Annotated in this window: 94 protein-coding genes and 1 tRNA gene (1 of these 95 only partly in view); 44 read left to right on the forward strand and 51 right to left on the reverse strand. The window is 67.1% G+C overall.

What is annotated here, in order from left to right:
* Positions 1–740 precede the first annotated feature (740 nt).
* Positions 741–1676: an isopenicillin N synthase family dioxygenase gene (locus ACYKG1_RS14900; protein WP_010483082.1), complete on the reverse strand. Its 936-nt coding sequence runs from the start codon at positions 1674–1676 to the stop codon at positions 741–743.
* Positions 1677–1870: 194 nt separating this feature from the next.
* Here ACYKG1_RS14900 and ACYKG1_RS14905 point away from each other — a divergent pair, with 194 nt between their 5' ends.
* Genes ACYKG1_RS14905 through ACYKG1_RS14915 form a run of 3 tightly spaced genes read left to right on the forward strand, consistent with a single transcriptional unit; the run spans position 1871 to position 5764 of the window.
* Positions 1871–3748 carry a sulfatase-like hydrolase/transferase gene (locus ACYKG1_RS14905; RefSeq protein ID WP_478470824.1) on the forward strand — a complete coding sequence of 626 codons (1878 nt, stop codon included), beginning with the start codon at positions 1871–1873 and terminating at the stop codon, positions 3746–3748.
* Positions 3749–3768: 20 nt separating this feature from the next.
* Positions 3769–4914 carry a glycosyltransferase family 4 protein gene (locus tag ACYKG1_RS14910; protein ID WP_100473474.1) on the forward strand — a complete coding sequence of 382 codons (1146 nt, stop codon included), beginning with the start codon at positions 3769–3771 and terminating at the stop codon, positions 4912–4914.
* Entirely contained in the window at positions 4907–5764 is an 858-nt protein-coding gene (locus tag ACYKG1_RS14915; protein ID WP_262082787.1) for a polysaccharide deacetylase family protein, read from the forward strand. Before ACYKG1_RS14910 ends, ACYKG1_RS14915 begins: the two co-directional genes overlap by 8 nt.
* Before the next feature lie 74 nt (positions 5765–5838).
* On the opposite strand, the gene glmM is transcribed toward ACYKG1_RS14915, so the two are convergent.
* The 5 genes from glmM to trpB form a co-directional block, all read right to left on the reverse strand.
* Entirely contained in the window at positions 5839–7200 is a 1362-nt protein-coding gene (gene glmM / locus ACYKG1_RS14920) for a phosphoglucosamine mutase (protein ID WP_478470825.1), read from the reverse strand.
* Complete coding sequence (gene accD / locus ACYKG1_RS14925; protein ID WP_005410473.1) at positions 7200–8075, reverse strand: acetyl-CoA carboxylase, carboxyltransferase subunit beta; 876 nt, start codon at positions 8073–8075, stop codon at positions 7200–7202. The genes glmM and accD overlap by 1 nt, the downstream gene beginning before the upstream one ends.
* 215 nt (positions 8076–8290) lie before the next feature.
* On the reverse strand, positions 8291–9100 hold the full coding sequence (gene trpA / locus ACYKG1_RS14930) for a tryptophan synthase subunit alpha (RefSeq protein ID WP_478470826.1): 810 nt from the start codon (positions 9098–9100) through the stop codon (positions 8291–8293).
* A gap of 1 nt (position 9101) precedes the next feature.
* Positions 9102–9782, reverse strand: coding sequence for a hypothetical protein (locus tag ACYKG1_RS14935; protein ID WP_262228092.1), 681 nt, complete (start codon positions 9780–9782; stop codon positions 9102–9104).
* Positions 9779–10996: a tryptophan synthase subunit beta gene (gene trpB / locus ACYKG1_RS14940; RefSeq protein ID WP_478470827.1), complete on the reverse strand. Its 1218-nt coding sequence runs from the start codon at positions 10994–10996 to the stop codon at positions 9779–9781. Before trpB ends, ACYKG1_RS14935 begins: the two co-directional genes overlap by 4 nt.
* A gap of 97 nt (positions 10997–11093) precedes the next feature.
* On the opposite strand from trpB, the gene ACYKG1_RS14945 reads away from it, so the two are divergent.
* Positions 11094–11981 (forward strand): LysR family transcriptional regulator, encoded by an 888-nt coding sequence (locus ACYKG1_RS14945; protein ID WP_087923198.1) that lies wholly within the window; start codon positions 11094–11096, stop codon positions 11979–11981.
* A 71-nt stretch (positions 11982–12052) separates the two neighbouring features.
* On the opposite strand, the gene ACYKG1_RS14950 is transcribed toward ACYKG1_RS14945, so the two are convergent.
* From ACYKG1_RS14950 to prmB, 13 genes are all read right to left on the reverse strand, one after another.
* Positions 12053–13162: a toxic anion resistance protein gene (locus ACYKG1_RS14950; protein ID WP_478470828.1), complete on the reverse strand. Its 1110-nt coding sequence runs from the start codon at positions 13160–13162 to the stop codon at positions 12053–12055.
* A 44-nt stretch (positions 13163–13206) separates the two neighbouring features.
* Positions 13207–13857, reverse strand: coding sequence for a hypothetical protein (locus tag ACYKG1_RS14955; protein WP_478470829.1), 651 nt, complete (start codon positions 13855–13857; stop codon positions 13207–13209).
* A gap of 53 nt (positions 13858–13910) precedes the next feature.
* Complete coding sequence (locus tag ACYKG1_RS14960) at positions 13911–19301, reverse strand: DNA repair ATPase (protein WP_478470830.1); 5391 nt, start codon at positions 19299–19301, stop codon at positions 13911–13913.
* 85 nt (positions 19302–19386) lie between these two features.
* Positions 19387–21405: a hypothetical protein gene (locus ACYKG1_RS14965; protein ID WP_100473483.1), complete on the reverse strand. Its 2019-nt coding sequence runs from the start codon at positions 21403–21405 to the stop codon at positions 19387–19389.
* Complete coding sequence (locus ACYKG1_RS14970; protein WP_100473484.1) at positions 21402–22076, reverse strand: hypothetical protein; 675 nt, start codon at positions 22074–22076, stop codon at positions 21402–21404. The genes ACYKG1_RS14965 and ACYKG1_RS14970 overlap by 4 nt, the downstream gene beginning before the upstream one ends.
* A 168-nt stretch (positions 22077–22244) precedes the next feature.
* Complete coding sequence (locus tag ACYKG1_RS14975; RefSeq protein WP_014037969.1) at positions 22245–22901, reverse strand: phosphoribosylanthranilate isomerase; 657 nt, start codon at positions 22899–22901, stop codon at positions 22245–22247.
* A complete protein-coding gene (gene truA / locus ACYKG1_RS14980) occupies positions 22898–23668 on the reverse strand; it encodes a tRNA pseudouridine(38-40) synthase TruA (RefSeq protein WP_014647888.1) in 771 nt (256 codons plus the stop codon). Before truA ends, ACYKG1_RS14975 begins: the two co-directional genes overlap by 4 nt.
* Before the next feature lie 32 nt (positions 23669–23700).
* Positions 23701–24063 carry a VOC family protein gene (locus ACYKG1_RS14985; RefSeq protein ID WP_478470831.1) on the reverse strand — a complete coding sequence of 121 codons (363 nt, stop codon included), beginning with the start codon at positions 24061–24063 and terminating at the stop codon, positions 23701–23703.
* A 26-nt stretch (positions 24064–24089) separates the two neighbouring features.
* Positions 24090–26120, reverse strand: coding sequence for a motility hub landmark protein FimV (locus ACYKG1_RS14990; RefSeq protein ID WP_478470832.1), 2031 nt, complete (start codon positions 26118–26120; stop codon positions 24090–24092).
* 168 nt (positions 26121–26288) lie between these two features.
* Positions 26289–27317 (reverse strand): aspartate-semialdehyde dehydrogenase, encoded by a 1029-nt coding sequence (locus ACYKG1_RS14995; RefSeq protein ID WP_100473487.1) that lies wholly within the window; start codon positions 27315–27317, stop codon positions 26289–26291.
* 91 nt (positions 27318–27408) lie between these two features.
* Entirely contained in the window at positions 27409–28446 is a 1038-nt protein-coding gene (locus ACYKG1_RS15000) for a 2-hydroxyacid dehydrogenase (protein WP_100473488.1), read from the reverse strand.
* Positions 28439–29542, reverse strand: coding sequence for a chorismate synthase (gene aroC / locus ACYKG1_RS15005; RefSeq protein WP_100473489.1), 1104 nt, complete (start codon positions 29540–29542; stop codon positions 28439–28441). Before aroC ends, ACYKG1_RS15000 begins: the two co-directional genes overlap by 8 nt.
* Positions 29539–30468 carry a 50S ribosomal protein L3 N(5)-glutamine methyltransferase gene (prmB, locus tag ACYKG1_RS15010; RefSeq protein WP_088026671.1) on the reverse strand — a complete coding sequence of 310 codons (930 nt, stop codon included), beginning with the start codon at positions 30466–30468 and terminating at the stop codon, positions 29539–29541. Before prmB ends, aroC begins: the two co-directional genes overlap by 4 nt.
* Positions 30469–30590: 122 nt before the next feature.
* On the opposite strand from prmB, the gene ACYKG1_RS15015 reads away from it, so the two are divergent.
* Positions 30591–31241, forward strand: coding sequence for an SCO family protein (locus ACYKG1_RS15015; protein ID WP_005417991.1), 651 nt, complete (start codon positions 30591–30593; stop codon positions 31239–31241).
* Complete coding sequence (gene asd, locus ACYKG1_RS15020; protein ID WP_478470833.1) at positions 31238–32080, forward strand: archaetidylserine decarboxylase; 843 nt, start codon at positions 31238–31240, stop codon at positions 32078–32080. Before ACYKG1_RS15015 ends, asd begins: the two co-directional genes overlap by 4 nt.
* Positions 32081–32150: 70 nt before the next feature.
* Here asd and ACYKG1_RS15025 read toward each other — a convergent pair whose 3' ends face one another.
* The gene (locus ACYKG1_RS15025; RefSeq protein WP_100473490.1) at positions 32151–32498 is read right to left on the reverse strand and encodes a ribonuclease E inhibitor RraB; all 348 of its coding nucleotides are present in this window, start codon (positions 32496–32498) and stop codon (positions 32151–32153) included.
* Between the two features lie 23 nt (positions 32499–32521).
* Entirely contained in the window at positions 32522–34126 is a 1605-nt protein-coding gene (locus tag ACYKG1_RS15030) for a transglycosylase SLT domain-containing protein (RefSeq protein ID WP_100473491.1), read from the reverse strand.
* 122 nt (positions 34127–34248) lie between these two features.
* On the opposite strand from ACYKG1_RS15030, the gene ACYKG1_RS15035 reads away from it, so the two are divergent.
* Together ACYKG1_RS15035 and greB are read left to right on the forward strand one after the other, a co-directional pair.
* On the forward strand, positions 34249–35754 hold the full coding sequence (locus tag ACYKG1_RS15035; RefSeq protein ID WP_262082799.1) for a helicase HerA-like domain-containing protein: 1506 nt from the start codon (positions 34249–34251) through the stop codon (positions 35752–35754).
* Positions 35755–35843: 89 nt separating this feature from the next.
* The gene (gene greB, locus ACYKG1_RS15040; protein WP_100473493.1) at positions 35844–36350 is read left to right on the forward strand and encodes a transcription elongation factor GreB; all 507 of its coding nucleotides are present in this window, start codon (positions 35844–35846) and stop codon (positions 36348–36350) included.
* 50 nt (positions 36351–36400) lie between these two features.
* Here greB and ACYKG1_RS15045 read toward each other — a convergent pair whose 3' ends face one another.
* Positions 36401–37234, reverse strand: a complete 834-nt coding sequence (locus ACYKG1_RS15045; protein ID WP_478470834.1) for a DUF3025 domain-containing protein — start codon at positions 37232–37234, stop codon at positions 36401–36403.
* Positions 37231–38592 carry a 30S ribosomal protein S12 methylthiotransferase RimO gene (gene rimO, locus ACYKG1_RS15050; RefSeq protein WP_100473495.1) on the reverse strand — a complete coding sequence of 454 codons (1362 nt, stop codon included), beginning with the start codon at positions 38590–38592 and terminating at the stop codon, positions 37231–37233. Before rimO ends, ACYKG1_RS15045 begins: the two co-directional genes overlap by 4 nt.
* A 204-nt stretch (positions 38593–38796) precedes the next feature.
* Between rimO and ACYKG1_RS15055 the strand changes: the two genes are divergently transcribed.
* From ACYKG1_RS15055 to ACYKG1_RS15065, 3 genes are read left to right on the forward strand one after another with little or no spacing between them, the layout of a single operon-like run.
* A complete protein-coding gene (locus ACYKG1_RS15055) occupies positions 38797–39468 on the forward strand; it encodes a dienelactone hydrolase family protein (RefSeq protein WP_478470835.1) in 672 nt (223 codons plus the stop codon).
* The gene (locus ACYKG1_RS15060; RefSeq protein ID WP_014647910.1) at positions 39465–39887 is read left to right on the forward strand and encodes an HIT domain-containing protein; all 423 of its coding nucleotides are present in this window, start codon (positions 39465–39467) and stop codon (positions 39885–39887) included. Before ACYKG1_RS15055 ends, ACYKG1_RS15060 begins: the two co-directional genes overlap by 4 nt.
* A 15-nt stretch (positions 39888–39902) precedes the next feature.
* Entirely contained in the window at positions 39903–40070 is a 168-nt protein-coding gene (locus tag ACYKG1_RS15065; protein ID WP_005418011.1) for a LiaI-LiaF-like domain-containing protein, read from the forward strand.
* An 87-nt stretch (positions 40071–40157) separates the two neighbouring features.
* Here the strand turns inward: ACYKG1_RS15065 and dcd are convergent, their stop codons facing one another.
* Both dcd and apbC read right to left on the reverse strand, forming a co-directional pair.
* Positions 40158–40730 carry a dCTP deaminase gene (gene dcd / locus ACYKG1_RS15070; protein ID WP_014037995.1) on the reverse strand — a complete coding sequence of 191 codons (573 nt, stop codon included), beginning with the start codon at positions 40728–40730 and terminating at the stop codon, positions 40158–40160.
* 78 nt (positions 40731–40808) lie between these two features.
* Positions 40809–41663 carry an iron-sulfur cluster carrier protein ApbC gene (gene apbC / locus ACYKG1_RS15075; protein ID WP_005418013.1) on the reverse strand — a complete coding sequence of 285 codons (855 nt, stop codon included), beginning with the start codon at positions 41661–41663 and terminating at the stop codon, positions 40809–40811.
* Between the two features lie 215 nt (positions 41664–41878).
* Here apbC and ACYKG1_RS15080 point away from each other — a divergent pair, with 215 nt between their 5' ends.
* Both ACYKG1_RS15080 and ACYKG1_RS15085 read left to right on the forward strand, forming a co-directional pair.
* Positions 41879–44668: a TonB-dependent receptor plug domain-containing protein gene (locus tag ACYKG1_RS15080; RefSeq protein ID WP_087923224.1), complete on the forward strand. Its 2790-nt coding sequence runs from the start codon at positions 41879–41881 to the stop codon at positions 44666–44668.
* A gap of 406 nt (positions 44669–45074) precedes the next feature.
* Entirely contained in the window at positions 45075–47882 is a 2808-nt protein-coding gene (locus ACYKG1_RS15085; RefSeq protein WP_100473498.1) for a TonB-dependent receptor domain-containing protein, read from the forward strand.
* 121 nt (positions 47883–48003) lie between these two features.
* On the opposite strand, the gene ACYKG1_RS15090 is transcribed toward ACYKG1_RS15085, so the two are convergent.
* Positions 48004–51120, reverse strand: coding sequence for a TonB-dependent receptor domain-containing protein (locus ACYKG1_RS15090; protein WP_478470836.1), 3117 nt, complete (start codon positions 51118–51120; stop codon positions 48004–48006).
* A gap of 559 nt (positions 51121–51679) precedes the next feature.
* Between ACYKG1_RS15090 and ACYKG1_RS15095 the strand changes: the two genes are divergently transcribed.
* From ACYKG1_RS15095 to ACYKG1_RS15110, 4 genes are all read left to right on the forward strand, one after another.
* Complete coding sequence (locus ACYKG1_RS15095) at positions 51680–53782, forward strand: M13 family metallopeptidase (protein ID WP_100475227.1); 2103 nt, start codon at positions 51680–51682, stop codon at positions 53780–53782.
* Positions 53783–54022: 240 nt separating this feature from the next.
* Positions 54023–56029, forward strand: a complete 2007-nt coding sequence (locus tag ACYKG1_RS15100; RefSeq protein WP_262082804.1) for a M13 family metallopeptidase — start codon at positions 54023–54025, stop codon at positions 56027–56029.
* 124 nt (positions 56030–56153) lie between these two features.
* Positions 56154–56648: a VOC family protein gene (locus tag ACYKG1_RS15105; protein WP_100473501.1), complete on the forward strand. Its 495-nt coding sequence runs from the start codon at positions 56154–56156 to the stop codon at positions 56646–56648.
* Between the two features lie 75 nt (positions 56649–56723).
* Positions 56724–58307, forward strand: coding sequence for a phytoene desaturase family protein (locus ACYKG1_RS15110; protein ID WP_478470837.1), 1584 nt, complete (start codon positions 56724–56726; stop codon positions 58305–58307).
* A gap of 104 nt (positions 58308–58411) precedes the next feature.
* On the opposite strand, the gene ACYKG1_RS15115 is transcribed toward ACYKG1_RS15110, so the two are convergent.
* The 7 genes from ACYKG1_RS15115 to ACYKG1_RS15145 form a co-directional block, all read right to left on the reverse strand.
* Positions 58412–59086, reverse strand: coding sequence for a rhomboid family intramembrane serine protease (locus ACYKG1_RS15115; RefSeq protein ID WP_005410509.1), 675 nt, complete (start codon positions 59084–59086; stop codon positions 58412–58414).
* Between the two features lie 93 nt (positions 59087–59179).
* A complete protein-coding gene (locus tag ACYKG1_RS15120) occupies positions 59180–59608 on the reverse strand; it encodes an MGMT family protein (RefSeq protein WP_428993175.1) in 429 nt (142 codons plus the stop codon).
* Positions 59515–60435, reverse strand: a complete 921-nt coding sequence (locus ACYKG1_RS15125) for a DMT family transporter (protein ID WP_478470838.1) — start codon at positions 60433–60435, stop codon at positions 59515–59517. The genes ACYKG1_RS15120 and ACYKG1_RS15125 overlap by 94 nt, the downstream gene beginning before the upstream one ends.
* Before the next feature lie 159 nt (positions 60436–60594).
* Complete coding sequence (gene gorA / locus ACYKG1_RS15130; RefSeq protein ID WP_478470839.1) at positions 60595–61953, reverse strand: glutathione-disulfide reductase; 1359 nt, start codon at positions 61951–61953, stop codon at positions 60595–60597.
* Complete coding sequence (locus ACYKG1_RS15135; protein WP_478470840.1) at positions 61950–63200, reverse strand: NAD(P)/FAD-dependent oxidoreductase; 1251 nt, start codon at positions 63198–63200, stop codon at positions 61950–61952. Before ACYKG1_RS15135 ends, gorA begins: the two co-directional genes overlap by 4 nt.
* Before the next feature lie 3 nt (positions 63201–63203).
* Entirely contained in the window at positions 63204–64448 is a 1245-nt protein-coding gene (locus ACYKG1_RS15140; protein ID WP_478470841.1) for a DUF418 domain-containing protein, read from the reverse strand.
* 99 nt (positions 64449–64547) lie between these two features.
* Positions 64548–65030: an FKBP-type peptidyl-prolyl cis-trans isomerase gene (locus ACYKG1_RS15145; RefSeq protein ID WP_014647924.1), complete on the reverse strand. Its 483-nt coding sequence runs from the start codon at positions 65028–65030 to the stop codon at positions 64548–64550.
* A 111-nt stretch (positions 65031–65141) separates the two neighbouring features.
* Here ACYKG1_RS15145 and ACYKG1_RS15150 point away from each other — a divergent pair, with 111 nt between their 5' ends.
* Together ACYKG1_RS15150 and ACYKG1_RS15155 are read left to right on the forward strand one after the other, a co-directional pair.
* Positions 65142–65681 carry a C40 family peptidase gene (locus ACYKG1_RS15150; protein ID WP_262082811.1) on the forward strand — a complete coding sequence of 180 codons (540 nt, stop codon included), beginning with the start codon at positions 65142–65144 and terminating at the stop codon, positions 65679–65681.
* Positions 65682–65812: 131 nt separating this feature from the next.
* Entirely contained in the window at positions 65813–66586 is a 774-nt protein-coding gene (locus ACYKG1_RS15155) for a C40 family peptidase (RefSeq protein ID WP_430541811.1), read from the forward strand.
* A 311-nt stretch (positions 66587–66897) separates the two neighbouring features.
* Here the strand turns inward: ACYKG1_RS15155 and ACYKG1_RS15160 are convergent, their stop codons facing one another.
* Complete coding sequence (locus tag ACYKG1_RS15160) at positions 66898–68232, reverse strand: dicarboxylate/amino acid:cation symporter (RefSeq protein ID WP_478470842.1); 1335 nt, start codon at positions 68230–68232, stop codon at positions 66898–66900.
* 154 nt (positions 68233–68386) lie between these two features.
* Here ACYKG1_RS15160 and ACYKG1_RS15165 point away from each other — a divergent pair, with 154 nt between their 5' ends.
* From ACYKG1_RS15165 to ACYKG1_RS15185, 5 genes are all read left to right on the forward strand, one after another.
* Positions 68387–70099: an alkaline phosphatase gene (locus ACYKG1_RS15165; protein ID WP_262228069.1), complete on the forward strand. Its 1713-nt coding sequence runs from the start codon at positions 68387–68389 to the stop codon at positions 70097–70099.
* Entirely contained in the window at positions 70096–70641 is a 546-nt protein-coding gene (locus tag ACYKG1_RS15170) for a WG repeat-containing protein (protein ID WP_100473508.1), read from the forward strand. The genes ACYKG1_RS15165 and ACYKG1_RS15170 overlap by 4 nt, the downstream gene beginning before the upstream one ends.
* Positions 70642–71190: 549 nt before the next feature.
* The gene (gene tilS, locus ACYKG1_RS15175) at positions 71191–72477 is read left to right on the forward strand and encodes a tRNA lysidine(34) synthetase TilS (protein WP_478470843.1); all 1287 of its coding nucleotides are present in this window, start codon (positions 71191–71193) and stop codon (positions 72475–72477) included.
* 36 nt (positions 72478–72513) lie between these two features.
* On the forward strand, positions 72514–72774 hold the full coding sequence (locus ACYKG1_RS15180; RefSeq protein WP_005410522.1) for an exodeoxyribonuclease VII small subunit: 261 nt from the start codon (positions 72514–72516) through the stop codon (positions 72772–72774).
* The gene (locus tag ACYKG1_RS15185) at positions 72764–73642 is read left to right on the forward strand and encodes a polyprenyl synthetase family protein (RefSeq protein WP_100473509.1); all 879 of its coding nucleotides are present in this window, start codon (positions 72764–72766) and stop codon (positions 73640–73642) included. The genes ACYKG1_RS15180 and ACYKG1_RS15185 overlap by 11 nt, the downstream gene beginning before the upstream one ends.
* A gap of 92 nt (positions 73643–73734) precedes the next feature.
* Here ACYKG1_RS15185 and ACYKG1_RS15190 read toward each other — a convergent pair whose 3' ends face one another.
* Both ACYKG1_RS15190 and pmbA read right to left on the reverse strand, forming a co-directional pair.
* Entirely contained in the window at positions 73735–74106 is a 372-nt protein-coding gene (locus ACYKG1_RS15190) for a DUF4870 domain-containing protein (RefSeq protein ID WP_100473510.1), read from the reverse strand.
* A gap of 87 nt (positions 74107–74193) precedes the next feature.
* Positions 74194–75561 (reverse strand): metalloprotease PmbA, encoded by a 1368-nt coding sequence (gene pmbA, locus ACYKG1_RS15195; RefSeq protein ID WP_100473511.1) that lies wholly within the window; start codon positions 75559–75561, stop codon positions 74194–74196.
* Positions 75562–75629: 68 nt separating this feature from the next.
* Here pmbA and yjgA point away from each other — a divergent pair, with 68 nt between their 5' ends.
* Positions 75630–76217: a ribosome biogenesis factor YjgA gene (gene yjgA, locus ACYKG1_RS15200; protein ID WP_100473512.1), complete on the forward strand. Its 588-nt coding sequence runs from the start codon at positions 75630–75632 to the stop codon at positions 76215–76217.
* A 41-nt stretch (positions 76218–76258) separates the two neighbouring features.
* Here the strand turns inward: yjgA and tldD are convergent, their stop codons facing one another.
* From tldD to ACYKG1_RS15220, 4 genes are read right to left on the reverse strand one after another with little or no spacing between them, the layout of a single operon-like run.
* Positions 76259–77704 (reverse strand): metalloprotease TldD, encoded by a 1446-nt coding sequence (tldD, locus tag ACYKG1_RS15205; protein WP_478470844.1) that lies wholly within the window; start codon positions 77702–77704, stop codon positions 76259–76261.
* A 60-nt stretch (positions 77705–77764) separates the two neighbouring features.
* Positions 77765–81613, reverse strand: a complete 3849-nt coding sequence (locus ACYKG1_RS15210) for a YhdP family protein (protein WP_478470845.1) — start codon at positions 81611–81613, stop codon at positions 77765–77767.
* A 30-nt stretch (positions 81614–81643) separates the two neighbouring features.
* On the reverse strand, positions 81644–83131 hold the full coding sequence (gene rng, locus ACYKG1_RS15215) for a ribonuclease G (protein WP_005418079.1): 1488 nt from the start codon (positions 83129–83131) through the stop codon (positions 81644–81646).
* A complete protein-coding gene (locus ACYKG1_RS15220; protein WP_100475231.1) occupies positions 83124–83732 on the reverse strand; it encodes a Maf family nucleotide pyrophosphatase in 609 nt (202 codons plus the stop codon). The genes rng and ACYKG1_RS15220 overlap by 8 nt, the downstream gene beginning before the upstream one ends.
* A 130-nt stretch (positions 83733–83862) precedes the next feature.
* Here ACYKG1_RS15220 and ACYKG1_RS15225 point away from each other — a divergent pair, with 130 nt between their 5' ends.
* The 3 genes from ACYKG1_RS15225 to ACYKG1_RS15235 all read left to right on the forward strand — a co-directional run bounded on the left by ACYKG1_RS15225 (position 83863) and on the right by ACYKG1_RS15235 (position 88458).
* The gene (locus tag ACYKG1_RS15225; RefSeq protein ID WP_100473515.1) at positions 83863–84600 is read left to right on the forward strand and encodes an SIMPL domain-containing protein; all 738 of its coding nucleotides are present in this window, start codon (positions 83863–83865) and stop codon (positions 84598–84600) included.
* A 216-nt stretch (positions 84601–84816) separates the two neighbouring features.
* Entirely contained in the window at positions 84817–85467 is a 651-nt protein-coding gene (locus tag ACYKG1_RS15230) for an energy transducer TonB (protein WP_478470846.1), read from the forward strand.
* A gap of 198 nt (positions 85468–85665) precedes the next feature.
* Positions 85666–88458 (forward strand): TonB-dependent receptor, encoded by a 2793-nt coding sequence (locus tag ACYKG1_RS15235; protein WP_478470847.1) that lies wholly within the window; start codon positions 85666–85668, stop codon positions 88456–88458.
* Positions 88459–88543: 85 nt separating this feature from the next.
* On the opposite strand, the gene ACYKG1_RS15240 is transcribed toward ACYKG1_RS15235, so the two are convergent.
* Positions 88544–89596 (reverse strand): hypothetical protein, encoded by a 1053-nt coding sequence (locus tag ACYKG1_RS15240; protein ID WP_262084410.1) that lies wholly within the window; start codon positions 89594–89596, stop codon positions 88544–88546.
* Between the two features lie 140 nt (positions 89597–89736).
* On the opposite strand from ACYKG1_RS15240, the gene ACYKG1_RS15245 reads away from it, so the two are divergent.
* A complete protein-coding gene (locus ACYKG1_RS15245) occupies positions 89737–91158 on the forward strand; it encodes a basic amino acid/polyamine antiporter (RefSeq protein ID WP_478470848.1) in 1422 nt (473 codons plus the stop codon).
* 102 nt (positions 91159–91260) lie between these two features.
* Here ACYKG1_RS15245 and ACYKG1_RS15250 read toward each other — a convergent pair.
* From ACYKG1_RS15250 to ACYKG1_RS15285, 8 genes are all read right to left on the reverse strand, one after another.
* Positions 91261–91337, reverse strand: a tRNA-Asn gene (locus ACYKG1_RS15250).
* A 22-nt stretch (positions 91338–91359) separates the two neighbouring features.
* Positions 91360–91830: a 23S rRNA (pseudouridine(1915)-N(3))-methyltransferase RlmH gene (gene rlmH, locus ACYKG1_RS15255; protein WP_100473520.1), complete on the reverse strand. Its 471-nt coding sequence runs from the start codon at positions 91828–91830 to the stop codon at positions 91360–91362.
* A gap of 64 nt (positions 91831–91894) precedes the next feature.
* Positions 91895–92305, reverse strand: coding sequence for a ribosome silencing factor (gene rsfS, locus ACYKG1_RS15260; RefSeq protein WP_005418109.1), 411 nt, complete (start codon positions 92303–92305; stop codon positions 91895–91897).
* Positions 92306–92363: 58 nt separating this feature from the next.
* Positions 92364–93029 carry a nicotinate-nucleotide adenylyltransferase gene (nadD, locus tag ACYKG1_RS15265; RefSeq protein ID WP_100473521.1) on the reverse strand — a complete coding sequence of 222 codons (666 nt, stop codon included), beginning with the start codon at positions 93027–93029 and terminating at the stop codon, positions 92364–92366.
* A gap of 3 nt (positions 93030–93032) precedes the next feature.
* Positions 93033–94070 carry a DNA polymerase III subunit delta gene (gene holA / locus ACYKG1_RS15270; protein ID WP_100473522.1) on the reverse strand — a complete coding sequence of 346 codons (1038 nt, stop codon included), beginning with the start codon at positions 94068–94070 and terminating at the stop codon, positions 93033–93035.
* Positions 94071–94082: 12 nt separating this feature from the next.
* The gene (locus ACYKG1_RS15275; protein WP_100473523.1) at positions 94083–94667 is read right to left on the reverse strand and encodes an LPS-assembly lipoprotein LptE; all 585 of its coding nucleotides are present in this window, start codon (positions 94665–94667) and stop codon (positions 94083–94085) included.
* 138 nt (positions 94668–94805) lie between these two features.
* The gene (gene leuS / locus ACYKG1_RS15280) at positions 94806–97448 is read right to left on the reverse strand and encodes a leucine--tRNA ligase (protein WP_262084407.1); all 2643 of its coding nucleotides are present in this window, start codon (positions 97446–97448) and stop codon (positions 94806–94808) included.
* A 105-nt stretch (positions 97449–97553) separates the two neighbouring features.
* Entirely contained in the window at positions 97554–98153 is a 600-nt protein-coding gene (locus ACYKG1_RS15285; protein ID WP_478470849.1) for a DUF998 domain-containing protein, read from the reverse strand.
* A 156-nt stretch (positions 98154–98309) separates the two neighbouring features.
* Between ACYKG1_RS15285 and ACYKG1_RS15290 the strand changes: the two genes are divergently transcribed.
* From ACYKG1_RS15290 to ACYKG1_RS15310, 5 genes are all read left to right on the forward strand, one after another.
* Positions 98310–98564 (forward strand): hypothetical protein, encoded by a 255-nt coding sequence (locus tag ACYKG1_RS15290; RefSeq protein WP_100473525.1) that lies wholly within the window; start codon positions 98310–98312, stop codon positions 98562–98564.
* A gap of 122 nt (positions 98565–98686) precedes the next feature.
* Positions 98687–99544, forward strand: a complete 858-nt coding sequence (gene trxA, locus ACYKG1_RS15295; protein WP_478470850.1) for a thioredoxin — start codon at positions 98687–98689, stop codon at positions 99542–99544.
* 107 nt (positions 99545–99651) lie between these two features.
* Positions 99652–101352, forward strand: coding sequence for a FecR family protein (locus ACYKG1_RS15300; protein ID WP_478470851.1), 1701 nt, complete (start codon positions 99652–99654; stop codon positions 101350–101352).
* Positions 101349–102974, forward strand: coding sequence for a CHASE2 domain-containing protein (locus tag ACYKG1_RS15305; RefSeq protein ID WP_100473528.1), 1626 nt, complete (start codon positions 101349–101351; stop codon positions 102972–102974). The genes ACYKG1_RS15300 and ACYKG1_RS15305 overlap by 4 nt, the downstream gene beginning before the upstream one ends.
* A gap of 69 nt (positions 102975–103043) precedes the next feature.
* Positions 103044–103496, forward strand: a complete 453-nt coding sequence (locus ACYKG1_RS15310) for a DUF4442 domain-containing protein (RefSeq protein WP_262084404.1) — start codon at positions 103044–103046, stop codon at positions 103494–103496.
* A gap of 298 nt (positions 103497–103794) precedes the next feature.
* Here ACYKG1_RS15310 and ACYKG1_RS15315 read toward each other — a convergent pair whose 3' ends face one another.
* Positions 103795–105111, reverse strand: coding sequence for a hypothetical protein (locus tag ACYKG1_RS15315; RefSeq protein ID WP_262228057.1), 1317 nt, complete (start codon positions 105109–105111; stop codon positions 103795–103797).
* Between the two features lie 76 nt (positions 105112–105187).
* On the opposite strand from ACYKG1_RS15315, the gene ACYKG1_RS15320 reads away from it, so the two are divergent.
* The 9 genes from ACYKG1_RS15320 to rnfB all read left to right on the forward strand — a co-directional run bounded on the left by ACYKG1_RS15320 (position 105188) and on the right by rnfB (position 114067).
* Positions 105188–105871, forward strand: a complete 684-nt coding sequence (locus ACYKG1_RS15320; protein WP_100473531.1) for a DUF502 domain-containing protein — start codon at positions 105188–105190, stop codon at positions 105869–105871.
* Complete coding sequence (locus ACYKG1_RS15325) at positions 105868–106653, forward strand: queuosine precursor transporter (protein WP_100473532.1); 786 nt, start codon at positions 105868–105870, stop codon at positions 106651–106653. Before ACYKG1_RS15320 ends, ACYKG1_RS15325 begins: the two co-directional genes overlap by 4 nt.
* A gap of 94 nt (positions 106654–106747) precedes the next feature.
* Positions 106748–108688 (forward strand): DUF885 domain-containing protein, encoded by a 1941-nt coding sequence (locus tag ACYKG1_RS15330; protein WP_478470852.1) that lies wholly within the window; start codon positions 106748–106750, stop codon positions 108686–108688.
* A 16-nt stretch (positions 108689–108704) separates the two neighbouring features.
* Entirely contained in the window at positions 108705–109775 is a 1071-nt protein-coding gene (locus ACYKG1_RS15335) for a serine hydrolase domain-containing protein (RefSeq protein WP_100473534.1), read from the forward strand.
* Positions 109772–110176 (forward strand): SMU1112c/YaeR family gloxylase I-like metalloprotein, encoded by a 405-nt coding sequence (gloA2, locus tag ACYKG1_RS15340; RefSeq protein ID WP_100473535.1) that lies wholly within the window; start codon positions 109772–109774, stop codon positions 110174–110176. Before ACYKG1_RS15335 ends, gloA2 begins: the two co-directional genes overlap by 4 nt.
* A gap of 155 nt (positions 110177–110331) precedes the next feature.
* Positions 110332–110775, forward strand: coding sequence for a DUF2147 domain-containing protein (locus ACYKG1_RS15345; protein ID WP_049421044.1), 444 nt, complete (start codon positions 110332–110334; stop codon positions 110773–110775).
* A gap of 102 nt (positions 110776–110877) precedes the next feature.
* Positions 110878–112959: a methionine--tRNA ligase gene (metG, locus tag ACYKG1_RS15350; protein WP_262084402.1), complete on the forward strand. Its 2082-nt coding sequence runs from the start codon at positions 110878–110880 to the stop codon at positions 112957–112959.
* Between the two features lie 78 nt (positions 112960–113037).
* Entirely contained in the window at positions 113038–113628 is a 591-nt protein-coding gene (locus ACYKG1_RS15355) for an HAD family hydrolase (protein WP_075677000.1), read from the forward strand.
* 25 nt (positions 113629–113653) lie between these two features.
* On the forward strand, positions 113654–114067 hold the full coding sequence (gene rnfB / locus ACYKG1_RS15360; RefSeq protein ID WP_100473537.1) for an Rnf electron transport complex subunit RnfB: 414 nt from the start codon (positions 113654–113656) through the stop codon (positions 114065–114067).
* Positions 114068–114120: 53 nt separating this feature from the next.
* Here the strand turns inward: rnfB and ACYKG1_RS15365 are convergent, their stop codons facing one another.
* Positions 114121–114468 (reverse strand): RidA family protein, encoded by a 348-nt coding sequence (locus ACYKG1_RS15365; RefSeq protein WP_005418155.1) that lies wholly within the window; start codon positions 114466–114468, stop codon positions 114121–114123.
* A gap of 193 nt (positions 114469–114661) precedes the next feature.
* On the opposite strand from ACYKG1_RS15365, the gene mprF reads away from it, so the two are divergent.
* On the forward strand, positions 114662–115343 hold the 5' end (the start) of the coding sequence (mprF, locus tag ACYKG1_RS15370) for a bifunctional lysylphosphatidylglycerol flippase/synthetase MprF (protein WP_478470853.1). The gene runs 1883 nt beyond the window's last position; the window shows 682 of its 2565 coding nt (coding positions 1–682); its start codon is at positions 114662–114664; the stop codon falls past the right edge of the window.

The following is a 115343-nucleotide window of genomic DNA, read 5'->3' on the forward strand; positions in this document are numbered from 1 at the left end:
GCGGGGGCGCAGAGAGCCCGGTTGGATTTGGGGCGTGGCCGGGCGGGTGGGACTGCGCAGGGGGCGCTGCAAGTCCCCCTCCGGGGCCCGGCCCAGCCGCTGGCGGCTGTGCGTTCGGGCGCTTGCGAAGCAGTGCTTCGCAAGCAAAGCGCCCTCACCCATGTAAGCTCAGTCGCCGCTTGCTCGTGTGCGCTGTCCTGCACACACGAGCAAGACCGGGGTTGGGCGTCCTGCCCAACCCGCCCGAGGCATGCCTCGGGCCCAGGCGGCTCACGCCCCTGCGCAGCCCAACCCGCCCGGCCTCTGACACATTGCGGCGGTTCCGCCCGCCACGGAAAGAAAAAAGAAGAGCAAGGGCAAAAGCAGAAGCAGGAGCAGCACTCCGGTCGACCGCCGGTGTCAGATCCCTTTTCCGCAGGAAAAGGGATCTGACACCTACCCCACTTCGATCTGACAGATGTGTCGACCAAGCTCGACACCTACCAGAAGCCGCCCGTACCCACCGTCACCGGGAGACTGCCGAAGGCGGGGAGGTGTCGGATGGCGGGGTGTCCGCGGCATGGATGCCGCGGCCAAGCCCCCAGGGACGGGTTTACGGCGTCCCCGCCATCCGACACCTCCCCGCCTCCCCACGGAACATCCCAGAGCCGCTTTGGCCTTGGCCTTGGCTTTGGCCTCTGCGGGTGCAGGGCGCAGCCCTGCAAGGAAAAAGGCCGCCTTTCGGCGGCCTTCACTACTTATTACTTCAGCTTGATCTCGCGCAGGCGTTCCTCGAGGAAGCCGTGGGCGGTGATCGCCTCCGGGTACCGGCTCGGGTTCTCCGGGGTGATGCAGGACGGCAGCACGTCGATCAGGAAGTCCGGGTTCGGGTGCAGGAAGAACGGCACCGAGTAGCGCGGCTGGCGGGCCAGCTCACCCGGGGGATTGACCACGCGGTGGATGGTCGACGGATACACGTGGTTGGTCAGGCGCTGCAGCATGTCGCCGATGTTGACCACGATGGTGTCCGCATCTGACGTAAACGGCACCCACTCGCCTTCATGCGACTGCACTTCCAGGCCCGCGGCGCTGGCGCCGACCAGCAGGGTGATGAAGTTGATGTCGCCGTGGGCACCAGCACGCACGTTCGGGATGTCGTCGGTGGTGATCGGCGGGTAGTGGATCGGGCGCAGGATCGAGTTGCCGAAGTTGGTCTTGTCGGCGAAGAAGTCCTCCGGCAGGCCGATGTGCAGGGCCAGCGCGGACAGTACGCGAGAGCCCAGATTGTCCAGTGCCTGATACAGGCCGTACCCGCGCTCGCGGAAACCTTCGACCTCGGTCGGCCACAGGTTCGGTGCCATCACGTCCCGGTACTTGGAGTCATCGGCGATTTCACGACCGATATGCCAGAACTCCTTCAGGTCGAAATGCTTGGAGCCCTTGGCGGTCTCCACGCCGAACGGAGTGTAGCCGCGGGCCCCGCCACTGCCGGCCACGTGGTACTTGCGCTTGACCTCTTCCGGCAGTGCGAAGAAGGCCTTGAAGGCGTCGTAGGCCGCGTCGATGTCGGCCTGCGGGATGCCGTGGTTACGGATGCCCGCGAATCCCCATTGGCGGTAGGCCGCGCCCAGCTCGGCCACGAAGGCCTCGCGGTCGCTGTCGAAACGGGTGATGTCGAGGGTGGGGATCTGGCTCACAGCGGTTCCTGGCTTGTCGTTGGGTCTGAGGGGGCCAACGCATTCATGGCCCGCCTGAACATTGTGACAGATCGCCCGGGGGACGCCACTCGATACAAGGAAACAAACCGATACAATGCGCGACCCGCGCGCGTCGTAACGCTTTCGTCACGCAGGCGCTCCCTTGTCTCCGCGCTCCCTGAACCCGACCCGCCATGCCCGCAGCTTCCCCTGCCGCCCCCGCCACTGAAGGTTCCACCCGGCGCTGGCGCCGACTGGCCTGGTGGTCGCTGTTCATCGCCGGCAACACGGTACTGGCCGCAGCGATCGCGCTGGGCAACGTGCCGCTGCGTGACAATCCGGGCGGCGGCGCCGGCCTGGCCTACCTGGCGATTGCCCTGCCCGGCCACCTGCTCGCGTTCGGTGCGCTGGCCGGCCTGCTGCCGTTGCTGCTGGGCCTGTGGCCGCGCAGCGCGCGCACGCTGAGCGTCAGTGCCGTACTGCTGCAGGGCCTGTGGCTGTGCCTGCTGCTGGTCGACGCCAAGGTCTTCACCCTGTACCGCTTCCACCTCAACGCCATGGTCGTGAACATGGTGTTCGGCGGCGCCCTGCACGACCAGGTCGCCCTGTCCTGGAAAACTTGGCTGCAGATCGCGCTGCTGGTCGCTGCGGTCTTCACCGCCGAAGGCCTGCTGGCCTGGGCCTGCTGGAAACTGCTGCCGGCCGCGCCGCGCCGGCGACGGGTACTGCAGGCCTGGGCAGTGGTCGCGCTGCTGATGGGCGGCGGCCAGGTCGCCACGGCCTACTACGACGCCCGCGGCGACCGCGATGTGATCGCGCAGTGGAACTACCTGCCGTGGGCGCAACCGATCACCGCCAAGAGCTTCATGCGGCGCCTGGGCGTGGTCAGCCAACAGCAGGCCGGCCTGCCCGACCCGCGCCATGCGCAGCTGCTGTACCCGCTGCATCCGCTGCGCTGCCAGAGCCCCCATCGCCCCAACGTGCTGATGGTGGTGCTGGAATCGCTGCGCCAGGACGTGCTGACACCGCAGCTGATGCCCAATACGTCGGCGCTGGCGCAGGACGCGCGCGTGTTCGACCATCATTTCAGCACCGGCAATGCCACCCGCTACGGCCTGTTCGGACTGCTCTACGGCCTGCCCGGTGGTTACTGGCCAAGCATGCTTGACGAGCAGCGTGGGTCGCAGCTGTTCCAGGTGCTGGGCCAGCAGGGCTACGACCTGCACCTGTACGGCAGCGCGCCGCTGTACAGCCCGGAATTCGATCGCACCGTCTTCGCCGATGTGCGCGACCAGCTGCACCAGGGGCCATCGGCGCTGAAGTCCGACGGCCGCGACCGCGCGATCATCAGTGCACTGCAGCAGGACATCCGCGCCAGCCAGGCCGCGCAGCGCCCGTGGTTCGGCTTCGTGTTCCTCGACTCTACCCACGCGCCCTACCACATGCCCGCCGGCTACCCGCCAGTGGCGACGCCGATGGCCGCCGACATCGACTTCCTCAAGTTCGGCCCGGAGCATGACCCGGCGCCGGAACTCAACCGCTACCGCACCGCCGCGCACTATGTCGACAGCCTGATCGGCACGCTGCTGGACGATCTGCGCGCACAGGGCCTGGCGGAAGACACCATCGTGCTGGTCACCGGTGACCATGCCGAAGAGTTCAACGACCTCAAGCTGAATTACTGGGGCCACAACGGCAACTTCTCCGATTACCAGCTGCAGGTTCCGTTCGTGCTGCGCTGGCCGGGCAAGGCCGCGGGTCACGACGCACGCACCAGCTCGCACGAAGACTGGGTGCCGACACTGATGCGCCACGCACTGGGATGCGAGAACGCACCGAGTGATTACAGCACCGGCCAGGATCTGCTGGCCGAGCCGCAGGGCCAGCGCGCCCTGGTGGTGGAAAGCTGGTCGCAGCGCGCGATACGCCATGGCGACGCTATCTACGTGTTCGACAAGTTCGGCAACGCCACCGCTCTGGGCCTGGACTATCGCCCGCTGCCGCAGCAGGCGCCCGATGCAGCCGCCGTACGCACTGCATGGGAAGCACTGACCCGCTTCCGCAACCGCTGACCCTCAAGGATCGACCCCGCATGAACCGTCCGCTGCGCATCCTGCACACCGAAGCCGCCAAGGGAATGGGCGGGCAGGAGATCTACATCTTCCGCCACATGCAGGTGATGCGTGCGCGTGGCCACGAGGTGGCGCTGCTGTGCCAGCCCGAGGCGCGACTGGCCCAGCTGGCACGCGATGATGGTTTCACCGTGCATACCCTGCGCATGGGCGGCCTGCTGCGCCTGCTGCGCGGCATCTGGTCGGTTTCGCGCCTGGTGCGCCGCGAGCGCTATGACGTGGTCAACACCACCAGCCGCCGTGATGCGCTGATTGCCGCCGCCGGCGCACGCCTGGGCGGCACGCCGCTGGTGGTGCGCTCGCGCCACCTGATGAGCCCGGTCAACTCGCTGCTGACCTATACCGGACTGCCGCACCGGGTGCTGACCGTCAGCGGCTTCGTCAAGCAGTTGCTGGCCGAGCGCGGCATTCCGGCCGAGCACATCGGTATCGTGCCGCCGATCGCAGTCCCCCCGCGCTGGAGCGAAATCCGCAAGGCCGATCCCTGGCAGTGCCTGCAGGAGGTACGCACGGAGGTACGCGCCGAGCTCGGCTTCGGCGAACAGGACATCGTAGTCGGCTGCGTGGCGGTATTGCGCGAACCCAAGGGCCATGCCGACCTGCTGCAGGCGATGGTACCGCTGTGCAAGACCCATCCGAACCTGCATCTGGTGGTGATCGGCGATGGCCAACCGGTCATGGATCGGCTGCAGGCGCTGCGCGATGAGCATGGCCTGCAGCAACAGGTGCATCTGCTCGGCTATCGTGATGGCGCGTGCCGGCTGATGGCCGGTTTGGACATCTTCGCCCTGGCCTCGCACAAGGAGGCTGCCGGTACCGTCTTCCTGGAGGCCGCCTATGTCGGGGTGCCGATCGTGGCCACGCGCGTGGGTGGCGTGCCGGAGATGGTGGTCGATGGCAGCAATGCGATCCTCACCCGGCTGGGCGACAATGCGGCCCTGACAGGCGCCCTGCGCCTGCTGGTGGACGATCCGGAACGGCGGCGGCAGATGGGCCGCGCTGGGTGGGACTGGATGCGCAGCGCGCGCCGATTCACCCCCGACGGCCACGGTGAAACCACCGAACACTATTACCACCAGTGGCTGAAGGAGCTGGGACATGGCTGATGCCCGAACCGTACCGGTGCTGATGCACCACCACGTCAGTCCGTCGCCGGGCATGATCACCGTGTCGCCGGAGAATTTCGAAAGCCAGATCGCATGGCTGGCCGGCAACGGCTGGACCTCGCTGACACTGGACCAGTACGCCGGTTTCCTGGCCGGCAAGCCGGTGCCGCGCAAGTCGATCGTGATCACCTTCGACGATGGCTACCTGGACAACTGGGTGTATGCGCACCCGGTCCTGCAGAAGTACGGCATGCACGCCGTGGTGTTCGTGGTCACCGGCTGGATGGGGGAAGGCCCGGAGCGGCCCCATGCGGGGCTTGCCGGGGCAATGTTGCCTGCCACGCCGGACCACCGCAGCTGCGAAGCAGCGATCTATGAGCAGAACCGCAGCGACGACGTGATGATGCGCTGGAGCGAAGCGCGCGCGGCCATCGCCGCCGGCACCTTCGAAGTGCATTGCCACACCCATACCCACACCCGCTGGCTGCGCCGCGACGATCTGGACCGCGCACAGCGCCGTGCCGGCCTGAGCCATGACCTGGCAGTGTCGCGCAGCGTCCTGCAGGACAAGCTCGGCGAGGTGTCCGATACGCTGTGCTGGCCTTACGGCGATTTTGACCAGGACCACATCGAGGTGGCACGCGAGCAGGGGTTCCGCTACCTGCACACCACCCATCCGTTCGGCCGCAACGTGGTAGGCGGCGATCCGGAACGCATCTACCGCTTCGCGATCCGCAACCGCCCGGCCAGCTGGCTGCGCAAGCGCATCGCGCAGAGCTACAACCCGCTGATCGCACCGCTGTTCAATGGCTTCAAGGCACGCCAGAAGAAGATGGTGCCGGGGCCGTAAGCAGCCCACTGCCCTGCCCCTTCAACGAAAACGCCCCGGAATGCCGGGGCGTTTTCGTTGAAGGGGCAGGCGTCTCAGCTGGCGGCTTCACGTACCGCCGCGGAGAGGCGGTCCAGCGTCTGCTGCATCAGCGCGGCATCATCGGCTTCCACCGTGACCCGCACCACCGGCTCGGTACCGGACGGGCGCAGGAATGCACGACCACGGCCAGCCACCGATTGCTGTGCGACGGCCAGCGCGGCCTGCACGCTGTCGGCCTGCACCGTGGCCTTGGCCGAGACATTGCCCAGCCGCACATTGACCGTCTTCTGCGGCACCCGCACCAGCCCCTTCAGTGCCTGGCGCAGGGTCTGCCCGCTGTTGCGCAGCGCCACCAGCACCTGCAGCGCACTGACGATACCGTCACCGGTAGTGGCCCGATCCAGGCACAGCAGGTGGCCGGAGGCTTCACCGCCGAGCACGCCACCGCCTTCGACCAGCGCCTGGTGCACGTAGCGATCACCGACATTGCTGCGCAGGAACGGAATCTGCAGGTCGGCAAATGCCTTCTCAACGCCGTAGTTGCTCATCAGCGTGCCGACCACCGGGCCACGCAGGCGGCCTTCGTCCTTCCAGGCGCGGGCCAGGATGTACAGCAGGTCATCGCCGTCGACCGGGTTGCCCTGGTCGTCGGCCATCAGCACGCGGTCGCCATCGCCATCGAAGGCGATGCCGAGATCGGCACGGGTCTCGCGGACCTTGGCCGCCAGGTTGTCGATATGGGTGGAGCCCACGCCAGCGTTGATGTTGACGCCGTTGGGCTCGGCCCCGATGCCGATCACTTCGGCGCCCAGTTCGCGGAACAGCAGCGGCGCGATCTGGTAGGTGGCGCCGTGCGCGCAATCCAGCACCAGGCGTACGCCACGCAGGTCGAACGCGCGCGGCACGCTGGCCTTGCAGAACTCGATGTAGCGGCCGACCGCTTCGCGCGCGCGCGATGCCTTGCCCAGCTTCTCCGATTCAGCGGTGGTGAACGGAATGTCCAACGCCGCTTCCAGGGCCAGCTCGGTGGCATCGTCGAGCTTCTCGCCCTGGGCGGAGAAAAACTTGATGCCGTTGTCGTAATGCGGGTTGTGCGAAGCGCTGATGACGATGCCGGCATCCACGCCCAGCGTGCGGGTCAGGAACGCCACCGCCGGGGTCGGCATTGGTCCCAGCAGCTGCACGTCGGCACCGGCGGCGACCAGGCCGGCTTCCAGTGCGGCCTCGAACATGTAACCGGAAATGCGGGTGTCCTTGCCGATCACCACGATCGGCCGGCGCCCGTCCTGGCCGCGCTGGGCGACCAGGACACGGCCCAGGGCGTTGCCCAGGCGCAGCACGAAGTCGGCCGAGATCACGCCCTGGCCGACCCGTCCACGGATGCCATCAGTACCGAAGTACTTGCGGGCCCCCATCAAGCCACCTCCGGCGCCGGCTGGCGGCCCAGCATTGCCAGCAGGTCCGACAGGCGGTCGCGCATCTCGCGGCGGTCGCAGATCTGGTCGATGGCACCGTGCTCCAGCAGGAACTCCGAACGCTGGAAACCTTCCGGCAGCTTTTCGCGCACGGTCTGCTCGATCACGCGCGGGCCGGCGAAGCCGATCAGTGCCTGCGGTTCGGCGATGTTGATGTCGCCCAGCATCGCGAAGGAGGCCGACACGCCACCGGTGGTCGGGTGGGTCAACACCGAAATATATGGCAGGCCGGCTTCGCGCAGCTTGCCCAGCGCAGCCGAGGTCTTGGCCATCTGCATCAGCGAGAACAGGCCTTCCTGCATGCGGGCGCCGCCGCTCTGCGAGAAGCACACGTAGGGCGCACCGATCTCGACCGCGGTTTCCGCGGCCAGCGCGAAACGCTCGCCGACCACCGAGCCCATCGAGCCGCCCATGAAGGCAAAGTCGAACGACGATGCCACCAGCGCACGGCCCTTGAGCAGGCCGCGCATGGCGATCAGTGCGTCGTACTCGCCGGTGTTCTTCTGCGCGATCTTGATGCGCTCGCTGTACTTCTTCTGGTCCTTGAACTTGAGCAGGTCGGTCGGCCCAAGGCGCGCACCGATCTCGGTGGTGCTGTCGGCGTCGAACAGGGCGGCCAGGCGCGCACGCGCACGGATCGCCATGTGATGGCCGCACTTCGGGCAGACTTCCAGGTTCTCTTCCAGTTCCGGACGGTACAACGCGCTGCCGCAGTTGCTGCACTTTTCCCACAGGCCCTCGGGGACACTGCGCTTCTTGCTGGGGGTGTTGTCGGTGCGGATGCCGGACGGCATCAACTTGCTGAGCCAACTCATGCGGGAGGACACTTCCGTTCAGGGCGGCCCAGAGGCCGCAAAGGCGGACAGTCTAGCTCCGCTTTCCCCGCCCGTGCACCCCCTTGCCAGCCACGGGGCCACCGGAAAAAACCATGCTGGGACGTACGTTTAGGTGCTGGAAGTGCAGGCCACTGGCCGGCAGCCCTTGCGTGCAGGCGGGTATGGAGGCTGCCGGCCTGCGGCCGGCAGCCTTGTTACGCGTCCAGCGCCTGTCGCAGCGGGGCCAGGAAGGCCCGGGCGCGCTGCGCAGCCTCTTCAGCCGAGCCCGCTTCGGCCAATGCCGCCACCAGCGCGCTGCCGACCACCACGCCATCGGCCTGGCGGGCCATGGCTGCGGCACTGGCGGCATCCTTGATGCCGAAGCCTGCCACCACCGGCACCGACGCGCGCGCACGCAATGCCTGCAGGCGGGTGCTGGCGGCTTCGCTGTCCAGGCGCTCGGACGCGCCGGTGACACCGGCAAAGCTGACGTAGTAGAGATAGCCACGGGCCAGCGCCAGCAACTTGTCGGCACGCGCCTCGCTGGTGGTCGGTGACGCCAGCAGGACCAGGGCCAGGCCGGCCGCATCAAATGCCTGCAGCGCCTCGCCCGCTTCTTCCGGCGGCAGGTCGACCAGCAGCACGCCGTCCACGCCAGCGTCCACGGCAGCCTTGGCGAAGGCCGCGTAACCATGGATCTCCACCGGGTTCAGGTAGCCCATCAGCACGACCGGAGTCTTCGCATCGCGCTCGCGGAACTGCGCCACAGCCTGCAGGACGTAGCGGCTGCCGGCACCGCGCGCCAGCGCGCGCTCGGAGCTGCGCTGGATGGTCGGGCCGTCGGCCATCGGGTCGGAGAACGGCACGCCGAGTTCGATCACGTCGGCGCCGGCATCGGCCAGTGCGTGCATGACCGGCACGGTGGCCTCCAACGAGGGATCACCGGCCGTGACGAAGGGGATCAGCGCCTTGCGCTGTTGTTCGCGCAGACGCTGGAAACAGGCATCGAGTCGGGATACGGACATTTCAGGCACATCCTTCAATCAGTTCAATCGCATCGCTGGTTCCCCAGTACATCTGGGTGACCTTCCCTTCAAACAATTCCAGGCGGATACCCAGGTCCGAGCCCGGGTCCTGCCAGGTGAGGTACTCGCCCTGGTCACCGTCGTAGGCATGCGGGCTGGATACCGGCGGCTTCGGGAACTGGGCCATGGCCTGGGCGCGCGTCATGCCGACCCGCAGGCCGAACGGACCGGGCTGCTGGGTCGGCGCCCCGCTCTCCGGGTCCAGGCCGAGATCGAAACGGACGACGCGATCTTCATCGGTCATCATCGACACGCCGGGTGGCAGCCCCTTGCCGTCGTAGTACTCGCAACTGCCGCCGATGGCTTCGACCGCCCCTTGTGCCGTCCATGGCCCGAGTGCCTTCAGATCAGCCATATGCTGGCCGATCAACACCTCGCCGGCATGATCCAGCGCCACCGAGGCCACCGCGGGCGCGTCGTCGCTGTCCGCGCCTTCCGCCGACGGCGGATCGACGATCGGCGCGCGCGCGATCAGGTCGAGGTCGTCGTTGGCGGCCGGCTGCTGTGCCGGTTGCGTGGTGGCCTTGGCAGCCGGTGCCAGCACCGGCGGTTCCGGCGGCTGGCATGCGGCCAACCCCAGCGCCAGCAGCAGCACGCCACTGTTCCGCAGCAGCGCACTCACAGCACCAACCCTTCGCGCGCGGCGATGGTATGCACGTCCTTGTCGCCACGGCCGGACAGATTGCACAGCACGATCTGGTCGCGCGGACGCTCACGCGCCAGCTTGATCGCCTGTGCCAACGCGTGGCTGGATTCCAGCGCGGGCAGGATGCCCTCGGTATGCGCCAGCAGGTGGAAGGCCTGCAGCGCCTCTTCATCGGTGATGCCGAGGTAGCGTGCACGGCCGGTGTCGGCCAGGAATGCGTGCTCGGGGCCGACACCCGGATAGTCCAGGCCGGCCGACACCGAATGGGTCTCGATGATCTGGCCGTCGTCGTCGCACAGTACATAGGTGCGGTTGCCATGCAGCACGCCGGGGCGGCCAGCGGCGATCGAGGCGGCATGGCGGCCGGTGCTGATGCCATCACCGGCGGCTTCAGCGCCGACGATCTCGACCTGGCGATCATTGAGGAAGGCATGGAACAGGCCGATGGCATTGCTGCCGCCGCCGACACAGGCGGTGATCGCATCGGGCAGGCGGCCATACTCGGCCAGCATCTGCTCACGTGCTTCGCGGCCGACGATGGCGTTGAAGTCGCGCACCATGCGCGGATAGGGGTCCGGACCGGCGACCGTACCGATGATGTAGAAGGTGTCCTGCACATTGGTCACCCAGTCGCGCATCGCCTCATTGAGCGCGTCCTTCAGGGTGGCCGAGCCGGAGGTGACCGGCACCACCGTCGCGCCGAGCAGCTTCATGCGGTAGACGTTGATCTTCTGCCGCTCGATGTCGGTGGCGCCCATGTACACCACGCATTCCAGGCCCAGCCGCGCGGCAACGGTGGCGCTGGCCACGCCGTGCTGGCCGGCACCGGTCTCGGCGATGATGCGCTTCTTGCCCATCCGCGCCGCCAGCAGCGCCTGGCCGATGGTGTTGTTGATCTTGTGCGCGCCGGTGTGGTTCAGGTCTTCGCGCTTGAGCAGGATCTGCGCGCCACCGACATGGTCGCTCAGGCGCTGGGCGTGGTAGATCGGGCTCGGCCGGCCCACGTAATGGGCCAGGTCGCGATCGTAGGCGGCCTGGAATGCAGGGTCCTGGCGGGCCTGGTCATAGGCCTCGGCCAGTTCCTGCAGCGGGCCGACCAGGGTTTCGGCAACGAAGCTGCCGCCGTAGCGGCCGAAATGGCCCTGGGCATCCGGGAAGGCGTGGTAGTCGGCAATGGGGGAGGCAGACATGGAAGCGACCGCTGGTTCGAGACAGGTGGATACTCTAGCGCACGGGTCATGACCGGAAAATGGATATTATCTGGCGTATATCGTCAGGAAATCTCACATGAGTCGTTCCTTGCTGCCACCGCTCAATGCGCTGCGCGCGTTCGAGGCCACCGCCCGCCTGGGCGGGGTTGGCCGTGCCGCGCAGGACCTGCACGTCACCCACGGTGCGGTCAGCCGGCAGCTGAAGCTGCTGGAAGACCACCTCGGCCTGGCACTGTTCCAGCGTGCCGGCCGCGGCCTGCGCCTGACCGCTGCGGGCACGCGCCTGCAGGCAGCATGCAGCGAGGCCTTCAGCGGCATCGAAGACTGCGTGCGCGAACTGCGGCGGCCGGCGGCGGCCCCGGCGCTGGTGCTGGGCTGCAGTGGCAGCGTGCTGGCGCGCTGGATGATTCCGCGCCTGCCCGCGCTGCAGGCCGCCCTGCCCGGCGTGCGCCTGCAGTGGTCGGCGCTGGATGGCAGCTTCACCGAGGCGCAGGCCGCACTGGATGCGGTGCTGTTGCTGGCGCAGGGGCCATGGCCCCGGGGCTGGCAGGTGCGTGAGCTGGCGCCGGAGCGGGTCGGCGTGGTAGTGGCACCCTCGCATCCGGCCGCGCAGCGCCTGCGACATGTACCGCCCTCGGCGCTGCTGCAGGAGACGCTGCTGCACACCAGCTCACGGCCGCAGGCGTGGCCGGCGTGGGCGCAAGCGCACGCTCTGGACACCGCGAAGCTGCAGCTGGGTACCGCCTTCGAGCACCTGTACTACCTGCTGGAAGCCGCAGTAGCCGGGCTGGGCCCGGCGATCGCACCCGAGCCGCTGGTGGCCGAGGACCTGGCCGCCGGGCGACTGGTCGCGCCGTGGGGGTTTGCCGCCACCGGTGGTTTCTGGGTGCTGGCGCGACCGGACGGACCGGCCGATGCACGCGTGGATGCGCTGGCCGACTGGCTGGGCCAGCAACTCCGCTGACAGCAAAAAGGGGACGGAGGGGATTAAGTCGGAAGTGGCACAAACGACTTAATTCCCTCCGTCCCCTTTTTTCAGCTGGCGGTCGGGGTGGCCAGCCGCTGCTGCAGGTCCTCGCGCAGCCGCGACAGTTCCACTTCGGCCTGCTGCCGCTGCTGCATGCCTTCGCGATGGATGCTGCGCACTTCCTCGACCGTGGCGATCAACTGGTCGTGCACGTGGCGCAGCGTGGCCACGTCGATCACGCCGCGCTGGTTGCTGCGCGCGGTATCCACCGAGGCCTGGCGCAGCAGGTCGGCATTGCGGCGCATCAGCTCGTTGGTGGCATCGTCGATGGCGGTGGACAGCTCGACCGCGGCCTTCTGCTCGCCCAGCGAAAGCTGGATGGCGAACTGGCGCTTCCACGACGGGATGGTGATCTCGCGCACCGTGTTGAACTTCTCGATCAGCTGCAGCGCGTTGGCCTGGATCAGGCGGATCATCGGTAGTGACTGATCGGCCGCGTGCTGCATCAGCTGCAGGTCGGACACGCGCTTTTCGATCAGGCGGATCGCGTTGTCGACTTCACCCTGGCGGATGCGCTGCTGCGGATCCTCACTGCCCTGCCCGGCCAGCTGCTCGGCCCGCAGCTCGGCCAGTCGCTGCTTGCCGGCGGCGGCATACAAGCCGAGCGCATGGCGTTCTTCACGGACGATGTCGTGCATGCGGTCGAACTCGCCCACGCGCTTGCCCATCAGCGCCTGTTGCACACCGACATCGCCCAGCAACTGCTCGATCTGCGCGTTGGTGTCGCTGAACTTCTGCACCAGCTCGCCCTTGGATACGCGCAGACGGTCGATCAGGCCACCGATCACCGGCACCTTCGACCGCTGGGCGAAGCCGTCCAGCTTCAGGCTGCGCGCGATGCGCACCACTTCGCCCAGTTTCTCGCCGCTGGCATCCAGATCACGATTGCGCACCTGGTCCAGCAACTGGCTGGAAAACGCTGCGGTGCGCGTGGCCGCTTCGCGCCCGAACACCTGCAGGTTGCCCGGGCGCAGGTCATCCAGCTCCAGACGGATCTCGGCGATGCGCGGCAGATCCTCGCGGACCAGGCCCAGCGCCTGCAGTGCGCCTTCATCAAGCGCAGTGGCGGTGGTGGTGCCGGGCACGAGGGCACCGGAGCTCTGGCTGTCCTGGGTCATCGGGCAGTCTCCTTGCAGTTGGGTAAGCGGCAGCGGCGGCCGGCTCAAGGCAGTCTAGCCTGAGCTGCGGCTACCTCGTCATCGATCTGTGCGTGCAGCGAGGCGGCCTTCGCGGCCAGTGTGGCGCCGGCCGCGGCCTGGCCCGCCACGGCGGCCTGCCGCCAGGCCGGCAACAGGACGTCATGGATGCGCGCGAAGCGTTGCAGCAGCACGGTGTCCTGGTCCTGCAGCAGCTGCCATTGATGGGCTTCCAGACGGCGCAGCGAGGCCAGCCGGCGAAGATGATCCAGCCGTTGCGACAGCGCGGCCTGGCCGGCGATATCCAGCGACGTCAGCCGCGCCGCAGCCAGCCCGACCCAGTCGTCCAGCGCTGCGGCCGCCGCTGAGTGCTCGGCGATGGCCATGGCCCGCAGCTGCAGGTGCTGCTGCAGGTGCTGGGCCTGCTCACGCGCCTGCAGGGCCAGCACGCCCAGCTGCGACTGCAGCGCACGCCCTTCCGCCTCGCGATCGACATCGCGCCCCAGCAATCGGCCCCACCAGCTCTCCTGCTGCCGGATCTGCGCCGGGTTATCGGCCTGCAGGGCCAGCGCGATGCGGGCCAGTGCCGCCACCAGGCCTTCGCCCGCGCCCGGCGGCAACGGTGTTTCGCGCCGCGCCAGCGCCTGCAGCAACGGCGCACCATAGTCGGCCAGCATGGCGACATCGGCCGTGTCCGGCAAGCTTGGTGGCGGCAGGGGCGCCTGCGTGGTCACGGCAGCGGCGGCGGCTTCGGTGTCGTTGCCGGAATGTCCTCGCTGTCGCCCGGCGGCAACGACTCGCCATAGAAGTGGCGCATCAGGGCTTCATCCAGCGCGCGCTCCTCCGGCGTCGTGGCACGGCGCACGCGCGCACGCTGCGCCACCACACTGTTCGGCACGCCACGCTCGACCTGCTGCCGCGCCCAGCCGGCGAATGCGGCCAGGGTCTGCGACACCTGTGCCTGCTGCGCCTGCGATGCCGCCAACAATTCCACCAACGGCGCCAGGCCAGCCTGCAGGTCGTCGGCCAGGACCGTGGCCGGCACGCTGGGGGCCGCCGCGACCGGCTCCGGCGTGGTGGCTGCGGGACGGGTTTCAGAAAGGCGATGCAAGGCCTCCAGCAACGCCGGCCACGGTGCCGGGTCGGCAACGGCGATCGCCTCCGGCGCCGGCGGTGGCAGCTGCAGGGCGGTGGCGATGTCGGCCAGCTGCGCAACCACGCGCCCCCCGACATCGCTGTCGTCGGCACCCATGGCCTTGTTGCGCAGGAAATCGCGCTTGATCTGCGTCCATCGCTGCGCCTGCGTGTCGTCCAGCACGCCGCGCAGTTCGGCCAGCTTCAACAGGTTTTCTTCGGCGCCGGTGGTCAGCAGCTGTGCCTCGCCCAGGTAGTGGTCGGAGATCAACTGCTGCAGCTCGTCCTCGTTCATCACCGGCGAGATCTTCTCGGCCAGCTTGTTCATGTTGCGGTAGCTGCCCTGGAGCCGGAACGGCGGCTCGGTACGGTAGCGATCGTCCTGCGCGGCACTGGCGATGTACTGCTGGTTGACCCGGTAGACCACGTCGCGCACGCGCAGCATGCGCTGCAGGGTGGCAGTGATTTCATTGATTTCCGCGCTGCTGTAGGCGTGGCTGAGACCGTTGGTCGAGACTTCCTTGCCCATCGCACGGTCGACCAGCACGTACAGGTCAGCCATGTCGCGCGTGGCCAGCGGCGCCAGCACCGGGTTGGACGTCAGGCTGTTCTCGATGTAGCTGAGGGTAAAGGCCGCCTCCATGCCACCGAGCACATCACCGAGGTTGTAGATGTCGGCACGGTTGGCCAGCATGTCGGGAATCTTGAACACTTCGCCGGACTCGGTGTACGGGTTGCCGGCCATCACCACGCAGAACTTCTTGCCGCGCATGTCATAGGTGCGGGTGCGACCACGCCACACACCCTCGATACGGCGGGTACCATCGCACAGCGAGATGAACTTCTGCAGGAATTCGGGATGGGTGTGCTGGATGTCGTCCACATACAGCATGGTGTTGTTGCCCATCTCCAGCGCCAGGTTGAGCTTCTCCAGTTCCTGCCGCGAGGTCGCGTCCGGTGCCTGTGCCGGGTCCAGCGAGCGCACCTCGTGACCCAGCGCCGGGCCGTTGATCTTCATGAAGACCAGGCCCAGTCGGTGCGCCACATATTCCATCAGCGTGGTCTTGCCGTAGCCCGGGGGCGAAATCATCATCAGCAGGCCCATCAGGTCGCTGCGCTTGTTCTCGCCGACCGTGCCCATCTGCTTGGCCAGGTTGTCACCGATCACGCCCAGGTAGACATCGTTGATCAGCCTGTTCCGCACGAACGACGACAGCGGCCGCGCCTTGAACTCGGAAAGCCGCAGGGTCTCGCGCTCGCGGCCGATGATGCCCTGTCGCAGTGCCTGGTAGGCATGGAATGCCGGCACGAAGTCGCGCAGGTGCTGCTGCAGGCGCGTGAGGAAATCATCCAGCGATACCACCAGCGTACCGTTGTTGATGCGCGCATGTTCACCCAACAGGCCACTGACCTCCGCCTGCAACGCGGTGTCGCGGGCACGGGTGCTCAGCTGGCGCTGCACCAGCAGCAGTGCCGCGGCCTCGTCGACGTATCCGGCATGCAGGGCATGCGCCGGCAGCCGCGCCAGCGCACGCAGCCACTGCCCGGCCAGCGCCCAGCGCGTGGCCAGCGGATCCTGGCTGCGCTGCAGGGCGCGTTCGACCGCCTCACGCTGCCCGGCCTGCTCCAGCTGCTGCTGTAGCGCATCCAGCAGCGCCACCGCATGGCGACTGCTGCTGAACACCGGCTCGCCGGTCGCCAGCTCTTCGCCCAGGTAGGCGGCCGCAGCCTCTGCGGCATCGGCATCGAACGGCAACGCGTGGGATTGCGTGTACGCCAGCAGTGCCTCGGCCATTTCAGCACGCAACGCCAGCCGCCCTTCGTCGGACCCCAGCAGGCGTGCCAGCGCTTCGGCACCCATCTGTCGGCCCGGCCATTGCGCCACGGCTTCGCGCCGCTGCTCGGCAGCCCAGAACAGCAGTGCCAGCGCACGCACCCGCGGTGCATGGCGCAGGCTGCCGGCCGCCTGCTGCAGGGGCAGCAATGCACGCAGTATCAGTGCGGCATCATGGTCATGGATGCCGCGCTCGTAGCCTTCGCGGTAGCGCGGTGCGGCGAACGCACGCACGCGCTGGTCCAGTGCTTCGGGGGTGGCCGCTTCATGCTGCAACGTGGCCAGATCGAGGCCGTCGCTGCCCTCCTGCGCGGACATCAGCAGGCTGCCGGCCAGATACTCGCCGCGATACAGCGTGGGCGATTCCGAGTCCAGCGTGACCGGCCAGAACGGCTTCAGTGCATCCAGCTCCGGGTCGTGCAGGGTTTCAAGGAAGTCGGTGCCGGTCAGGTGGATCGCCAGCGTATCGCCCCGCGGCAGCAGGGTCAGATCCAGCGCCTGGGTGTTGACGCTGAAGCGGTGCCGCGGTCCCAGCCGCACCACGTTGCCGCCCGCTTCGTACAGATCACTGCGGTCGCGCAGCTGGCGCACCGCCTGGTCACGCACGCCTTTCAGCCGCGCCTCGATGTCGTCGGCCTTGACGTTGTCATGCAACGCGCGCAGGCGTTCGGCCAGCTCACGCAGCTTGAGGATCAGCGGATCGCCGGCGAAGAACGCATTGAGCTCGTCGGCGGTGGCGAAGCGCTCGGTGCGGTTGGCCAGACCATCGAGAATGCGGTTGGCCGCATCCAGCACCGAACGCGCCTTGCGCTGGCGGTCATCCAGCAGTGCTTGCTTGTGCGTCTCGAAGGCTTCGACCAGCTCTTCGCGTTTGCTCAGGATGTCGCCGAGGAACTGCTCGTGTTCGCCGAACTGGCTTTCCAGCTCCTCCAACTGCACCAACAGGCGCGAAAGCTGCTCGTCGGCGCGTTCGGGGTCGGTGGCCAGCGCCAGCGCGCTGGTGATCGACTGCGAGAACAGCGCGAACTGCGCGGCAAACTGCGCCACGGCCTCGGCCGAACCCAGCGACCGGCGACGCTGGTCGGCGCGCGCGCGCGCCTGGTTGAGGCGCCCGTACAGCACCGAGATCGACTCGACCACGCGGGTGCGGGCAGTGGCATCGTCCACCTTCAGGCCGGCCATCAGCTCGGACAGCATGTCCAGGTCTGCCGCCATCCCACGCAGCCCCTCCAGCTGCTCGTCCAGCTGGCGGGCGCTCTGTGCCTGCTGCGCCGCTTCATCCAGCGCCTGCAGGCGCGTGGCCAGCGGCGCCAGCGCGGCGTCGCCAGCGAGGAAATCACCCGTGGCTGCGCCGACGCGGTCCTGCGCCTCCACCAGCTCGGCCGCCATCACTTCGATGCGCGCGGTGTCGATGTAGCGCAGCTCGCGGATGGTCAACAGGCGTCCGCGCAGTGCAGTGATTGCGTTGAGGGCCTCGACGAAGGCCTGCACCTCGTTCCAGTTCTGCGGCTGCAGCCGGCCCAGCAGCGCCTTGTGCGCGGCCTCTGCCTCGACCATCGCCTGTGCCGACTGCTGGCGGATCGACTGCACCTTCTCGTATTCGTCCAGCACCGATTCGCCGGTGGCGCTGATCTGCCGCAGCAGCGCCTCGGCACCATCGCAGGCCGCGTCGCCCAGCCAGTGGTGGGCATCGAACAGGCGCCGGGTATCAGCTACCAGTCGCTGGTAACGCTGTACCGACACGTCCTGGCCATCGATCTCGCGTGCGAGGTTGAACAGGTTGGAAATGCCGCGCACCAGTTCGGCGTTGCCGATGCGGCCCATGAAGGTGTTGCCAGGCGGCCGGCTGGCGGCGAATTCGTCACTGCTGAACGGTGTCTGCCAGACCTGCATCGGATGGATGCGGGTGGGTTCGCTGCCTTCGGCATGGAACAGCACCATGCGCCCGTCCTGCAACAAGGCGTAGCCATGGCCGAACACCGGGTTCTGCAATATGCGCTGGATGGTGTTGTAGACGAACAGCGCCGAGCGCCCGCCCTCGCGCTCGTAGAAGATGTACAGCACGTCCTCGCCGTTCGGCGAACGGATACTGCGCTTGAACTGCATGCCGGCCATCGAGGCGTCGAATGCCTTGTGCTCGCCGCCCTGCAGGTAGTAGCCGCCCGGGAAAATCACGCCGTGGTCTTCGGGCAGCTGCACGCAGGCCTGCACGATCGCATCGTTGCGCACGATGCCGCCGGTCAGCGTGTTGTAGATCAGGCCGCGCCATTCCGTCTCTCGGTAGGGCAGCACCTTCAGCAGGACCAGCGAACCAACCCGTGCGAATTCGAACTGGGCGTCGTCCAGCGACTGCGTACTGTCCTCCACCGGTTCGCTGTAGATGCCCTGCCCGGTTTCGGTGTTGTTCTCGACCTTGATGGTGAGGTCGCCGCCAGTGGTCTCCACGAACAGGGTGTCGAGGATGTTCAGGTGCGAATGGCGGCCATTGACCGCCAGGTCGCGGGTGGCCCTTGTCCATTCGAAGTCGAATGGCGGCGGCAGTGCGATATCGCGCTCGCCGCGCGCGTCCAGATAGGTCAGTTCGCCATCGCGCGACAATGCCCAGCGGAACACGCGCACGTCGCTGCTGCGCTCGCCGATCTGGAACGAGGCCAGCAGCTTGTCGCCCACCACGATCAGCTGCAGCAGGCGTGCGTGCTTGTAGTAGGCGTACAGCTCGTTGAAGTCGTGCACGAAGCCGGGCTGGTCGAGGAAGCTGCCCTTCAGCTCCAGCGCGGCGACGTCGTAGCCGTCGCTGCCCTGCACCAGCCGGTACAGGCCGAACACATCCTCGATACGGGTCTGGGTCTTCAGCCCGATGAACACGTTGTAGCCGAACAGCAGGCGGTCCGGCCCGACCTGCACGATGTCACGGCCGACGCAGTTGTTTTCGCTGCGGATGCGGAAGCGCCCGACCACCTCCAGGCGGCTGTCACCGAACTCGGCCAGGCGCCGGCGGTTGAGCGTTTCGGCCAGGCCCTGCAGGCGCTGGCCCTGCTCGGCCAGGCGGCGGCGCAGGACTTCGTAGGCGCCGCCCTGGGCAACGGCCTGGTCGACGGTATTGCCGCCGGCCTCCGGTGCAGTGGATTCGGCGGACGGATGGGTATCAGACATCAGCAGGCTTCCGGCTCACGGGCAGACGGCCGCGGTTGCGGCCGGCGCGGGCGGGCGATGGCCGCAGCAGCCATCGCCCGATGCATCAACGGGCGCTGTCGACCACGGTGGCCGACACGGTCGGCACCGCTTCGGCATCCTCGGCGATCTGGCGCGGTGCCGGTTCAGCCACGGCCACGCCCAGGTAGCGCTGCATCAGCTCCTGCACGATCGGGCTCTTGCCGGCGAAGCCTTCGATCGACTTGCCCAGCGACACCGCCTTGACCAGATTCTCGAACATGCCGCCGTCGCCACCGACCAGGTCGATGTCGGCGTTGCGCAGCGCGCTGGCGATGACATTGGCGTTCTCGCGCGAGACTTCCTTGCCGGCCTCGATCGAGGCCAGCGCCTGCTTCAGGCTGTTGTCCAGCATCATGCGGAACTCTTCGTGGCCACGTGCCTGGTCGCTCAGCGAGGCAATGGCTTCGAACTTGCGCACCAGGCCTTCAGCCTCGGCCAGCAGCTTCTTCTGCACCACGCCCGCTTCTGCGTTGCCCAGCGATTCGGTGGCGGTGGCACGCGCCAGGCCCATCTTCTCTTCGCCCTGTGCCTGCGCCTGCAGGGTCTCGGCCAGTACGCGGGCCTCGTTGCTGCCTTGCTTCAGGCTGGCTTCGGCCTTGGCTTCGATCACGCGGGCCTCGGCAATGCCGACCTTCTCGATGGCCAGCGCCGAGGCTTCACGCACCTGCGCTTCGGCCAGGCCCGGCGCAGCCTGCTCGGCACGCAGCGCATCGGCCAGCAGGCGCTTGGCTTCGGCCTGCTTGCCGGCCGCTTCGTGCTCGGCCTGGGCCAGCGTGGTCAGTTCCACCGCGCGGTGCTTGGAGGCGGTCTCGCGCGCCTGCGCTTCCTTCACCTCGCGCACCAGCGCTTCCTGCGCCTTGGCTTCGGCTTCCAGGATCAGCACCTGCTTCTGGCGGTCTGCCTCGGAAACCTCGCGCACTTCCTTGATGCGCTCTTCTTCCTGCGCCACGGTCTTGTCGATGGAGATGCGTTCGCGGGTGATGTTGGCCACGTCCATCTTGCCCTGCTCGACCACCTTGTCGCGCTCCACGCCCTGCAGCTGCACTTCGCGGTCGGTGGTGACCTGCTCCAGCTGGCGTGCGCGCTCCACGCGCTCGGCCTCGATGGCCACGGCACGCTGGCGGTTCTGCTCGGCCACTTCCACTTCGCGCAGGCGGTTCTGGTCGCGGATCTCGATCAGCTGCTGTGCTTCGATGCGGGCATTCTCGGACAGCTGGCGCTGCTCTTCCTGCACCTTGGCGGTCTCGGCCTCCTCGCGCGCGCGGATGGTCTCGATCTCGCGCTTCTGGCGTGCTTCGGCTTCGGCCTGCTGGCGTTCCAGCGCCAGCAGCGCTTCGCGCGCTTCCACGTTTTTCTTGGTGATGGCGAGCTTCTCGTTCTGCTCCAGCTCGTTGGTCACCACGTTCTGCGCGGCGGTCAGCTCGGTGATCTTGCGGATGCCCTGCGCGTCGAGGATGTTGAACTGGTCCAGCAGCGACTTCGGGGTCTGCTCCAGGTAATCGATCGCCACGTCTTCCAGCACGTAGCCATTGAGGTCATTGCCGATCACCGCGATGATCTCGTCGCGGAACTCCTGGCGCTTCTCGAACAGTTCGGTGAAGTCGAACTTCTTGCCGACCGTCTTCAGCGCTTCAGAGAATTTGGCGTTGAACAGCTCGTCGACGGCGTGCTTGTCCGACGCGCGGTCGGCGCCGATGGCCTTGGCCACGCGCAGCACGTCAGCCTGGGTCTCGTTCACCCGCAGGTAGAAGGCCACGGCAATGTCGGCACGCATGTTGTCGCGGCAGATCAGGCCTTCCTTGCCGCGGCGGTCGATCTGCAGGGTGATCAGGCTGATCCGCATCAGCTCGGCGCGGTACAGCACCGGGATGATCAGCGCACCGGTGAAGTGCACCTTGGGCGTGGAGCTCATGTCGTTGACGATCAGGGCCACGCCCTGGTCGACCTTGCGGTAGAAGGCCTTGAACAGCCCGGCCACGCCCAGCAACAGGACGAGCAGGCCGCCGGCGACGGCCAGGATCGGTAAGAGGGATGCCAACGTCATTGATGATTCTCCTTGTTGCCCGGAAGCAGGTTGTCCTGGAAATCAAGGGCGATCGCATCGGCGCGGACCACCCGGTAATAGTGTTGCTCGGCCATGTGCTCGACCAGCACGATGCGCTCGCCACGCTGCAGTTCGATGTCGCTGCGGATCTGCAGCACCAGCCCGGCACCGCCATCATCGACAGTGGCATGACCGCTGCGTGCGTCCACTTTCGGCGATGCGACCACGCCGATCCGGCCCAGCAGCGATGCCTGCGGCACCGGCCGCAGGCGCAGCAGGAAGCGCCGGACCGGGCGCAGGATCAGCGCGGTAAGAGGTACCGCAGGCAGCGGTGCCAGCACCGCCACGAGCGTACCCAGGCCCCAGCGCAGCAGGTCCGGCAGCGGCAGCAATGCGAACAGGTGGATGAAATAGGTGATGAGCCAGCCGAACAGGCCCAGCAGGGTGACCACCACCATGATCGGGACGCCGCCCAGGCCCCAGCGCGCCAGCATGGCCGACAGGCCACTGAGGTCGGTCCCCGCCTCGAGTCCGCCATCGGCGCCGAGATTGCCGAAACCGTCATCGACCAGGCCGAACGCCGCAACTGCCCAATACATCACCGACACCAACAGCAGAATGCTGTACGGCAGCGTCGGGTAACCGAGCACGACGGTGAGAAACTCCTGCATCGCTTGCCTTCCTGGGCTATGGGCGGCGGCCGCCCGTTCGGGGCGCGCCGTGCGCGTCCCGTCGATCCCCACGCCAGCCTTCGTGGCAGGCGCGCTTGGGACCATCCTATGTGAAGAATGCGTACAGGCTCAAATCCGGGCGCTGATCAGGGTAAATAGTGACGCGAATCACTCGAGAACCGTGCAATCGGCGCGGCGTACTTCCTCGACGAAGGTGCGCATCTTGTAGCCGTCCTTGATGCCCGGCTCCAGTTCGATGCCGCTGGAGACATCCACGCCCCACGGCAGGGTGGCCAACACCGCGTCGTAGACGTTTTCCGGGTTCAGCCCGCCGGCCAGCAGGAACGGGCGATGCAGGCCGGTCGGGATCCGGCCCCAGTCGAAGGCCACGCCGGTACCGCCACCGCCGCCCGGCGCATGGCTGTCGAACAGGAAGCCGGCGGCGCTGGGATAGCGCAGCTGCAGGGTGCGGGCGTTGATCTCTTCACGCCCGCCCATGGCGATCGCCTTCAGGTAGGGCATGTTGAAGCTGCGGCAGAAGCTCTCGTCTTCCTCGCCGTGGAACTGCAGCAGGGTCGGCCTTACCGTGCGCAGTACCTCGCGCACCTCTTCCTTGCTGTTGTTGCGGAACAACGCCACCACGTCGACCATCGGCGCGATCGCCTGGCGCATCGCGCGTGCCTCGGCCGGGGCGACCCGGCGGCTGCTTTCACGGGCAAAGATGAAACCCACCGCGTCCACACCCAGTTCACCGGCCAGGCGGACGTCGCCGGCCCGGGTCATGCCACAGAACTTGATGCGTGTGCGGTAGTAGGAGCGGCTCATAGCGTGACCTCGGCGGGCAGATGCCAGTTGTCGGGGTACAGGGGCCCAAGGAACACCAGGCCCTGCGGCGGTGCGGTGGGACCGGCTACGGTGCGATCGCGCCCGGCCAGCAGTTCGGCGATCCATTCCACCGGCTTCTCGCCACTGCCCACCAGGATCAGCGATCCGACGATATTGCGGACCATGTGATGAAGGAATGCATTGCCCTGCACGGCGACCTCGATCACCTCGCCCTGGCGGCTGACCTGCAGTGACTGCAGTTCACGCCGTGCATGCAGCGCCTGGCATTGCACCGAGCGGAACGCGCTGAAGTCGTTCTCGCCGAGCAGGGCCTGGCCGGCGGCATGCATCAGGCCCGCGTCCAGCGCACGGCGCTCCCAGCTGAGGGTCTGCCGCTGCAGCGCCGGCCGCACTTCGCGGTTGAGCAGGCGGTAGCGGTAGCGGCGCGCACGCGCCGAGAAACGGGCATGGAAATCATCGGCCACCGGCACGCACCAGCGCACCGCGATCGAGCGCGGCAGGCGGGTGGTGGTGCCCAGCATCCAGGCGCGCGGATCGCGCACCACGTCGGTATCGAAATGGACGACCTGGCATTGACCGTGGACGCCGGCATCGGTACGGCCGGCACAGACCACCTGCAGCGGCGCATCGGCCACCGAGGACAGGGCCTGCTCAAGGCTGGCCTGCACGCTGGGGCCGCCCTCGCCAAGGTTCTGCCAGCCCCTGAAATCGCTGCCGTCGTATTCGACGCCAAGCGCGTAACGCATGTGCTACCTCGATGTTGCGGGTGGGGCGGCGCTCAGGCCGGATCGCGTTCGGACCAGACCGCCAGTTCGTTGCCACCGGGCTCGACGAACTGGAAGCGGCTGCCGCCGGGGAAAGAGAACACCGGCCGCACGACCTCACCGCCAGCGCTGCGCACCGCCGCTTCGATCGGCGCCAGCTGGTCGGCATACAGCACCAGCAGCGGCGCTCCGCTGTCACTGGCCCGTTGCGGCTGGCCGCGGAAGAAGCCGCCCTGCAGGCGGCCATCGTCGAAGGCGGTGTAGTCGCTGCCATAGTCGACGAACGACCAGCCGAATGCCTTCTCGAAGAAGGCGCGGCTGGCCGCGGGATCGATGGAGGCGAATTCAACGTAGTCGATGCGATGTTCGCGGCTCATGGCACGATCCTTGTCGGCGGGGTCGGTCACGGCAGGCGGGCCAGCAGTTCGCGGGCCTGGGCCTGGCAGTGCAGGTCGCCGCCCTCGGCCACTTCCTGCAGCAGGGTACGGGCGGTCTGGGCATCGCCCAGATCGAGGTAGGCAATGGCCAGCTCCAGGCGCTCCTGCCCGGCACGCGGCGCCCAGCCGGCATCATCGGCCGGTGCAGCGGCGGCGTCTTCGTGCGCGGCCGCGGCCAGCATGTCGTGCGGCGCGCCACTGGAAACGTCGCTGTCATGGGACTCGGTCGGCAGGTCGAACACACCGCGGAACTGCGGTTGCTGTTCGGCGTGCAGCGCATAGTCCGGCACAGCCACCTCGCCAGGGACCGCCTGCGCGTCCGGTCCATCCTGCACGGAGGCGACCGGTGCGGGGCTGTCCGGCGTGGCCACCGGTTCGTCCCAGCGCGGCAGGTCGGTGACTGCCTCGGGCAGCTCCACCACGTCGTCATCGCGCAGCGTCTGCGCCTGCCAGTCGGCCTGTGCAGCGATGTCGACAACCGGTTCGGCAGCCATGTCATCCTGCACCTCCGTTTCGGTCGCCCAGGCCGGCATCGCCGGCTCCTGGCGGCCACTGTCGGACACCGCCGTCGACCACGAAGACTGCTCGGCCAGCGTATCCAGCGCTGCGCCCGCCGGTACCGCAGCGGCCAGGCCGGCGGCATCGCCTTCTTCGCGCAGCGGCGGCAGCGGCGACGGCTTGCGACGACGCAGCAGCCAGGCGGCACCGGCCGCCAGCAACAGCACCGGCAGACCCAGCCAGTACCACGGCGTTGCCGCATCGCGGGCATCCGGTGCCTGCGCCAGGCGCTGCTGCGCAGCGGCCAGGTCGTTGTCCTTCATCGCGATCAGCGACTGCTGCTGTTCCTTGAGTTTTTCCAGGTCGGCCACGCGCTGCTTCAGCTCGCCGATCTCGGCATCGCGGGTCGCGATGTCCTCGCGGGCCTGGCGCAGTTGTTCGTTGCCCAGCATGTCACCCTCGCTGCCGGCTCCAGTGCCGGTGGTTGTGCCCGCGTGCGCGGCGTCGGAGGCCAGCGCCGGAGCGATTTCAAGTCGTGCCCCATTGGCCGCAGCCTGGGAAGAAGCGTTCGTGGTTGCCGCCCTGGCGGCCGCGGCGACGGTACCCGCAGGTTGCGGCACGGTGCGCGCCTGCCGCCACTGCGCGGCGTGTTCGCGCACCAGCGCTGCGGCCTCGCCAGCATCGACCGCTGCCAGCGCATCGCTGCCAGGCATGCGCAGCACGGCGCCCTGCTTGAGCAGGTTGATGTTGCCCCGGATGAAGGCTTCCGGGTTGGCACGCAGCAGGGCGATCATCGCGCGGTCGCGGCTGACCTGGCTGCCGCGGGCCATCGCGCTGGCGATCTGCGAAAGGGTCTGCCCACGCTGGACGGTGACGCTGCCATCGGGCGCCGATGCAGCGGCAGGTGCAGCCGCTGCACGCGGGCGAACCGGAGCGGGTGCCGGCGTGGCGGCGGTGGCGGACGGCGCAGGCACGCTCGCGCTCTCCGCAGCGGCGGGCGCAGCGGCGACGTCACGGGCGATGGTGTTGGAGAGCGTACCCGCGGGCGCAACGATTTCCGGCTCGGCCACGGCCAGTGCGCTGGAGGGTGCATCGACCAGTGCCGAGTACTCACGCACCAGGCGGCCCTGGCCCCAGTCGGCCTCGATCAGGAAGCTCAGCGACGGGGTCTCGACCGGCGTCTGCGAGGTCACACGCACCACCGCCCTGCCCTGTGCATTGCGGGTCAGCTCGAACTGCAGTTCGCCAACCAGGCCGGTCGGCCGCTGCAGGCCGACGCGCTCGAAGGTGACCGGTGAGGCCAACGCGACACGCAGATTCTCCAGCTCGGACGGATCGGCGGAGATCACCGGGATTTCGGCCAGCAGGGGCTGGCCCGGCCTGGACAGCACACGGATGTCGCCCAGACCCAGGGCAAGCACCGAACTGCTGGCCAGGGCCAGCAGCGCGGTGGAAAGATAGAGGAGCGGGCGCTTTGCGCCCCTGGCCCGTTTATTCATGGGCGACACTATAAAGCGTGCGGACCGCGGTCCGCACCCATGCAGAGCCGAGCCCGTGCCCGGCTACGCAGCCTGGTAGTGCCGGCCGCTGGCCAGCAAGCACTTCAGCCCACGGATCAGGGCAATGCCGGCCAGCGGCCGGCACTACCGGTGAGGCAACCGCAGTGATCAGCGCGGCTCGGCGGCAACCAGCTCGGCCAGCTGCACGGCATTCAGGGCCGCGCCCTTGCGCACATTGTCCGACACGATCCACAGGTTCAGGCCGCGCGGGTGCGACAGGTCCTCACGGATGCGGCCGACATACACCGCGTCGGTACCCGATGCATGGGTGACCGGGGTCGGGTAACCACCGGCCTCGTGGCGGTCGACCACTTCGATACCCGGCGACTGCTCCAGCAGCGCGCGTGCTTCGGCCACGGTGACCTTGTCGCGGGTCTCGATCGCCACCGATTCGGAGTGGCCGTAGAACACCGGCACGCGCACCGCAGTGGGGTTCACCAGGATGCTGTCGTCGCCGAGGATCTTGCGGGTCTCCCAGATCAACTTCATCTCTTCCTTGGTGAAGCCGTTGTCCTGGAAGTCGTCGATGTGCGGGATCAGGTTGAAGGCGATCTGCACCGGGAAGCGCTGCGGATCGATCTCCTGGAAGCTCAGCAGCTGGCCGGTCTGCTTGCCCAGCTCCTCGGTGGCCGAACGGCCGCCGCCGGACACCGACTGGTAGGTGGAGACGTTGATGCGCTCGATGCCGTACTTGCGGTGCAGCGGCGCCAGCGCCACCAGCATCTGCATGGTCGAGCAGTTCGGGTTGGCGATGATGCCGCGCGGACGGTTGGCGACCTGTTCCGGATTGACCTCGGACACCACCAGCGGCACGTCATCGTCGTAACGGAAGGCCGAGGAGTTGTCGATCACCACCGCACCGGCGGCGGCGAACTTCGGTGCGTATTCCTTGGACACGCTGCCGCCGGCCGAGAACAGCGCGATCTCGACACCGCTCGGATCGAAGGTGGCCAGGTCCTGGACCGTGACCTTCTGGCCGTTGAACTCGATTTCGCCGCCAGCCGAACGCTCGGAGGCGAGGACGCTCAGGGTACCAACCGGGAAATCACGCTCGGCCAGGATCGACAACATGGTCTCGCCGACGGCACCGGTGGCACCGACGACGGCGACGTGGAAACTGCGCTGTGCATTGCTCATGGGGGAAACTCTCATGGAAACGGGGATGGGGAAAATCACGCACGACAGCTGGGTTCGGGGAACCTCCTCAAGCGGGGCGCGCGGAGGTTCCCTATCGTTTCCCGGTTTTTTTGCCCAGGGTCACGCGCGCGGCCATCGCCGCGTCAGCGTTGATCGCGCTCGGCATGCGCGACGGGCCGCCGTCCAGGCCGAGCCCGGCGAGCAGATTATCGACGGCCAGCTGTACCATCGCCGTGCGCGTGGCCAGCGAGGCACTGCCGATGTGCGGAGTAAGCACGATGTTGCGCAGCGCCAGCAGTTCCGGGCGCACCGTCGGCTCGCCCTCGTACACATCCAGGCCGGCGGCAGCAAGGCGACCGTTGGCCAGCGCATCGGCCAGCGCGATCTCATCGACCAGTCCACCGCGGGCGATGTTCACCAGCGTGGCCGACGGCTTCATCTTCGCCAGCGCGGCGGCGTCGATCAGATGATGCGAGGCCGGCGTGTATGGCAGCACCAGCAGCAAGTGGTCGGACTGCGCCAGCAGCGTATCCAGGTCCACATAGGTGGCCCCCACTTCCGCTTCGGTCGCAGCCGGCAGCTGCGAACGGTTGTGGTACAGCACCTTCATGCCGAAACCATGCGCGCCGCGGCGGGCGATGCCCTGGCCGATGCGGCCCATGCCGAGGATGCCCAGCGTGCTGCCGTGGATGTCGGCACCAAGCATGGTCTGGAACGACCACTGCTGCCACTGGCCCTCGCGCAGCCAGCGCTCGGACTCGGTGATGCGGCGCGCGGTGGCCATCAGCAGTGCGAAGCCGAGATCGGCGGTGGTTTCAGTCAGGACGTCCGGCGTATTGCTGGCCAGGATGCCGGCCGCACTGAGCGCGTCGACATCCAGGTTGTTGTAGCCGACACCGACATTGGCGATCACCTGCAGCTGCGCGGCATCGGCCACCTGCGCTGCGCCGATGCGCTCGTTGAGGGTGATGACCGCGCCATCGGCGCTGGCCAGCTGTTCGGCGATCTGCTCGGGCGACCAGGCGGTGACCGTGTCGGTGCTGCGCAGCTGCACGCGATCGCGCAGCGGCGCGATGGCCGCGTCGATCAGCGGCTGGCTCACCCACACGGTCGGCCGCGTGTCAGCCATCGATCTGCCCGGGAATGCGTGGGGTGATCGTGCCGACATCGCCACACTGCGCGCGGTGGCGCAGCGCCTGGTCCATCAGCACCATCGCCACCATCGCCTCGGCGATCGGGGTGGCACGGATGCCGACGCAGGGATCGTGGCGGCCGGTCGTGACCACTTCGACCACGTTGCCGGCGGTATCCAGCGACGGGCCCGGCAGGCGCAGGCTGGAGGTCGGCTTCAACGCGATCGACGCGACCACCGGCTGGCCGGTGGAAATGCCACCGAGGATGCCGCCGGCATGGTTGCTGGCGAAGCCCTGCGGGGTCAGCAGGTCGCGGTGTTCGGTGCCCTTCTGCGCGGCGCTGGCGAAACCGTCGCCGATCTCCACGCCCTTCACCGCGTTGATGCTCATCAGTGCGGCAGCCAAATCACCGTCGAGCTTGCCGTAGATCGGCTCGCCCCAGCCTGGCGGCACGTTGTCGGCGACCACGTCCACGCGCGCACCGACCGAATCTCCGGACTTGCGCAGCGCATCCATGTACGCCTCCAGCTCGGGCACCTGTGCCGCGTGCGGCCAGAAGAACGGATTGCCTTCCACCGCCGACCAGTCGAAACCGGCCGGGGTGATGTCGCCCAGCTGCGACAGGTAGCCACGCACGGTGACGCCGAAGCGCTCGGCAAGCCACTTCTTGGCGACCACGCCGGCGGCCACGCGCATGGTGGTCTCGCGCGCCGAGGAACGGCCACCGCCGCGCGGGTCGCGGATGCCGTACTTGTGCCAGTAGCTGTAGTCGGCATGGCCCGGGCGGAACTGCTGGCCGATGTTGGCGTAGTCCTTGCTGCGCTGGTCGGTGTTGCGGATCAGCAGCGCGATCGGGGTGCCGGTGGTCAGGCCCTCGTACACGCCGGACAGGATCTCGACCTCATCGGCCTCGCGCCGTGCCGAGGTGTGCCGGCTCTTGCCGGTGGCGCGGCGCTGCAGGTCGTGGGCGAATTCGGCCGCGTCCAGCGCCAGCCCCGGTGGGCAGCCATCGATCACGCAGCCGATGGCCGGCCCGTGCGACTCGCCGAACGTGGTGACGGTGAACAGCTTGCCGAACGAATTGGAGCTCACGGGCGCTGCGCCGCCAGTTCGGTGATGCGTGCGCTGTGGGCAATCAGCTCGCGGCATTCAACCGCGAAGATGCCCATCTGGCCGACCTTGAATTCGATCCAGGCGAAATCGACTTCCGGCAGCAGCTTGACCAGATGCTGTTCGGATTCGCCCACTTCACAGATCAGCAGGCCGTCTTCGCTCAGGTGCAGCGGCGCGTCGCGCAGGATCTTCAGCACCAGGTCCAGGCCATCGTCACCGGCGCGCAGGCCCATTTCCGGCTCGTAGGAGTATTCCTTCGGCAGCGCATCGGTCTCGTCGTTGGTGACGTACGGCGGATTGGTGACGATCAGGTCGTAGTGGCGGCCGGACAGGCCATTGAACAGGTCCGACTTGATCAGGTTGACGTTGTACGCCTGCAGCCGCTCCCGGTTTTCTTCAGCCAGCGACAGCGCGTCGTCGCTCAGGTCGACGCCGTCCACCTGCCAGTTGGGGTAGTAGTGGCCCATGGCGATGGCGATGCAGCCCGAACCGGTGCACAGGTCCAGCGCACGGTACACGTCGCGGCCGGCCAGCCAGGGCTCGAAGCCGCACTCGATCAGTTCGGCGATCGGCGAGCGCGGCACCAGGGCGCGCTTGTCGCTCTTGAAGCTCAGGCCGGCAAACCAGGCCTCACCCGTCAGGTAGGCGGCCGGGATGCGTTCGTCGATGCGGCGCTGGAACAGCTCCAGCACGCGCAGCTTCTCGGCCTGCAGCAGGCGCGCCTGGCCGTAGGCCGGGCCGAGGTCGTGCGGCAGGTGCAGGCTGTGCAGCACCAGCTGGGTGGCCTCGTCCAGCGCGTTGTCGTAGCTGTGCCCGAAGGTCAGCCCGGCTTCGTTGAAACGGCTGGTGCCGTAGCGGATCAGATCGATGATCGTGTGGAGTTCGGCGGCCGTTTCAGCGGTCATGGCGGTACTGCGGGCAAAGTGGCCCCCGATTATAGGGGCTGGCGCCCGCGGCGGCATCCGTTGCGGCGGAAACGATCGGGCCACAGCCGGTATGATGGAGCCCATTTCGCGCGGGAGCCCCCATGTTCAATCGCAACGCCGGCATCATCCTGCTGATCGCCCTGGCGGCGGGGCTCGGCCTGCTGGCCGCCCAGCAGGTGTTCGCGCCGAAGCCGCCGGCCAACGCCCCGGCCACCGAAGCGATCACCCTGTACCCGCAGCCGCGCGAACTGCCCGATTTCAACCTGGCCCAGTCCGATGGCACCCGCCTGATCCCGGGCGAACTGAAGGGCCACTGGACCCTGGTATTCCTGGGCTTCACCTTCTGTCCCGACGTCTGCCCGACCACCCTGGCCGAGCTGGCCGGCGCGCAGAACCAGTGGGAGGCCCTGCCCGATGGCCTGCGCCCGCGCGTGCTGTTCATCTCGGTCGACCCGGACCGCGACAGTGCCACCCGCCTGGGCGAGTACGTGCACGGCTTCCACAAGGACACCCTGGCCGCCACCGCCGATATCCCCTCGCTGGAGCGCTTCGCCACCTCGCTGGGCTTCGTGTTCCAGAAAGTGCCCGGCAAGCATTTCGACGAGAATCCCGAGGATTACACCGTCGAGCATTCGGCCAGCCTGGCCGTGCTCGACCCGCAGGGCCGTCTTGCCGGCCTGGTGCGCCCCCCGTTCAACGCGCCGGCCATTGCCCGCGACCTGCAGAAGCTGACCGAGAAAACCGCCCCATGAGCCTCACCACCGCCCTGACGTACGCCCTGCCCCATCGCCTGCTGTCCTCGATGGCGCGTTCGCTGGCGTACTCGGACGATCCGCGCGTGTCGCGCTGGCTGATCGACACGGTCACCCGCAAGTTCAACGTCAACCTGGATGAAGCGGCCAACCCGGACCCGCGCAGCTACGCGACCTTCAACCAGTTCTTCACCCGTGCACTGAAGCCGGGCGCGCGCGTGGCCGATGCCGATCCACGCAGCCTGGTGATGCCGGCCGACGGCCGCATCAGCCAGCTCGGCAGGATCGAGGCCGGCCGCATCTTCCAGGCCAAGGGCCAGTCGTTCACCGCCGCCGAACTGCTGGGCAGTGACGAGGACGCCAAGCCGTACAACGACGGCCTGTACGCCACCGTGTACCTGTCGCCGCGCGACTACCACCGCGTGCACATGCCGTGGACCGGCACCCTGCGCGAAACCGTGCACGTGCCGGGGCGCCTGTTCAGCGTCGGCCCGGCCGCCGTCAACGGCGTGCCGCGCCTGTTCGCGCGCAACGAGCGCCTGGTCTGCCATTTCGATACCAGCTTCGGCCCGATGGTCAGCGTGATGGTCGGTGCGCTGCTGGTGTCCGGCGTGGAAACCGTTTGGAGCGGCGAGGAGATTCCGGCCTACGGTGATCGCATCACCCGCAAGGACTACCGCGGCCAGGGCATCCAGCTGGAGCGCTTCGCCGAAATGGCGCGCTTCAACTACGGTTCGACCGTGATCGTGCTGCTGCCGCCTGGCGTGGCCGAGTTCGCCCCGCAGCTGGGCGCCGAAAGCCCGGTGCAGCTGGGCCAGGCGCTGGCAAGGCTGCGCTGACAAAAAGGGGACGGAGGGGATCAAGTCGTTCATGCATGAACGACTTGATCCCCTCCGTCCCCTTTTGTTGTTACTGCAGGGCCGGGGCCGGGCCGACGTCCATGCCGTCGTAGTCTTCCACTCCCCGCTCCGCGGCCAGCGCCGCGAATTCCTGGTTGCGGCGGTCCAGCGAGGCTTCATCGTGGATCTCCACGCGCTCCACGTGCAGCACGTGGAACGGCGCGCCGCCCTCTTCCGGCTCCTGCTCGAACAGTTCCACGAAGGCATAGCCCTGCGCCTGCAGGTGATCCGCCAGTGCCTGCAGCGGCTCGGCACTGGAGTGGACGAAGAAGTAACCCCACAGCAACGGGCCGTTGATATCCCAGTCGGTGTTCTCGCGGAGGTTGGCGAACAGGTTGCGGGTGGCTTCGAGGTCCATGCGGGTTCCAGGGATCGGGGGGATTACTTGTCGCAGCCCTGCAGCTTCAGCGTCTGGCCGTGGCGCAGGCTGTAGGCAGGGGCCTTCAGGCCATTGGCGCGGGCCAGGGTCGGCACGTCGCACTGGAACTTCGCCGCGATGGCGCCCAGGGTTTCGCCCCTGGCCACCTTGTGGCTGCGCACCGGTTTGGGCCGCGCGGCCGGACGCGGCGTGGCCACCGGAGCGACCGGGGTGGTCGGTACGCTGGTGGAGGCAGCGGCGTCGGCCACTGGCACCACCCCGCCGACGGCCACGCTGCCGGTGTAGCTCGTTGCGGCCGGGCGCTTGATCGCCGCGTTCAGATCGGCGGTGATCAGGGTGCGCGCGAGGTCGGCGCGCGGGCCACTGACGCAGTTGCGCTGGTACAGGCCCGCGATGCGGGTGGTGGCGTTGATCAGCGTACCGGCCGGAATCCAGCCATCGGCTTCGTAACGCGGGTTGAGATTGCGCAATGCACGCATGTAGCCATCGCGGGTACCGTGGCTGCCCAGGCAGATGGTCAATTCGTAGATCGTGGTGGACCTGGCCAGACGCAGCGTGGCGGGCTGCGCGCTGATCTTCGGGAACTCCACGCCGTACTGCTGCGGGTGCAGGAAGATCCAGGCCGCGGCGATCACCATCGGCACGTAATCCTTGGTTTCACCGGGGAACTGGTTGTAGACGCTGTCGGTCCAGAAGCTCTGGCCACCGCTCTGCTTGAACACGCGCGCGGCACGACCTTCACCACCGTTGTAGGCGGCCACCGACATTTCCACGTTGTTGTTCAGTTCGCGCAGGCGCTCGTTGAGATAACTGGCGCTGGCTTCGGCGGCGCTGCGCGCGTCGAAGCGGGTGTCGAAACCGGTGCCGTCCGGGCCGAGGCCGAAGCGGCGTCCGGTGGCCGGCATGAACTGCATCAACCCGGCGGCGCCCGCACGCGAGGACGCATGCACGCGGCCGTTGGATTCCTTGGCCATGATGCCGAACAGCAGCGCCTCGGGCAGGCCGCGTTTTTCCCATTCCGGCCACATCACTGCGCGCAGGTTCTGGTAATTCTCGTAGCTGGTGAGCAGTGCCGGGCGCATGTCGGTCAACCAGCGGCGGATGCCGGCCTGTACCGCCGGGTTGTACTCGACCATGCTGTCGAAGGCGTGCCGTTTATCGTTCAGCAGCGCGGCGGCACGCGCCGCCTCGGGCACGTCCGCGGTGAGCGGGCCGATATGGTCGGGGTCGGCCTCCAGGCGGTCACCACCTTCATCGGCCACGTCATCGCTGGCGGCCGCATCAGCGTCGTGCTTGAGCAGGCGCTTGTAGCTGGCCAGCAGGGTGCCCATCTGGCAGCCCTTCTGCTTCACGCAGTCGTTGAGGACATCTTCCATGTCCTCCAGCGCGGCATCGGCCTCGTTGCTGCCCTTCGGGTCGGCATTGGCGGCCAGCAGCAGGGCGTCGCTGTAGCGCTTTTCGGCGGCGGTCATGCGCTGTTGCAGCGCATCCACCTTCACCTTGTCCCGGGCCGAAACCCGCTGCGCATGGGCGTCGGGTGCCAGGGAAACCAGGCCGGCCAGGGCCAACAGCGGCCAACCACGGGAAATCAGGACAGGAACGGGCATTGATGGCACTGTGTGCGAAACAGGCAGGCAGAGTAGCGGCGCCGCCAAGGTCCGGGCAAGCCGACCTTCGGACCGTCACGGCCGGCGGTTAACATTGGACTATTCATCACAAGGGCTGGACCATGGATCCGATTCTGCTCGGCAAAGGCATTACCGACGATATTGCCGTCACCCTGCTGCCGAAACTCGGCAACCGTCACGGCCTGGTGGCCGGCGCCACCGGTACCGGCAAGACCGTGACCCTGATGACCCTGGCCGAAGGGTTTTCGCGCCTCGGCGTGCCGGTGTTCCTGGCCGATGTGAAGGGTGATGTCTCCGGCCTGGCCGTACCCGGCAGCGGTGCCGAGAACCTGCTCAAGCGTGCTGCCGAGATCGGCGTGGCCGACTATGCGCCGACCGCCAGCCCGACCCTCTTCTGGGACCTGTACGGCAAGCTGGGCCACCCGGTACGCACCACCGTCAGCGAGATGGGCCCGACCCTGCTGGCGCGCATCCTCGAGTTGAACGATACCCAGTCCGGCGTGCTCGACATCGTGTTCAAGCTGGCCGACGACCGCGGGCTGCTGCTGCTGGACATGGACGACCTGCGCGCCCTGCTCGGCCTGGTCGCGGAGGAGCGCAAGGACATCTCCACCGAGTACGGCCTGGTCAGTGCGCAGTCGATCGCCGCGATCCAGCGTTCGGTGCTGCGCCTGGCGCAGGATGGCGGCGAGAACTTCTTCGGTGAGCCGGCGCTGGAGCTGGCCGACATCATGCGGGTCAACCACGACGGCCGCGGCGTGATCGGCATCCTCGCCGCCGACCAGCTGGTCCTCAAGCCCAAGCTGTACTCCACCTTCCTGCTGTGGCTGCTGTCGGAGCTGTTCGAGCAGCTGCCGGAAGTGGGCGACCTGGACAAGCCGAAGCTGGTCTTCATCTTCGACGAGGCCCACCTGCTGTTCGACGATGCGCCGCCATCGCTGGTGCAGCGCATCGAACAGGTGGTGCGACTGATCCGTTCCAAGGGTGTGGGCGTGTACTTCTGCTCGCAGTTCCCCGACGACGTGCCGGGCAACATCCTCGGCCAGCTCGGCAACCGCGTGCAGCACGCGCTGCGTGCGTTCACCCCGCGCGACCAGAAGGCGGTGAAGACCGCGGCCGAGACGTTCGTGCCGAACCCTAAGCTGGACGTGACCAAGGTACTGAGCCAGCTCGGTACCGGCGAGGCCCTGGTCTCCACGCTGCAGGACAAGGGCGTACCGATGCCGGTGCAGCAGACGATGATCGCGCCGCCACGCTGCCGGATGGGGCCGATCACCGAGGCCGAGCGCGCCCAGGTGCGTGCCGGCAGCCCGGTCGGCAGCCGCTACGACACCGCGATCAACCGCGAATCGGCCGCCGAACTGCTGGCCCAGCGCGCGCAGAAGGCGACCGAACAGGCACAGGCACCTGCCGCACGCAGCCGTGAGCAGGACGAAGCGCAGGAAGGTGGTTTCGGCCAGGCGATCAAGGATGCGATCTTCGGCACCAAGCGTCGCCAGGGCATGATCGAGACCATGGCAAAGCAGACCACCCGCACCGTCGGCACCAAGCTGGGCAACCAGATCGTACGCGGCATCCTCGGTGGCATCTTCGGCGGCAAGCGCTAGCTGCCCCTGCCGGGCTCGGATCCCTTTCCGCTGGAAAGGGGTCCGACCCCGCTCCTCCACCGCTCCCCCTCGAATAGAAGTTGTATTTCATGTCGCGTTGGCGCCCCCCCGCAGAAAAAAGCACCGCCCTGATCACCGCCTCCGGGCATGCGCGGCTGAAATCCGAACTGGATGAGCTGTGGCGTGTGCGCCGCCCGGATGTGGTGAAGGCGCTGGCCGCCGCTGCCGCGGAAGGCGACCGTTCGGAGAACGCCGAGTACACCTATCGCAAGAAGCAGCTGGGCGAAATCGACCGCCGCGTGCGCTACCTGACCAAGCGGCTGGAATCGCTGCGCGTGGTCGATACCACGCCGACCGATCCGCAGGCAGTGTTCTTCGGTGCGTGGGTGGAACTTGAGAACGTGGACAGCGGCGACACCAGCCGCTACCGCATTGTCGGGCCGGATGAGACCGACGCCGGGCTGGGCTGGATCAGCATCGACTCACCACTGGCGAGGGCGCTGCTGAAGAAACGGCTGGAGGACGAGTTCTCGGTGGAGCTGCCCGGCGGGCAGTTCACCTTTGCGGTGATCGGGGTGGAGTACGAGCCCTTATAGCGTCGAGCCAGTCTCGACTGCGTTGTCCAACAGTCGAGGGTGGCTCGACGCTACAGAAGCAACAACGGCGGCGGGTACGCGCGTCCTGCACGCAGCGGGCGGAAATAACCGGTATTGCGATAGAAGGCGGCATCCTGCACATCGTGCCAGCCGGGAATGCCGGCCAATGGCAGGGGCCGCAGCTGCAGCGGATCGGTCACTACCCTGCCCGCGGCGATGGCCGCGGTCACTGCGTCAACACAGTCAGCATCGGCATCACCCCGCACCACCACGCACTTGCCCACCAGCAATCGCCCGGGCAGCAGCGCCTGTTCCATCAGCGCATGCCCGAATACCGCGGCAATGGCGATGTCACCGCCCTGCCAGCGCGACGGCTCGAACAATGCAGGCCAGTCATGCCCGTCCCACGCGCGCAGCAACGTGCCATCGCGCACACGCACGATCACGCCGGTTTCGTCGAACTGGGTCAGCGCCGCCTGTGCACGGTTGCGTTGGCCCGGCGGCATCGCCTCGATATGCCGGCACTGCTGCGCATTGAGCACCTGCTTGAGCTGCGGGTAACGGGCCCACACCAGCGCGTTGAACAGGTCATGCCAGTTGTCGGCGCGGGTGGCGATGCGGCCCTGCGCGATGCGGGCTTCGTAGTGCAGACCGTCGGCCAGCAGCGTGGCATCCTGCTCGACCAGCTGCTTGCCGGGCAGCACGAGGCGTGCCTCGAGCGCTGCAACGGACGGCCACCCCGGGCCTTCCAACAGATCACGAACGTCGCGCAATCCGGCAAACAGCGGGTGCCCGAACACCTGCGGATCGACCGCCGCACGTGGCGGCGGCACGAAGCGGCGGACGCCGCCCCCGTCACCGGCGGCGGCCGTCGCTGCGGTCACAGCATCCTGAGGTCGAATGCCGGGCGGGTAGCGGCGGGCAGCGCGTCACCGTACAGGTCGTGCTCGTCGCTCTCGGTGATTTCGACGTCGATGAACTCGCCCACGCGCAGCGGCACCTGGTCGGCATTCTGGATATGCACCAGGCCATCGATCTCCGGCGCATCGGCCTTGGAGCGGGCTACGGCGATATCGCCTTCGATGGCATCGACCAGGCACTGCTGCACGGTACCGATCTTGGCTTCCAGGCGCGCGGCGGAAATCTGCGCCTGCTTCTCCATGAAGCGGGCCAGGCGTTCCTGCTTCACTTCCTCCGGCACAGCATCGGGCAGATCGTTGGCGGTGGCACCCTCGACCGGCGAGTAGGCGAACGCACCCACGCGATCCAGCTGCGCTTCGTCGAGGAACGACAGCAGTTCCTCGAACTCGGCCTCGGTCTCGCCCGGGAAGCCGACGATGAAGGTCGAACGCACGGTGATGTCCGGCGCGATGCGGCGCCAGTTCTGCACGCGCTCCAGAGTCTTCTCGACCGCCCCGGGGCGCTTCATCAAGCGCAGGATGCGCGGGCTCGCATGCTGGAACGGGATGTCCAGGTACGGCAGGATCCGGTTCTCGGCCATCAGCGGCACCACCTCGTCCACGTGCGGATACGGATAGACGTAGTGCATGCGCACCCACGCATCCAGCTCGGACAGGCCTTCGCACAGCGCCTTCAAGCGGGTCTGGTAGGCCTTGTCGCGCCACATCTTCTCGGCGTACTTCACGTCCACGCCATAGGCCGAGGTGTCCTGCGAGACCACCAGCAGCTCACGCACGCCCCCACGCACCAGGCGCTCGGCTTCACGCAGCACCTCGTCGACCGGGCGCGAGACCAGCTTGCCGCGCATCGACGGAATGATGCAGAAGCTGCATTTGTGGTTGCAGCCTTCGGAAATCTTCAGATAAGCGTAGTGGCGTGGCGTCAGCTTGATGCCGTAGTCGGGCACCAGGTCCACGAACGGATCGTGCCTGGGCGGCAGAGCTTCATGCACCGCTTCCATCACGCTCTGGTAATCCTGCGGGCCGGACACCGCCAGCACATTGGGGTACGCCTCGCGGATCTGTTCCGGGCGCTTGCCCAGGCAGCCAGTGACGATGACCTTGCCGTTCTGGTTCATCGCCTCGCCAATGGCATCCAGCGACTCGGTCACCGCCGAATCGATGAAGCCACAGGTGTTGACCACCACCACGTCGGCCGAATCGTAGGACGGGACGATGTCGTATCCCTCGGACCGCAGCTGGGTGAGGATGCGCTCGGAATCGACGAGGGCCTTCGGGCAGCCAAGGCTGACGAAGCCGACTTTGGGGTTCAGCTGGGACATGGAATCGCGGGACTCTGGGGGCCTGGGCCCCTGCCGGCATGGCAGGGGGTCCTGGGGGCCGGGGCCTGAAAGGGCGCCAGTATACCGGGGTTGGCGGCCAGGCTCTGAACGGCCAATTGCCCGATCACGCACAGCTGCTGACACCGCGCTAACCGGCGCAGCACCGACAATGCAGCTCTGTTCCCAGCAACGAGGAAGATGACGATGGCCGAGTGGATCACCCTGGATACGCATCACGGCCCGGTGCGGGCCTGGCAGGCCCTGCCGGAAGGCACCGCGCGCGGTGGCCTGGTGGTGGTGCAGGAAATCTTCGGCGCCAATCCGCACATCCGCGGCGTGGCAGAGCGTTTCGCGGCCGAAGGCTATGCGGTGCTGGCGCCATCCTTCTTCGACCTGCTTGACGGCGCCGACGCCGATCCGGACGCCCTGCCCTACGACGCCGAGGGCGTGAAGCAGGGCCTGGAACGGGTCGGTGCGCTGGGCATGGAGAAGGCGCTGGAAGTGGTCCGCGCGGCGGCGACCCGGCTGGCCCGCTACGGCAAGGTCGGCACGGTCGGCTACTGCTGGGGCGGCACGGTGGCGATGCTGTCGGCCCTGCGCCTGGGCCTGCCCTCGGTCAGCTACTACGGTGCGCGCAACGTGCAGTTCCTTGACGAGGCGCCCAAGGCCCCGGTGATCTTCCACTTCGGCGCCCAGGACAGGAGCATCCCGCCGGAAGCCATCCAGGCCCATCGCGAGAAACTGCCGCAGATGGCCACCTACGTCTATCCGGCTGATCACGCCTTCAACCGGGAGGTCGGACATGCGTATGATCCAGACAGCGCCGCCCTGGCGCTGCAACGCACCCTGGACTTCTTCTCGGAGCATCTTGGATGAGCGAATTCGAACTCGATTCACGCCTGGCCACCGATAGCGTGCTGGTGGCGGAAGGACCGTTGTCGCAAGTGCGGCTGATGAACGACGAACGATTCCCCTGGCTGGTGCTGGTACCGCGCTTGGCCGGGGTGACCGAGTGGATCGAGCTGGACGGCGAGCAGCAGGACAAGCTGCGCACCGAGCTCAACCGCGCCTGCAAGGCCCTGAAGGGCGCCGACGGGGTGGAAAAGATCAACATCGGGGCGCTGGGCAACATCGTGCGCCAGCTGCACTTCCATGTCATCGGCCGCCATGACGGCGATCCGGCCTGGCCGGGCCCGGTCTGGGGCAGCGGCCCGGCGCACCGTTACGAGCCGGCGGCGCTGGACCAGCATGTCGCCTACTGGAAGGAACGGCTAGGATATCCGGCCCAGTCCTGAGCCTTCGCCGACCCGATGCGATTCAACCTCGTTGCCGCCGTCCTGCTGATCCTGATCGGCCTGTTCATGCTCGCCAGCAATCTCGGCTGGACGCATCTGAACCTGTCCAAGCTGCTGTTGACCTGGTGGCCGGTGGCCCTGGTGGGCGTCGGCATCGCGATGCTGTTCGGTCGCGGCAAATAAGGCAGTGCCCGGCCATGCCCGGGCACGCACCAGAAACGGAAACGCCGGGCATCGCCCGGCGTTCTCGATGGGTGATGACGCGAGCGATCAGGTCCGCGGCAGGGTCACGCCGGTCTGGCCCTGGTACTTGCCGCCACGATCGCGGTACGACGTCTCGCACACGTCATCGGCGGCCGCCTGGAAGAACAGCATCTGCGCCACGCCTTCGTTGGCGTAGATGCGCGCCGGCAGCGGCGTGGTGTTGCTGAATTCCAGGGTGACGTGGCCTTCCCATTCCGGCTCCAGCGGCGTCACGTTGACGATGATGCCGCAGCGCGCGTAGGTGCTCTTGCCCAGGCACACCACCAGGGTATCGCGCGGGATGCGGAAGTACTCGACGGTACGCGCCAGCGCGAAGCTGTTCGGCGGGATGATGCATTCGTCGGCGGTGATGTCGACGAAGCTGCCCGAGTCGAAGTGCTTGGGATCGACAATCGTCGAGTTGATGTTGGTGAATACCTTGAACTCGCGCGAGCAGCGCACGTCGTAGCCATAGCTGGACGTGCCATAGCTGACGATGCGCTGGCCGTTGGCCTGCTTGACCTGCCCCGCCTCGAACGGCTCGATCATGCCGTGCTGCTCGGACATGCGGCGGATCCAACGGTCACTCTTGATGCTCATGCTTTGTCCTGGGGGTACGAGGGGGCGCGAGGATTCTAGCAGGGGCCCGGCCTCGGCCGGCGGCCCCTGCCCCGGCACTCACAGCAGCGACGACAGGATCGGGATCGAGGCGCGCGGGCGCTTGCCCACTTCCTCGATCAGGCGCTGTGCGGCATGGCGATAGGCCTGGGCCGGCGCCGAATCCGGCTGGGCCACGGTGATCGGGGTGCCTGCATCGCCCTGTTCGCGGATGCCGATCTGCAGCGGCAGCGAACCCAGCAGCGGCACGCCGTACTGCGCGGCCATGCGCTCGCCGCCGCCCTCGCCGAACAGGTGCTCGATGTGCCCGCAGCTGCTGCAGGTATGCACCGCCATGTTCTCGACAATGCCCAGCACCGGCACCTCGACTTTCTCGAACATCTTCAGCGCTTTCTTCGCATCCAGCGTGGCGATGTCCTGCGGCGTGGTGACGATCACCGCACCGGCCAGCGGAATCTTCTGGGTCAGGGTCAGCTGGATGTCACCGGTGCCCGGCGGCAGGTCGATCAGCAGGAAATCCAGGTCGTCCCACAGGGTGTCGTTGAACAGCTGGGTCATCGCCGAGGTGGCCATCGGGCCACGCCAGATCATCGGCGTGTCCTCTTCGATCAGGTAGCCGATCGACATGGTGTCCACGCCAAAGGCACGCAACGGCTCGATGCTCTTGTTGTCCGGGCTTTCCGGGCGGCCGGACAGGCCCAGCATGGCTGGCACGCTGGGGCCATAGATATCGGCGTCGAGCACGCCCACGCGGGCGCCGAGCTGCTGCAGCGCCACGGCCAGGTTCACCGAGGTGGTGGACTTGCCGACGCCGCCCTTGCCCGAACCGACCGCGATCACGTTGCGGATGCGGGCATGCGGCGTCAGTCCCTTCTGGACCTGGCTGGCATGGGGGCGGCGGGGAGAACTGTTCACAACGAGCACCGGCGGGGTCAGGGGGGAGAACCCAACATCATACAAGCTGGACGTAACCTGACTGAAATTCAGGATTGCGACAGATTCGTGCACAGATTGTTAAGTTCATGTTACGTTCGATAAGCACTGTTTTGAGCTGTGGAGCCGGTTATTCCGGCCCGCGCGATGGCGCATGCGCAGTGCCGTTTTTGTTTTTTGCTCTCCAATGGAACTACATGAAACACGTCAGCAATACCGCACGTCGCAACACGCTCGCCGTCGCCCTGATTTCCGCTCTGATGGCCGCCGCCCCGGCAATGGCCCAGGACAAGGCGACCAACCTGGACAAGATCACCGTCACCGGTTCGCTGATCCCGCAGACCCAGGTCGAAACCCAGACCCCGGTGATGTCCATCACCGCCGAAGACATCCAGACCCGCGGTTTCAGCAGTGTTGCTGAAGTGCTGCAGCAGTCGTCGCTGACCACCGGCGGCCTGCAGGGTGGCCAGACCTCGGGTGCGTTCACCCAGGGCGCCGAAGCGGCCGGCATGTTCGGCCTGAACCCCGGCTACACCAAGTACCTGATCAACGGCCGCCCGATGCTCTCGTATCCGGCGCTGTACAACGGCAGCGAGTCGTTCAACAACATCAGCGGCATTCCGATCGACATCGTCGAGCGCATCGAAGTCCTGCCGGGCGGCCAGTCGTCGCTGTACGGCTCGGACGCGATCGCCGGTGTGGTCAACATCATCCTGAAGGAACGCATGGACGGCGGCACGATGTCGATCCGTGGCGGCACCTACACCGAAGGCGGTGGCAGCAACATCCGCTTCAGCGCCGCCAAGGGCTTCAACGCGTTCGACGACCGTTTCCATGCGCTGGTCAACGTGCAGATCGAAAACGGCAGCCCGATCTGGGGCTACCAGCGTGACATCACCAAGCAGAACAACCCGGTCGGTTACACCGCGCAGCTGCCGTCGAACGACTTTGCCGTCATCGGCAACGCCGACAACAAGCTGTACATGATGGACCCGACCCGCTGCGCCAACGTGGCAGGCCTGTACGACGGCACCACCACCGTCGGCAAGCGTGCATCGGGCGAATCGTGCGGCTCGGTGTACAGCGCCGGCTACAAGACCCTGAAGAACGGCAAGAACAGCGGCCAGTTCTACTCGTCGATGACCTTCGACGTGAACGACAACTTCCAGCTGTTCGCCGACGTGCTGTACAGCAAGGAAAAGACCGAGTTCACCTCCGGCTCCAGCGCCCTGTGGTGGGGCACCAAGTCGGTGATGGGCGGCTTCTACGACCAGGGCCTGGGCAAGGTCGTGAACCTGCAGCGCGCCTTCGCGCCGGAAGAAATCGGCCCGGGCCACTACAACAACATCCTGAACTCCGATGAGAGCCGTTCCTACCAGGTCACCCTGGGCGGCAAGGGCATGGTCGGCGACTGGGACTACAGCGCCAGCTTCACCCGCGGCGAATACCGCCTGGACCAGAACCGCTTCGCGCGCTGGAAGGACAAGATCGAAGGCTTCTTCGGCGAGACCGTGCTGGGCCCGCGCCTGGGCACCACCGCTGATGGCTTCGGCATCTACAACCCGGACTACACCGCTTTCTACTCGCCGATCACTCCGGACCAGTTCGCCAGCTTCACCGGCTATGGCACCCACCGCAGCAAGACCTGGCAGAACCTGGGTCGCGTGCAGGTGACCAACGGTTCGCTGTTCTCCCTGCCCGGCGGCGACGCCGGCCTGGCCGTCGTGCTGGAAGGCGGCAGCGAAGGTTGGGACTACTCGCCCGACCAGGCTTTCGTCGATGGCAACGCCTGGGGGGCCAGCGCCGTGGCCGGTGCCGGCCACCGCAGCAACTACGCGGTGACCAGCGAACTGCGCATGCCGGTGTTCGAATCGCTGACCATCAGCGCCTCGGGCCGCTATGACGCCTTCAAGATCGCCGACAAGACCGTCGACAAGGCCACCTACAGCATCGGCCTGGAATACCGCCCGGTTGAAAGCCTGCTGCTGCGCGGCAAGTACGGCACCGCGTTCCGCGCGCCGACCCTGTCCGATGCCTTCCAGGGCATGAGCGGCTCGTTCGCCTCCGGCCAGAACGATTACTACCGCTGCAGCCAGATGGGTTACGCACTGCGTGACGAAGCCTGCTCGTTCTACAAGACCACCTCGGTGTACAGCGAAAAGTCCGGCAACCCGGACCTGAAGCCGATCACCGCCGACGTGTGGAGCGCAGGCGTGGTGTGGGCCCCGGTGAGCAACTTCTCGCTGTCGGTCGACTACTACAACTGGAAGATCAAGAACGAGGTCAAGACGCTGAGCACCGACCAGCTGCTGCTGGCCGAGTACCAGTGCCACAACGGCCTGCCGAACAACACCTCGGCCAGCTGCCAGAACGTGACCGACTGGGTGACCCGCGACGCCGGTGGCAACCTGACCCGCGTGTACACCCCGAAGCTCAACGTGGCCAGCCAGAACCTGGAAGCGGTAACCGTCGGTGCCAAGTACCAGCAGGACCTGGGCCGCTTCGGTTCGCTGATGTTCTCCGGCAACTACACCAACATGCTGAAGCGTGAAGTGGTGGCCCTGCCGGGTGCACAGAAGCTGGACCTGCTGAGCGATCCGTACAACATGTGGTACTACGACAACTTCGCCAAGGTCCGTGGCGACGTGTCGGTGGGCTGGGCCATCTCCAAGTTCACCACCACCGTGTACGCCAACTACGTCGGCAGCACCCCGAACTACCTGGCCTACACCGGCCGCAGCTATGACTACGTCCACTCCTCCGGCGCCAAGGCCGGCAAGTGGGGCTCGTACACCACGTACAACATGAGCCTGAACTACCAGGCGCAGGATGATCTGACCCTGTCGCTGATGGTCAACAACGTGTTCAACAAGCTGCCGGAAGGCCAGCGCTACAACTACCCGGGCAACGAATCGACCCCGTTCAACGACGGCTTCTACAGCGTCTATGGCCGCCAGATCTCGGCCCAGGTCAAGTACGACTTCTGATCCCGTCGTATTCCGGACTCCGTGTCTGGACCAGGCCCCGCTTCGGCGGGGCCTTTTTTTTGGGGCTGAACCCTCTCCTGCCTGACCACAGAAATGTGAACCGCAACACACAAACAGCGACGTTCAGGGGAGTACTCACGCATCGCAATGCGTTGATTCCAAACACAAAATTTCAGAGCGGACACGCTGCCTTGCATGTCGCCACCTTTTGAAACATACCAAAACAAATGGCCTTATCCATTGATTCAAAAGCGTTTTCTTGTCTTCCAGGAGCATCGTGATGTGACAGCCCTGTGTTGACGGCGTTAACAACGTGTTACGGTCGACCTGAACGGAATCACACTGAACGAATTGTTAATGCGCAAGGACTGCGCCGCCAAGACATTGCTCACTACGGGGATCCACCATGTCTCGCCAACGTTCCACGCTCTCGCGCCACCCTCTGACCCTCGCCCTGATGGGCACCCTGCTGGCCTCCGGAACCGCCCTGGCCCAGGACGGCAACGCGCCGACCCAGCTTGACCGTGTGACCGTCACCGGATCGCTGATCCCGCAGACCGAGATCGAGAACCACACGCCCGTCCTGACTGTCACCGCCGAGGATATCCAGACCCGCGGTTTCACCAGCGTCGCCGATGTCCTGCAGCAGTCCTCGCTGTCCACCGGCGGCCTGCAGGGCGGCCAGACCTCCGCATCCTTCACCCAGGGCGCCGAAGCGGCCGGCATGTTCGGCCTCAGCCCGGGCTACACCAAGTACCTGATCAACGGCCGGCCGATGCTCTCGTATCCGGCGCTGTACAACGGCGGCGATACCTTCAACAACATCAGCGGCATCCCGATCGACATCGTCGAACGCATCGAGATCCTGCCGGGCGGCCAGTCCTCGCTGTACGGCTCGGACGCGATCGCCGGCGTGGTCAACATCATCCTCAAGGAGCGCATGGATGGTGGCGTGCTCAATGTGCGTGGCGGCGCCTACAGCGAAGGGGGCGGCAACAGCTTCCGCCTCAGCGGTGCACGCGGCTTCAACTCCAAGGATGACCGCTTCCATGCACTGGTCAACGTGCAGTATGAAAAGACCAGCCCGATCTGGGGTTACCAGCGTGACCTGACCAAGGTCAACAACCCGGACGGCTACAGCCCGCAGTATGTCTCCAATGATTTCCTGGTGCTGCTGCCGGCCGCCAACAACCGCTACGCGATGATGGACCCGAACCTCTGCGCCAACGTGGCCGGCCAGTTCGACGGCACCACCGTGCTCGGCACCCGGCCGACCGGCCAGGCCTGCGGTTCGGTCTATGGCACCGGCTACAAGACCATCAAGAACGGCAAGGAAAGCGGGCAGATCTACAGCTCGGCCACGTTCGACGTGAACGACAACTTCCAGCTGTTCGGCGATGCGCTGTACAGCCTGGAAGAGGTCAAGTACGCAACCGGTTCCGGCTACACCTGGTGGGGCACCTCCTCGGGATGGGGCCGTTTCTATGACCAGACCAGCGGCCAGTACATGAACCTGCAGCGCGTGTTCGCGCCGGAGGACATCGGTGGCGGTGGTTACCGCGACATCATGAACACCGACCGCAACAAGGCCTACCAGGTCACCCTGGGCGGCCGCGGCACCGCCGGCAACTGGGACTACAGCCTCAGCTTCACCCGCGGCGAGTACAAGCTGACCGAACGCAACTTCGTACGCTGGAACGACCCGATCAACGATTACTTCGAGCAGCGCGTGCTGGGCCCGGTGCTGGGCACCACCAGCACCGGCTACGACATCTACAGCCCGAACTGGGAAGCGTTCTACGCGCCGCTGCCCGCCGGTGACTTCCAGAGCTTCACCGGCTACAGCTACAGCGAAAGCCGCACCTGGCAGAACCTGGCCCGCGCCCAGGTCACCAATGGCTCGCTGTTCAAGCTGCCCGGTGGCGATGCTGGCTTCGCCGTGGTTGTCGAAGGTGGCAGCGAAGGCTGGGATTACACGCCCGACCCGGGCCTGATGGACGGTAGCGTGTGGGGCACCACCGCCGTATCCGGTGCCGGCCATCGCAGCAACTACGCGGTGACTACCGAACTGCGCATGCCGCTGCTGGAGACGCTGACCGTCACCGGCTCCGGCCGCTATGACGCCTTCAAGATCGGCAGCAACACCGTAGACAAGGCCACCTACAGCGTCGGCATCGAGTTCCGTCCGATCGACAGCCTGCTGTTCCGCGGCAAATACGGCACCGCCTTCCGCGCGCCGACCCTGTCCGACGCCTTCCAGGGCCGCAGCGGTTACTACGCCAACGGCTCCACCGACTACTACCGTTGCGGCCAGCTGGGCTACGACCCGGCCAACACCACCGGCTGCCCATACGACAGCGTCTCGGTGTTCGGCACCCGCTCGGGCAACCCGGACCTGGAGCCGATCACCGCCGACGTCTGGAATGCGGGCGTCGTCTGGGCACCGATCAACAACCTGTCGCTGTCGGTCGACTACTACAACTGGAAGATCAAGAACGAGGTCGATACGCTCAGCTCCGACCAGCTGCTGCTGGCCGAGTACTACTGCCGCAACGGCCAGTCCAACAACACCTCGGCCAGCTGCCAGAACGTCAATGACTGGATCACCCGTGATGGATCGGGCGTGCTCGACGAGATCTACACGCCGAAGATGAACGTCGCCCGCCAGAACCTGGAAGCGCTGACCGCCAGCTTCAAGTACGTGCAGGACATCGGCCGCTTCGGCTCGCTGCAGTTCTCGGCCAACTACACCGACATGCTCAAGCGCAAGCTGCAGCCGCAGCCGGGCGACGAGTACCTGGACCTGCTGCGCGACCCGTATGCGATGTGGGTGTACGACTCGTACGCCAAGGTGCGCGCGGACGGTTCGATCGGCTGGGCCAAGGACAACTGGACCACCACCCTGTATGCCAACTACATCGGCAAGACGCCGAATTACATGGCTTACGTGGGCAACGGCTATGACTACGTCCACAGCTCCGGCTACAAGGCTGGCAAGTGGGGTTCCTATACCACTTACAACCTGAGCGTGAACTACCGCGCGATGGAAAACCTGACCCTGTCGCTGATGGTCAACAATGTGTTCAACAAGATGCCGGACAACCAGCGCTACAGCTTCGCCGGCACCAGCGGCCAGCCGTACAACAACTACCTGTACAACGCCTACGGGCGCGCGATCTACGTGCAGGCCAAGTACGCGTTCGGCGTGAAGTAATCCCGCAACAGCAGCAACGGAAAAGCCCCGCCATGGCGGGGCTTTTTCGTGTCCGGCATGACCTTTCGGAAAAACAGGCCCGGGCAAAGCCGGGCCTGCCGTCTTCCTCCGGCCCTTCCGCTCAGCGGAAGCTGTAGCGCAGGCTGGCCATGTAGCGACGGCCCAGCGCGTCCAGCACGTACGGGAACGGCCCGATGTCGTCGGACAGGTTCAGCACCGACAGGTTCACCCGTGCATTGTCGGTCAGGCGGTAGCTGACATTGGCATCCCAGGTCGTCCAGCTGTCACGCTTGAAGTACTGCCGGCTTTCCGGGGTTGCGGTCAGGCTGAACTGCGAGCCGCTGGTGTAGTTGGACGTCACGCCATAGCTCCACTTGCCGATGGCATGCTGCGCCGTCCAGCGGAACTGGCGCTTGGGCTCGTCGAATGTTCCCACGCGCTCCACGAACGGCACATCCGTGTTCGCGGCCTGGCCACGATTCTTCGGCATGTAGCCGTAGAAGCCCAGTGCGACCTGGCCGAATCGGCCCATATCCCAGTTGTAATCCACCTCGGCCGTCCAGCCGCGGAACATCAGCACCGGGCCATTGCCGTACTCGGTGCGGATGTCGGTAGCTGCACCACTCAACGGATTGCGCGTCACCAGGCTGCAGAAGCGGTTGGCATTGGGCACGTTGGACGCATTGAAGTCCGGGTTGTCGAAGCAGCCCGTGATGATGTCGGTCGGGCTGAGGCTGGTGATCACATCGGTGATCTTGATGTCATACCAGTCGGCGGCAACCCGCAGTCCCTTCGCCCAGTCCGGTGCGAACACGATGCCCGCCGTCCAGGACTTGGCCTTCTCGTTCTTCAGCCCGGTATAGCCGTTGACCGAGCCGAGGGTGTTGGTCGGCGATGCCTGGAACGTTGCCGGATCCGCACCCGGGTAAGCCTGGAAGAAGGCCTCGCAGTTGCGGCGGCGGATCGCCGGATTGGTGCCGCCGTTGATGGCCGACACGGAGCAGACTTCCGGGATGTTGTAGTACGCCGGCTGCAGCGAGGTATAGAGCTCGGCAATCGACGGGGCACGCAGCGACTGGGTCTTGCTGCCGCGCAGCTGGATTCCCGCGAACGGCTCGTACTGGATGCCATAGGTGTACGCATTGAAGCCACCGGCCACCGAGTTGACCACCCGGCGCCCCTTCAGGGTCACGTCCAGGCGATGCAGGCCCGGCAGATCCCAGTCAGGGTTGAACAGCGGCGCCAGGAATTCGGCGAAGATTTCATTGGTGTGATAGTCGCCCTTGGCGCCCTGGATCGGCACCGAACGGCCCTGCCCCAGCCGCTGGTATTCGCTCGGGGTGAACGAACCTTCTTCGCGCCGATGCTCCACGCCTGCGGCGAAGGAGAACTCGCCGCCCGGCAGGTCGAACAGTCCGCCGGTCACCGATGCGTTGAACACGGTCTGGCGCGTCCGCGCCTTGGCCAGGGTCGGCGTCGACACATAGGCCAGTGCTTCCGGCGATGCCTGGTTCTCACCGAACAGGTTGAGCGGGCGGCAATTCGGATCCGCGGTCGTGCCGGGGGCGGACGCATCACAGACGATGTTGCCGCTGGCATCGCGCTTCACGTTGAGCGCATTGATGAAGTTCTGCTGGATCAGGCCGGTCCCCTTGTAGTCGAAGTCGCCCCGACCGTGGGTCACACTGGTTTCCCAGTTGAAACGGCGCTCGCCGATATCGAAGAAGCCGTCCAGGCCGAGCACGATGCGGCTCAAACGCGTATCGGTGCTGGCGTTGTTCATGCTCAGGTCGCGCGAGGAGCGCGACAGGCGGAACGAGGTGATGCCGTTCTCGGCCAGGATACGGCGCGACTCCGCACTGAGGAACGGATTGTTCGCGCTGAACAGCATCGCACCACTCTGGTCACCACTGCCATCGGGGTTGGCAGCACCAAAGCCGGCGGCGTTGTACACGTTCTGGTCCAACGTTTCTCGCGCGGTGGCGCTGTAGTGCGACAGTTCGAAGAAGCCACGCACGTTGTCGTTGAAGTCGAAGCTGCCGGTCGAATAGACCGTCCGGCGTTCGAGGTCGGCGATCAGCGGCAGGGTTTCGTTGAGGTTGAGGCCATCGCCACCGGACGCATTGCCGCTGGGATAGGAAATGCCTGGATCGTAGGCAACCAGATCGCCCTTGTTGTTGAAGTGCCAGAGCTTGTTGTTCGGGCCGAAGCCGTTCAATTCACCCGTGGCATTGCGCTGGTAGTTGCGCCGTACCTGGATGTCCGACGGCATGATCAGGCCACCGAAGGTCATGCTGGAAATGCGCCGGTTGCGGATCCAGACCTGGTCGGCGATGCCGTCAGCCGGCCCGGTGTTGAACGGGATGCTCGGATCGGTGCGGCCGTCATTGCCCGGGGTACGCCACGACTGGAAGCGCGCCACGTTTGCGGCGGTCGGATTGGTCTGCAGGCTGTAGCCGTTGCGGTAGAAATCGCGCTGGAGCGCGTTCACGCCATCACTGTTGTCCAGTTCGGCAGCAATGGTGAAATGGCCGCGGCCATCGGCGAAACCGCTGCCGAAGATGGCAGACCATGAGTAACGGTCATTGTCGTTCTTGGTGGTCCTGCCAAAGCCGATCTCAACCTCGGCGCCTTCAAACTTGTCGCGCAGGATGATGTTGTTCACGCCGGAAATGGCGTCCGAACCATAGGTGGGTGCGCCACCGATGCTCAGGCTTTCCACGCGCTCGACCATCACGGTCGGAATCGCGTTCATGTCGACCTGGATGCCCGAGCCGCCGCCTGCACCGAACACGGTTGGCGGTGCGGAGGTCACGAAGCGACGGCCGTTGACCAGGGTCAGCAGGCGGTTGCTGCCCAGGCCGAAACGGCTGGCGAAGTTCACGCCCGCGCCGAAGCCAGCCTGGTCACCACGCGAGGAGACACCGGCCGAAACGCCGGGGATCTTGGTCAACGCATCGATCAGGTTGGTATGCCCGTACGCCTCGATGTCCTGGCGGGACACCACGGCGGCAGGTTCCAGCGTGTCATAGCCAGCACGGTAGATGTGCGAGCCCGTCACCGTGATGCGGTCCAGCTGGGTGGCCGTGGCTTCATTGGAAGTCTTCTTCGCGCTCTCGGCAGTCTCCTTTGCAACGTCCCCCTCCTGCGCGAAGGCAGGCAGGGCGACGGCAAGCAGGAGGGCCGAACTGAGCGCGAGGCTCAACGGATTGCGGGGTAGTGGGCGAGTCTTCTCCATGTCTCTCTCTCTGAAAAGTGAAGGCATAAAAAGCTCTGCATCGGCAAGGCAGAGGCAAAGATGGCCAGCAACCGTTCACGTGCCGATAACGGAATTCATACACATAACGACACAAAACAGCAACATTCAGCAAAAGTTCAATGTGACATGACACTCCACGAAACAGAGCATATGGATGGGAATCCCGTACCGGCACCCAGAACATTAATCTTTCAAATCATGGGCTTGAAAAAACTCCCCCTGTCCCGCAGCCGCCGCTATGCAGCAGGGGAACTGCCTTGGACATATCCTGTCGCGGCGCTCCTCCAGCGCCTGCGCCCTCGGCACTCGCGAACGAAGTTCATGCTGAATTCACCAGGACGAGTGGACGCCGCCAGTGTCCGCTCAGCCCACGCGGAGCGTGGTGGGGGCCTTCCGCAACGCCTTTCTGGCGTCGGCGCGCCGCTTGCACAGGGACATGACCTTCGACACCCTTGCAGGTCCGGCCGGCGGCGTATCGTTCGGCCCACGGCCGCACCTGCGGCCACTCCCTGACTCACTCGGCCTGGAGGCCATTCAAGTGACCCGTACTCCCAAGATCGTGCTGCTGACCCTGGCCGTTTCGGCCGCGCTGGTTGGCTGCGGCAAGACTGAAACCCCGGCCAAGGACGCCACCGCCTCCGCCCCGGCCACCGCCGAAGCCACCACCTATAAGCTGGACGAGAGCAAGCTGCCGGCCTACAACGCCTTCCAGCCGAGCGACCTGGACACCACCAAGGACGCCTGCACCGCCTTCGGCGACTACGTCAACAGCAAGTGGCTGGCTGCCAATGAAATCCCGGGCGACCGCACCAGCTGGGGTGCGTTCACCATCCTCGACGAGCGCTCGGTGGCCGTGCAGCACCAGCTGGCCGAACAGGTCGCGCAGGTCAAGACCCCGAACCACATCGAGAAGATCGTCGGCGACCTGTGGGCCACCGGCATGGACGAAGCCAAGATCAATGCCCAGGGCATCGAGCCGCTGAAGGCCGACCTGGCTGCGATCGACGGCCTGCAGGACAAGGCGTCCATCGCAAACTACCTGCGCAGCAGCGCCGCCAAGGGTGACAACATCCTGTTCGGCTTCGGCGCCGAAGCGGACTTCAAGAACTCCGCCATGAACATGGCCTATGCCAGCCAGGGTGGCCTGGGCCTGCCGGATACCACCTACTACACCGATGCCAAGAACGCCGACAAGCTGAAGGCGTACCAGGCGCACGTCGCCAAGGTGCTCGAGCTGTCCGGCGTGGCCGCGGCCGATGCGGCCAAGCAGGCCGAGGACGTGGTCAAGTTCGAAACCCGCCTGGCCAAGGCCTCCAAGTCGCGCGTGGAGCTGTCGCGCAACGTCGAGCTGTACTACAACCCGGTCACCCTGGCCGACGCCGACAAGCTGACCCCGAACTTCAGCTGGACCGAGTTCTTCAAGTCGCAGGGCGTGACTGCACCGGAGAAATTCTCGCTGGCCATGCCGGCGTTCCATGAGGAAGTGAGCAAGGCGCTGGGCGACACCGATCCGTCGGTGTGGCGCGCCTACCTGCGCTTCCACACCGTGGACAGCGCTTCGCCGTACCTGGCTGACGCCTTCGTGCAGGAGAACTACGAGTTCTACGGCAAGACCCTCAACGGCCAGAAGGAGCAGAAGCCGCGCTGGAAGCGCGTGCTGGGCACCATCGAAAACGATGCCGGTGAAGCCTTCGGCCAGCTGTACGTGAAGGTTGCCTTCTCGCCGGAAGCCAAGGCGAAGATGGAAGAACTGGTGAAGAACCTGGCCGCCTCGCTGAAGGACCGCATCCAGGGCCTGAGCTGGATGAGCGAGGAAACCAAGGCCAAGGCCATCGCCAAGTGGGAAACCTTCACCCCGAAGATCGGTTACCCCGACAAGTGGCGTGACTGGTCGGGCCTGCAGACCCAGCGCGACAGCTACCTGGGCAACGTGCGCGCGGCCAACGAGTTCAACTACAAGTTCAACCTGTCCAAGATCGGCAAGCCGGTGGACAAGACCGAGTGGGGCATGACCCCGCAGACCGTCAACGCCTACTACAACCCGCTGCAGAACGAGATCGTGTTCCCGGCCGCCATCCTGCAGCCGCCGTTCTTCGATCCCAAGGCCGACGACGCGCTGAACTACGGCGGCATCGGTGCGGTGATCGGCCATGAAATGACCCACGGTTACGACGACCAGGGCGCGCGCTTCGGGCCGACCGGCAACATGGAAGACTGGTGGACCCCGGCCGACAAGAAGAACTTCGAAGGCCTCACCGGCAAGCTGGTCAAGCAGTTCGACCAGTACAAGGTCGACGGCCAGGCAGTGAACGGCCACCTGACCCTGGGCGAGAACATCGCCGATCTCGGCGGCCTGGCCACTGCCTACGACGCCCTGCAGAAGGCCAGCGCCGGCAAGGAAGATGCGAAGGTCGATGGCTTCACCCGCGACCAGCGCTTCTTCTTCAACTGGGCCACCGTGTGGCGCACCAAGTACACCCCGGAAAACGCCAAGGTCCGACTGGCCACCGACCCGCATGCCCCGGCGCAGTTCCGCGCCATGGGTGCGCCGTCGAACCTGCCGACCTTCGCCGCTGCATTCCAGTGCAAGGCCGGTTCGCCGATGGCCCGCGCCGGCGAGCAGCAGGTGGTGATCTGGTAAGCCACGGCTGACGCTGCGGCATTCCTGCAAAGGCCCGGGAATTCCCGGGCCTTTGTTTTGGCAGCGCCTGTCATCCATGCATGGCGTGTATCTGCTGCGCCCGCGCTGGCCCAAGCCGTTGGTAGATGCCGCCCCTGGTCGGCGCCCGGCATGGTGGATGCTCCGTGATGCGTGCATGCCGCGCCCATGCGCGGCTTGCTATAGTGCGCGCGCCCTCAATCCATCACGGATTCGTTCCACATGCCCAACTTCCGTCCGCTTGCCATCGCCCTGGGCATCAGCCTGGCGACCCTGGTCCCGACCCACGATGCGTTCGCCGCCAAGAAGAAGGCCGCACGCGCTCCGGCTGTCAGCGCCCAGTGCAGCGACTTCTACGACGCCACCAACGCAGGCTGGCTGAAGGCCAACCCGGTGCCGCAGACCGGCGCCGCCACCGCGCTGGGCCAGCTGGTCGACCGCAGCCGCCAGCAGCAGCGTGAACTGCTCGACGCCGCGATGAAGTCGCCGCAGGGCAACGTGCAGAAGCTGCTGGGCGACTTCTGGGCCAGTGGCCTGGACGAAGCCGCCGTGGAAGCGGACGGTTCCAACCCGATCGCCCCGCTGCTGACCCGCATCAATGCCATCAAGAAGGCCAAGGATGTGCCGGCTTCGATCGCCGCGCTGCACCAGGTCGGCATCCCGGTGGCGTTCAACTTCGGCCCTGACGTCGATCTGAAGGCGCTGGACCGCCACATCGGCTACTTCATGCAGGGTGGCATGGGCCTGCCGGACCCGGCGTTCTATACCCGCACCGACGCCGATACCGTGGCGCTGATGGGTCGCTACCGCAACTACGTCAAGCAGATCCTGGCGCTGACCGGCACCCCGGCGGCCAAGCTGGATGCCGAATCGCAGTCGGTGATCGCGCTGGAGACCGAGCTGGCGCGCAATGCGCAGTCGCTGGCCGGCATCAACAACCCGTTCAACAACTACGCGCCGATCTCCACCAAGGAGCTCAACAGCCGCTACCGCAACCTGCAGCTGGACGCATTCCTGAAGGCACAGGGCGTGGACGACGACCTGGTCTCGCTGGCCGACCCGGCGCTGTTCAAGCAGCTCGATGGCATGGTCACCAAGCTCAAGCCGGACCAGTGGAAGGCCTACCTGCGCTGGCGCGTGGGCGACGCGATGGCGCCGTACCTGTCCAAGGCCTATCGCGACGCCGAGTTCGAATTCCGTGGCCGCGTGCTGCGTGGCGAAACCCTGCCGCCGCAGCGCTGGGAAGACGTGCTGGAGGCAATCAACGTGGCCGCCGGCCCGATGGTCGGTCGCGAATACGCGGCCCGCTACCTGTCCGCCGAAGATCGTCGCCAGGCGGCGTGGATCGTCGACAAGGTGCGCGAAGTGCAGATCGAGGCAGTCAAGAACAGCAGCTGGATGAGTGCCGAAGCCAAGACCGAAGCGCAGGCCAAGCTGGCGGCGCTGAAGATCGAGATCGGCACCCCGCTGCGCGATCTCGACTACAGCGTGCAGCCGATGGGCCGCGGCTCGTTCGGCGGCAACATGCTGATTGCTTCGACCTGGCGCCATCGCGAGGAAATGAAGCGCATCGGCAAGGGCAACGCCGACCGGCGCTGGGATGTGCTGCCGCAGCAGCCCTCGCTGGCCTACGACCTGGCCCAGAACCGCATGATCGTCACCGCCGCGATCCTGCAGGGCCCGGTGTTCAACGCCAAGGCCGACGCCGCCGACAAGTTCGGCAGCTTCGGTGGCCTGGTCGGCCACGAGCTGACCCGTGCCATTGATGCCAAGGGTGCGCTGGTCGACGCCAAGGGCGAGCTGCGCAGCTGGTGGACCCCGGCCGACAAGACCGCCTGGACTCTGCTGGGTACCCGCGTGGCTGCGCAGTACGGCAGCTACGAGTTCCCCGGCGTGAAGGGTGCCAAGGTCAACGGCACGCTTACCCAGGAAGAGAACCTGGCCGACATCGCCGGCCTGGAGCTGGCCTGGGCGGCCTACACCGCGCAGGAGCCGAAGGCCAAGCCGGCCCAGCAGCAGGGCTTCTTCCGCGCGTGGGCCGCACTGTGGCCGCAGCAGCTCTCGCCGAACGAAGCCGCACGCCGGCTGACCGCCGACATCCGTGCCCCGGGTCGCTGGCGCACCAACGGCCCGCTGTCGAACCTGCCGGCCTTCGGCGCCAGCTTCAGCTGCAAGCCGGGCCAGCCGATGCAGCGCACCGATGCCGAGCAGATCAAGGTCTGGCGCTGAGCCACCCGCGGTACCGGTAACGCAGAGGGCGCCTTCGGGCGCCCTTTTTTTGCGGGTGCAGCACGATCCCGGGTTAACACCGGGCGTGCTATCGCTGCGCCTTCGTCCATCGCGGAGCCCCGACATGGCACACAAGAACACGATCTGTATCTGGTACGACGACGGCGCGCTTGAGGCCGCCACCTTCTACGCCAGTATCCTGCCCGACAGCGCGGTGACCGCCGTGCACCACGCCCCCGGTGACTATCCGGACGGCAAGGAAGGCAACGTACTGACGGTCGAGTTCACGGTCTGTGGTATTCCCTGCGTCGGGCTCAACGGCGGCACCGCGTTCAAGCACAGCGAAGCGTTCTCCTTCCAAATCCAGACCGAGGACCAGGCTGAAACCGACCGCCTGTGGGACGCGATCGTCGGCAACGGCGGACAGGAGAGCCAATGCGGCTGGTGCAAGGACCGCTGGGGCATCTCCTGGCAGATCAGCCCCCGGATGCTGATCGAAGCGGTGACCAGCAAGGACAAGGCCCTGGCCAAGCGCGCCTTCAACGCGATGATGCCGATGAAGAAGATCGACATCGCCACCATCGAAGCGGCAATCAAAAAAGGGGACGGAGGGGATTAAGTCGTTTCTCCCCGCCCCTGCGCGCAGATGCAGATTGCGACTTAATCCCCTCCGTCCCCTTTTTGCGAGGTGCTGATGACCTGGGATGCGATCATCGTTGGCGGTGGCCACAACGGCCTGGTCTGCGCGGCCTATCTGGCGCGCGCCGGAAAGAAGGTACTGGTGCTGGAACGTCGTGGCGTTCTCGGCGGTGCCGCGGTCACCGAGGAATTCCATCCCGGCTTCCGCAACTCGGTGGCGTCGTACACGGTGTCATTGCTGCAGCCGAAGGTGATCGACGACCTGCAGCTGCATGCGCATGGGCTGCGCATCGTTGCGCGTCCGGCCAACAACTTCCTGCCGTTGCCGGACGGCCGTTACCTGTTGTCCGCGCCAGGCCGCACCCAGGCCGAAGTGGCGAAGTTCTCCGAGCGGGATGCGCAGCGCTTGCCCGCGTACGAGGCACGCCTGGAGATCTTCGCCGACGTGCTGCGCGCATGGGCCCTGCGCACACCGCCGGACCTGGGGACAGCAGGCGGTTGGCGTGCCCTGCCCGCCCTCTGGCAGATGGGCCGTCTCGGTCGTGAACTGGCGACGCTGGACGCCTCGCTGCGGCAGGAACTGCTGGATCTGTTCACGCTGTCGGCGGCCGAGTACCTGGACCGCTGGTTCGAGAGCGAGCCGATCAAGGCGCTGTTCGGCTTCGACGGCATCGTCGGCAACTACGCAAGCCCGTATACACCGGGCAGTGCCTATGTACTGCTACACCACGTATTCGGCCAGTGCAATGACGTGAAAGGTGCCTGGGGCCACGCGATCGGCGGCATGGGCGCGATCAGCCAGGCGATTGCTGCCTCGGCACGCGAGGCCGGTGCGGACCTGCGCGTGGAGGCCGGTGTGCAGCGCGTGCGGATCGAGCAGGGTCGCGCAGTGGGCGTGGAACTGGCCAACGGCGAAATCCTGCGCGCACACGCGGTGATCGCCAACGTCAATCCGAAGCTGCTGTACGAGCAGTTGCTGGAACCGGCACATGTGCCCAACGCGACGCGCGAACGCATGGCGAACTGGCGCTGCGGTTCCGGTACGTTCCGGATGAACGTGGCGCTGTCCAGGCTGCCGGATTTCAGTGCCCTGCCCGGCCCCGGCGATCACCTCAGCGCCGGCATCATCATGGCGCCCAGCCTGGACTACATGGACCGCGCCTGGCTGGATGCACGCCGCGACGGCTGGTCACGCGAACCGATCGTGGAAATGCTGATCCCCAGCACGCTGGATGATTCGCTGGCGCCGCCCGGGCAGCATGTGGCCAGCCTGTTCTGCCAGCACGTGGCACCAGTGTTGCCTGATGGCCGTCATTGGGATGATCACCGGGAGACCGTAGCCGACGTGATGATTGCCACCGTCGAACGGCATGCGCCCGGCTTCACCGCCAGCGTGCTCGGTCGGCAGGTGCTGTCGCCGCTGGATCTGGAGCGCACCTTCGGCCTGGTCGGCGGTGACATCTTCCACGGCGCACTGAGTGCCAACCAACTGTTCTCGGCACGGCCGATGGTCGGCCAGGCCGGCTATCGCGGCGCCCTGCCCGGCTTGTACCTGTGCGGCTCGGGCACCCATCCCGGCGGTGGTGTCACCGGTGCGCCGGGGCACAATGCCGCGCAGGTGGTGTTGCAGTATCTGTAGAGGTGTGCCGACCAACAGTCGGCACCTACCGCGTCAAATGATCCCATTCAAAGCGTGCCAACCAAGGTTGGCACCTACCCGCGTGAAGCGTGGCGCATAGCGCCTCACTTCACGCTGCGCAGATGGTTCGGGCGTTTCGGTGGGCCGGGCGGGCGACGCTTGTTGAACGGCGGCTGCCCGCGCCAGTAGCGGATCAGCAACCAGCCGAACAGCATGCCGCCGAGGTGCGCGAAGTGGGCCACGCCCGGCTGCCAGCCGGTCATGCCCAGCACCAGCTCGCCCACACCGAACAGGATCACGAAGGTACGCGCCTTCATCGGGATCGGCGGGAACAGCAGCATCACCCGCTGGTTGGGGAACAGCATGCCGTAGGCCAGCAGCAGGCCGAACACACCGCCGGAAGCGCCCAGCACCGTCGCCGGATTTTCCAGCAGCGTACCCACCAGCAGCTGGCAGACACCGGCACCGGCCACGCACACCAGGTAGTACAGCAGGAAGCGCTTTTCGCCCCAGGTCTGCTCCAGCGGCGCGCCGAACATGAAGACCGCCAGCATGTTGAAGAACAGGTGGCCGAAGCTGCCATGCAGGAAACCATAGGTCAGCAGCTGCCATGGCTGGAAGTTGCCGCCCGGCGAGAATGCGTCGAAGCCCTGCTGCAGCGGTTGCAGCATGAACGGCTCGAAGGTCTGCATGCCAAGCAGGAACGGCTGCTGCAGCAGGAACAGGATCGCGTTGGCGATCAGCAGGGCCTTGGTGACGGTTGGCAGTCGCGGGAACATGGGAGCACCGGCATGGAACGGCCTCCATCATAGCCGCAGCACTGTGTCTTGTTGGCGCCCCGCAGGTCTGGCCTGTTCAGTCGCCAGCGGTGCTCAGCCCGGGCCCCACACGGCCGCATCCAGCACCGCCGCAGGATCGGTCACTGCCATCCGCACCCGGCCATTCTCCACCCGCACGCCCTCGGCACGCAGCCGCTGCGATTGTTCGCGCCAGCCGGCCGACCCTTCTTCCATGGCGATGCGCCCATCCGAACGCAGCACGCGGTGCCAGGGCAGGTCCGGGTCGTCGTTCTGGCCCAGGATGCGCGCGGTCAGGCGTGCACGCCCGGGCAGGCCGGCGCGCATTGCCACCTGGCCGTAACCCATCACCTGCCCCGCCGGAATCGCGCGGATCACTGCCAGGATGCGCGCACGCGCCTGCTCCGGCGTCAGCGCCGCAGCCGGGTTACCAGCAGAACGCCGATCAGTACCAGCACGGTGCCGGCGATCTGTGCCGGCCCCATCGGTTCGTCGAGCAGCCATAGGCTCATCACGATGGTGGAAACAGGGCCCAGCATACCGACCTGCGCGGCCAGCGACGAACCCACGCGCTGCACCGCCAGCATGATCGCCAGCACCGGCAGCACGGTGCACACAGTGGCGTTGACCAGCGACAGCCACTGGACCGGCGCCGGTGCCTGCCACAGCAACGGCAGCGGATGGGTCACCGCAAAGTGCAGCAGCACCAGCACGCTGGCCACGCAGCTGGCATAGGCGGTCAGCCGCACCGCACCGATGCGCGCGACCACCTGCCCACTACCGAACAGGTACAACGCGTAGCTGAGCGCACTGCCCAGCACCAGCAGGCTGCCGACGATAATCTGCCCACCCTCGCGCTGCAGGTCGTGGCCGAAGGCCAGCAGCACGCCCAGGTAGCTCAGCACCAGCGCACCGATCTGCCAGCGGCCCGGTCGCTGGCGCGCCAGCAGCACGTTGATCAGCAGCACCAGGGTCGGGTTCAAGTACAGGATCAGCCGTTCCAGGGTCACGCTGATGTACTGCAGGCCCTGGAAGTCGAGCAGGCTGGACAGGTAGTAGCCGGTGAATCCCAGCCACAGCACGCGCGCGCGGTCCGCCCAGGACAGTGCTTCGGCCCGGCGCGCGGCCCACACTGCCATCAACGCGAACAGGGGCAGCGCCATCAGCATGCGCAGCGCGAGCAGCGTGGTGGCATCCACGCCGTGGCGCAGGCCGAGCTTGACGATGATCGCCTTGCCGGACGCGGCGATGGCGCCGATCGCAGCCAGGCCGATCCCCCCCAGCGCGATGCGAGGGGAGGCGGTAGCGATACGGGAAGCGGTGTTGGACATCAGGACGACGGCGGGCCGCGCGGAGCGGCCCGGAAAGGCGTGGGAGGCGTCCATTGTCGCATGAGGGCGCCCGGTGCCCTGTAGTGCCGAGCCTACGCTCGGCTTCGCCATGCCTGGGCAAAAGCAGCCGGGCATGGCTCGGCCCTGCAACGGCCCGGCTCAGCGCATCAGCACCACTTCTTCGGCCGAGGTCGGGTGGATCGCCACGGTGTCGTCGAACTGAGCCTTGGTCGCCCCCATCTTCACCGCCACCGCGAAGCCCTGCAGGATCTCGTCGGCCGCTTCGCCCAGCAGATGAATACCCACCACCCGTTCGTCCGGGCCGGCACAGACCATCTTGAACAGGCTGCGCTGGGTACCGTTGGCCAACGCCTGCAGCATCGGGCGGAAACGGCTGTGGTACACGCTCACCTGATCGAAGCGCGCGCGCGCTTCCTCCTCGCTCATGCCCACCGCACCCAGTGGCGGGTGCGAGAACACCACGCTGGCCACGTTCTCGTAATCCATCTTCGACTGTGGCCGGCCACCGAACAGACGGTCCATCAGCCGTCGCGATGCGGCCACCGCCACCGGGGTCAAGCCGACCTTGCCAGCAATGTCACCCACCGCGTGCACGCTCGGCACGCAGGTGGTCTGCCACTCGTCCACTTGCACCTGCTGGTGTTCGCCAATGCCGATGCCGAGCGCCTCCAGGCCCAGGTCACGGCTGTTGCCGCGGCGGCCGGTGGCAAAGAACACCGCGTCGAACACGCTGTCGAGCGGGCCATCATGGCCGAATGCACGTACGCGCTCGCCATCGCGCTGCAGTTCGCGCAAGCGATAGCCGAAATGGATGCGCACGCCCTGCTGCTTCAGGTTCTCGGCCAGCTGATCGGTCAGCTCATAATCGAAACGATCCAGCAGCCGCTGGCCACGTACCAGCAGGCTCACCTTGCTGCCCAGCGCCTGCAGCAATCCGGCCAGTTCCACCGCGATGTAACCACCGCCAATGATCGCGACCTCGGCCGGCGCCGCACGCAGATCGAAGAAATCGTCGGAGACCAGGCCCAGTTCCGCGCCGGGGATATCCGGACGCAGCGGGTGCGCGCCGGTCGCGATCAGGATGTGCTCGGCGCTGTAGCGCACGCCATCGCTGCAGGCCACGGTGTGCGCATCAAGCAGATGGCCGCGCGCCGGAATGCGCACCACGCCGGTTTCGTCCAGGCGCTTGTGGTAACTGGTGTGGATGTTGCTGATGTAGGCCTGGCGATGGATCACCAGTTCCTTCCACGATAGCGCCGGGCGCGCTTCGACATCGAAGCCCATCGCACTGGCCAGGCCGATGCGCTCGTGCAGGTCGGCCGCCAGCCACATCGCCTTCTTCGGCACGCAGCCAACATTGACGCAGGTCCCGCCCAGCTCACCGGGCTCCAGCAGTGCCACGCGCTTGCCGTGCTGCGCGGCGCGAATCGCACCGGCCAGGCCGGCGGAGCCGCCGCCAAGGACGATCAGGTCGTAATCATAGGATGCAGTGCTCATCGGAATCGCTCGGGTCGGTAAGGGGCAGGATCGATCGCTGGCGTGCGGCCGCAGACGAGATCGGCGATCAGCTGGCCGGTGCCGGCGCTCATGCTGATGCCGAGCATGCCATGCCCCGCTGCAAGCCAGACGTGAGGATGCGCGGGCGCGCGGCCGATCAACGGCACGTCGTCCACGCTCATGGGGCGCCACCCGCACCACTGCTCCTGCAGCTGCGCACCGCGCGGCGCGCGCAGGTAGTGGTCGGCGGCCTGCTGCAGGGCCTGCAGGCGGCGCGTGCGCAGCTGCGGGTCGGCGCCGGCGAACTCCATGGTGCCGCCCAGCCGAAACGCGTCGCGCCAGGCAATCACGAACACGGAATGATCCTTCAGCACGACCGGACGCTGCGGCACCTGCTCCGGTCGCGACCAGGTCAGCGAATAGCCCTTGCCGGGCTGGATCGGCACGCGCAGGTCCAGTTGACGTGCCCAGTCGCGCGACCACGGGCCGGTGGCCAGCACCAGCTCACGCGCCCGCACGGTCTGCTGGCCGGCCTGCACGCGTACGCCCTGCGCATCGTCACTGAATCCCTGCACGTCCACCTGTTCGTCGATCACCACGCCCTGCGCGCGCAGCACGCGCGCCAGTTCAGCGGTGTAACGGTCCGGACGCAGCTGCGCATCGCCGGGAAAGTGGATCGCACCGGCAAGGCGATCATGGAACGCCGGATTGTCGCGCGCATAGTCGCCGCCATCGATGCAGGCCGTGACGATGCCCAGCGCGTTCAGTGCCTCGCACTCGGCCGCATGAAGATCGAAGTTGCGGGCATCACCAAACACATAGTCCAGCCCGCGCGCAGCGAATTCGCAGTCCAGCGCATGTATATGCACCCACTGGGCCAGGCGCTGCCGCGAATCATTCAACAATGCGCCGCGTGCCCGCGTGGCGTGCAGCCAGTCGCGCGCATTGCAGCGCGCCCCGAACTGCAGCAACCAACGCCACAATGTCGGATCCATGCGCGTACGCACATACAACGGCGCACGCGGATCGAGCATCCAGCGCAGCGCACGCAGTGGCACGCCGGGTGCCGCCAGCGGTGGCGCATGGCTGGGGGTGATGGTGCCGCAGTTGCCATGCGACGTCGCGCCGCCGACGCGCCCCCGGTCGATCACGCGCACCTGCCGCCCCTGTGCGCGCAACGCGAGCGCAGCGGCCAGTCCAATGGCACCGGCGCCGACCACGATCACATCCTCGTGTGCGCCCTGCATCGATCAGCCCTGCCCGGCACCGCGCCGCATCGGTGGCCACTGCCGATAGGTCATCGCACGCCATACCCACTCCATCGGGCCGAAGCGGAAATGACGCAGCCACAGGTGCGAGATGATTACCTGCACGGCAAACAGCAGCAGCGCGAACAGCAGCTGCACGCCACGTGGCATCATCTCGAACCTGCCCAGGCCATAGTGGTAGAAGATCCAGGTACACAGCAGCGACTGGCCAAGGTAGTGGGTCAACGCCATGCGCCCCACCGGCGCCAGCCACGCAAGCCGCGTGCGCCAGTGCACGATCCACGCCAGATAGCCCAGGCACATCGGCAGCCCGCCAACCGTGAGCAGGGCCATCGCCGCCGTCACCGGCAGGTTGTACGCGCCGGGTGCCAGGTAGGGTTTCCAGGCAACCCCCAGCAGCGTGACCAGCAGGCCCAGCGGCAGTGCGATCCAGCGCAGCGACGCGTACAGCCGGGGGAAGCGCTCCGGCGTTGCCAGCGCGCCACTGCCGGCGAACCAGCTGCCGATCAGGAACATGCCCAGCACTTCCGGGCCGGTGATCAGCAGCGCACCCATTGAGGTACCGAACTCGCTCAGGCGCTGCACATTGGCCTGCGCCCAGCTGCCCTGCCCGTACACCTGCCGCTGCAGGTCGATGCTCCGTTGCGCCTCGGCAAGCATGCCCTGCACCTCCTCGGCTGAAGCCATTGACACCATCGCGCCCACCAGCAGCATCATCGCGACGCCGCCGAGGTAGACGGTCAGGCCCATCCACGGCAGCCAGCTGCGCGGCGCCTCGCGGCAGGCCAGCAGCGGCAGCGAGATCAGCGCATACATCACCAGGATGTCGCCGGACCAGACCAGCAGCGCATGGCACAGGCCGATCAGGAGCAGGCCGGCGCTGCGGCGCAGGTAGAACGGGGTGAAGTCGCGCCCGGCCACCTCGGCGCGTTGCGCCATCACCGCAAAGCCGGCGCCGAACAGCAGCGAGAACAGGGTGAAGAACTTGCCCTGCACGAACACGTAGACGAAAGCGTCGGCCCAGTAATCGATGCCCCGCCAATGCACGTCAATGCCGGTGAAGGCCAGATCCAGCGGGCCGCTGAAGGCCTCGATGTTCATCAGCAGGATGCCCAGCAACGCGGCACCACGCAGCACGTCCAGCACGGCGATGCGTTCGCCGGAAGCCACCGGCTGCAGGGAAGGAAAAGCGGCGTTCACGGGGCATCCGTCAGGCAGGTCCGCCATTATGCCGCCGGCCCACGCACCATGGATGCCAGCGCCGTGTTCCACATGCGCACCGGCCCGCCGAAGCGGGCCGTTGCTGCCATCACGATCGCGCTGCGATCAGTGCTGGTGACCGCCGTCGCCATGGACGTGGCCGTGGTCCAGCTCTTCCTTGCCGGCTTCGCGCACATCGACGATTTCGACGTCGAAGTGCAGGTCCTTGCCGGCCATCGGATGGTTCAGGTCAACGTCGACGACGCTCATGCCGACCTTCTGCACGGTCACCGCACGCGGGCCGAAGTTGGTCTGCAGCACGACCTGCTGGCCCGGAGCCAGCTTGGTGTTGCCGAAGTGCTTCTTCGGCACGCGCTGGGACAGGCCCTCACGACGCTCGCCGTAGGCATCGGCCGCCTTGACGTCGACGTTGAAGGTCGCGCCGGCTTCCTTGTCCATCATGGCGTTTTCCAGGCCCGGGATGATGTTGCCGTGGCCGATCAGGATCGCCAGCGGCTCGCCGCGGTCCTTGGACGATTCGATCGGCTCCTGGCCGACTTCGGAAACGGTGTAGTGGAAGCGGACAACGCGGTCTTTTTCGATCTTCATGCGCAACTCTGTCTGGATCTGCCGGAGGCAGGCGGGTTGGGGCGGGTTGTCGCCCGGCGGGGACGCCGCCATCATGACGGCCAATCCAAGGTGGCGCATTATCCGGAGATCATGCACATCACGCCAGTTTCGTCCGGCCTGCGCCGGCTCCTCGCCCCGGCCCTGCTGCTGGCCCTGCCCCTGTTGATGACCGCCTGTGGCGGTGGCAAGGCCACCCGCCCGGCGCCGCCCCCGCCGACGGCGAACTGGCCAAAGACCGTGCCGGACAACCCCGAGGCCGCCAACTCGGTGCTGATGCGCGCCATCAGCCTGGTCGGCACGCCCTACCGCTATGGCGGCAATACCCCGGATTCGGGCTTCGACTGCAGCGGCCTGGTCGCCTATGTCTATCGCGAAATGCTGGACCTGCGGCTGCCACGCACCTCGCGCGACCTGGCGGCGGTACAGGGCCCGAAGATCGACCCGCAGCGCCTGGCCACCGGCGACCTGGTGTTCTTCGGCAGCCGCGGCAGCGTCACCCATGTCGGCATCTATGTAGGTGAAGGGCGTTTCGTGCATGCACCGAGCACCGGCGGCACCGTGCGCCTGGACTCACTCAGCGGCCCCTACTGGAAGGACCACTACACCGGCGCGAAACGTGTCCTTCGCTAAAATGAACAGGCGATATGTTCAAAACTGCGACACACATCACACTGAAACTAACGGTTTTCTAACGGAATTTTTAACTTATTGCCGCTTTTACAGGGCATGATGCCCCATCGTTTTTTTCCTGTGACCGACGCGTGACGACTGACGACCTGAAAAGCGAAGGCCAGACTTCCGTATCTTCACGTAGTGCCCGCCCGCTGTTGCTTGGCCTGGCACTGTGCCTGACCAGCCTTCCGGCCTGGTCGCAGACCGCTCCGAACCGCTCCGATGTGACCCCGGCCCCGGTGGCCGAGAGCACCGCTCGACCGGCCGCCAAGGCCGAGGCGGCCGCTCCGCAGCGCAGCCGCGTCGATGCCGCCGCCAGTGCCACGCTGGCCGCCCTGCTGCCGCATCTGGCCGCCAATGACACCATTCCGCTGATGGACCGCTCGGCCGTGGTAGCCGGGGACCTCAGCCGCCTGCTCGCCAACTACGACACCAGCAGCGCCGCCAATGGCAGCGTTGTCGGCACCGCAGCCGACAATGGCAAGGTGCAGTCGCTGCTGCGCCGCGCGATGACCCTGCTGGGCACCCCGTACCGTTGGGGCGGCAGCAATCCGGACAGCGGTTTCGACTGCAGCGGCCTGGTCGGCTACGTGTTCCGTTCGGCCCTGGGCATCGAGCTGCCGCGCGTCTCGCGCGAGATGGCCCACGACGACAACGCCGAACTGATCAACGACCGCGCCGCGCTGGCGGCGGGTGATCTGGTGTTCTTCGGCCGCAAGGGCCGCGTCGACCACGTCGGCATCTATGTCGGTGACGGCCGCTTCCTGCACGCACCGAGCTCGGGCAAGGACGTCCGCGTGGACACGCTCCTCAGTGGCTACTGGGGCAACAAGTTCATGCAGGCCCGACGGGTCGATCTCTGATCTGTGACCGGTTGGCGCTGCCGCGCCGCCTGACACGAGAAAGCCGCTGCCCTGCAGCGGCTTTTTTGTTGGGCCCGCAATGACAGATGGGCGCCGGTCGGCCCCGGTGGGTGCCGACCTTGGTCGGCACTGCCCTCATCCACACACGGCGTGGATCCACCGACCTCTGGTGGGTGCCGACCGTTGGTCGGCACTGCCGCCATCCACGCATGGCGTGGATCTACCAGGTGCCCGCCTCGGCCGACACTGCGCAAGCCACCTCCCAGACAAAAGGCCTGCCGGTCAGGGCGGGCCGTCATCTCCACGCAACCTCAGCCGCGTGGCGGTGTGGGGTCCGGATCGTCCACGCCCACGTTGCTGGACGGGTTGTCATACACCGCCTGGTCGAGCAGCCCGGTTTCCTTGGCCACGATCACCGGCACCAGCATCTGGCCCGTCACATTGGTCATCGTACGCATCATGTCCAGGATGCGGTCGATGGCATACAGGTAGCCGATGGTCTCCAGCGGCAGGTTGGCCGCGCTCAGCACCACCGTGGCCATGATCACCGCGGTACCCGGCACGCCGGCCGTACCGAAGCTGCCCAGCACCGAAGCGATCAGCACCACCACGTACTGCTCCGGGGTCAGCGGCACACCGCTGTACTGCGCGATGAACACCGCGCACAGCGCCGGGTAGATCGCACCGCAGCCATCCATCTTGATGCTGGCGCCCAGCGGCACCGCGAACGAACCGTAGTCCTTGTTCACGCCCAGGTTGTGGGTGATCGAACGCAGCGCCACTGGCATCGCGGCGAAGCTGGACGAGCTGACGAAGGCGACCTGCATGCCCGGCGCCGCGCCACGGAAGAACTTCAGCGGGTTCAGGCCGTGCGCCAGCAGCAGTGCGCTGTAGACCACCACGATGTGCAAGGCGCAGGCCACGTACAGCGCCAGTACGAAATGGCCCAGCGGCAGCAGCTTTTCGAACCCGTAGCTGCCGACCAGGCCGGCGATCAGGCCGAAGGTCCCGATCGGGGTGACTTCCAGCACGAAGCGGGTCACCTGGATCATGATGTCGCTCATCTGGCCGACCAGCTTGCGCGCCTCGGTCACCTTCTCGCCCAGCTTGACGATGGCAAAGCCCACCAGGCCGGCGAAGAAGATCACCGGCAGGATCGAGCCGCGACCGGCAGCCAACACGGTTTCACCGGCCGCATTGACCTTGGTGCCGATGCCGGACAGCGCATAGAACACATTGGCTGGCACCACGTCCAACAGCACCTGCACCACGCTGGGCACTTCCCGCGGCACGTAGTTGCTGGCCATGGTCAGCTGCAGGCCTCCGGCGCCAGGCTGCAGCACGGTACCCACGCCCAGGCCGACGCACACCGCCAACGCAGCGGTGATCACGAACCACAGGAAGGTACGGCCACTGAGCGCGGCGACCGACTTCTGTCCGTGCAGCGACGAGATCGCGTTGATGACCGCGAAGAACACCAGCGGCACGGCGATCATCTTGATCAGGGTGACGTACAGTTCACCGAGCGGGCCGAACCACGTTTCCGCGGCCGGGCCGAACGCCCAGCCGGCCAGCGCGCCGAGCACGAAGCCGCCGACCACGCGCTGCCAGAATGGAATCCGCAGCCAGGCAGAGACCAGCTTCATAGGCAATCCAGAGGGGAAGGAAGGGATGCTGGCACGATAGCCCATGGCGGCCCGCAGAACGACCGCCCGGCCGGCAAATCAGTGTGTCATCGGCGTGCCTTGCAGGGGCGGGCATAATGAACGTCCCGTTACAGTTTGTGAGATCCCAGCGTCCATGCGCCGTTCCGTCTCCCTGTTGGCCGCCTGCGCCACCACCCTGCTGCTCGGCGCCTGCGCCAGCGCCAGTACCACCTCCGCCTCTGCCCCGGCCGGCCTGAAGGTCGCCGTCGATCCCGTCGCCCATCCGGCCGGCGAGACCCCGCAGTGGTGGTACCGCAGCGGCGCCGCCCAGGCCGCCGCCAACGGCGCGATGTCCGGCAAGGCCAAGAACGTCATCCTGTTCCTCGGCGACGGCATGAGCCTGACCACCGTGGCGGCCTCGCGCATCTACGAAGGCCAGCAGAAGGGCGGCTCGGGTGAAGAGAACCTGCTGTCGTGGGAGCGCTTCCCGGCCACGGCGTTCAGCAAGACCTACAACACCGATTCGCAGACCCCGGATTCGGCCGGCACCATGACCGCCATCACCACCGGCGTGAAGACCCACATGGGTGCGATCGGCGTCAGCGCCGGCAGCCGCACCGACTGCGCCGACAGCCTGTCCAAGGGCCTGCTGACCTGGCTGCAGCTGGCCGACAGCGCCGGCCTGGCCACCGGCGTGGTGTCCACCGCACGCCTGACCCATGCCACCCCGGCCGCCACCTACGCGCACTCGCCCGAGCGCAACTGGGAAAACGATACCGACCTGACTGAAGCGGCCAAGGCGGCCGGCTGCAAGGACATCGCCCAGCAGCTGCTGTCGACCTCGCGCTATGGCCGCGGCCCGCTGGTCGCCCTCGGCGGCGGCCGCGGTGAATTCACCACGGTGGAAGAGCGCGACCCGGAATACGACGACAAGGTCGGCCAGCGCCTGGACGGCCGCAGCCTGGTGCAGGAATGGCAGCAGGCGCATCCGCAGGGTGCCTACGTGTGGAACAGCACGCAGCTGGCGGCGGCCACCAACGCGCCGGCCATCCTCGGCCTGTTTGAACCGGACCACATGCGCTACGAGTACGAGCGCCCGCAGGATCCGGGTGGTGAGCCAAGCCTGGCCGAACTGACTGCCGCAGCCATCAGGAATCTGTCCAGGCACAAGGAAGGCTACGTGCTGATGATCGAAGGCGCGCGCATCGACCATGCCAACCACAGCGGCAACGCCTACCGTGCGCTGACCGAGACCGTGGCCCTGTCCGATGCGGTGCGCGTGGCCAACGAGCTGACCTCGGCCGACGACACCCTGATCATCGTCACCGCCGACCACTCGCACACGCTGAACTTCGTCGGCTACCCGGCACGCGGCAACCCGATCCTGGGCAAGGTCAAGGACAAGGGCGGCGAAGATGGCGCCGGCAAGCTGGACTACGCGCTGGACGGCAGCGGCCAGCCGTACACCACGCTGAGCTACGCCAATGGCCCGGGCCATACCGGCAGCAGCAACCAGCAGCCGGCCGGCCCGAAGCGCTACCCGCACAACCCGAGCAGCTTCGAACCGGCCAACGGCCGCCCGAACCTGCGCGAGGTCGACACCGAGCATCCGGACTACATGCAGGAAGCACTGGTGCCGATGAAGTCCGAGTCGCACGGCGGCGAAGACGTCGGCATCTGGGCGCGCGGCCCGGGCAGCAAGGCGATCCGCGGCACGCTGGAACAGAACGCGATCTACCACATGATCGTGCAGGCCACCCCCGCCCTGCGCGAGCGCCTGTGCCAGGCCGGCACCTGCGATGACAAGGGCGTGCCGGTGCAGCTGCCGGCACCGACAGCCTTCGAACGCAAGGCCGAGGCCAAGTGATCGCACGGCAGGCGCGCCCTGCCCCCGCCAGCGGCCGCCTTGCGTGGTCGCTGGCAGTGCTTGGCGTACTGGTCAGTACCCATGCAGCGGCCCAGGCACCGGCGTGCAAGCTGCTGACCGACGAACACGGACTGTGGCCGCTGCCCAACTGCGAGGTGATCGATCACCGGCCGAAGATCAGTGCCGACACGCTGAAGGACCTGAACTACGACGACCACGGCCTGGCCGTGGTGTATGCCGGGCAGGGCTTCCACTATGTCGACCGCAAGGGCCGCAGCCTGCCGGTACTGACCTGGGACAACGGTCCGGAAACACCGCAGGAAGGCCTGCTGCGCGCCCGCGTCGGCAACCGCGTCGGCTACTTCGACCTGAAGTTCCGCCAGGTGGTGCCCGGCACCTTCGATTTCGGCTGGCCGTTCCAGGATGGCGTGGCCGAGGTCTGCAACGGTTGCCGTCGCGGTACGCCGGATGCCGATGGCCACACGCCGATGGAAGGCGGAGAGCGGTTCCGGATCGACCGCTCGGGCCGTCGGGTGAAGTAGGTTTTTCGGCAGGGCTGCGCCCTGCACCTGCCGAAGCCAAATCAAGATCAAAAGCGGCTCTGGTTTTCTGTGAGTTGGGCGGGGCGGTGTCGGATTGCGGGGACGCCGTCAACCCATCCATGGGGGCTTGGCCGCGGCATCCATGCCGCGGACACCCCGCAATCCGACACCGCCCCACCTCCGACAGATCTCCGGTGACGGTTGGACCATCCACGCTTTGCGTGGATGAAATCTGTCAGATATCGAAATAAATCGGGGTCAGATCCGTTTTCCGCAGGAAAACGGATCTGACCCCCTCGGCAACCCCTTCGGCATGTCCAACAGACCGCAGGAAACTGTCGAAGGCGGGGTGGGTCCGGTTGCGGGGGCGTGAGCCGCATGGATGCGGCGACCGAGCTTACATGGACGTACTTGCAGCGCCCCCCGCAACCGGACCCACCCCGCCAACCCTCAGGAAACCAGCTGTTGCTGTTGCTTCGGCCGTTGCCGTTGCTTGCGCGTCTGCGGGTGCAGGGCGCAGCCCTGCCGAGCAACCCTATACTTGCCGCCGTGACTGCCTTCCCTTCCCTCGTTCCGCTGGATGCACCACTGCTGGTGGGCTACAGCGGCGGCGTCGACTCGACCGTGCTGCTGCACTGGCTGTGGCACTGCGCGCGTGCCTCCGGCACCACGCTGCGTGCGGTGCATGTGCACCACGGCCTGCACCCCGATGCGGACGACTGGGTGCTGCACTGCCAACAACAATGCGCAGCACTGGGTATTGAACTGGCCGTGCATCGCGTGCAGGTCGACCACACCCTGGGCCTGGGCCTCGAAGGCGCGGCACGGCAGGCGCGACGTGCCGCGTTTGCCGCCGAACTGCGCGACGGCGAAACACTGGCGCTGGCGCAGCACCTGGACGACCAGGCCGAGACCTTCCTGCTGCGTGCCTTGCGTGGTTCCGGCGTCGATGGCCTTGCCGCGATGTCCGCGGACAGCCACCTGGGCGAACACCGTTTGTGGCGACCGCTGCTGGCGGTGCCGCGCAGTGCGCTGCTCGACCATGCCCGGCAATACGCACTGCATTGGATAGAAGATCCCAGCAATGCCGACGACCACGCCGATCGCAACTTCCTGCGCCTGCAGGTGCTGCCGCTGCTGCGCCAGCGCTGGCCGCACGCCGCTGCGGCACTGGCGGGCAGCGCGATGCACTGCGGGCAGACCCGCGAGCTGCTGGAGGAGGAAGACGCCGAGCTGATCGCGCATCTGGAGGTCGCACCGCGGGTGCTGTCGCTGCAGCTGCTGCGCCAGGTATCACCGGGCCGTGCAGCACGCGTGCTGCGCGCCTGGGTGGCCGGCCACGGTGCGGAGCCGCTGCCGGCCACGGTGCTGCAGCAGGCACTGGACGAGCTGCTGCCGGCCGGCAACGATCGCCAGGCGCGGGTACGCTGGCACCATCATGCCATCCAGCAATGGCGCGATCATGCCTATCTCCTGCCCGCCCAGCTGCCGGCGCTTCCCCATGACTGGCAGGCCGAATGGGATGGACGCGCGCCATTGGCGTTGCCCGATGGCGGTCAACTGCGCCTGCAGGGCGCCCCGGCCTTCGAGCGCCGATTGCAGGTCCGTGCACGCGTGGGCGGGGAGCGCATCCTGCTGCCCGGTCGCCAGCATTCGCATGCGCTGAAGGACTGCCTGCAACGCGAACACCTTGCCCCCTGGCGACGCGCCCAACTGCCGCTGGTCTTCGATGGACCACAGCTGCTTGCCGCCGCCGACGTGGTCATTGCGGCTCCCCTGCAGGCCTGGTTGCAGGCCCATGACGCGCAGCTGCAGTGGCGTCCCGGCGGCTGGTGAATTGACCCCCGCCCGCGGCCCGTCCACACTTGCCACATGGCCAAGAAGTCCCCCGAAAACGCCTCCCCTGTCGCCCAGTTCGAGCAGTCGCTCGAATCGCTGGAGCAGTTGGTGGAGCAGATGGAAACCGGCGAGCTGAGCCTGGAAGCCTCGCTCAGTGCTTACGAACGTGGCGTCGGTCTGTACCGCCAGTGCCAGCAGGCGCTGGAGCAGGCCGAACTGCGCGTGCGCCTGCTCAGCGATCCGGCGCAGCCGGAAGCCTCCGAGCCTTTCGATCCGCCCAGCCATGACGGCTGAAGTTCAGTTCGCGCGCTGGCGCGACCGTATCGAAAGCCAGCTCGACGCCGCCCTGCCCTCGCCTGCCGAAGCACCGCAGCGCCTGCACCAGGCCATGCGCTATTCGGTGCTGGGCGGTGGCAAGCGCATGCGTCCGCTGCTGGTGTATGCCAGTGGCCACCTGTTCGGCGCACAGCCTGAAAACCTGGATGCGGCGGCGATGGCCGTCGAGCTCATCCACGCCTATTCGCTGGTGCATGACGACCTGCCGGCGATGGACGATGACGCCCTGCGACGCGGCAAGCCGACCACGCACATCGCCTTCGATGAAGCCACCGCGATCCTGGCCGGCGACGCCCTGCAGACCCGTGCCTTCGGCCTGCTGGCCGATGCGCCGCTGCCGGCCACGCTGCGCGTGGCCTGCCTGCAGACCCTGGCCCACGCGTCCGGCGCCTCCGGCATGTGCGGCGGCCAGGCGCTGGACATCGATGCCACCGGCCAGCAGCAGGCACTGGCGGCACTGACCCGCATGCATGCACTGAAGACCGGCGCGCTGATCCGTGCAGCGGTGCGCATGGGTGCGCTGTGTGGCCAGGCCCACGAGCCGCAGCTGGCCCAGCTCGACAGCTTTGCCGACGCGCTCGGCCTGGCCTTCCAGGTACGCGATGACATCCTCGATGTCGAGGCCAGTTCCGAACAGCTGGGCAAGACTGCCGGCAAGGATCAGGCACAGGACAAGAGCACGTTCCCCGCCCTGCTCGGCATGGACGGTGCGAAGGCCCAGCTTCACGAACTCGCAGCACGCATGCAGGCGATCCTGGCCGGATATGGCGAGGAAGCCGATCCGCTGCGCGCGCTGGCAACACTGGCGGTGGAGCGCGATCACTGATCGCTGTCGGGCTGTGCGCCCGCCGGGCGTGGCCCACATGGAAACGCCCGGCAATGCCGGGCGTTTCTTTTTGCGTCGTTGATCGTTGCCGCTTACTTGATCAGGCGCAGGGTGAACGGGTAGCGGTAGGCTTCGCCGTTGTTGGCCTTCACTGCGGCAATGATGCAGAACACCAGGTTGATGATGCCGACGATCGGGGCCAGGATGCCGCCGATGATCACGATCATCAGGATGATGCTGATGACCATGGCAATGGTCACGGTGATCTGGAAGTTCAGGGCTTCCTTGGCCTGGTCGGTCACGAAGGCCTTGCCAGCATCGTCCTTGTTGATCAGCCAGATGATCAACGCGCCGATGAAGCCGGTGAAGATGCCCAGCAGGTGCGCGGCCAGGGCCATGGTGCGCTGGTCGGCCGGCACGTCGGTGGTGGCCGGCGGCGGCGGGACGTTATCGAATTCGCTCACGACAAAACTCCTTTTCATTGGGTGGTCTTGACCCACCAGCACCAAGCTGGTCGCGTCAGGCGGGCATAGCTTACGCCATCAATGCCATCAATCATTACCGGCGATGGTCATCCGCCCCAGCAGGATCGAACCAGTCCGGATGTGCGAGCGCGGATCGACGTCGCTGCCAACCGCCTCGATACTGCTGAACATCTCACGCAGGTTGCCGGCGATGGTGATGCCGTCCACCGGGTACTGGATCTCGCCATTCTCGACACGGAAGCCGCCCGCGCCCCGCGAGTAATCGCCGGTGACCCCGTTCACGCCCTGCCCCATCAGCTCGGTCACCAGCAGGCCGTCGCCCATCTGCCGGGCGATCTCCTCCAGCGGGCCGGCATTGGCCGCCAGCTGCAGGTTGTGCACGCCACCGGCATTGGCGGTGGTCTGCAGGCCCAGCTTGCGCGCCGAATAACTGCCCAGCACGTAACGCTGCAGGACGCCGTCACGGACCAGCGCCGAAGCACGGGTGGCCACGCCGTCGCCGTCGAACGCGGCCGAACGCAGGCCGCGGCGCAGGTGCGGCAGTTCGTCGATCTGCATCCATTCCGGGAACAGGCGCTGGCCGACGCTGTCCAGCAGGAAGCTGGCCTGGCGGTACAAGGCGCCGCCGGACACCGCCGACAGCAGGTGGCCGACCAGGCTGCGCGCAACTTCCGGGGCGAACAGCACCGGCATGCTGCCGGTGGCCAGCGAACGCGGCTGCAGGCGGGCCACGGTGCGCTCGGCGGCACGACGGCCGACCAGGCCCACGTCTTCCAGATCCTCCCGGGCCAGCGCGCTGGTGTACCAGCCATCACGCTGCATGCCATCGCCCTGGCCGGCGATCAGCGCGCAGCCGATCGAATGGTGGGTGCCGCGCTCACGGCCGAAGAAGCCATGCGAGTTGGCATACACCGACAGGCTCTGCATGCTCGACACCGAGGCGCCGTCGGAATTGCGGATCTGCACGTCGGCCTCGCGGCCGGCGGCCTCGCAGGCCAGGGCCAGGTCCACCGCCTCATCGGCCTGAAGCGCCCACGGGTGCCAGGCATCCAGATCCGGGAAATCGGTGGCCATCAGCGCCGCCTCGGCCAGGCCGGCGGCCGGGTCATCCTCGGTATGCCGGGCGATCGCACAGGCCTGCTCGACCGTAGCGGCCAGGCTGGCCTCGTTCAGGTCGCCGGTGCTGGCACTGCCCTTGCGTTGGCCGAAATAGACGGTCACCGCAATGCCCCGGTCGCGGGTTGACTGCACGGTCTCCACTTCACCCAGGCGGACATTGACCTCCAGGCCACGGTCCTCGCTGCAGCTGACCTCGGCCTGGCTGGCGCCCAGCGCGCGGGCGCGGTCGAGCAGCTGCTGGGAGAGGTCGGCCAGCCGTTCCAGCCGGGCCGGGCTGTCGTCGCCGACGGCCACTTCAGGGGCGATCACGTTCAATGCTTTATCCTGTGCGGGTTGGGCCCGGCATCACGCCGGGCGACTTTTTTTGAGATCAGGTAGGGACGATGCGCGGACGCGACGAAGAAACCGGTGAATTCCACGACAAGAGCCGCAGCCAGAACCGGCGCGACGCACTCGACGTGCTGGCCCTGGGCGAGAAGCTGGTGTCGCTGACCCCGGCCCAGCTGGCGCGCCTGCCGATTCCGGAAGACCTGCTGCCGCACATCGCCGAGTGCAAGCGCATCACCGCCCATATCGCCCACAAGCGCCAGCTGGCGTTCCTGGCCAAGCACATGCGCCGCGAAGAGGACGCCACGCTGGATGCGATCCGCGATGCGCTGGACGCCAACAGCGAAACCGGCCGCCGCGAAGTGGCGATGATGCACCGCGTGGAAGACTGGCGCGAGCGCCTGCTGGCCGAGGGTGACAAGGCGCTGGCTGCACTGCTGGACGACTACCCGCAGGCCGACCGCCAGCAGCTGCGCACGCTGGTGCGCAATGCGCAGGCCGAGAAAGCGAAGAACAAGCCGCCGCGCGCCTATCGCGAGATCTACCAGGTGCTGCGCGGCCTGATGCTGCCGGCCGCGCTGGGCCTGAAGGCCAGCGCCGAAGACGCCGCCCCCGTCGAGGGCGACGAAGCCGACGAGGACTGAGTCCGCGCCGGCCAGGGCGGTGGCCGCGGCCATCGCCATGCTCAGGCCTGGGTACCGCCGACGGTGATGCCCTCGATCAACAGCGAGGGCTGGCCGACACCCACGGGCACACTCTGCCCGTCCTTGCCACAGATGCCCACGCCCTCGTCCAGGGCCAGGTCGTTGCCGACCATGCGCACCTTCTGCATGGTTTCCGGGCCGTTGCCGATCAGGGTCGCGCCCTTCACCGGCGTGGTGATGCGGCCATCCTCGATCAGGTAGGCCTCGGTGGCCGAGAACACGTACTTGCCGCTGGTGATATCGACCTGGCCGCCACCGAAATTGACGGCGTACAGGCCCTTCTTCACCGAACGGATCATTTCCTGCGGGTCGTGCTGGCCGGCGCGCATGTAGGTGTTGGTCATGCGCGGCATGGTCAGGTGCGCGAAGGATTCGCGGCGGCCGTTGCCGGTCGGCGCCACGCCCATCAGGCGGGCGTTGAGGCTGTCCTGCATGTAACCGACCAGGATGCCGTCCTCGATCAAGGTGGTGCACTGGCTGGGATGACCCTCGTCGTCGATGTTCAACGAACCGCGGCGACCGTCCAGCGTGCCGTCATCGACGATGGTCACGCCCGGGGCGGCAACGCGCTCGCCGATGCGGCCGGCGTAGACGCTGGTGCCCTTGCGGTTGAAGTCGCCTTCCAGGCCATGGCCGACCGCTTCGTGCAGCAGCACGCCGGGCCAGCCCGGACCAAGCACCACCGGCATCACCCCGGCCGGCGCCGGCACCGCGTCCAGGTTCACCAGCGCCTGGCGCAGCGCTTCGCGGGCGAACGCTTCGGGGCGGCCGTCGGCGAACAGCTGGTCGTAGCCATAACGGCCACCGCCACCGGCATAGCCGGACTCACGACGGCCGTTCTGCTCGACGATCACCTGCACGTTCAGGCGCACCAACGGGCGCACGTCAGCGCCCAGCACACCGTCGCTGCGGGCGATCAGTACCGTATCGACGCCGCCGGACAGGCTCACCATCACCTGCTTCACGCGCGGGTCGGCGGCGCGCAGGTAGCCATCCAGGCGCTTGAGCACCTCGACCTTGGCCTCGTTGCCGATGCCATCGATCGGATCCAGCGCCGGGTACAGCGCGCGCGCGTTGCCGCGCAGCAGCGACCGCCCGGACTGGGCGCCGCCCTCGCGCGAGATCGCGCGCGCCGACTGCGCCGCCACCCGCAGCGCATCGGCATGGATGTCATCGGAGTAGGCGAAGCCGGTCTTCTCGCCGGAAATCGCCCGCACGCCCACGCCCTGCTCGATGGAATGGGCGCCGTCCTTGACGATGCCGTCTTCCACGCTCCAGCTCTCGCGGCGGGCGTGCTGGAAATAAAGGTCGCCGAAGTCCACACCGGGGCCGAGCAGCTGGCCGAAGGTGCGCTCCAGGCCAGCGGTATCCAGGCCGCCGGGGCGCAGCAGGCGGTCTTGGGCAAGCGTCAGGGCGATATCAGTCATGGTTCTCGATCTGGGGATGCGGGGGCGCTCAGGCAAGCCCCGTGGACAGGAAAGCCGTGCTCAACGCGGGCGCGGCAGGCCGGTGACGGTCGGCGGAATGGCCGGTGCCGGTACGGGGGGCGGAGCCTTGTCGCGACTGCGCTCGATCACTTCCACCTTCGGTTCCTTCCATGGACCGGTCACCTTGTAGGTACGGGCGCCAATCTCGCCCAGCGGCTTGGACAATACCGCATTGGTGGCCGCGCCCAGCGCCGCCCCCACCGGGCCACCGGCCACCGCACCGACCACGGTCAACAGGTTGCCCGCGCGCGGGTTGACGTCGATGGTCTGGTCGAACTGCTGGTTGCGCAGGTCGGCCTCGCCACGGATGGTGATGTTGGCTGCCGGGCCTTCGATCAGCACCTTGTCGGTGCGCGCCATGCCCTGGCCGAACTGCATGCTGCCGTCGATCTGGTTGAACGCGAAGCCCTTGGAGAAGAAGTCGCGGAAGTCGAACATCAGGCGCCGCGGCAGCTGGGTCACGCTGAGCAGGCCCAGCACGCGGCCTGCGCCCGGCTCCAGTTCCAGCAGCTGGCCGTTGCGCGCGTGCAGGTCCAGGCGTCCCTGCAGGTTGCCCAGCTGGAAGTCCGACGGACCGCCACTCCACGTGGCCTGCAGCTGCGCCTGGCCGGAACCGCCACGCAGCTGGCCACCGTAATCGAGGTTCTGCATCAACCCGCCCAGATCCTCGCTGCGCACCTGTGCGGTCAGCTCGGTGCGGCCCCCCCCGGTAGGGCCCAACCAGCGACCGCTGATGTCGATCTCCTGGTCCGGCGCACGGAAGCGCAGCTCGTCCACGTTCAGGCCATTGGCCAGCGGGCGCGTACGCAGCACCGCCTGCCCCAGCACCACCTTGCCGAACTTCAGGTCGGCGATGTCCAGGGCGAATGGCGGCAGCTTGGCCGGGTCCATGTCGTTGGCGCCGGCCTGTACCCGTGCCGGTGCGGCCGGTGCACCCGGAACCGCCGGCAGTGACTGCCAGTGCACGCGGTCCAGCTGGCCACTGATGGTGCCGCCGTCTGCATTGGGGACGGTCAGGCGCCCGGCCAGCGACGGGCCGTCCAGGCGCACATCCAGTGCCTGCGCTCCCGGGCGCAGCTGCAACCGGGTCTGCTCGAACACGCCACCGATCAGCTTCAACTGGCCGACCTGCACGTCCACCGCACGCAGTGGCATGGTGTCGTCATCACTGCCACCACGCGCAAGGCTGATCCATTCCAGGGCGTCCAGGGTCGGGCTGCGGCCATTGACGGTCAATCCGCTCGGCGGCGGCTCGCGATCGACATGGTCGCTGCCCAGCGTCACCTGCACCCCGGCCTGGTTGTTGTGGCTGCGTGCGGCCAGGGCCAGGCGCTGGCCGAAGGCCACATCGATGCGCCCGGCGCCCATTGGCAGCTGCGCGGCCACGGTGGTCGGCAATGGCTCGGCAGCCGGTTTGTCCAGCGGCGCCGGCAGGTCCAGCCGGGTGCCGACCAGGTCCGAACTCAAACGCAGCTCGCTGGGCGGCGCAGGTGCCCCGGGCGCCACCTTGGGCAGGTTGACCGCGATGGTCCATGCCGAAGTGCCGGAGATGTAAGGCTTGAGCCAGGCCATTTCCGGTGCGCGGTCGATCAGCACGCCGGCATCAAGATGGGCCGTCAGCTGCGACTCGAAGGCCCGCGTGCTGTCGTGCACGTAGCCGCCGGCGCGCAGGCTCAGCCGACCGTCCTGGCCAAGGTGGCGCACCGACAGTGCCTCGGCATCGAAACCGCCATTGCTGTAGCGCGCCTGCCCGTGCATGTTGTCGAAGGCGAGCTGGAAGCGCTTGTCGACCAGTTTCACGCCGGCCAGATCGACCGACCCCTGCAGGTGGCCGCCACCTTCATCGTGGTGCAGTGGCTGCAGCAGGTCGAAGGTCACATGCGCCGGGCCAGCGGCGGTGAGGTTGTCCAGGGTGTCGCCATAATCCTTGTGCAGCGGGCTCTGCCGCAGCATTGCCAGCAGTTTGCCGGCCTCGCTCTGCGCGTCGGCGCGCACGTACAGCGGCTGCTGCCCGAAGTCCTTGATGCCTGCCTCGAATTTCTGCACCGCCACGCCCGCCAGGTCGCCGCGCCCGTGCATGTCGAAGCCGGGGCCGATGAAGGCGATATCGGCATCGACCTGGCTCATCAGCGGCCAGTCGTGCTGGAAGCGGATGTCGCCGTTGGTGATGTGGCCGGTGGCCTCGAAGCGGCCATCGTTGTTGTCGAACGGCCAGTCGTCCAGGTCACCGCTGACCAGGCCGATACCGTTGCGCACCTGGCCGCCGGCCAGCGCCATGTCCAACCAGTCGGTGGCGCCCTTGCTCATCTTGGAGTGGATCCAGAAGCGCTTGGCCGCGGTCATCGGCACATCGTCCAGCTTGGCCGCCAGCTGCAGCCACGGCCGGGTGCCGTCGCCCTGGAACCAGACACCACCGCGCACATCGGCCGCATAGTCGGTGCCTTCCACGCGCATCGCCGCCGTGCCGATGCGCCAGCCACCGCCTTCATCGCGCCAGCCCACCACCTGGCCCGCCAGATGCAGATCGTGGCGCACGCCGAAGCCGGTCGGCCAATCGAACTGCAGCTGTCGTTGCGGCGGCAGCTGCAGGCTGAAGCCATCCGCGTCGCCTTCGAAGCGCCCGCCCAGGCCGCGCAGACCGGGCGAATTGCCCACGCTGGCGAAGCCCAGCGACTGCAGCTCGCCCTGTGCCCACAAGGGGCCATCGCGTTCGCCGGCCAGCGTCAGGTCGCGAACGTCCAGCTGCGGCCTGGACAGGAAAAGCCAGCGGCGCAGGCCCGGTTCAAGGCGATCGCTCAGCGCCAGTGCGCGCAGCGCAATACCGGCCTGCACCGCACCGGCGTTCACCCGCAGCTGCTGGCCGACCTGCAGCTGCAGGCCATCGAGCTGCTGTTCGCCTTCTTCGGTCTTCAGGCGCAGGCGCGGTACCTGCAACGCCCAGCCATCGGCCTGGCGCTGCCAGCGCAGGCGGGCCTGCAGCCGTTGCAGCTGCAGCTGCGGTGCCGCCATGCCGGGCATCGGCGCGCCGTCAATGCGCACCTCGCGCAGGTCCGAATCGGTGGTCAGCGCCACCGGTGCGAAGTCTCGCAGGGTCAACCACAGGTTCAGCTCGCCCTTGCCCTCGCGAAGGCGCGCACCACCGGCCGCCAGCAAGGGCGACCAGGCATGGAAATCGACCGGGTCGGCGCCCAGCCAGGCCTGGCCGTTGCCGCGCACACGGTCCACGTCCAGTACCGCAGTCAGCGGCAGCGCTTCGGCGTGCGCCCAGGCGCGCACGCCCACACGCAGGCGATCGCCATTGACCCGCATGCGCAGGTCGATGCGCGGCAGGGTGGTGTCGATGCCCAGCGCCGGCGCGTGCACGCCCAGGCGGCCTCCGATCACCTGCAGCTCGCCCAGCCGGCGCATCGCATCCAGGGGATCACCGCCGTTGCCGGGCTGCGGCAACCCGCGTACCGACCAGCGTCCATCCTCGTCCTGCTGCAGGTCCAGCACCAGGCCACGCAGGCGCAGCTCGGTCAGCGAGCGCCCCGGCAACAGCCCGCTGTACATCGACACCAGCACCTCGGCCTCACCGATCGCCAGGCCCTGCCCGGCGCCGATGCGCAGGCCCTTCAGCTGCAGCAGCGGGCCGCGGCGGGTCCAGGCAGTCTGCAGCCGGTCGAAACGCACCGGCTGGCCGGCACGCTCACTCAACCAGGCGGCAATCCTGTCGGGATGACGCTCGGCCAGCGGCAGCAGCTGGCTGAGCGTGCCCACCAGCAGTGCAAGCCCGACCAGGCCCACCGCACAGGCGGCGATGAAATGACGGCGGATCCTTCGCAGTCGCAGGCGCGGCGGCGCACTCATCGGCCACCGCCGGCCTGCAGCCGGCGAGGATCAGAGCAGAACGACATCGAATTGCTCCTGCAGGTACTGCTCGTCCGCCTGGAAACGGATGCTCTTGCCGAGGAACTCTTCCAGCTCGGCCACCGCCGAGGATTCCTCATCGGTGATGCGTGCGACCACCTTGGTCGAAGCGATCACCAGCAGGCGCGCGGCATCGAACTGGCGCACGGCACGGGTGATCTCACGGAAGATCTCGTAGGTCACCGTCTCGGTGGTCTTGATGCTGCCGCGGCCGCTGCACTGCGGGCAGGTCTCCGACAGCTGGCGCTCCAGGCTTTCCACAGTGCGCTTGCGGGTCATCTCCACCAGGCCCAGCGGCGAGAAATCATAGACCGTGGTCTTGGCATGGTCGCGGGCCAGTGCCTTTTCCAGCGTGCGCAGCACCTGGCGGCGGTGCTCTGCATCATCCATGTCGATGAAGTCGATGATGATGATGCCGCCCAGGTTGCGCAGCCGCAGCTGCCGCGCCACCGCCTGCGCCGCTTCCAGGTTGGTGCGGAACACCGTTTCTTCCAGATTGCGCTGGCCGAGGAACGAACCGGTATTGACGTCGATCGTGGTCATCGCTTCGGTCTGGTCGATCACCAGATAGCCACCGGACTTGAGTGGTACCTGCTTGTCCAGCGCGCGGCCGATCTCGTCCTCCACGCCGAACATGTCGAAGATCGGGCGGTCACCGGAATACAGCTCCAGCTTCTCGGCCAGCACCGGCATGTACTTGGCGACGAAGGCCTGCAGCTGGCCGAAGGTCTCCTTCGAGTCCACCTTCACCTTGTCCACGTCCTTGCGGATCAGGTCGCGCACCGACCGCAGCGGCAGGCTCAGGTCTTCATAGATGATGCTGCACGACGGCGCTTCGCGGCCGCGGCGTTCGACCACGTTCCACACGCGCGACAGGTAGGCGATGTCCTCGGCAATGGCCTCGGCCGGCTGGCCTTCGGCGTTGGTGCGCACGATGTAACCGTAGCCACCGTGCTGTGCCGACAATTCGGTCACCAGCGCCTTAAGGCGGGCGCGCTCGGTTTCGTCTTCGATGCGGGCCGACACGCCCACCACCTTGGACTGCGGCAGCAGCACCATGTAACGCGAGGGAATACTGATCTGCGTGGTCAGGCGTGCGCCCTTGGTGCCGATCGGGTCCTTGACCACCTGCACCACGATGTCCTGGCCATCGCGCAGCAGCTCGACGATCGGCACGCTGGCCGGCGGCGGCAGGGTGGTGTTCTCGGTGTCGGCGCTGGCCACCGGCGCCGGGCGCACTACGTCGTTGGCATGCAGGAACGCCGCCCGCTCCAGGCCGACTTCGACGAAGGCGGCCTGCATGCCGGGCATGACCCGCTGCACCTTGCCCTTGTAGATGTTGCCAACCACGCCACGGCGCCAACCGCGCTCGATGTGCAGTTCCTGCAGCATGCCATTTTCGATCACCGCGACCCGGGTCTCGCGCGGGGTCACGTTGACCAGGATTTCCTCAGACATCGGCAGCCTCCCTGGCGGCATCGGCAGTGGGGGCCGGCACGCCACAGCGCGCCAGCAGACGATCGGTGTGCAGCAGCGGCAACCCCATTACACCGGAGTAGCTGCCGGAAAGGTGTTCGATCCAGCGTTCGGCCCCACCCTGGATGGCGTAGGCACCGGCCTTGTCCAGCGGCTCGCCGGTGGCGACATAGGCGGCGATGTCGGCGGCGTCGATCGGGGCGAAGGTCACCTCGGATATGACCAGCTCGCTGTCCAGGCCGGCCGCGTCGACCACCACGACCGCAGTCATCACCTGGTGGGTGCGCCCGGCCAGTCTGGCCAGCATCGCCCGCGCATCGGCGGCATCGGCCGGCTTGCCGAAGACCTCGCCATCGAGCACCACCTCGGTGTCCGAACCGAGCACGCGCGCCTGCGGGTCACCAGCCAGTACCTCGGCCAGGCCGGCGCGCGCCTTGTCGGCGGCGACCCGGCACACGTACTGCTCGGCACTTTCAGCCGCCGCGCGCTGCTCGACGACCTCCAGGTCCAGGGCCTGGAAGGGGCGCCCGAGTCGGGACAGAAGCTGGTTGCGTCGGGGGGAGCGGGAAGCAAGATAGAGCATCGGCACAGCATAACCTGAGGCCGCCACCTGAATCGCCGGCAACCCGTTCCGGAACGCGTACAACCCCGAACAGGCTCACAGCGCGTTCATCGCTACGACACCACCCTCACTGCCACAACAAGGAGATCCCATGCGCCTGACCGCCACCCCGTTGCTGCTTGCCCTGTCCCTTGCCCTTGGAACCTCGATGACCGCCCATGCCGCTCCGTCGTCGCCGTCGATCGCCGCCGCGGCCGAAGGCACCCTGTTGAACATCTCGGCCAACGCCGAGGCAACCCGCGTGCCGGATGTCGCCACCCTCTCGGCCGGCGTGGTCACCCAGGCCGCCGACGGCAACAGCGCCATGCGCCAGAACGCCCAGCAGATGGACAAGGTGCTGGCCGCAATCAAGGCCGCCGGCATTGCCGAGCGTGACGTGCAGACCAGCGGCATCAGTCTCAATCCGCAGTACCGCTATGCCGACAACGAAGCGCCGAAGATCACCGGCTACCAGGCCAACAATACGGTCAGCCTGAAGGTGCGCGACATCGCCAAGCTCGGCAAGGTGCTGGATGCACTGGCCGCTCAGGGTGCCAACCAGATCAACGGCCCCAGCTTCGAGATCGACCAGCCCGAACCGGTCTATGACGAAGCCCGCCTGGCCGCCTTGAAGAAGGCCCAGGCCCGCGCCCAGACCTATGCCAAGTCGTTGGGCCTGCAGGTGCGCCGCATCGTCAGCATCTCCGAGAACAGCAACGGCGGCTTCCGCCCGATGCCGGTGATGCGCACCATGGCAGCCGGTGCGGCGATGGACAAGGCCACCACCGTCGCGCCGGGCGAATCGACGGTCTCGGTCAACCTGGACGTGGTGTTCGAACTGGGCCGCTGATCGCGTCCGCCGCGCTCGACCCGGGCGGGCCCCGCAGGGGGCCCGCCTTTTTCATGCGCGCCGCCGGCACTGGCTGAAGGCCAGCCCAACGATCTTGCCCCTGCCTCTAGGCAGTGGCCGCCATGCCGCGCTACTGATGGACTGCCAGCCGCGTGCGGCAACCCCGCCACGGGCCCTGGTGCGTTGAGGACTTCGTCACTGGCATGGAGGTGGATCATGGTTCGTACGTACCCCGTTGCATCCCCGCATTTCGACCCTGCCCGCGTTGCCGCCTGGAGCGCGGCGATCGCCCTGCATCTGCTGGCCTTCCTGTTGCTGCTCATCCCTGCGACCTACCAGGCGGTGCAGGTCCCGCGTGACAAGACCACGGTCAGGCTGATCGAGAAGATCCCGCCGACACCGCCCCCGCCGGTGCTGCAGGAACCGAAGGAAGTGGCCCGGATCGTGCCGAAACCGCAGGCCCAGCCGGTCACGCCGCCGCTGCCGGCCCCCACCGCGACCGTGGAGGAAACCCAGGGCATCGCACTGCCGGCGGCCGAACCGGCCCCGCCGCAACTCGCCCCGAGCATCGACACGTCCACCCCGTTGGCCGGCGCCCAGTTGCAATACCGCAACGCCCCGCCGCCGAGCTACCCGATCCAGTCCCTGCGCAACCACGAACAGGGCACGGTGCTGTTGCGGGTGGAAGTGGACACCCAGGGTCAGCCGGTAGCCGTCAGCGTCGAGCGCAGCAGCGGCTCACGCAACCTGGACCAGGCCGCTCGCCAGCAGGTGCTCAGGCACTGGCGCTTCGAGCCTGCCCAGCGTGACGGCGTGGCGGTTCCGGCCATCGGCATGGTGCCGGTGCAGTTCTCGCTGCCGGATTGAGCGAGCTTCCGGCCCGGCCTCGCGCCGGGCCGGCCGCCTGCCTTCAGCCGCCGAGACCGCGGACAGGCGCGGGCCAAGCGTTACCGATTAAGCAAAAATTCACGACTTCGTCACCTGCTGGAAACCTAGATTGGCATGTCCCGGTATCGATCCGGCGACAGCCCTCAACGCTACGGTTTTCCAGTTAGGAGAGAAGCTGTGAAACACCCGATCCAACGGCCCGCCAGCCGCCGCAGCACCCTGGCATCGTCCATCACCCACATCCTCACCGGCGGCGCCCTGCTGCTGGCCGGCGCCGTCGCTTCCTCCTCCGCCTTCGCGCAGGAACAAGCCACCAACCTCGACCGCATCACGGTCACCGGCTCCAACATCCCCCGCACCAACACCGAGACGCCCTCCCCGGTACAGGTGGTGAGCCGCCAGGAAATCGACCGCAGTGGCAAGACCACGCTGGCCGAGTACCTGCAGACCATCACCGCCGATGGCGCCGGCTCGATTCCCAAGACCTTCGGCAACGGTTTCGCCGGCGGTGGCGCCGGCATCTCGCTGCGCGGCCTGGGCGCGGGCTCGACGCTGGTGCTGTTGAACGGCCGCCGCATGGCGACCTATGGCCTGGCCGACGACGGCCAGAAGGTGTTCACCGACCTCAGCACCATCCCGCTCGATGCCGTCGAGCGCGTGGAAGTGCTCAAGGATGGCGCCTCGGCGATCTATGGCTCCGACGCCATCGCGGGTGTGGTCAACATCATCCTGCGCAACGACTTCCAGGGTGCGATCCTGCGCGCGTCCTACGGCCTGTCCGGTGACAGCGACGGCGATACCAAGAAGGCCACCCTGACCGCCGGTACCGGCGACCTGTCCAAGGATGGCTGGAACGCGTTCTTCAGCCTGGACGTCGGCAAGTCCGATGCGATCAAGATCAGCGACCGCAGGAACCGCAAGTGGATCGGTACCGGCGATACGCGCCCGTGGGGCTATGACGCCACCGATGCGCAGTTCCTCGGCGGCCCCTACCTCAGCGGCCGCACCAACGGCGGCGTCGGCCCGAACGGCTCGGTGTTCAACAATGACTCGCCGTCGCCGCACCTGGTCGCCCTGCCGGGCTGCGCCAACCTGAGCACCATTCCGGGCCAGACCGAAGCCTCTTCGGCGGCCCAGGGCTGCCTGTGGGATCCTGCGCAGCAGTATCGCGACCTGACCCCGGAAGAGAAGTACATCAACGTGTTCGGCCGCGCCACGTTCGCCTTCGGCGAAGGTGGCGAGATCTACACCGAGATCGGCTACTCGAAGAAGGAAACCATCTTCAGCAATACCCCTTCCAGCGTGTCCGGTGGCTGGGGCTTCCCCGGCGGCCCGAAGAACGCCAGCAGCGGTGACGGCGCGACGATGCTCTATGCCGGGCATCCGGACAACCCGCTGCCGTATGCGGCGCGCCTGCGCTACAGCGCGTGGGATGTCGGCCCGCGGGTGACCAACAACACCAACGAGTTCAACCGTTTCCTGGTCGGCGCCAAGGGCAACTGGGGCGACTGGAGCTACGACACCGCCTACCTGCATTCGGGCACCGACCTGGTCAACAAGCGCACCGGCTTCCTGCGTTACAGCTCGGTGCTGTGCGCGCTGGGCAACCCGAACTGCGCAGGTGGTACGTGGCGCATCGGTGACAACGCCAACCTGAACTCGCAGGCGCTGTACGACTACATCTCGCCGACGATCAGTGCGCGCGCCAAGTCCAGCCTGGACATGTTCGACTTCACCGTGTCACGCAGCCTGGCCGACCTCAAGGGTGGCCCGCTGGGCCTGGCCATCGGTACCGAGTGGCGCAAGACCAGCAACAGCCTGACCCCGCAGACCTACACCGACCAGGGTGACATCATCGGCCTGGGCTACTCGGCCTACGACGGCACGCAGAACGTGTACGCCGGCTACGTCGAACTGTCGGCGCCGGTGCTGGAACAGCTGGAACTGTCCGGCGCGGTGCGTTATGACAAGTACGAAAGCGGTGAAGGCAAGGCCACGCCGAAGCTGGGTGTGAAGTGGACCCCGGCCGACTGGATCGCGCTGCGCGCCAGCTACGCCGAGGGCTTCCGTGCGCCGAATCCGGCCGAGAACGGTGACGGTGGCCTGGCCGCCTTCTCCAACGCCCGCGATCCGGTGCGTTGCGCCATCGATGCCGACGAGTGCACGCCGCGCTCGATTGCGATCATCACCCGCCCGAACAAGGACCTGAAGCCGGAAGAGTCCAAGAGCTACTCGGTGGGCCTGGTGCTGCAGCCGACCTCGACCACCTCGATGACCGTCGATGCCTGGCAGATCAAGCGCACCAACGAGATCGTACAGGGCAACACCGCGGCAGCCATCCTGGCCGGCAACGTGCTGCGTGATTCCAACAACATCGGTGGCGTGCCCAACTCCGGCAGCATCCTGGCCGTCAACACCGGCTACGTGAATGCCAGCTCGTCGCGCGTTCGCGGTATCGATACCGATATCCGCCAGACCTTCGATATCGGCCCGGGCCAGCTGGAGCTGGACCTGCAGTGGAGCCACATCCTGAAGTTCGAGCGTACCGAAGACGGTGAGACCGTCGACTATGCCGGCACGCACGGCAACTGCGACGTGACCAACTGCATCGGCACGCCGAAGGACAAGATCAACTTCGGCACCACCTGGAAGCAGGGTGCGTGGAGCGTGAGCGGTGTTGCCAACTACATCAGCAAGATGGACAACACCGACAAGCGTGGTGGCGACTACCAGGCGTTCTACGAGGATGGCACGCCGGTGACGAAGATCTCTTCGTTCACCACCTTCGATCTGTCCGGCCGCTGGAACATCACCGACGCCTTCGAGCTCAATGCCTCGGTGGCCAACGTGTTCGACCGCATCGCACCGCTCGATCCGACCACCTACGGCGGCGTGAACTACAACCCGATGCACTTCTCCGGTGCACTGGGCCGTTATTTCACCGTGGGTGCCAAGTACACCTTCAAGTAATCCTGCAGCAGCGTCACTTGCAAAGGCCCGGGCCAACACCCGGGCCTCTGCATTTTCAATGCCACCCGGCATTGTCGAGCCAGCGTCAGCCGAACAACCATAGCCAGCACATCCAGCAGATCAGCAGCACCGCAGCGGTGGTGAGGCCCCAGAAGCAACGCTGGTACAGACGCCGTTCGGCCACCTCCGAATTGAGATCATCACGAGCGGACTGCAGCACCTTCTGCAACGTCAACTTCTCCTTTCTCAGATCAGCAGCGACTTTCTGCATGCCGGCAAGCAGCTCCTCGCTCTGCTTCAACTGGGCAGATAACCTGCCATGGCTCTCTTCCAGTGCAAGACTGCGTGCGCTCGCCCCTGCCACCTCGGACTGCAGCAAGGCTTCCCGCCCGCTCGCCGCCTGCAGGTCCTTTTGCTGGCTGCGCACCAGCGCCTCCAGATAATCGTTGCTGCTGGGATTGCTGAGGACCATCGCCTGCAGGAATCCACGCTCGCTTTCCAGCAAGCGCTTGATTCTTTCGAGGTATCGAGCTTCCTCCGCATCACTGGTTTCGTCCTCGGGAATGGTATAGCCGTAGATCGGCACCCTGCCGATATCCACTTCGATCACTGCAATGCCCAGTTGCCGGAGGCCATCCTGTTTTGCAGCATCCACAGCATGTGAGCGCCTGACCTCAAGCAGGAACTTCCCGTCCCACTTGGAACCCAGATCATCCTCGCTGGTGAACTCGACATACAAATCTGCCCGATAATCGCCCCTTCCCGGCACCTGCCACTCCTGCTCCACCCGGGAGATCGAGATTCTCGATTCACGCCAGCGACGAGGCCCTTTTCTGGTAGGAAGCGAAAGGGACAGCTGCACATGATCCAGCCGACTGAAAGCCTCCTTGAACAACAGATGCTGCAGCGATTCGCCTCCCGCTGCCGCTCCGCCCTTCGCACCGTCGATATATGCGAAGTACCACGACCGCCCCTTCATCACGTGCTTCACTGGGCGCCGCTGGCCTGCACGGTGCGTTGAGAAATAGCGATCTCCCGTGGGTTCTCCCGCATAGTCCCTGTTGCGACGGTGGCCCACAGCCTGCGCCGTAACGTACTCGGTTCCATCGGGAGTGAGAAAGGCCCGCGATTTGGTCATGGGGTGCGCGCTCATGGAGGGAAGCCGACTATGCCAACCTTCCATCGCACCCGATGAGATGGATAAGATCGATGACCCGAATGCAACTGCTGCACTGCCCGGCCAAAAGGCCGATGGGATGACCGCAAGGGAACCAAAGCATGCCCTCGTCCAACCACCGTCTCGGCCTGCCCGCGTTGACTGCACTGGTAGTCGGCTCGATGGTCGGCGCCGGCATCTTTTCACTGCCGCAGAACGTTGCGCGCAGCGCCGGCCCGGCCGCTGCATTGATGGGTTGGGCCCTGAGTGGCGCCGGCATGCTGATGCTGGCCTTCGTGTTCCAGGCCCTGGCCAACCGCCGGCCGGACCTGGACACCGGCATCTACGCATACGCGCGGGAAGGCTTCGGCAACTACATCGGCTTTTCCGCGGCATGGGGTTACTGGGTTGCCTCGGTGCTCGGCAACGCCAGCTTCTTCGTGCTGATCTTCAGTGGCCCCGGCCACTTCATGCCCATCTTCGGGGAAGGCAATACCCCGGCCGCCGTGGCCGCATCGTCATTGCTGTTGTGGACCGTGCACCTGTTGGTGCTGCGTGGCCTGCGCACTGCCGCCATCGTCAACGGCCTGGTGACCGTGGCCAAGCTGCTGCCGATCGCACTGTTCCTGATCCTGGCCGCCGGCGCGTTCCGCATGGACGTGTTCCGCGCCGGTTTCCTCGGCACGCCTGCGCTCGGCGACCTTGGCCAGCAGCTGCGCGGCATGATGCTGGTAACCGTGTGGGTGTTCATCGGCATCGAGGGCGCCAGCATCTATTCGCGGCGCGCCGCACGCCGCGCCGACGTGGGTCGCGCCACGGTGATCGGCTTCCTCGGTGTGTGGCTGCTGCTGGTGCTGGTCAGCCTGTTGTCGATGGGCATGCTGTCGCAGGCGGAACTGGCCGGACTGCCCAATCCGTCGATGGCCTATGTGCTGCGCGCCGTTGTCGGCGAATGGGGCGCGACGGTGATCATCATCGGCTCGATCATCTCCGTTCTCGGTGCGCTGCTGGCCTGGGTGCTGCTGTGCGCCGAAGTGCTGTATGCCGCCGCAGGTGACGGCACCATGCCGGCCTTCCTCGGCCGCGAGAATGCGCGCGGCGTGCCGGCCAATGCACTCTGGTTGAGCAACTGCCTGATCCAGCTGTTCCTGCTGCTGGTGCTGGTCAATGCAGGCAGCTACACCGGGCTGGTGCTGCTGGCCGCATCGATGAGCCTGGTGCCCTATTTCCTGTCCACCGCGTTCGGCGTGCAGTTGGCCTGGCGCGGGCAGGCCTACGTTGGCGAACCGCGCGTACGCTGGCGTGATTTCGGGGTGGCACTGCTGGCCAGTGCGTATGCGCTGTGGCTGGTGTATGCCGGCGGGCTGGACAATCTGTTGTTGTCGGTGCTGCTGTACGTGCCCGGTGTAGTGCTGTTCGCACTGACCCGGCACCAACGCGGCGAGCGGGTGTTCACCCGCTGGGAGTGGGTACTGTTCAGCGCGATCCTGGCGGTGGCGATCGCCACGCTGGTGGCGTTCTGGCGAGGAACACTGACACTGTAGCCAAGCCATGCTCGGCTGCTGCGGATGAACCAGCCGAACATGGGCTCGGCTCTACAACAAGGCAAAAAAAAACCTGCATCTCGCGATGCAGGTTTCTCAAGGTGGCGCCCGAAGTTGGACTCGAACCAACGACCCCCTGATTAACAGTCAAGTGCTCTAACCGGCTGAGCTATTCGGGCAGACGACCAGTATAACCACTCTTCACGCGCGATGGTAGGGGTGATTGGCAATCATTGCGGCGGCCCGATACAACTGCTCGGCTACCACCAGGCGCACCAGCATGTGCGGCAGCGTCAGCGGTCCGATCGACCACGTCTCATCGGCCAGTGCGGACACGTCCGGCGAATGCCCTTCCGGGCCACCGATCAGGAACGCCAGGTCGCGGCCCTGCCCGCGCCAATGCTCCAGGCGCTGTGCAAGCTGTTCCGAACTCAGCTGTCGCCCCGGCACATCCAGTGCCACCACATAGGCGTTCTTCGGCAGCGCAGCGATGACCCGCTTGCCTTCATCTTCAGTGGCGCGGCGCGGATCACGCCCCTTGCCGCGCAGGCCGGGCTCGATTTCCACCAGCTCGAACGGCAGCCAGTGCGACAGCCGCTTCTGGTATTCGGCGAAGCCCTGCGCGACCCAGCTGGGCGCACGTTCACCGGTGGCGATCAGGCGAGCTTTCATCAGCGGTTCTCCAAAACGCCGACGGCGCCATCGGCGCCGTCGAAGGGATGCATCAACGTGCGGCTCAGGCCACTTCGTCGTCGCTGGACGGCGGCTGGTCGCCGACGGTCCACAGGCGCTCCAGGGCGTAGAACTCACGCACGCGCGGCAGCATCACGTGGACGATCACGTCGCCCAGATCGACCAGCACCCACTCGGCTTCGCGCTCGCCTTCAACACCCAGCGGCATCACGTCGATGTTCTTGGCGAAGCGCACGACTTCATCGGCGATCGACTTGACGTGGCGGGTCGAGGTGCCCGAAACGACGATCATGTAGTCGGCAACGCTGGACCGGCCGCGTACGTCGATCTCGACCAGGTCCTTGGCCTTCAGGTCTTCGGTGGCTTGGCGGACGCTGGCCAGCAGTTCCGGCACGGACGGCGGCGGGCTGGGCAGATCGACCTTGATGGTCTGGGGCTGGGTCTGGTTGCTCAAAGTGGATCGACTCGATAAACGTGGGGGCGATTATACGGGGATGGCGCGGCCGCGCCATTCACGCTGTGGCCGGGCGGTACAGCCCGTGTGCAGCGACATAGTCGGCCACGGCCGGTGGCAGCAGGGCGCGCCAGGGGCCACCGGCGGCGATCTGCGAGCGCACGGCGCTTGCCGACTCCTCACGCAGCGGGTGGTGCAGGCGCAGGATGCGCCCGGCCGGGCTGGCGAACAGGGCCTGTTCGTTGTCGGCCCAGCGCCCTTGCAGGGCACGCCCCAGCTCGCCATTGATCGACGCCTGCAACGGGCTGCCCGGCCGTTCGGCCACCACGAAGTGGGCCAGCCCGAACAGGGCCTCCCATTCGTGCCAGCCGGACAGGCCCAGCAGGCTGTCGGCGCCAACCAGCCAGGCCAGCGGCCGGCTCGGGCCCAGCTCGCCACGCAGCTCGCGCAGGGTATCGACGGTGTAGGAAGGACGACCGGGAAAGCGTGCGGCACGGTCCAGCTCACGGCGGTCCAGCAGCAGGCCCGGCTCGTCGCCGATGGCCAGCGACAACATGCTGCAGCGCTGCTCAGCGGTGGCGCCGGGCACCTCACGGTGCGGCGGATCGGCCGCCGGCAGCATGCGCACAGCGACCTGCAGTTCGTCCCGGGCGGCCCGCGCGATTGCCAGATGCCCCAGGTGCACCGGATCGAAGGTGCCCCCGTAATAGATCCGCAGGCTCATCGCTCAAACCCGCGCCAGCAGGCGCACGGCACGCGGTTCGGCCACGGCCACCAGCAGGCGCTCCAGCGCCAGCCAGGCATCGCCGTCGGCCCGTCCCTTGGCGATGCGGTCGACCAGACCGGCTTCGGCCACGAAGCGTTCCCAGCGCTTGCTTTCCGGGTGGCGCTGCAGCGCGCGCTTGTAGGGCGCCTGCCGCGATTCCCAGATGCCACGCGATTTCATTTCAGCGGCCAGGTTGCCGCCACGGGCCTGCACGCGGGCCAGGGCCGCACCGGCCAGCAGTTCACGGATCACGATCGGCATCAGTGCGGCCACCGCCTCGCCTTCGCCGCGCAGGCCAGCCAGCATGCGCAGCACGGCCGGCGGCTGGCCGGAGAACGTGGCCTCCACCAGCCGGAACACGTCGTAGCGGGCGGCGTCAGCCACCAGCGATTCCATCCGCTCCACATCCAGCGGCTGGCCATCGGCCAACAGCGCCAGCTTGTCGATTTCCTGGGCAGCGGCCAGCAGGTTGCCCTCCACCCGCTCGGCCAGGCGCTGCACGGCGGCCGGGTCGGCACGCAGGCCCTTGCCGCGCAGGCGCCGCTCGATCCAGTCCGGCAGTTCGTGCGGCTTGATCGCCCAGGCCACCGACAGCACGCCGATGCGGCTGACCGCCTCGGCCCACTTGCCCTGATGGGCCTTGCTCCATTCATTGGCGGTGATCATCAGCACCACGTCCGGCGCCGGATTGGCGCAGAACTGGCTGATCACCTCGGCGCCGTCCTTGCCCGGCTTGCCGCTGGGCAGGCGCACCTCGACCAGGCGGCGGGCGCTGAACAGGCTGGGCGCATTGAAGCTGGCGTCGAGCTGGTTCCAGTCGAAATCACGCCCATCGGCGTCGAAAACTTCGCGTTCGCCGATACCCGAGGCCCGCGCGCGCGCGCGGATGGCATCTGCCGCCTCCAGCACGCGCAGGGTTTCCGGGCCTGCGATCAGGTAGACCGGCGCCAACGCGGTGTCAGCGCCCTGGCTGGCCAGCTGCTCCGGACGCAGTTCCATCGCCGCTGCCGCTCAGTGCTTGACGTCGGCGGCCGGTTCGGCCGGCACCGCACCCTCGATCGGCTTGGCCTTCGGCGCGGACAGGCTGCCACCCTTCTCGAGCTCGGCGCGGACCACGCTGTCGATGCGGCGGATGATCGAGGCGGACATTTCCCGGCGCAGCTCCGTGGCCAGGATTTCGCGTTCGGTGGTGGTACCGGTGGCGTCGGTCGGCGGCGACACGTAGTCGCGCGACAGTTCGATCACCTGCTGCGGGACCAGTTCGCTGCCATCCTCGCGGCGGAAGATGAAGATCACCGCGTAGCGCAGGCTGTATTCCTGTGCGCGGCCCTGCGAGTCGATGGCGATCGGCAGGTCACCCCAGCGCTCGGACAGCACCTGCAGCTGGGTACTGGGCCCCTTGCTGTCCTCATCGGCCAGCTTGGCACCGGAGGCCAGCAGGCTGCGGTTGAGCAGCTTGACCAGTTCACTGTACGGGGCGGTGGAGACCACCTTCACCGGGGCGGTGTCGGTCGGCAGCATCAGCTTGTTGCGCAGATGGAAGCCGCAGCCGGCGAGGCCGAGGACAAGAACGAGGGCAAGCAGGATTCGGGTCATGGAGACAGTCTGGCGGAGCCGGGCGATCACGGCAACACACAGCGTGCCCGACGCCGCGTGAATGCAGGGCCATCAGGTACCCGGCCCTGCTTCTGGAAACGCACCGGCCACCGCGCGGGTGACCGGTACGGGGGGACATCAGGCAGCGACGATGTTCACGATCTTGCCCGGCACGATGATGATCTTGCGCACCGTCAGGCCTTCCATGAACTTGGCCGCGTTGGGTTCGGCCAGTGCCAGCGCCTCGACCTGCTCGCGCGCGGCATCGGCCGCCACCTCGATGGTGCCGCGCAGCTTGCCGTTGACCTGCACCGCCAGGGTCAGCGCATCGCGCACCAGCGCGCTGCTGTCGGCCTGCGGGAACGGCTGGTCTTCGAGCAGCGTCTCGCCGTGGCCCAGCACCTGCCACAGGGCATGGCTGGCGTGCGGGGTGATCGGGTTGAGCAGCAGCACGATGGCCTGCAGCGCTTCCTGGCGCACCGCACGGCCCTGCTCGCTGCCGTCCTCGAACTTGGCCAGCGCGTTCATCAGCTCCATCACCGCAGCGATCGCGGTATTGAAGCTGTGGCGGCGGCCATAGTCGTCACCGACCTTGCCGATGGTTTCATGGGTCTTGCGGCGCAGCGCCTTCTGGTTGGCATCCAGCACGGCGGCATCCAGTGCCGGGGCGGCACCGTCGGCGGCATGCTTCTGCACCTGTGCCCACAGGCGGCGCAGGAAGCGGGCCATGCCGTCCACGCCGGCTTCGTTCCACTCCAGCGACTGTTCCGGCGGCGCGGCGAACATCGAGAACAGGCGCACGGTATCAGCGCCGTACTTGTCGACCATCGCCTGCGGGTCCACGCCGTTGTTCTTCGACTTGGACATCTTCTCGGTGCCGCCGACCACCACCGGCTGGCCGTCGGCGATCAGGGTTGCGCCGGTGATGCGGCCGCGCTCGTCGCGCTGCACTTCCACATCGGCCGGGTTGATCCAGTCCTTCGAGCCATCCGGGTTCGGGCGGTAATAGGTTTCGGCGATCACCATGCCCTGGCACAGCAGGTTGCGCGCCGGTTCGTTGCTGTCCACCATCCGCGCGTCGCGCAGCAGCTTGTGGTAGAAGCGGAAATACATCAGGTGCAGGATCGCGTGCTCGATGCCACCGATGTACTGGTCCACCGGCAGCCAGTAGTTGCCGCGCTTGTCGACCGCATCACGGGCACCCGGGGAGGTGTAGCGGGCGTAGTACCAGCTCGACTCCATGAAGGTATCGAAGGTGTCGGTCTCGCGCTCGGCCGCACCGCCACATTCCGGGCAGGTGGTCTTGCGCCATTCCGGGTCGGTCTTGATCGGCGAACCGGTACCCGAGAACGCCACGTCCTCCGGCAGCACCACCGGCAGCTGTTCTTCCGGCACCGGCACCGCACCGCACTTGGCGCAGTAGATCACCGGAATCGGGCAGCCCCAGTAACGCTGGCGGCTGACGCCCCAATCGCGCAGGCGGTAGTTGACGCGGCGCTGGCCCTGGGCCTTGCGCTCGAATCGTTCAGCCAGGGCTTCGAAGGCGCCCTGGAAGTCCAGGCCGTCGAACTCGGCCGAGTTGACCAGCTCGAAGGCACGGCTCTTGTCGCTGTACCAGTCCTGCCAGCGGCTGCCGTCCCAGTTGCGCTCTTCTTCGGTGCGCGCATCCTTCAGCGCGATCACCTGCCTGATCGGCAGGCCGTACTTGTTGGCCACTTCGTTGTCGCGCTGGTCATGGCCCGGCACGGCCATTACCGCACCGGTGCCGTAGCCCATCAGCACGAAGTTGGCGACCCACACCGGTACCGGCTCGCCGGTGACCGGATGCAGCGCGCGCAGGCCGGTGTCCATGCCGCGCTTTTCCTGGGTTTCCAGTTCCGCCTCGGACACGCCGCCCTGCTTCAGGTCGGCCAGCATTGCGGCCAGTTCCGGGTTGTTCTTCGCCGCATGCAGCGCCAGCGGGTGCTCGGCGGCGATCGACACGAAGGTCACGCCCATCACCGTGTCCGGGCGGGTGGTGAACACGCGCAGCGGGTCCAGCGCACTGCCGTCGACATCGCGCACGTCGAACTGGATTTCCAGGCCTTCGGAACGGCCGATCCAGTTGCGCTGCATGGTCTTGACCGAATCCGGCCAGCCGTCCAGCTCGTCCAGGCCATCCAGCAGTTCCTGCGCGTAATCGGTGATGCGCAGGAACCACTGCGGGATCTCGCGCTTCTCGACCAGGGCGCCGGAGCGCCAGCCGCGGCCGTCGATGACCTGCTCGTTGGCCAGCACGGTCTGGTCGACCGGGTCCCAGTTCACCACGGCGTTGCGGCGGTAGGCCAGGCCCTTGCGCATCAGGCGGGTGAACATGCGCTGCTCGTGGACGTAATAGTCCGGACGGCAGGTGGCGAACTCGCGCGACCAGTCAACGGCATAGCCCATGGCCTTGAACTGGCTGCGCATGTGCTCGATGTTCTTGTAGGTCCAGGCCGCCGGCGCGGTCTTGTTCTTGATCGCGGCGTTTTCCGCCGGCAGGCCGAACGCGTCCCAGCCCATCGGCTGCAACACGTTGTGGCCGGTCATGCGCTTGTAGCGGCTGATCACGTCGCCGATCGTGTAGTTGCGTACGTGGCCCATGTGCAGCGCACCGGACGGGTACGGGAGCATCGACAGGCAGTAGTACTTCGGCTTGTCCGAGGTCTCGTCGACTTCGAAGGCACGGGTGGCGTCCCAGTACTGCTGGGCGGCGGATTCAACCTGCTGCGGGTCGTAGGCGTTGGTTTCAGCGCTGGTCATGGAACACGCGGATGCGGCGGCAAAGCGGTACAGCGTACCGCAGTGCGGCAAACGTCTCCAATCCTGCCTGCGGCGCGCCGGCGCCCCGGCACCACGGAATGCGTCTCAGCGCGGGCGCGACAGCGGCAATGCCACCGCCAGCCAGACCAGCCAGCAGGCGAACGCGAGGCGTTGTGCCATCGGCGCCGGCAGCGTGCCCTGCAAGGCAAACGCCGCCAGCGCGGCCAGCACACCGCAGGCCAGGGCCAATGCGCCGAAGGCACGGCCAAGCGCCTGGCGCAGATGGGACACGCCCAGCAGCACGGTGCCGGCGACGAAACCCAGCACCCAGATCATCCAGGCACTGGCGTGCAGCTGACTGGCTGGCCCGTGCAGGTCGTCCACGTCCAAGGGCAGCAGCCCCATCGCGGCAAAGGCCAGCCCGGCCAGCAGCAGCATCTGGCTGCCGACCCGTGGCGCCCAGCCGGCGGTGGCCGGCAGACTGCGACGCAGGCGTTCAGCCACTGCCGCCGCCAGTAGGCCGGACAGCACGAAACCCAGCAGATTGAAGGCCAGCGCATGCGGTACGCCCTGCGCGCCCAGCAGCGCCACCGGGTGGCGGGCCTGCGCGTAGCCGTCCAGGCCGGCACCGAAGCCGGCCACGGCCAGGACGAATACGACTGCAGCAAGCAGCCCCAACCAACGATCAAGCCGGACCACGGACATTGCGCGCAATCACCCGGAAAGGAATGGACCCCGGCATTGTCGCGGCAGCGACGCGATGCGCCAAGCGCCGCGCATTTTCAGAGAAATTCGATGTCCGTGGTTCTCTCCTCCCACGATGCTCCCTGCATGGCAATCCCGCCATGCAGGGAGTTCCCCGTGATCCAACGCATCCTCATCGCCGCCGCACTCAGCCTGGGCCTGGCCACCACCGCCCACGGCGCTGATTTCAACTGCTACGCCAAGGTCGGCCCCGCCAGTGCCGCGCAGAACAGCAGCACCCTGATGGGCAGCGTCAGCGCTGCCGGCCTGCAGGCCGCCGAGGCCGAGTACTTCCGACGCACCTCGACCACCAAGCCGGTCAGCTCCGGCAAGTGGGTGATCCACGAGCTGTACTGCGTGCCGCGCTCCTGAGGATGTCACGGCGGGCCTGCAGGCCCGCCCCCTCCCGGGCGCACGCGTGTGATGGCAGGGTTGAGACCGACATCGATCGTCACCATAGAATCGGTCTCCAGATGCCAAGCGATGCCACCCCCATGACCGAGACGACCTACGTATTCGACGCCACCACTGCGACCTTCGAGGCCGAAGTCCTGCAGAAGTCGCTGCAGACGCCGGTGCTGGTCGACTTCTGGGCCACCTGGTGCGGGCCATGCAAGACCCTGGGCCCGATGCTGGAAAAGCTGGCTGCCGAGTACAACGGTGCCTTCGAGCTGGCCAAGGTCGATGTCGACAAGGAACAGCAGATCGCTGCGGCCTTCCAGATCCGCTCGGTGCCGACCGTGTTCCTGGTCAAGGGGGGCCAGCTGGTGGACGGCTTCCCCGGCGCCATTCCGGAAGGCCAGCTGCGTGAGTTCCTGGCCCAGCACGGCATCGCGCCGGCCGATGTCGGCAACGCCGCCGCCGAGGATGACGCCCCGCTGGACCCGCAGGCGCAGGTGGACGTACTGCGCGCGCAGATCGCCGCCGAACCCGACAAGGACGAGCTGAAGCTCGACCTCGCCCTGGCCCTGCTGCAGATCGGCGGCGTGGACGAGGCCGGCACCCTGATCGACGGCCTGCCGGCCAATCTGGCCACCGACGACCGTGCCGTGCGCGCCCGCGCCCGCCTGGCCTTCGCCGCCGCGCTGAAGGATGCCCCGGCGGCCGAGGTGCTGGAGGCACGCATCGCCGCTGATGGCAAGGATCTCAAGGCCCGCCACCTGCGCGGCGTGCAACTGCTGCTCGGCGGCCATGACGAGGCCGCGCTGGCCCAGTTCCTGGAAATGCTGCGGATCGACCGCGGATTCGCGGAAGGCCTGCCGCGCAAAGCCTTGATTGACGCCTTCAATGTGATCTCCGACGAGGACCTGGTGGGCCAGTACCGCCGCAGGATGGCGTCGCTGCTGTTCTGAACGGGATCCCGCTCCGTTCAGAATCCCTGCACTGAACGCGGGCAATAATGCGCGCGCTGGCGGCCATGCGGTCGCCACGATCCGTTCGGGGGGATGAGGTCGGGGCCATGGGGTCTTGCAGCTGCACCCCCGCATTGCCGGGATTGCAAACTGTGACCGTCGTCCGCTCTTTGTCGTTCGCCATGCGTTTAACGGGCGCCCTGCTCTGCGCCCTCTTCCTGCTGCCCGCCATCGTCGGCGCCCAGGACTGGAACTACCGGGTCCGGCCCGGCGACACCCTGTGGGACCTGGGTGGGCTGTACCTGAAACCCTCGGTACGCTGGCAGCAGCTGCAGCAGCACAACCGCATCGACAACCCCTACCAGTTGCCGCCAGGCCAGCTGCTGCGCTTTCCGATCAGCTGGCTGCGCACCGAGCCGGCGCCGGCACGGGTGCTGTCCGTGCGCGGCAAGGTCGAGCTGTCCGGTGCCGATGGCACCGCGACCCGTGCGCTCCAGGCCGGCGAGCAGCTGCATATCGGCGACACCGTGGAAACCGAGGGCGATTCCAGCATCACCCTGGAATTCGCCGATGCCTCGCGCCTGCAGCTGCGCGAATACTCACGCCTGCGCCTGGACCAGCTGAGCCGCTATGGCCACACCGGCATGGTCGATACCCGCCTGCGCCTGCAGCAGGGACGGGCCAGCAACCGGGTGACCCCGGCGCGCGGCCCGGCCTCGCGTTACATCATCGATGCGCCCACCGCGACCAGCAGCGTGCGCGGCACGGTGTTCCGGGTCAGCGCCGGAGATGCCGGACACGTCGGCGCCACTGAGGTCCTGCAGGGCAAGGTGCAGGTCGGCAATCCCCATGGCCAGCGCCTGGTCCGGCCAGGCCAGGCCACCCGCAGCAGCAGCGTGGATGCTGCCCCTACCACAGTCTCGGCACTGCTGCCGGCGCCGGTGCTGCGCAATGACGAGCTGCGCCTGGCGCCACTGCCAACCGTGCTGGCCTGGGACCCGGTCAATGGCGCCGACCACTACCGGGTGGAAGTGGTGCAGGCGGCAACGCCGGAGATCCTGCTGTTCGCCGCCACCACCGCCGACACCCGGCTGGCGATCGGCAACCTGCCGCCCGGCCAGCTGCGCATCCTGCTGCGCGCGGTCGACATCCAAGGCGTCGAAGGCCTGGATGCCAGCGCCGATTTCGAGCTCAGTGACCAGCCTCCGCCGCCGCTGACCGTATCGCCGCTGCATGGGCAGACGATCAACAGCGACCGCCCGCGTTTCCGCTGGAGCCAGGCCCCCGGTGCGCGCAGCAGCGTGCTGCAGATCGCCGCCGAACCCAGCTTCCTGCAGCCGCTGCAGGAGCAGACCACCCAGGCGACCGACCTGCGCCTGGCGCAACCGCTGCCGCCCGGCCAGTACTACTGGCGCGTTGCCTCGCGCGATGGCGAAGGCCACCAGGGCCGTTATGGCCAGGCCCTCCCGCTGCAGCTGAGCAATGAGCCGGTGGACCCGGCGCTGCAGCCCCCCGAGGCCGCGCATGGCGAGCTCACCCTGCGCTGGCAGGCCGGCAGCGAAGGCCAGCGCTACCGGGTTCAGGTGGATCGTCGAGGCGACTTCAAGGCCCCGCTGGTCGATGAAACCGTGGCCCAGCCGCAGGTGAGCTTCAAGCGCCCATGGAGCGGCACCCTGCACGTACGCGTGCAGTACATCGACGATGACGGCCACGCCGGCGAGTTCTCTCCTGCCCAACAGATCCCATTGCCATGCCGCCTGTGCTACGGCGCCGGTGGCGGGGCCCTGCTGCTCTGGTTGTTGTTGTGAGGCGCTCGCCTTTGCCATGGTCGAAGCGGATCCTGCTGGCCCTGCTGGCCGGCGTGCTGACCATCGTGGCCAGCCAGGGCCAATGGCTGTGGCGACAGGACGAGGCGGCCTATGACGCGCTGGTCGGCAACTGGGACTACCGCCCGGACCCGAGCGTGCTGATCGTGGCCATCGACGAAGGCAGCCTGCAGCGTATCGGCCAGTGGCCCTGGCCGCGCTCGGTGCACGCTCGCCTGCTGGACCGCCTGACCGATGCTGGCGCCGAACGCGTCGCGCTGGACCTGATGCTGTCCGAACCCGACCGTCGCGACAGCCGCCAGGATGACGCGCTTGCGGCCGCCATCCGGCGCAATGGCCGGGTGGTGCTGCCGGTGCTGGCCGCGCCTGCAGCCGGCGACCGCATGGCCGAGGAAATGCTGCCGATCCCGCAGATCGCCGCCAGTGCCGCCGCGATCGGGCACACCGATGTCGAGGTGGATGGTGACGGCGTCGCCCGCGGCGTCTATCTGCATGCCGGTATCGGCCAGCCGCATTGGCCGGCGCTCGGCCTGGCCCTGGCCGACCTGCCTGCGGGTGCGGTACGCGGCCTGCCCGATCCCGACCCGGAACTGGGCTCGCCCTATCAATGGCGTCGCGACGATTACGTTCGCGTGCGCTACGCCGGCCCGCCCGAGAGGCTGCCGCAGGTGTCCTATGCCGACGTGCTCGATGGCCACGTGGACATGGCGATGCTGCATGGCCGTCGCATCGTGGTCGGCATGACAGCCAGCGGCATTGCGCCTCGCCTGCTGACCCCGACTACCCGCGAATTCTGGATGAGTGGCAGCGAATACCAGGCCAACATCACCTCGATGCTGCTGCAGGACAAGCAGATCGATGTGCTGCCTCACGCGTGGCAGCACGCCATCAGCGGCGTGCTGGTGGCGCTGTGCGTGATCCTGCTCGGCCTGCGCCTGCCCTGGCTCGCCGCGTTGTGCTCGTTGCCGATGCCACCGCTGCTGAGCTGGCTGCTGCTGCGCACGGCAGACCTGTGGTGGGCACCGGCCAGCGCGATGCTGGGCGTGGCGCTGGCACTGCTGGTCTGGGCGGTGTGGCGGATCTCGGCCTGGCATCGCCAGGCCAACCGCGATGCCCTGACCGGCCTCGGCAACCGTCTGCGTTTCGAACAGTCACTGCAACAGGAATGCGATGCCGCGCGGCGCAGTGGCAAGCCATTGAGCCTGGCGCTGATCGACGTTGACCATTTCAAGCGCCACAACGATCGTCACGGGCATCAGGTCGGCGACCGCGTGCTGCGCGATGTCGCCCGCCTGATCGGCGCGCATGCCCGCCGCCCGCGCGACATGGCGGCACGCTACGGTGGCGACGAGTTCGCACTGGTGCTGCCGGATACGCCGGCCGAGGGCGCGCGCCGGGTGATCGAGGACCTGATCGCCTGCGTGCGAGCACTGCCGGCGCCGGGCGATGGCAGCGAGGACGCTGTCACCCTCACCATCGGTGTATTCACCCGCGTGCCCGACGGTGACCTGCAACCACACCATTTCGTGGAAGGCGCCGACACCGCCCTGTACCAGGCCAAGGCCAACGGCCGCGATGGATACGTGATCGACGGCGGGACGTGACCCACCCCGGGTACAACATACGCATACGAATGGTTAGACTGGGCACCTCGCCTCGCGCCTCTGACCCGCATGAACGCCCGCCTGTTCCGTTTCGGCATCAACCTCTGGCCGCCGTTCCTGTTCACCGGCATCCACGTCACCCGGATCACGCCCGATTACCGGCAGATCGACGTGGAGCTTCGGCTGCGGCCCTGGAACCGCAATTACGTGGGTACGCATTTCGGCGGCAGCCTGTTCGCGATGACCGATCCGTTCTGGATGCTTGGCCTGCTGCACATCCTCGGCCGTGACTACTATGTGTGGGACCGCGCCGGTGCGATCGATTTCCTCAAGCCTGGGCGGGGCACGGTGCGCACCTCGTTCCGCATCGACGATGCATTGCTGGATGAACTGCGTGCCGAAGCGGCTGGCGGCGAAAAGGTGCTGCGCTGGTTCAGCAACGATGTCGTCGACGAAAGCGGCGACGTGGTCGCCCAGGTACGCAAGCAGGTCTACCTGCGATTGAAGCCGCACGCACGCTGATCCAGCACGCGGGCGCTATCCTCCCTCCTGCCATGGAGGCTGCGATGCGCGCGAATCCGCTTGCCCCACTGCTGGGCACTCTGCCCTCCGAGCCCACGCACGCCCGTCCGGGCATGCGCTGGCAGTGCAGGACCAGCGGCTGATACCGCGCCGGGACAATCCGGTAATGAGCGGCCCGCTCGAAGATGGCGGCGTCAGCATCCAACGCAGCCCCCTGGAAATACGCTGTTTTCATTCGCCAGCGCGGGACGCTGGTCAATGGGCGCGACCGCCTTCACCTTCCGCTGGCAGCCGCTGCTCAGTCGCGCGCAGCGCTAGCCGGGGCGTCCTCCATCACCAGCGGCACCGACAGCCATGGGCTCTCTTCGCTGCTACGCGACGGTGACCGCCGCGGCACCTGCAGGCGGCGGCCATCGGCCGACAACTGCGGTGCCCGCACCGGGGAGCGGAATTGCGCAGGCAGGCGCGGCAGCGCCGCCACCGGGTCCTCCGCCTGCTGCCGCAGCCAGCGCTGCGCGCCGATCAGCCGTACCATCGCGGCGGCATCCTGGGTCCGTGACGAATAGGCGGGATAGACCGGGCCGGCGATATCGGTCAGCACGCATCCCATGATGTTCGACAGGCAGCCGAAGTCATGCGGCGGCGGCGCTGGCACCGGCAGCGGGCGATCCGCTTCCAGCGCCACCATGGCCGCCGCGCCGCAGGCCCAACCCAGATTGCCCGCCGCGCGTGCCAGGGTGCTGCGGCGATCCAGCACCAGCACACCGCCGAATTCCTGCGCCGAGATTTCGATCGCGACCCGGCTCATCGCGTACTCACCCTGCATCGCCCGGCACAGGCTCTGTTCGGCAGCCAACATCGGCTGCATCGCTTGCTCGCATTCCGCTGGCAACGAATGGTCGGCCGGCAGTTCAACCAGCATGTCGGCCAGCAGCTGGGCGTTGGCCTGCACCAGGCTGGCACCGATGATGCTCTCCACCAGGTAGCTGCCGCCCGTCACCAGCCTGCGGCCCAGCTGCAGCCCCCGGCAACTGCCACGCAGCGCACCGTCGACATCGCCCTGCACATAGGCCAGCGCGCGTGCGCTGGTGGCATCGAGCAACAGGCCGTACGTTGGCATCGGCACCAGGATGCCATCGCCCGTGGGCCGGAACGGCGACACGAAGTGGTCCGCATCGGCCAGCTGGTCCAGTCGCGCATGCAGCTGCTGGTGGCCAGCATGGGCATCGATGAAGCGCTGCGGATCGGCGCGCACCTGGCCCAGGCAGTCGCTGGCGGTCGGTCCGCAACTGGCCGCCGGCCGTGATCGCAGCTCGTCGTGGTCCTCCGCCAGCTGCGGGCCGGCGCCGCCACTGCCGCGCGGGTCCGCCTCCCAACGCTGCACATCGCGGGCCAACGCCTGTCCGCGCTGGCGCGCATCGAGATCGTCGAACGCGAGTGTCCACAGCAGCGCAAAGCCGTTGTGGCCGTGGGCAGGCAGGCGGGCCTGCAAGCGCTGCTGGGCCTGCAGCCACGCGTCCGGCACCGGCCACATGCGCGAGGCGCACCACACCACCATGGCCAGCAGCAACAGGCCTGCCAGGGTCCAGCCCAGTCCGCGCAGAATCTTCAACACAGCTTCCCTTCCATGTGCCGTTACCGCAGTCGTTTCCCCAGCGTAATCGACCGGCCGCGACCGCTACAATGCGCCCATGTCGCTCGAAGCCCCCGCCCTGGTCCCCCGCCCCTCCCTGCAGCGCCTGTTCCTGACCGGCCTGCTCACCCTGCTGCCGATCTGGCTGACCTGGGTCGTGGTCAAGTTCGTGTTCGTGCTGCTGTCGGGCATTTCCAGCCCGTTGGTGGTGCCGCTCTCCGAGCAGATCGCGACCAGCTTCCCGCATTACCTCGGCTGGGTCCGTGCCGAGTGGATCCAGAACACCATCGCCCTGCTGGCCACCCTGCTGGTGATCCTGGCGGTAGGCGTCGCCAGCCGCCGCGTGCTGGGCCAGCGCCTGCTGCGCTGGGTCGGCGCGGTCATCAAGCGCATTCCGCTGGCCAGCATCATCTACGACAGCGCCAAGAAACTGCTGGACATGCTGCAGACCGAGCCGGGCAGCACCCAGCGCGTGGTGCTGATCGACTTTCCGCACCGCGACATGAAGTCGGTCGGGCTGGTCACCCGCGTGATCAAGGAACACGGCACCGACCGTGAACTGGCCGCCGTCTACGTGCCGACCACACCGAACCCGACGTCGGGCTACCTGGAAATCGTGCCGGTCGAGCTGCTGACCCCGACCGACTGGACCGTCGACCAGGCCATGAGCTTCATCATTTCCGGCGGCGCCGTGGCACCCGCCAGCGTACCGTTCACCCGCGCCGGCGACCGCGCCGAATGACTGCGGCGCCGATCGAGCGCCCGTTGCAGGACCGCGCGGTCCTGCTGTTCATCGTGCTGGCCGCGTTCTTCTGCGGCAATGCGGTACTGGCCGAACTGATCGGGGTGAAGATCTTCGCCCTGGAAGACACCCTCGGCATCGATCCGCTGAACTGGAACCTGTTCGGCCAGACCGGTTCGCTCAGCTTCACCGCCGGCACCCTGCTGTGGCCGGTGGTGTTCATCATGACCGACACCATCAACGAGTTCTTCGGCAAGCGTGGCGTGCGCTTCATCTCGTGGCTGGCCGTGGTGCTGATCGGTTATGGCTTCCTGTTCGCCTTCGCCGCCATTTCGCTGGCGCCGGCCAGCTGGTGGGTCACCTCGATGAACGGTCACGGCGTGCCCGACTACCAGGCCGCATTCGCAGCGGTGTTCGGCCAGGGCATGTGGACCATCGCCGGTTCGCTGGTGGCCTTCCTGCTCGGCCAGCTGATCGACGTAGCGGTGTTCCATCGCATCCGCCAGGCCACCGGCGAACGCCACGTGTGGCTGCGCGCGACCGGCTCTACCGCGGTCTCGCAGGTGGTGGACAGTTTCGTGGTGATCTGGATCGCCTTCGTGCTCGGCCCGCAGCACTGGCCGACCTCGCTGTTCCTGGCCGTCAGCAGCGTGAACTACATCTACAAGATGGGTTTTGCGATCGCATTGATTCCGCTGCTGTACCTGATGCGACGTGCGATCACCCGCTATCTCGGCGCAGACAGGGCCGCCGCGTTGCGCGCCGCCGCCGCGGCTGACTGAAGCCCCAGCGACGGCAAGCTGACTGCGCCTTCACGCTGGCCGTAGGCGGCCGGATCGTGCAAGCTCCACGGTCTGTGTTCCACGGAAGCTCCTGATGCCGCATCCCACCCGCGCCCTGGCCGTCGCCATTGCCGCGTTGTTCCTGTTCAGTGCCGTGCCGTCGGCCGAGGCCGCGAAGAAGAAGGCCAGCCGCCCCGCCGCCGCGCAGACCCGTCAGGCCGCCAAGCCCAAGGCCCGGCCCGCCCGCGCCACCGCGCCGGCGCGTGGCAGCTCGGCGCGTCGCGCCACCCCGCGTCCGGTCGCACCGGCCCGTGCCGTACCCAAGCAGGTGCAGCTGGAGCGCCTGTATGACGAATACTGGGATGCCTCGATGCGGTTGAATCCGCTGCAGGCCACTTTCCAGGGCGAGGCCCGCTACAACGACCAGCTGCCCAACATCCTGTCCGCCGCCTGGCGCCAGCAGTCGCACGACTTCACCACAGAGTGGCTGGGCAAGGTCGAGAAACTCGGCAGCGATGGCCTGCAGGGCCAGGACCTGCTCAGCTACGAGATCTTCGTGCGCGACGCACGCGCCTCGCTGGCCGCCGAGCGCTACCCCAGTTGGATGATGCCGATCAGCCAGTACTACAACATCGGCAGCATCATGGCGATTCTCGGTGCCGGTGCCGGCGCCCAGCCGTTCAACACCGTGCAGGACTACGACACCTGGTCGCGCCGTTCGCTGGGCATTCCCGGGCTGTTCGACCAGGCCATCGACAACATGCGCCAGGGCATGAAGGCCGGCGTGGTACAGCCGCGCGACCTGATGGAAAAAGTGCTGCCGCAGCTGGATGCAGTGATCAAGCCGACCGCCGAGGAGAGCATCTTCTGGTCACCGATCCGCACCATGCCCACTACCATCGCGGCCGAGGACAAGGCGCGCATCAGCGCCGAGTACAAGCGCATGATCGAACTGCGCATCATGCCGGCCTACCGCGCCCTGCGCGGCTTCATTGCCACCGAATACCTGCCCGCCACGCGCGCCAGCAGCGGCCTGGGCGCGCTGCCCGATGGCCAGGCCTGGTACGCCAACCTGATCGTGCAGACCACCGCCAGCGACCAGAGCGCCGCGCAGCTGCACGCGCTGGGCGAACAACGCGTGCAGGAACTGCAGGCCCAGATCGCCACGGTGATGAAGGATGCCAAGCTGCGCGGCACGCCCACCAAGCTGCTGCGCAGCATGCGCAATGACCGCCAGTTCCAGTACGGCGATGCCAACGCGCTGCTCAATCGCTACCGCCAGGTGCAGCAGCAGGTCAACGCACGCCTGCCGCAGGTGCTCGACACGCTGCCCAGGTCGACGCTGGACGTGCGCGCAGTGGAACCGGAGCGTGCGCTGACCGCCGCCGCAGCGGCCTATCAGCCGTCGGCGGCCGGGCAACCGGGCGTGCTGTACGTGAACACCCGCGACCTGCCCAGCCGCAAGCGCTGGAACGTGCCGGTGCAGTACCTGCATGAAGCGATCCCCGGCCACCACGTGCAGCTGGGCCTGCAGCAGGAGCTGGCCAAGCTGCCGCGCTTCCGCCGCCTCGGTGGCGATCTCGCCTTCGTCGAAGGCTGGGGCCTGTACGCCGAAACGCTGGGCGAAGACCTGGGCATCTACACCGATCCCTACGACCGCATCGGCTACCTGTACTCGCGCCTGCTGCGCGCCGCCCGCGTGGTGGCCGATACCGGCGTGAACGCCCAGGGCTGGAGCAAGCAGCAGGCCGTCACCTACCTGCAGAAAACCGTGGATATGAGCAGCGACGACGCCAACGCGGAAGTCGAGCGGATCATGGCCCAGCCCGGCCAGGCGCTGTCCAACGTGGCCGGCCTGACCACCATCGTGGCCCTGCGCGACAAGGCCAAGGCACGCCAGGGCGCTGCCTTCGACCTGCGCCGCTTCCACGCCGAACTGCTGAAGGACGGCTCGATGCCGCTGGACGTGCTGGACCGCAAGATGGAACGCTGGATGGCGCAGCCGGCCAGCGCCTCGCCCGCGCCGTCACCCTGACCCTTACGGAGCCGCCATGCGCCCTGCCGCCGCCCTGTTTGCCGTCGTGCTGGGCCTGCTGCCGCTGGCCACCTCTGCCGCACCGGTGCTGACCCCACCGGATGCGGGCATCGACGGCCTGATGCGGGCCTACGACGGCCAGGTGCCCGGCGCCGCCGTTCTGGTGCTGCATGACGGGAAACCGGTGTTCCGCCGCGGCTACGGCCTGGCGGTGGTGGAAGACGGCACCGCGGTCACCGCGGCCAGCAACTTCCGGCTGGCCTCGGTCAGCAAGCAGTTCACCGCTGCGGCGGTGTTGCTGCTGGTGGAGGATGGCCGGCTCGGGCTGGATCAACCTGCCCGGCACTGGCTGCCCGAACTGCCTCCGGCTGGCGCCGGCATCACCATCCGCCAGCTGCTCTCGCACACCAGTGGCCTGCTCGATTACGAAGACCTGATGGACCCGGCCAACAGCCGCCAGGTGCACGACGCCGATGTGCTGACCCTGCTGTCGCGCCAGGACCGGCTGAACTTCGCCCCCGGCACGCAGTACCGCTACAGCAACAGCGGCTATGCCCTGCTGGCACTGATCGTCGGCCGCGCCTCCGGGCAGGACTTCGCAGCCTTCCTGCAGCAGCGCATCTTCCGCCCGCTGGGCATGGCCCACACCGTGGCCCACCAGGACGGCGTCGATACCATCGCCGCACGCGCCTATGGCTACAGCTGGATCGATGGCCGCTGGCAACGCACCGACCAGAGCACCACCAGCGCCGTGCTCGGCGATGGCGGCATCTATTCCTCGCTGGACGACCTGGCCCGCTGGGATGCGGCGCTGTACGACGACCGCCTGCTGTCGAAGGCCTCGCGCCGCGCGATGTTCAGCCCGGCCACGGCAACACCCGAACCGGACGTGCCGCACTACGGCTTCGGCTGGCGCCTGAATGGCCCGGTGCAATGGCACAGCGGCGAGAGCATCGGCTTCCGCAACGTGATCGTGCGCCATCCGGAGAAGCACCTGACCGTGATCGTGCTGACCAACCGCAACGACCCCGAACCCTATCCGCTGGCGCTGAAGATCGCCCAGCGCTGGCTGGACACCCTGCAATGACCCGCGATGCCGACGCCCTGCTGGGCATTCACCACGCTGCACTGATCTGCAGCGACTACGCACGTTCAAAAGACTTCTACGTGCGCATCCTCGGCCTGCGCGTGCTGGCCGAGAACCACCGCAGCGCGCGCGCCTCCTGGAAACTGGACCTGGCCCTTCCGGACGGCAGCCAGCTGGAACTGTTCTCCTTCCCTTCCCCCCCGCCCCGTCCCAGCCGCCCGGAAGCTCAGGGCCTGCGTCACCTCGCGTTCCGGGTGGCCACGCTGGAGCCATTCATCCAGCGCCTGGCCGCGCATGGCGTGGTGTGCGAACCGATCCGCGTGGACGAGTACACCGGCCGCCGCTTCACCTTCTTCGCCGACCCCGACGACCTGCCGCTGGAGTTGTACGAGGTCGGTTGACCCCGCATTCCCACGGAATCCCGCCGCTGCCGTTGCTGTTGCCTCTGCAGGTGCAGGGCGCAGCCCTGCAAAGCCCCCCTTCCCCATACCCAGCCGAATGGGTATACAGTCGACCCGTACCGGCACCGTGCCGGAATGAACCCTGGGAGGGGACCATGCGCAACACCTTCAAGACCCTGCTGCTGGCACTGCCGCTGTGCCTGGCCGCCCTGTCGGCCCAGGCCGCCGACGGCGCCGCCGGCCGCTGGAAGACCATCGACGACAAGACCGGCAAGGTGAAGTCGATCGTCGAGATCACCCAGGCCGCCAACGGCACGCTGACCGGCAAGGTGGTCGACATCCTGCACTCGGACAAGGGCCCGAACCCGGTCTGCGACGGCTGTGAAGGCGCCAACAGGAACAAGCCCGTGAAGGGCATGACCATCCTCTGGAACCTGAAGGCCGACGGCACCAACAAGTGGTCCGGCGGCACCATCCTCGACCCGGCCAACGGCAAGACCTACAAGTCGAAGATGGAACTGCAGCCCGGCGGTACCAAGCTGGATGTGTCCGGCTGCATTGCCTTCATCTGCCGCGCGCAGACCTGGCAGCGCGAGTAAGCGCCCCGGCCCCTGCTTCATCCCCGTGACCCGGCCCCGGCCGGGTCACCTCGTTGCGGGCATGCGATACTCTGCGGTTCCCCTCGGCTTCACCCCGCGACCATGACCCGTACCGCGCTCGTCACCACCGCCCTACCCTACGCCAACGGCCCGCTGCATCTGGGCCACCTGGTCGGCTACATCCAGGCCGACATCTGGGTGCGTGCGCGGCGAATGAGCGGCGGCAAGGCCTGGTTCGTCTGCGCCGACGACACCCACGGCACGCCGATCATGCTGGCCGCGGAAAAAGCCGGGGTCACCCCGGAAACCTTCATCGCCAACATCCAGGCCAGCCACGAACGTGACTTCGCCGCCTTCGGCGTGGCCTTCGACCATTACGACTCGACCAACTCGGCGGCCAACCAGGCGCTGACCGAGCAGTTCTACCTGAAGCTGGAAGCGGCCGGCCACATTAGCCGCCGTTCGGTCGCCCAGTTCTACGACCCGGCCAAGGGCATGTTCCTGCCCGACCGCTACGTCAAGGGCATCTGCCCGAACTGCGGCAGCCCTGACCAGTACGGCGACAACTGCGAAGTCTGCGGCGCCACCTATGCGCCGACCGACCTGAAGGAGCCGCGTTCGGTCATCTCCGGTGCCACGCCGGAACTGCGCGATTCGGAGCACTTCTTCTTCGAGGTGGGCCACTTCGATGCGTTCCTGCGCGAATGGCTGGCCGGCGATGTCGCCCTGCCGGGCGTGAAGGCCAAGCTGGGTGAGTGGCTCAATGCCGAAGGTGGCCTGCGCGCGTGGGACATCTCGCGCGATGCGCCGTACTTCGGTTTCCAGATTCCCGGCCAGCCGGGCAAGTACTTCTACGTCTGGCTGGATGCGCCGATCGGCTACCTGTCCAGCTTCCAGACCCTGTGCGGCAAGCTCGGCGAAGACTTCGAAGCGCACCTGCGCGCCGGCACCACCACCGAGCTGCACCACTTTATCGGCAAGGACATCGTCAACTTCCACGGCCTGTTCTGGCCGGCGGTGCTGCACGGTACCGGCCACCGCGCGCCGACCCGCCTGCACGTCAACGGCTACCTGACCGTGGACGGCGCCAAGATGAGCAAGTCGCGCGGCACCTTCGTGATGGCCCGTACCTTCCTCGATGCCGGCCTGGAGCCGGAAGCGCTGCGTTACTACTACGCTGCCAAGTCCGGCGGTGGTGTCGACGATCTCGACCTGAACCTGGGAGACTTCATCGCCCGCGTCAACGCCGATCTGGTCGGCAAGTTCGTCAACCTGGCCAGCCGCTGCGCCGGCTTCATCAGCAAGCGCTTCGACGGTCTGCTGGCGGCGCAGCTGCCCGATGCGGCGCAGTACCAGCGCTTCGTCGATGGCCTGGCGCCGATCCGTGAAGCCTACGAACGCAACGACCCGGCCGCGGCGATCCGCCTGACCATGACCCTGGCCGACGAAGCCAACCGCTACATCGACGACGTCAAGCCGTGGGTCATCGCCAAGCAGGAAGGCGCCGACGCGCAGCTGCAGGCCGTGTGCAGCCAGGGCCTGAACCTGTTCCGCGTGCTGGTCACCGCACTGAAGCCGGTGCTGCCGGCCACCGCCGCGCAGGCCGAGGCCTTCCTCGCCGCGCCGGCCAACGACTGGACCGACCTGGTGCAGCCGCTGCTGGGCCACCGCATCACCGACTACACCCCGCTGTTCACCCGTATCGACCCGAAGAAGATTGACGCCATGATCGACGCCTCCAAGGACACCCTGCAGCCGGCCGCCGCTGCCGCCCCCGCCGCCAAGACCGAAGCGGCCAAGCCGGCCGCACCGGCACCGGCCAAGGACGACGCAAAGAGCGCCGATGCTCCGGCCTACATCGGCATCGACGATTTCGCCAAGCTCGACCTGCGCATCGGCAAGGTGCTGGTGTGCGAGTTCGTGGAAGGTTCGGACAAGCTGCTGCGCTTCGAACTGGACGCCGGCGAACTGGGCAAGCGCCAGATCTTCTCCGGCATCCGCGGCAGCTACGGCGAGCCGGAAACGCTGGTCGGCCGCAGCGTGGTGTTCATCGCCAACCTGGCTCCGCGCAAGATGCGCTTCGGCCTGAGCGAAGGCATGATCCTGTCGGCCGGTTTCGACGGCGGCGCACTGGCGCTGCTGGACGCCGACAGCGGCGCACAGCCGGGCATGCCGGTGCGCTGATGCCTGCAGCGGGCGTGGCCACCGCCGCGCCCGCCGGCAGCACCGGCCACCGGAGGCAACGCGATGGGAAGCAACGGAATGGAACTGGCGCTGTTCGACTTCGACCACACCGTGACCACCTGCGATACCTATGGCCGTTTCCTGCGCCGCGTGGCCACCGCCGAACAGCTGGCGCAGGCGTGGTGGAAGGTCGGCCCGTGGCTGGCCGCGTACAAGCTGAAACTGATCTCGGCCGAACGCATCCGTGCACGCGTCACCCGCCTGACCTTCAGCGACCGCCACAGCGATGACATCACCACGCTGGCGGCCGGCTTCTCGCGTGAGTTCCTGCCCGAGGTGGTGCGTCCGGAAATGCTGGAGCAGATCCGCTGGCACAAGGAACAGCAGCACACCGTGGTGATCGTGTCCGGCTCGCTGGACCTGTACCTGCGGCCATGGTGCGAACAGCTGGGCCTGCAGTTGATCTGCAACCGGCTGGAGAGCCAGGACGGCCGCCTGACCGGTCGCTATGCCGGTGGCGACTGTGGTCCGCGCAAGGTCGAGCACATCCGTCGCCAGTTCGATCTGTCGCGCTACGTGCGCATCCATGCCTACGGTGACAGTTCCGAAGACAAGCCGATGCTGGCGCTGGCTCACGAGCGCTGGTTCCGCGGCAAACCCCTGAAGTAACCCCGACGCGCAGCCTTCGCCACGCATGAGCCTGATCCCGCCCCTGACCGAACGCCTCGACCGCCTGCTGCCGCAGACCCAATGCGGGCAATGCGGCTACGACGGCTGCCGCCCATATGCGCAGGCCATGGCACGCGGCGAGGCCGGCGTGGACCACTGCCCGCCGGGCGGCGATGCCGGTGCGCGCGCATTGGCGCAGGTGCTGGGCGTGCCGGCCGTTCCCTATGACCGCTCGCGTGGCGAACACAAGGCACCGCAGGTCGCGTTGATCGTGGAAGCCGACTGCATCGGCTGCACCAAGTGCATCCAGGCCTGCCCGGTGGACGCCATCGTCGGCGGTGCCAAGTACATGCACACGGTCATTGCCGACCTGTGCACCGGCTGCGAGCTGTGCATTCCACCGTGCCCGGTGGACTGCATCGAGCTGGTGCGCCTGTAACAGGGGGTCAGATCCCTTTTCCTTCGGAAAAGGGATCTGACCCCGTTCAATGATTACGGCACCGCTGCCGTCACCACGATCTCGACCTTCCACTCGGCGTGGGCCAGCTTGGCTTCGAACGTTGCGCGGGCCGGAGTCGCGCCCTCGACCACCCATTCGTCCCATGCCTTGTTCATGCCGTCGAAGTCGGCGATGTCGGCCAGGAACACTTCCGCGCGCAGCACGTGCTGGCGATCACTGGCGACCAGCGCCAGCAGCTTGTCGATCTCCGCCAGCACCTGCCGGGTCTGCCCGGTGATGTCCTGGCTGGTGTCTTCCGGAATCTGGCCGGAGAGGTAGGCGACCTTGTTGTACACGGTCATTTCGGACATGCGCGGTCCGACGTCGTAACGCTCCATCATGGGCGTGGCTCCTGCGGTTGATCAGGCCTGCATTGTCCTCCAAACCGGTCAAAGGTGGGTGCAGGGGGACGCTTCGCGCAACGTCACTACCGGGCTCCGACACGCCGGCTGGTCAAATGACGGCGACAGGCGCACGATGCGCCACGCCCCGCGTTGACATCGCACTCGCCCCTCCTGACGCACCCTTGCGCCGATGACCCCAGCCACCACGCCCGCCACCGCTTCCTCCACCCCGGCATGGAAGCGGCTGCTCACCATCGTCGTTCCCCTGCTGATCCTCTCGCTGGCCCTGCATGGCCTGGCCAGTGAATTCGATGAGCACGGCTACCGAGCCATCCGCCAGGCGTTCCGCCAGCTCAGTGGCGCCCAGATCGCGCTCACCGTGGCACTCGGCCTGGCCAGCTACGCCTGCCTGATCGGCTTCGATGCCATCGGCCTGCGCCGCAGCGGCATCCGCGTGCATCCGGCGCGCATCGGCATCACCGCCTTCCTTGCGCATACGCTGGGCCAGACCGTGGGCTTTGCGGCATTGACCGGTGGCGCGGTGCGCCTGCGCGGCTACCGCAGCGCCGGTCTGGACCTGGCGCAGATCGGCCAGGTGGTGCTGATGAGCACGCTCGGATTCGTGTTCGGTGCGTGGCTGCTGATCAGCGTGGCGCTGTGCATGGAACCGGCGGCGGCGGCATTGGCATTGCCGTTGAATCCCGATGCCGTGCGCATCGTCGGCGTCGTCGCCCTGCTCGCCTACCTTGCCACCGTGCTGCTGGTCGGCCGCGAGGGACGGCAGTTCAGCGTGTTCGGCCATGCATTGTGGCTGCCCGACCGCCGCACCATGATCGGCGTCACCGTGCTCAGCGTGATCGAGCTGGTGCTGG

This window comes from Stenotrophomonas sp. 85239_Sma, assembly GCF_056481725.1.

Excerpts from the sequence above, each read along its gene's own strand:
- ACYKG1_RS14905 (WP_478470824.1), top strand. The coding sequence starts at position 1,871 with ATGCCCGCAGCTTCCCCTGCCGCCCCCGCCACTGAAGGTTCCACCCGG.
- ACYKG1_RS14910 (WP_100473474.1), top strand. The coding sequence starts at position 3,769 with ATGAACCGTCCGCTGCGCATCCTGCACACCGAAGCCGCCAAGGGAATG.
- ACYKG1_RS14915 (WP_262082787.1), top strand. The coding sequence starts at position 4,907 with ATGGCTGATGCCCGAACCGTACCGGTGCTGATGCACCACCACGTCAGT.
- glmM (WP_478470825.1), bottom strand. The coding sequence starts at position 7,200 with ATGGGGGCCCGCAAGTACTTCGGTACTGATGGCATCCGTGGACGGGTC.
- accD (WP_005410473.1), bottom strand. The coding sequence starts at position 8,075 with ATGAGTTGGCTCAGCAAGTTGATGCCGTCCGGCATCCGCACCGACAAC.
- trpA (WP_478470826.1), bottom strand. The coding sequence starts at position 9,100 with ATGTCCGTATCCCGACTCGATGCCTGTTTCCAGCGTCTGCGCGAACAA.
- trpB (WP_478470827.1), bottom strand. The coding sequence starts at position 10,996 with ATGTCTGCCTCCCCCATTGCCGACTACCACGCCTTCCCGGATGCCCAG.
- ACYKG1_RS14945 (WP_087923198.1), top strand. The coding sequence starts at position 11,094 with ATGAGTCGTTCCTTGCTGCCACCGCTCAATGCGCTGCGCGCGTTCGAG.
- ACYKG1_RS14950 (WP_478470828.1), bottom strand. The coding sequence starts at position 13,162 with ATGACCCAGGACAGCCAGAGCTCCGGTGCCCTCGTGCCCGGCACCACC.
- ACYKG1_RS14955 (WP_478470829.1), bottom strand. The coding sequence starts at position 13,857 with ATGCTGGCCGACTATGGTGCGCCGTTGCTGCAGGCGCTGGCGCGGCGC.
- ACYKG1_RS14960 (WP_478470830.1), bottom strand. The coding sequence starts at position 19,301 with ATGTCTGATACCCATCCGTCCGCCGAATCCACTGCACCGGAGGCCGGC.
- ACYKG1_RS14965 (WP_100473483.1), bottom strand. The coding sequence starts at position 21,405 with ATGACGTTGGCATCCCTCTTACCGATCCTGGCCGTCGCCGGCGGCCTG.
- ACYKG1_RS14970 (WP_100473484.1), bottom strand. The coding sequence starts at position 22,076 with ATGCAGGAGTTTCTCACCGTCGTGCTCGGTTACCCGACGCTGCCGTAC.
- ACYKG1_RS14975 (WP_014037969.1), bottom strand. The coding sequence starts at position 22,901 with ATGAGCCGCTCCTACTACCGCACACGCATCAAGTTCTGTGGCATGACC.
- truA (WP_014647888.1), bottom strand. The coding sequence starts at position 23,668 with ATGCGTTACGCGCTTGGCGTCGAATACGACGGCAGCGATTTCAGGGGC.
- ACYKG1_RS14985 (WP_478470831.1), bottom strand. The coding sequence starts at position 24,063 with ATGAGCCGCGAACATCGCATCGACTACGTTGAATTCGCCTCCATCGAT.
- ACYKG1_RS14990 (WP_478470832.1), bottom strand. The coding sequence starts at position 26,120 with ATGAATAAACGGGCCAGGGGCGCAAAGCGCCCGCTCCTCTATCTTTCC.
- ACYKG1_RS14995 (WP_100473487.1), bottom strand. The coding sequence starts at position 27,317 with ATGAGCAATGCACAGCGCAGTTTCCACGTCGCCGTCGTCGGTGCCACC.
- ACYKG1_RS15000 (WP_100473488.1), bottom strand. The coding sequence starts at position 28,446 with ATGGCTGACACGCGGCCGACCGTGTGGGTGAGCCAGCCGCTGATCGAC.
- prmB (WP_088026671.1), bottom strand. The coding sequence starts at position 30,468 with ATGACCGCTGAAACGGCCGCCGAACTCCACACGATCATCGATCTGATC.
- ACYKG1_RS15015 (WP_005417991.1), top strand. The coding sequence starts at position 30,591 with ATGTTCAATCGCAACGCCGGCATCATCCTGCTGATCGCCCTGGCGGCG.
- asd (WP_478470833.1), top strand. The coding sequence starts at position 31,238 with ATGAGCCTCACCACCGCCCTGACGTACGCCCTGCCCCATCGCCTGCTG.
- ACYKG1_RS15025 (WP_100473490.1), bottom strand. The coding sequence starts at position 32,498 with ATGGACCTCGAAGCCACCCGCAACCTGTTCGCCAACCTCCGCGAGAAC.
- ACYKG1_RS15030 (WP_100473491.1), bottom strand. The coding sequence starts at position 34,126 with ATGCCCGTTCCTGTCCTGATTTCCCGTGGTTGGCCGCTGTTGGCCCTG.
- ACYKG1_RS15035 (WP_262082799.1), top strand. The coding sequence starts at position 34,249 with ATGGATCCGATTCTGCTCGGCAAAGGCATTACCGACGATATTGCCGTC.
- greB (WP_100473493.1), top strand. The coding sequence starts at position 35,844 with ATGTCGCGTTGGCGCCCCCCCGCAGAAAAAAGCACCGCCCTGATCACC.
- rimO (WP_100473495.1), bottom strand. The coding sequence starts at position 38,592 with ATGTCCCAGCTGAACCCCAAAGTCGGCTTCGTCAGCCTTGGCTGCCCG.
- ACYKG1_RS15055 (WP_478470835.1), top strand. The coding sequence starts at position 38,797 with ATGGCCGAGTGGATCACCCTGGATACGCATCACGGCCCGGTGCGGGCC.
- ACYKG1_RS15060 (WP_014647910.1), top strand. The coding sequence starts at position 39,465 with ATGAGCGAATTCGAACTCGATTCACGCCTGGCCACCGATAGCGTGCTG.
- ACYKG1_RS15065 (WP_005418011.1), top strand. The coding sequence starts at position 39,903 with ATGCGATTCAACCTCGTTGCCGCCGTCCTGCTGATCCTGATCGGCCTG.
- dcd (WP_014037995.1), bottom strand. The coding sequence starts at position 40,730 with ATGAGCATCAAGAGTGACCGTTGGATCCGCCGCATGTCCGAGCAGCAC.
- ACYKG1_RS15080 (WP_087923224.1), top strand. The coding sequence starts at position 41,879 with ATGAAACACGTCAGCAATACCGCACGTCGCAACACGCTCGCCGTCGCC.
- ACYKG1_RS15085 (WP_100473498.1), top strand. The coding sequence starts at position 45,075 with ATGTCTCGCCAACGTTCCACGCTCTCGCGCCACCCTCTGACCCTCGCC.
- ACYKG1_RS15090 (WP_478470836.1), bottom strand. The coding sequence starts at position 51,120 with ATGGAGAAGACTCGCCCACTACCCCGCAATCCGTTGAGCCTCGCGCTC.
- ACYKG1_RS15100 (WP_262082804.1), top strand. The coding sequence starts at position 54,023 with ATGCCCAACTTCCGTCCGCTTGCCATCGCCCTGGGCATCAGCCTGGCG.
- ACYKG1_RS15105 (WP_100473501.1), top strand. The coding sequence starts at position 56,154 with ATGGCACACAAGAACACGATCTGTATCTGGTACGACGACGGCGCGCTT.
- ACYKG1_RS15110 (WP_478470837.1), top strand. The coding sequence starts at position 56,724 with ATGACCTGGGATGCGATCATCGTTGGCGGTGGCCACAACGGCCTGGTC.
- ACYKG1_RS15115 (WP_005410509.1), bottom strand. The coding sequence starts at position 59,086 with ATGTTCCCGCGACTGCCAACCGTCACCAAGGCCCTGCTGATCGCCAAC.
- ACYKG1_RS15120 (WP_428993175.1), bottom strand. The coding sequence starts at position 59,608 with ATGGCTGCTCGACGAACCGATGGGGCCGGCACAGATCGCCGGCACCGT.
- ACYKG1_RS15125 (WP_478470838.1), bottom strand. The coding sequence starts at position 60,435 with ATGTCCAACACCGCTTCCCGTATCGCTACCGCCTCCCCTCGCATCGCG.
- gorA (WP_478470839.1), bottom strand. The coding sequence starts at position 61,953 with ATGAGCACTGCATCCTATGATTACGACCTGATCGTCCTTGGCGGCGGC.
- ACYKG1_RS15135 (WP_478470840.1), bottom strand. The coding sequence starts at position 63,200 with ATGCAGGGCGCACACGAGGATGTGATCGTGGTCGGCGCCGGTGCCATT.
- ACYKG1_RS15140 (WP_478470841.1), bottom strand. The coding sequence starts at position 64,448 with ATGGCGGACCTGCCTGACGGATGCCCCGTGAACGCCGCTTTTCCTTCC.
- ACYKG1_RS15145 (WP_014647924.1), bottom strand. The coding sequence starts at position 65,030 with ATGAAGATCGAAAAAGACCGCGTTGTCCGCTTCCACTACACCGTTTCC.
- ACYKG1_RS15150 (WP_262082811.1), top strand. The coding sequence starts at position 65,142 with ATGCACATCACGCCAGTTTCGTCCGGCCTGCGCCGGCTCCTCGCCCCG.
- ACYKG1_RS15160 (WP_478470842.1), bottom strand. The coding sequence starts at position 68,232 with ATGAAGCTGGTCTCTGCCTGGCTGCGGATTCCATTCTGGCAGCGCGTG.
- ACYKG1_RS15165 (WP_262228069.1), top strand. The coding sequence starts at position 68,387 with ATGCGCCGTTCCGTCTCCCTGTTGGCCGCCTGCGCCACCACCCTGCTG.
- ACYKG1_RS15180 (WP_005410522.1), top strand. The coding sequence starts at position 72,514 with ATGGCCAAGAAGTCCCCCGAAAACGCCTCCCCTGTCGCCCAGTTCGAG.
- ACYKG1_RS15185 (WP_100473509.1), top strand. The coding sequence starts at position 72,764 with ATGACGGCTGAAGTTCAGTTCGCGCGCTGGCGCGACCGTATCGAAAGC.
- yjgA (WP_100473512.1), top strand. The coding sequence starts at position 75,630 with ATGCGCGGACGCGACGAAGAAACCGGTGAATTCCACGACAAGAGCCGC.
- tldD (WP_478470844.1), bottom strand. The coding sequence starts at position 77,704 with ATGACTGATATCGCCCTGACGCTTGCCCAAGACCGCCTGCTGCGCCCC.
- ACYKG1_RS15210 (WP_478470845.1), bottom strand. The coding sequence starts at position 81,613 with ATGAGTGCGCCGCCGCGCCTGCGACTGCGAAGGATCCGCCGTCATTTC.
- rng (WP_005418079.1), bottom strand. The coding sequence starts at position 83,131 with ATGTCTGAGGAAATCCTGGTCAACGTGACCCCGCGCGAGACCCGGGTC.
- ACYKG1_RS15220 (WP_100475231.1), bottom strand. The coding sequence starts at position 83,732 with ATGCTCTATCTTGCTTCCCGCTCCCCCCGACGCAACCAGCTTCTGTCC.
- ACYKG1_RS15225 (WP_100473515.1), top strand. The coding sequence starts at position 83,863 with ATGCGCCTGACCGCCACCCCGTTGCTGCTTGCCCTGTCCCTTGCCCTT.
- ACYKG1_RS15230 (WP_478470846.1), top strand. The coding sequence starts at position 84,817 with ATGGTTCGTACGTACCCCGTTGCATCCCCGCATTTCGACCCTGCCCGC.
- ACYKG1_RS15240 (WP_262084410.1), bottom strand. The coding sequence starts at position 89,596 with ATGACCAAATCGCGGGCCTTTCTCACTCCCGATGGAACCGAGTACGTT.
- ACYKG1_RS15245 (WP_478470848.1), top strand. The coding sequence starts at position 89,737 with ATGCCCTCGTCCAACCACCGTCTCGGCCTGCCCGCGTTGACTGCACTG.
- rlmH (WP_100473520.1), bottom strand. The coding sequence starts at position 91,830 with ATGAAAGCTCGCCTGATCGCCACCGGTGAACGTGCGCCCAGCTGGGTC.
- nadD (WP_100473521.1), bottom strand. The coding sequence starts at position 93,029 with ATGAGCCTGCGGATCTATTACGGGGGCACCTTCGATCCGGTGCACCTG.
- holA (WP_100473522.1), bottom strand. The coding sequence starts at position 94,070 with ATGGAACTGCGTCCGGAGCAGCTGGCCAGCCAGGGCGCTGACACCGCG.
- ACYKG1_RS15275 (WP_100473523.1), bottom strand. The coding sequence starts at position 94,667 with ATGACCCGAATCCTGCTTGCCCTCGTTCTTGTCCTCGGCCTCGCCGGC.
- leuS (WP_262084407.1), bottom strand. The coding sequence starts at position 97,448 with ATGACCAGCGCTGAAACCAACGCCTACGACCCGCAGCAGGTTGAATCC.
- ACYKG1_RS15285 (WP_478470849.1), bottom strand. The coding sequence starts at position 98,153 with ATGTCCGTGGTCCGGCTTGATCGTTGGTTGGGGCTGCTTGCTGCAGTC.
- trxA (WP_478470850.1), top strand. The coding sequence starts at position 98,687 with ATGACCGAGACGACCTACGTATTCGACGCCACCACTGCGACCTTCGAG.
- ACYKG1_RS15300 (WP_478470851.1), top strand. The coding sequence starts at position 99,652 with ATGGGGTCTTGCAGCTGCACCCCCGCATTGCCGGGATTGCAAACTGTG.
- ACYKG1_RS15310 (WP_262084404.1), top strand. The coding sequence starts at position 103,044 with ATGAACGCCCGCCTGTTCCGTTTCGGCATCAACCTCTGGCCGCCGTTC.
- ACYKG1_RS15320 (WP_100473531.1), top strand. The coding sequence starts at position 105,188 with ATGTCGCTCGAAGCCCCCGCCCTGGTCCCCCGCCCCTCCCTGCAGCGC.
- ACYKG1_RS15325 (WP_100473532.1), top strand. The coding sequence starts at position 105,868 with ATGACTGCGGCGCCGATCGAGCGCCCGTTGCAGGACCGCGCGGTCCTG.
- ACYKG1_RS15330 (WP_478470852.1), top strand. The coding sequence starts at position 106,748 with ATGCCGCATCCCACCCGCGCCCTGGCCGTCGCCATTGCCGCGTTGTTC.
- ACYKG1_RS15335 (WP_100473534.1), top strand. The coding sequence starts at position 108,705 with ATGCGCCCTGCCGCCGCCCTGTTTGCCGTCGTGCTGGGCCTGCTGCCG.
- gloA2 (WP_100473535.1), top strand. The coding sequence starts at position 109,772 with ATGACCCGCGATGCCGACGCCCTGCTGGGCATTCACCACGCTGCACTG.
- ACYKG1_RS15345 (WP_049421044.1), top strand. The coding sequence starts at position 110,332 with ATGCGCAACACCTTCAAGACCCTGCTGCTGGCACTGCCGCTGTGCCTG.
- metG (WP_262084402.1), top strand. The coding sequence starts at position 110,878 with ATGACCCGTACCGCGCTCGTCACCACCGCCCTACCCTACGCCAACGGC.
- ACYKG1_RS15355 (WP_075677000.1), top strand. The coding sequence starts at position 113,038 with ATGGAACTGGCGCTGTTCGACTTCGACCACACCGTGACCACCTGCGAT.
- rnfB (WP_100473537.1), top strand. The coding sequence starts at position 113,654 with ATGAGCCTGATCCCGCCCCTGACCGAACGCCTCGACCGCCTGCTGCCG.
- ACYKG1_RS15365 (WP_005418155.1), bottom strand. The coding sequence starts at position 114,468 with ATGATGGAGCGTTACGACGTCGGACCGCGCATGTCCGAAATGACCGTG.